Below are 115,343 nucleotides of genomic sequence, written 5' to 3'. Positions count from 1 at the left end.
AGAAGAACGTTTGGGGTGCCGGAGAACGAAGAGAAATCTATTCAGAAGTTGCTCAGCTTAGGTGTAGATGGTCTGATCATTTTTCCGGCTCAAGGCGAATTTTTTAATGCGGAGATTCTAAAATTGGTGATAGGGCGGTTCCCGCTAGTTTTGGTAGATCGCCATTTAAAAGGAGTGGCAGCAGCATCGATCAGTACTGATAATATGCAGGCTGCACTCAAAGGTACGGAGTATTTATTTGATCTCGGGCATACTCATATCTCCTTTCTCTCTCCACCTCCAGCGGATACCACAGCTCTTGAAGAGCGGGTAGAGGGATTTATTCAAGCGCATGCGGAACGGGGAATAGCTGTAGACAAGGGATTGTGGGTCAGCGATTTGACCTCAACACTACCGGATTCCTTCAACGATGAGAATATTGAACATGACATTTCGCGGCTAATTTCTCATTTGCAAAAGAATCCAACAATAACGGCGCTTTTTGCTGTGGAATATAATATTGCGCTGCTGGCTAGAACTGCGGTCCAACGACTTGGGCTACGAATTCCAGAAGATATTTCGATCATTTGCTTTGATAGTCCGCCAACTCCACTTGGTTCGGGTTATGCATTTACCCATTTACGGCAAAATGAAGAAGAGATGGGGCGGCTTGCAGTAGAAAATGTATTGCGAATTATGAACGGGCAGAGTGTGTCCAATAAGATAATGCTGGAAGCTCAGTTGATTTCTGGTGAATCCACAAGCTCCGCTAAACAATCTATCTCTAAATAGAATTTTGGCTTATTCTCCAAATTAAACATATATTAGTTGTTATAAAAACCTATCCTTTTGGATGGGTTTTTTTATTTGTTTTAGATATGTATTTATCATTATAGATGTATTGATATATTATTATAATAAAATAAACATATTGACATACTAATTACATGACAATATACTAATCAATGAAAGCGCTTCAAAGTTAAAAGGAAAAAGGGGGTATTATAACTGAAAGCAACTAGAGAAATACCCGAGTCGATGCATAAACTGGCATCTAGCGTAAAAGCACAGCTGAGTGATCGCCCGAAATTAGCCGAAATGTTCGAGAAATGTATGGCCAACACCTGGAACACAACCTTAAAACGAATGCCAAACGGAAGCACTTTTGTTATTACCGGAGATATTCCAGCGATGTGGCTACGGGATTCCGCCGCACAGGTCAGACCTTTCCTAATCCTTGCCTCCGAAGATGAAGAAATTGCAGACATGATTGAGGGACTTGTACGTAGACAATTTACTTACATCCAGCTTGATCCGTATGCTAACGCATTCAATGAAGAAGAAAGTGGGCATGGCCACCAAGAGGATCTGACGGAGATGAGCCCGGGAGTCTGGGAAAGAAAATATGAAATTGATTCGTTATGTTATCCAATCCAACTGAGTTATCTGCTCTGGAAGAATTCGGGCCGTACTAGTCAGTTTAATGAGTCGTTTGTAACAGGCGTAGAAAGAATCATAACATTATGGACTACCGAACAGAACCATGAGCGCGATTCAAAATATCTTTTTCAACGGATGAACTGTCCGCCCACGGATACGTTAGCTCGAGAAGGCAAAGGGACGTTGACGGCTTATACCGGAATGACTTGGTCTGGATTTCGTCCTAGTGATGATGCCTGTGAATATGGGTATTTGGTTCCGGCCAATATGTTCGCGGTGGTTGTTTTACGATATGTGTGTGAAATTGCCCGTGAGATTTTAGGTGATCAGGAGCTGGAAAAGAAAGCTAGAAAACTATCTGACCAGCTTAATAAGGGAATAAGTGAGTATGGAATTGTAGAACATCCAGAGTTTGGAGCGGTCTATGCCTATGAAGTAGATGGTCTGGGACAGGTGAATTTTATGGATGATGCAAATGTACCTAGTCTACTCTCTATCCCTTATTTGGGTTATGTGACTGCTGATGATCCTATTTATAAAAATACCCGTGAACTTATTTTAAGTAGCACTAATCCTTATTTTTTCGCAGGAAAAGCGGCTGCTGGCATTGGAAGTCCGCATACGCCAAATCGGTATATCTGGCCCATAGCTTTAGCGATGCAGGGAATGACATCTACCCGCTTTGAGGAACAGGAAGCCTTACTTCATCTGCTGGAGAAGACGGATGCAGGAACTGGATTTATGCATGAAGGGTTTCATGTGGATAATCCTGATGAATTTACACGTCCATGGTTCTCTTGGGCAAACATGATGTTCTGTGAGCTTGTACTCATGCGCTGTGGTAAGCAGATTAAGCGCGGTTGAGACCAACAAGGTTTGAATAATCGACTCTAAAGGGGATAGAGAACATGAAAAAATGGCTGGTTACCTCAATTGTTTTGGTAATGACTACTGCACTTGCTGCGGGCTGCGGTGGTAATAACGGATCTGCGGACAAAGAGACCGGAAACACAAGCAAAGCTGGGAGCAGCACCGGGAAAAAGACAGAGCTTACCTTCTGGGGAGATTGGGGCGGTGAGGGGCAGAAGCAATTCGAGACCATGGTGGATGCTTTTAATAAATCGCAGGATAAAATTCACGTAAAATATGTGCTGCAACAGGATATGATCACGAAATTCCTAACTTCTGCGACCAATGGCGGCACTCCTGATGTACTGTTTTGGGACCGTTGGAGAACTTCGCTATATGCCCCGAAAAATGTACTGCATCCGTTGGATGAATACTTAACGCGTGACGGTATTTCCGAAGATGATTTCTACAGTGAATCCCTACGGGAGCTTTCATACGATGACAAATTATATGGGCTGCCGCTTACAGTAGATGCCCGTGCTCTTTTCTATAATAAGAAGCTGCTCGCAGAGGCAGGACTTCAGCCTCCAACAACTTGGGATGAGCTAGAGGCAGCGGCTACGAAGCTAACGAAATGGAATGGCAATAAATTGGAGACTGCAGGTTTTTCTATGGGGGATTTGGGACTTTTTAATATGTATCTCCAACAGGCTGGCGGCACCATGCTTACAGAGGATGGAAAGACCAATTTTAATAATGAGCAGGGCAAGCAGGTGCTTGAGTTCTGGGATCGCCTAATGAACAAGGACAAAGTGTATAAAGTAGGGTTCGAACTTGGACTTGGTGAAGGGCAAGATGCTTTTGTCACAGGTAAAGTGGCTATGCTGTATTCCGGTCCGTGGATGCTCAGCACCTATAACAAATATGGTAAAGACCTGGATTATGGAATCGTTCCTCCTCCAGCCGGACCAAATGGTGATAAAGGTAGTGTCATGGGTGGATTTGGGCTAGTGATTCCAGAAGGCTCCAAACATAAGGAAGAAGCATGGGAGTTCATCAAATGGTGGACAGCGAACAAGGATAACGCGTTGCTCTGGGCAAAGACGAGTCTAAACCTGCCGGGTTATAAGCCATCGATGGAAGATCCATTTTTCAAGGATGATCCAAAGTAGCAGCCGTTTCTGGAAACGTTGGAGTTCGCCAAGGTTCGTCCGAACCATCCTGGATATTCCGTGATGGAGACTGATGCTTTGGCCCCTAATTTGCAGCTTAACCAGCAAAACAAGATGAGCATTGATGAGACCTTGAAGAAATCGCAAGAAGAGGGCGACAAAATGCTGAAGGATAATGAAGTAGTGAAATAATAAGTAAGACATTTGAAGTGAAGGGAGGTTTCGCCTCCCTTTTGCTTAGGAGGGGGTAGCTGAAATGGCTTCCATCAGAAAGCTAGAGAAACATCAGGCGCGGACGGCTTATCTGTTTATTACACCCACGGTATTGCTGTTTACAGTATTCACAGTCATCCCTGTGGTAATGGCGCTATATTTAAGCTTTACCAACTACGATGTACTTAGTAGAAACGATTGGATCGGTTTTGATAACTATCGCCGTTTGATAGAGGACAGTTTGTTATGGAAAACATTCCGAAATGTATTTCTGTATTCCATCATTTTCGTTCCATTTAATATTCTGATTTCGCTTCTCCTCGGGATTCTGCTTAGTCGATCCTGGCGTGGGGTAAAGTTGTTCCGCACATTGAATTATCTGCCTACCCTTACATCCGCCGTTGCTGCTGCTACCGTTTGGATCTGGCTTTTGCATCCTGAATTTGGTTTGGTTAACGGATTGTTGTCTTATGTTGGGATTACGGGTCCAGCTTGGTTATCCGAGACCCGAACGGCGATGTTATCCATTATTATGCTTACCCTCTGGCAATCGGTAGGTTCTAATATGATTATCTACTTGGCAGGTCTGCAGGGCGTGCCTGACTATTTGTATGAATCTGCACGGCTGGACGGTGCTAATAAGCTGGCTTGTTTCCGGTTTATTACTTGGCCGCAGCTGCGACCAACAACCTTTCTGGTCAGTACGATGTCCATCATTGGTGCGTTGCAGTTGTTCGACCAAGCTTTTGTGCTGACGCAGGGGGGTCCGGCGAATATGACAAAGACTCCAGTTTATCTGATCTATCAGCAGGGCTTTAATCAATTGCAAATGGGGTATGCGTCTGCACAAGCATTTGTGCTTGCTATGGCCATTCTTATTTTCTCACTTATAAACATGCGGATCACAAAGGCGGAGGAGTCTATTGTATAAGCCGGGCTTGCCATGCAGAAGGGGGATAGAGGTATGGATACTAGCGGAAGTTCGTTATTAAAAAGAAGCTTAAGCAAATCTATCTATTATATAGTGTGCATAGTTATTGCTATCGTAATGTTTCTACCTTTTTATTGGAGTGTTCTTACATCCTTGAAGCCTGACGAAGAGATCTTCGCCATGCCCATCCAGTGGTTTCCTTCACATTTGACCTTAGAACACTATCGTAAGGCATTTACTACGGTTCCGTTTGCGCTCTATTTCTGGAATTCGCTTGTACTTGCAGTAGCGGGTGTATTGGCGAATCTGTTCTTTGGTTCTATCAGTGGTTATGCGTTCGCAAAATTGAATTTTAAGCTCAATAAGCCGATATTCCGCGTGCTGCTTGCGGCGATGATGATACCAGGCATTGTGACGATGATCCCCACGGTTTATGTCATGCGCCATATTCCTCTTTTTGGAGGAAATGATATTTTTGGTAGCGGGGGTAACGGGCTGATGAACTCATTCTGGGGGATTATTCTTCCGGGCGCTTCTGGAACCTTTGCTGTGTTCTTCATGCGGCAATTCTTTCTTACCTTGCCTAGTGACATGATGGAAATGGCCCGGATCGAAGGCTGTGGAGAGTTTAAAATATTTTGGCGGATATATTTGCCGTTGACTAAACCAGCGCTGGCTACTTTAAGTATCTTTACCTTCCAAGCGGGCTGGAACAGTTTCTTATGGCCAATGATTGTGCTGAATGATCCCGACAAAGCAACGATTCAGATGGGACTTCAAGCTTTTTCTTATAATTTTCAAACAGACTACGGTCCAATGATGGCTGGAGCGCTAGTAGCAATCTTGCCGATATTGGTGTTGTTTTTAGCTCTTCAGCGTTATTTTGTACAGGGGATAGCCTTCAGTGGTATTAAGGGTTAATGCAATAAAAATCGAACCAGGGAGAGAGTCTATATGAATCAATTGGAGATAGGGATTTGGGAGGAACGGGCGAATCAAGCACAAGCTGCATTGGATTCATTCTTCTGGAATGAAGCGATCAAAATGTACAATATAGAAACACCTTGTCCAAATGGAGAATGCAACACGATTTTTCATTATTGGTGGATGGCCCATGCTGTGGATGTATTGGTAGATGGACTACAGCGGACTGGAGAGAACTGGTATGCCAAAAGGCTTTCCGCACTTCATGAAGGTCTGCTACAACGAAATGGTGGTATGTGGCCAAATGAGTTGTATGATGATATGGAATGGACAGCATTGGCGTTGCTGCGTGCTTATCGGGTAACAGGACATGAAGCCTATTTAAATGCTGTGCTTGATCTATGGGAGGATATTAAGACGGCTTGGAATGAACAGTTGGGTGGAGGTCTGGCGTGGAAGAAGGATCAGCTAGATTATAAAAACACACCTGCCAATGCACCTGCCGTCATTCTTGCAGCCCGGTTATATGAACTTTTTCATAAGCAAGAGGATCTGGAGTGGGCGCTCCGTATCTATGAATGGAACAAGATATATTTGATGGATTCTACGACTGGTTTTGTGTGGGATGGGATGAATAGACTCGGGGATGGCCAGATCGATTACGATTGGGAGTTTACTTACTGTCAGGGGGTGTTTCTAGGCGCTGGCCTAGAGCTTTACAAGAATACGGGTGATGTTCATTACTTAGAAGATGCGAATCGAACGGCTAATACATGTATTGATCGGTTATGCGATCCAATTAATCTGATGTTGCCTGATGAAGGCATTGATGATACTGGATTGTTCAAGGGCATTCTGATTCGTTATTTGGTTCAGCTCTGTAAAATATCTCCTGTAAATATCCGTATTCGCGAGGTTATATTGGCCAATGCAATGCAGTTGTGGGAAAAAGGTCTGGATAAACAACTGGGTCTGTGCAGTTCATCGTGGGAAGTGAAACCGGAGCTTCCGGTTCAGCTGAGTATTCAGCTCAGCGGCTTGATGCTTCTGGAGGGTGCTGCGGCACTGGTGGACGAATAGCCTGAAATATATAAAGACACCTCAAGAGAGGTGTCTTTTTGTTGTTTAAATTAACTATCTGCAATTAAAATATCCGATGTTTCCAGCCATTTAATTTAGCGATAGCTTCAATATAATAGTAGTCTCCATAGATCAGGGATACATCTATGAAGGAATCGCCACTGCCAGTTCCGTGCAATAAAATCGCTTCATGCTCTGGTTGCTCCCAGGTTGCGTAATTTTCGGTCAGTGAGCGCAGAATTCGCTCCGCTGCATTTGCATATAGACTTTTTTCGCCTAAGGGTACGATATCTGCAAGCTCTAATAATCCTGAAGCGGCTATAGAGGCTGCGGAGCTATCTCGGAACATCCGGGTATCATCCTCTAGGCGGAAATCCCAATAAGGGACTTGATCCTCAGGCAAAGCAGAGATGAAATAATGTGCGATCCGCTTAGCAGTGTTCAGGAAACGTTCATCACCAGTGTGGCGATAAGTATTGATAAAGCCGTACAATCCCCAAGCTGTTCCTCGGCTCCAAGAGGATTCAGCCGAGTAGCCTTGACCGCCAAAATTCTCAAGATAAGCACCTGTCTCTGCGTCAAAAGAAATAATATGTTTGGTGGATCCATCCTCACGTATGCCATATTGCATTGTCGTTTCGGCGTGGCTAATTGCAATATGCTTATAGCGGGGATCACCTGTCACTTTGCTGGCCCAAAACAGCAGGGAGATATTTAACATACAGTCGATAATTACCCAGCCGTATTTATCTTCATTCCATGCGCGGATGAATTTGCCTACAGGATTATAGCGGGCAGCGAGGAAATTCGCTGCTTCAATCCCTCTGCGCAGGGCATCTTCGTCACCTGTAATTGTATGTTTGATAACAGCGGTCGGAAGGAATTGGAATCCCACATCGTGATGCATCTCAACCGTTGGTTTAACAAACCATTCCTCCAAGGTACCGTCCCAATGCCAAGCAGCCTCCTTGTAAAGATCTTTTCCGGTCATATCATGCATGATCCACAGGAGTCCAGGCCAGAACCCAGTGGTCCACCAGTCTGAACCGATATCATCAAATTTGCCATCTTTTCCAGCGAAATGCGGGCACTTATCACCGATTTGCTCTACCATACGTTCCACTTTTGTATCAAGTCTACCCATGATTTCCTGCCAATAAGGGTTTGTCATTATTATTGCCTCCAGTGTAATTAGGATGTTATGAGTATAGCTTTCTAAAGCTCAGGAAAGTTGTGTTTTGATATAAGGAAATGTTTGATTATTGTCATGTTGAAGTTGGCTTATAATTTAAAACTGACAAAATACAAACATTTCTGCATAACACATTAAAACTTTATCGGTGTTGGAAGCGATACAATCGAAATGAACAGGAGGATGGTAAAGTGGATGATTTACAAGTATATAAAGCACCTAAAGATATCCCGGGACGTGAGGATTATAAGGTCAGAGTACGGCAGCCTGAAGGAGAATGGCATAGCTTGTTTATTTACGAGGTTAAGGTAGATATGCATGAGGTGCGTCCTGCATCCATGGCTTATTTTGATCTGGAAGGTACAGTAGAAGTTGAAGTCACCTGTCTTTATACGGAGATTGATTGTGTGAACATTGCTCCGGCTTCGCGAGGGATCTCTTACGAATATCATGGAAATACCATTTTGTTTAAGCTAACAGGTCCGCAAAAGTTATCGATTGAGATCAACGGTGATATTTTTCGAAATCTGCATTTATTTGCTAACCCTAAGGAGAAGGATGCCCCTCAACCAGAGGATGCTAATGTTCTAGTAGTCCAACCGGGTTTACACCGGAAACCTGATCTTTTACGGCTGCTGGATAATGCCGCTGCTGATCCTCGTGAAAAAAGGAAGGTGCTTTATTTCGCTCCAGGCACACATTATATAGAAGAAACAGTATTGCCGGTCCCTTCGGAAACCACGGTGTATCTTGCCGGAGGTTCAGTGCTTGTAGGTTCCTTGGTATGCGAGGGAGTTCATGATGTATCCATTCGTGGTCGCGGTATAATTTATCTTGCGGATTTTCATCGATTCTCGGCCTTTCGAGGGATACGAATTATTTTTTCGCGATCCATAAATGTGGAAGGTATTACCGTGATTGATCCGCCACATTACAGCATTTTCATCGGGCAGTCTGAGCAGATTGTGATTGATAATTTCAAATCGTTTAGCACTCGGGGGTGGTCTGATGGCATTGATATTATGTCTAGTTCCGAGGTTAGAATCCGGGATGTTTTTATGCGTAATTCGGATGATTGTATTGCTATTTACGGCTCGAGATGGGATTTTTATGGGGATACCCGCAATATTAGCGTTCGTGATTCCATTCTGTGGGCGGATGTCGCTCATCCATTAATGATTGGTACACATGGGGACCATGAACGGAACGGGGACACCGTTGAGTCTATTGTTTTTGCAAATATTGATATCTTGAATCATCACGAACCGCAAGAGAACTATTGGGGGGCACTGGCGATTAATGCCGGGGATCGAAATAGGGTATGTAATGTTCTATATGAAAATATACGTGTAGAGCGGATTGAGCGGGGGCAGCTAATTGATGTGCGGGTGGTCTATAACAAGGATTACAATCCAGAGCCGGGGACAAGCATCCGGGACATTACATTTCGCGACATCAGCTATAGCGGGACGGCCAACCCTTCACGAATTTATGGATATGACGAAGAGAGAGCTGTTGAAAATGTGACCTTTGTCAATTTAAGGATCAATGGTGAACTGGTGGACGCCCCCCGCCCAGAGCTGATAGATATTAATCATTTTGCTAAAAATATACTCTTCGTTACTGAAAAAAATACGGTTGTGTAGATTGGATCTAATTACTTTTTCTATATTTTAATGGCGTCGTCCCTAGGACTCTTTTGAACAGTTGATTGAAATATGAGGCATTTGGAAAACCAACAGTGATTCCGATTTGCTCCACAGGCAGGTCTGTCGTTCCTAACAAGCGGCAGGCCTGTTTGATCCGGCGGGCAGTCAGATAATCAACAAGCCTTCCTCCGGTTTCCTGATGAAAGATTCTGGAGATATAGGATTTGGACAAGTGAATCTCCTCAGCTAACTGATCCAGATTAACCTCCTCATGATAATGCTCTTCGATAAAACTCATGATTTTCTCAGAATAGCGCAAGGTTCGCCGTTCTCCTGATTGGAATACATGCTGATCTTCAGTTCCTATATTGCTCAATAATTGAAGAATTAACAGTGAAATGTCTTCGGTATCCTCAGTCAGACTGACTTTTTTATTGTGATTATATTGCTCCAGAATCCACTCCACAGACTCAACGTGATCCTTAAGATCAAAGGCACAATGTGTATTTTTCCCTTGCCAAAGCGCTGTGAATAAAGTCTTCCTTTTCGCAAAACCTTCCAGCAGGTGTTCAGCAACATGTGGATCAATGTAGAAGATGGTTCGTTCAAAAGGACACTCGGGAGAAACCTCAGAATAGATCCGGTGCAGCTGATAGGGCTGGAAAAAGAATAACATTCCCCTGCGGATATCGTACATCTGCTGATTCACAACAACGTTTCCCTGTCCGCCATACACGAACATGACTTCACAGCATTGATGCCAGTGATAATAACCTTTGTAATAGTCGTCGGTATATATTTTATAATCCCAAATCAAGGTCTTATGTTCTTCAAAAACAACAGGTTCGAACAGCTGCTTCATAGGCCCTCCAAGATGACAAAATACAAACATTTTCTTATATCTCATTATAACTTTAATCGTTATGAAAGCGATACAATAAATACGTTAAACTATGAAAAATCCGGTAGTGGAGGGTAACATTATGACGCAAAAAATTGTTAATCCGGTGTTGGCAGGTTTTCATCCAGATCCGTCTTTTATTAGAGTAGGGGATGATTATTATATCGCAACCTCTACTTTTGAATGGTTTCCCGGTGTAGAAATCCATCATTCCAAGGATCTGGTTCATTGGCATTCCATTTCACGTGTGCTGACAGAAGCCTCACAAGTAGATCTGCGTGGTAACGTAAGCTCTGGTTCCATTTGGGCGCCCGCGCTTTCTTATGATCAAGGCGTATTTTATCTGCTATTTACAGATGTGAAATCTCGCAAAAGTGTATATAAAGATCTGCATAATTATTTAATTACAGCGACGGATATCATGGGCCCGTGGAGTGAGCCGGTTAGACTTAATGGCAGCGGATTTGATCCATTTTTGTTCCATGATCTGGACGGAACCAAATGGCTGCTTAATATGCGTTGGGATTTCCGTAAAAATCACAATAACTTCTCTGGCATCGTTATGCAGCAATATGACCCGGAGACTGGCAAATTAACGGGACCTATCCATGAAATTTATAAAGGGACACCTATCGGTGTGACCGAAGGTCCGCAATTGTACCAGAAGGATGGGTACTATTACTTACTGACAGCTGAAGGAGGCACTGGCATCAACCATATGGTCACCTTAGCTAGAAGCAGAAGCCTCACAGGTCCTTATGAGACGGATCCGGATTTCCCGATTATGACCACGGCGCATGATCTGACCTACCCGTTTCAGCAAGCAGGGCACGGATCGCTCGTAGAGACTCAGAATGGGGACTGGTACATGGCGCATTTATGCACACGTCCGATTCCGGGAACGTCAACGATGAATCCGTTAGGCCGGGAAACTGCGATTCAACGCTGTGAATGGACAGAGGATGGCTGGTTGCGATTGGCCCACGGAGGGAAGCTGCCTGCATTGGAGACCGTGGCTCCTGAACTGCCGATATTCACTTTTGAGGAGCTGCCAAACAGAGATGAATTTGATGGAGAGGTTCTTGGATTTCCATACCAAAGCTTGCGTGTGCCCTTTGATGAATCTTGGGTTAGCTTGAAGGAACGTCCGGGTTTTCTTCGTCTGCGCGGCAGAGAGTCATTAGCTTCACTGCATGATCAGAGTTTAATTGCCCGGCCGATTCAACATTTTGAATGCTTAGCTACAACCTGTCTGGAATTCGAGCCGGATAGCTTCCTGCAAATGGCTGGGTTAGTCCTCTATTATGATGACAGTGATTACTATTATTTGCGTGTTACCGCAGATGAGATTCGTGGAACTAGTTTGGGCGTTGTGCTGTGTAGAGGTGGCAAATACGATGAGATTTCCTCTATGCAGCTATCTGTGAAAGATTGGGATCGTTATTATCTAAAGGCGGAAATTCATGGACGTGATCTGTTGTTTTATGCTTCATCAGACGGGGTGAATTGGACAGCTGTCTGTACTCCCTTAGATTTTGGTACGCTTTCGGATGAATATGGCGGCAAGCTTGGCTTTACCGGTTCCTATGTCGGGGTATGTGCTCAGGATTTGGATCAGCAAGCGAAGCCGGCTTATTTTGACTATTTTGAATATAAAGCTTTATAGGTGTTCGGAAAAACCATAACATTCTTCATAGTCTATTTTAGGATAAAATGTTAATTTTTACTTATCTTACATAGAAAGGGATGTTTATGATTTTGAAAAAGACTTATAAAGCCGCAATAACCTGCACGCTCTTACTGAATCTGGCCCTGTCCTCTGCTGCAATGGCTGCACCCATCGACGTCGACGTGAGTAATTTGAAAGAAGTCCAAACTTCTGGACCGGAAAAGGTTTGGGTTGGAGAATGGAAGGGCGACGATACGATTATTGTGGACACACAAGGAAATGTTACTACAGTTGGAGAACTCAAAGAGTCATCAAGCTTTGTACCCCCGGCAGATGACAATCTTATTAATAATGAATTGTTAGCACCGGAGCTAATAACACCTACTTTTGAACCTGATTCTCCGCAAGCAACTCTAGCTTCCGCTTATGGTCATGCGTGGCCGTATACAGCCGAGAATAGTTATGGAATTAACTGTTATGGTTATGCTTTAAGATTTCCTGGGGCAATCAACCCTGGTGATGGAGACGGGGTCTCAAATGTCAGAGATCCTGCCTATTTTACTAACGTGTATTATACTGCTGGTCTTGTGGTTCAAGATGGCAATACGAATCCTTTATACTATAAACCGGGTTGGCGGATACTTCCGGGCCGAACTGCAACGATTAATTCCGATGAACATCGAATTGCACTAAGAGTGGGATGGATCGACTCAAATGGTAATGGTAAAGTCGATATTCCTGAGGATAACGTTGATTACCACTTCATGCTTCAAAATAGCTCAGGTCTATGGTCAGAGAAACATGGACATCAAGCGTCTCAAAATACGGGAATTTCAGATCCTAGCAATTTCGTCTGGAGCAATGGTTCTCTTTATGGTTTTTACAATAGCGTAACCGTTTATATTGCTGCAAAAGTATTTTAGAATTTCATAAAACATTACGTATGGAATAGCGATAGTCTTTTTTTGAAGATTATGGCTATTCTTTTTTTAGTGTCGAATTGTTTATGGGATTTTGTATACACTTTTGAGTTTTAATGTGATACAATTAAATTGTACACAAATTAAAATAAGGTGGTTATTTTGATGGTATGGGTAGCTAATATTATGGTCGGTGTTGTTGCGTTAATACATATCTATATTGTTTATTTAGAAATGTTCGCTTGGTCAAAGCCAAAAGGGCTTCGAGTCTTTGGAATGACACAGGAAGTTGCGGATGCTTCTAAAACACTGGCAGCGAACCAAGGGTTATACAATGGATTTTTGGCGGCAGGTTTAATTTGGGGATTGGTTCATCCGAATGTAAATTTCGGCCATCAAATTGAAATCTTCTTCTTATCAACTGTTATAGTGGCAGCGTTATATGGCGGACTGACGGTGAAAAAGTCTATTTTATTTATGCAAGGACTGCCAGCTTTAATTGCATTAATCCTCGTGGTTTCGATTTAAGATAACATAGAAGTAATCGATTAGGTTTCTACCTCGCGTACTTGCGTGGTGGAAGCCTTTTTTGCGTAAGATCAAGAAATTATTGGGTAAGGAAATGCGCTGGATTAAAAACAGGAATTATGGATGGTGTACCAAGAAACAACAGAGAAGTGGTTGATTAATGTGTTTTAGCTACAGGTGTGGTCCTTAGATAAGATGTAAGGGACTTTAACAAACCCATTGCATGCTTGTGTGGGCTGAATGAGTAGACAGAATGGCGTTTAATATGAAAATTCTAGACTTTAAAAGTAAATTCTCATCATAAAAAAGAGCTGCTACCCAGCAGGGATCACCTGTCAGGGAAACAGCTCTTTTTATGTGCTGGTTTAAATGAGGATCTTATTTAATAGAGGCTGCATAAATCGCTTCTACAGATTTGGAGAGGAGCGCGTTAAACTCTTTTTCTGACTGCCCAGCACCTAGTCCCTGTGATAACGCACGTGAGAAGCTGGCGATCAGTCCTTGATTATGGGCGAGCTTATCGTTGGCCTCTGCTTGTGTGTAACCGCCGGACAAAGCGACAATTCGCAAAACATGAGGATTCTCCACTAATTCGCGGTAGAAATTATTCTCCGTTGGGATGGAGAGCTTAAGCATGACCTTCACGTCTTTGCCCAGCGTAGACAATTGGGCTGATAGTTCTTCTTTTAGCAGCTTCTCTGAAGCCGTTTTATCAGCACTGTGGATATCAACTTCCGGTTCTATAATAGGTACGAGTCCCGCTGCTAAAATCTGCTTGCCGATTTCAAACTGCTGTTCAACCACCTTTTTGATACCGGAAGGATTAGCCTCTTTAATCACCGAGCGCATTTTTGTACCGAAGATGTTACGTTCGTTGGCCCGCTTCAGAAGATCACTCAAGCCGGGAATAGGCTTCATTAGTTGTACTCCGTCTTCAGGGTCGGCAAGACCTTTATCGATTTTCAGGAAAGGCACAATCCCTTTTTTCTCCCATAGAAAATCGGCAGTATATTGCCCGTCTATGGAACGATCCATTGTGTTCTCAAATAAGATTGCACCCAGTATATGCTTTGAATCAAATGCAGGGCTCTTGATAATGCGCGTTCTCATCTCGTGAACCAACCCATACATTTGATCTTCATTAGAGTAACTGTCCTCTGCAACACCATATTGCAGCAGCGCTTTTGGTGTACTGCCACCACTTTGATCCAAGGCAGCTATAAATCCCTGTCCCGTCCGAATTCTTTCCCATTGCTCCATATTCATGAAAATTCTCCTTCCCTTCGTGAACTGAATGAAAATTTATATGTTCATTAACTATAACACTTAATGTACCGGCTCTAAACAAATGGTATTGTAAACTTGGCTGGTAACTAGTCTATTGTGAGGTGGTTTGAATCTGCGTTATAAGGACTTCCGGATCTAATTGATCCATGGGGATGACGAGGTATCTACGTGTAAGGTCTCCTGAGTCCGATCCCTAGATGGTGCAGACTTGCAATCTTAGCAAACGAGAACGAATCGACGTTTGAGGTCACCTGAGTCCGGACTAGCCAAGATTGATGATACTACAGCATCGTTCGGACTGTATTGCAGCTATTTAGATTTTTTGGAGCATTATTCAGAAGTATCGGACCGCATAGCTCTTATTACCAAGTATTTGCTCCAAAGAGGGGTGGATTTGGTTCAATAGCTGCATCTGAGTCCGATAGCATGGCGAAATGGGCTAAATCTGCGAAATAACGTCACCTGAGTCCAAACCCATAGTTAGTGAAAACATGTAGCCTCAACTGACGAGAACGAATTGACGTCTGAGGTCATCTGAGTCCGGACTAGCCAAGATTGGCGATACTACATCATCGTTCGGACTGTATCGCAGCTATTTAGTGTTTTTGGAGCATTATTCAGAAGTATCGGACCGCATAGCTCTTATTACCAAGTATTTGCTCCAAAGAGGAGTACATTGGGTCGAATAGTTGCATCTGAGTCCGATAGCATGGCGAAATGGGTTAAATCTGCGAAATAGCGTCACCTGAGTCCAAACCCATAGTTAGTGAAAACATGTAGCCTCAACTGACGAGAACGAATTGACGTCTGAGGTCATCTGAGTCCGGACTAGCCAAGATTGGCGATACTACATCATCGTTCGGACTGTATCGCAGCTATTTAGTGTTTTTGGAGCATTATTCAGAAGTATCGGACCGCATAGCTCTTATTACCAAGTATTTGCTCCAAAGAGGAGTACATTGGGTCGAATAGTTGCATCTGAGTCCGATAGCATGGCGAAATGGGCTAAATCTGCGAAATAACGTCTCCTGAGTCCGAACCCATAGTTAGTGTGGACATACAGCCTAGGTTGACGAGTAAGCATCGTCGTATAATGTCAGCTGAGTCCGGACTAGTCAAGATTGAAGATACTAGAGCATCGTTCGGACTGTATTGCAGCTATTTGGTGTTTTTGGAGCATTTTTCAGAAGTATCGGACCGCATAGCTCTTATTACCAAGTTTTTGCTCCAAAGAAGAGTGAATTTGGTGCAATAGCTGCATCTGAGTCCGATAGCATGGCGAAATGAGCTAAATCCGCGAAATAACGTCTCCTGAGTCCGGACCATCGATGGCAAGATCATGTAGCCTCCACAGACGAGTAAGTATCGACGTATAGCGTCACCTGAGTCCAAACCCATAGTTAGTGAAAACATGTAGCCTCAACTGACGAGAACGAATTGACGTCTGAGGTCATCTGAGTCCGGACTAGCAAGATTGAAGATACTACATTACCGTTCGGACTGTATTGCAGCTATTTAGTGTTTTTGAAGCATTTTTCAGAAGTATCGGACTGCATAGCTCTTATTACCAAGTATTTGCTCCAAAGAGGAGTACATTGGGTCGAATAGTTGCATCTGAGTCCGATAGCATGGCGAAATGACCAAAATCTGTGAAATAGCGTCTCCTGAGTCCGGACCATCGATGGCAAGAACATGTAGCCTCCGCAGACGAGTAAGTATCGACGTATAATGTCACCTGAGTCCGGACTAGCAAGATTGAAGATACTACATCATCGTTCGGACTGTATTGCAGCTATTTGGTGTTTTTGGAGCATTATTTAGAAGTATCGGACTGCATAGCTCTTATTACCAAGTATTTGCTCCAAAGAGGGGTGGATTTGGTTCAATAGTTGCATCTGAGTCCGATAGCATGGCGAAATGGGTTAAATCTGCGAAATAGCGTCACCTGAGTCCAAACCCATAGTTAGTGAAAACATGTAGCCTCAACTGACGAGAACGAATTGACGTCTGAGGTCATCTGAGTCCGGACTAGCCAAGATTGGCGATACTACATCATCGTTCGGACTGTATTGCAGCTATTTAGTGTTTTTGAAGCATTATTCAGAAGTATCGGACTGCATAGCTCTTATTACCAAGTATTTGCTCCAAAGAGGAGTACATTGGGTCGAATAGTTGCATCTGAGTCCGATAGCATGGCGAAATGGGCTAAATCTGCGAAATAACGTCTCCTGAGTCCGGACCGTCGATGGCGAGGACGTGTAGCCACCGCAGACGAGTAAGAATCGACGTTTGAGGCCACCTGAGTCCGATCCCCTCCATGGTCTGGACATGCAGCCACCGCAGACGAGTGAGAATCGACGAATAAGGTCTGTTAGGTCCGATCTCGCAGCAGTCGGAGATGCGGGTAAACATAAATGTTACTCCAAACTGAAACTAAAGACGCTCTATGCGAACTTTTAAGCGATCCCCCAAAGCGCACACTTAGCAAACTACACTCACAGGGTACTCTTAGCAAACTTCAAGACATTCACAGGGTACACCTAGCAAACTTCAGGACAATCCCAATGGTACACCTAGCAAACTCAAGACATTCACAGGGTACTCTTAGCAACCTTCAACCTATCCCCAATGGTACTCTTTGCAAACGTCATCTCATCCCCAATCGTTCTCTTCACAGACTCCAGTCACTCCAATGTGCTTAGCAAAAATTCCTTCGAGCATTCTCAAGTAATATTCCTCGAAGCAGTCACTTTTTATGCTTAATTCCCAAATTTGGGATCAAAACGCATAGTCTTCTTCGAGGCGTGCCAGACCAATCCAGTCAATTACTTAAAGTTAGTTTGAAACACAGTGGAAGGATGAGCTTATTTAAGCGACTGGGAATTTTGTTTATGTTGTAAACAGCTTTGGATGAAGAATTTTAAATCAGAGTGTGTAAATTCAGAACGCCAAAATCCATGCTGGGAGCGGGTTGTTATCTTATTTTCGGATTATTTCCTAGTAAATTAATACGAATAATCCAATAAGATAATTGGTGTGACATTAATCATAATTACCAATTCGAAGCTTTGTGAAAATAATAACTTTTCGTAAATGTCGAAATGAGGTTGACGAATAAAAATATCAGTCGTATGATTGATTCTACTGAGTATGCTAGTAATTAAAAGTAAGTTAATAAATAATATATAATAGCGGGAGGAATGAAAGTGGAATCATCAACATTTGTGCTTTTTGGCGCTACAGGAGATTTAGCAAAACGTAAAATCTATCCTGCACTATATAACCTCTTTTTAGATGGTCAAATTTCAGGTCCTCTCTCAGTGATTGGATTAGGAAGAAGAGAAGTTTCAACTGAAGCTTTCCGTAAGCAAGTCCTGCAATCTTTGCAGACATTTTCTAGACAGCCGGCAGTAGAATCTCCACAGTTGAAGGTTTTCTTGGAAGCTTTTGAATATAGCGTTCTAGATGTAGGTAATACAGAGGATTATTTGAAGCTCCTGGAGCATGTTAAACGTCGTGAGCAATTTTTTAACATTCCGGAGAATCGGATGTTCTATTTATCGGTGGGTCCTGAGTTTTTCAAGGAAATTGCCGCCAATATTCACTCCAGTGGTCTGGGATCTACGAAGGGCTGGAAGCGTCTGATTATTGAAAAGCCTTTTGGTACAGACTTGCAAACAGCAAGAGAGTTAAATGACAGCTTGAATGCCGTATTTACTGAAGAGGAGATTTTCCGAATTGACCACTTCTTGGGTAAACCGATGGTTCAGAATCTGGAAGTTCTAAAATATTCAAATCCTGTGCTTAGAGCACTGTGGAAAAATCGGTATATCGCAAATGTGCAAATTACGGCGAGTGAGATTGTTGGCGTTGAAGAACGGGCAGGCTATTATGATAAAGCTGGGGCACTTCGTGATATGTTCCAGAACCATATGCTGCAATTGCTCATGATGATGGCGATGCAGCTTCCAAAAGGCAGTACACCTGAAGAGATCCGTGGGAAGAAAAGATATGTCATGGAGCGCCTCATTCCGCTAAGTAAAGACGAAGTTAATCAATATGTTGTCCGCGGACAATATGCTGAAGGTGAAATTAAAGGTAAATCTGTTGCAGGCTACTTAGATGAACCCGGAATTAGCCAATCCTCACAAAATGAGACGTTTATTGCAGCGCGTTTGTTTATAGATGATCCATTGTGGAATGAAGTTCCGTTCTATATCCGTACTGGCAAGAGAATGAAAGAGAAATCAACAAGAATTGTTATAGAATTTAAAGAACCGTTTAATGATAACAATAACAAAAATAAAGGAAATGACGTTCCAAATCTACTCATCATCGAGATCGGTCCGAATGAAGCCATTACGCTTCAGTTGAATACGAAGGATCAGTTGCAAAAAGGGAAACTTGAACCTGTCCTCGCTACTTATGAAGCCGGAACTTCAGACGTACCAGAAGCTTACGAAAATCTGATCTTTGATGCACTTCGTGGTGACGCCACTTTCTTCGCTCATTGGAAAGAAGTCGAGCTGTCATGGCAATGGGTTACACCAATCCAGGAAGCTATGGAAGAGGGGCTAATGCCACTTCATACCTATGCTTCAGGTTCGTATGGTCCAGATGCGGCTATGGAGCTTTTGGGTGAAGACCGCTGGTGGTTTGATGATACAGATCAGGAGTCAGATCTTCTCGACGCTCAAGCAGAAGTTGTAGCAGCGCAGGAATCTATACGGCCAGGGGCTTAAGCCCCTGCCTGTTTTTTTTGCCAATTTAGCTAAAATACATCACAAGAATCTATAAATCGGAGGGAATTTACATGAAAGTAGGATTAGTTGGGTTAGGAAAAATGGGTTTTAATTTGGGTCAAAATTTGCTGGATCATGGACATGAGGTTGTTGCTTTTGATCTGAATGCACCTGCTGTAGAAGAAATGAAAGCTAAAGGCGCTAGTGGAGCAGTAACGCTTCCAGAATTGGTACAGCAATTGGAAACACCAAGAATCATTTGGATCATGGTTCCGCATCAGGTCGTTGATTCTGTAATCGCTGAACTTACTCCACAGTTGTCTAAAGGTGATATCGTTATTGAAGCAGGAAACTCGCATTATAAGGAATCGATTCGTCGGTATGAGGAATTGAAGGAGCACGGAATTCACTTTATGGATGCAGGTACCTCTGGCGGTATGGAAGGGGCGCGTAATGGCGCTTGTTACATGGTTGGCGGAGATCCCGAAGCTTGGGAAGTTGTGGAGCCTATTTTCCGTGATACAGCTGTAGAAAGCGGCTTTTTATATGCTGGTAAAGCAGGTAGCGGCCATTTTCTAAAAATGGTGCATAACGGTATCGAATACGGCATGATGGCTGCTATCGGTGAAGGTTTTGAGGTTCTGGAAAAGAGTGAATTTGACTACAACTTTGAGGAAGTAGCTCGGGTGTGGAATCACGGCTCTGTTATCCGTTCGTGGCTGATGGAACTTGTGGAACGCGCCTTCTCGAAGGATGCTAAACTAGATGAGATCAAGGGCATTATGCATTCGTCTGGTGAAGGCAGATGGACGCTTGAAACCGCCTTTGATTTACAAGCGGCGACTCCGGTTATCGCAATGGCGTTATTGATGCGTTACCGTTCCCTTGAGACCGACACATTCACTGGCAAAGTAGTTGCTGCACTGCGGAACGAATTCGGCGGACACGCTGTGGAAACTAAATAAGATTGGCCGACTCTGAATTGAGTGTTTACAAGCTCGAATTTCCCGCAATTTATGTTGCGGAGAAATTTGGGCTTTTTATTTTAAGGGGAATAGATAATGGGAAGTATAGTTGGAGTACGAATTTAATGCAGTTTACATATTTTAGGGGTAGAAGGGTAAGTTAGGAAGCAAGGGGGAGATTTCATGCAAAGTGGAATTCGTGAGCGACTTCATTTTCTAAAAAAATTTCTGCATGCGCCCCGACAATATGGTAGTGTGACTCCCAGTTCACATTGGCTGGCCCAGACGTTGCTTGATCCAGTGCCTTGGAACCAAGTGCATTCTATGGCTGAATTGGGTGCTGGGACTGGTGCAATCACAAGGTTTATTCCGCGTGGAGAAAAGACCGGTATGAATGTTCTTTTATTTGAAATAGATCCTGATTTTCGCAGTCAATTAAGAGAGGAGTTCCCCGGATGTTTCTGCAACAATGATTGTCTCCGGCTGCGTCTTGCGCTTCATAACAGCAGTCTGGAGAAGCTGGATTGTATCGTGAGTAGTTTGTCTTTGATGAATTTCTCGAAGCCAGACCGCACTAGGTTTATGGAACAGATCATTTCTTCTTTAAAAGAAGGAGGGTGGTTTATAACCTATGAATATTTTCCGCGGATGAAAACAGAGTTGAGCCAGCATTTTGAGATCCTACACACGAAGTGGGTGCTGCTGAATTTTCCACCAGCGCTTATATATATTTGCAGGAAAAAAACCACAACGCAAGTGCAACGCGAAAATCCCAAATCAACAGTCAACGTAGTCCCAATCTCTCAGGTTTATACAAAAAGATAATCATCTCCATACAACAAATGCCGTCACCCATTACTCATTGGGGAACGGCATTTTTAATTGGGCACCGAAGGCGTTTGAGTCCGATTAATAGAGAAGCTCAATATTCTCTTTGTTCAGGCGCTTCAACCAAACCTCAGAAGGCTGGCGGTCTGTGATCAAAAAGTCGATTTGGCCAAGCTCGATCAGCTTCGTAAAGGCGGTCTTATCGAATTTGGTGTGATCGGCCAGGAGTATGACCTTGTTAGCTTGACGTAGCATATATTTCTTGAGCTCACACTCCGGTTCATTAGAATCTGTGATGCCTCGCTCCATATCTATTCCTTTACAACTGATAACCGCAGTGTCCACATTGTATCTTTGAATGGTGTCATGTGCTACAGGACCCACGAGTGACATGGATCGGTAACGTAAAGAACCTCCGGTAGAGATGATATCCATCCCAGAATTCGAGAACTCATGCAAAATGTTAATCGAGTTCGTGATAATGGTCAGATTGTTTTTATTGCCAAGCAGTTTTAGAAACTCAAAGGCTGTGGAGCTAGGATCCACCATTAACGTATCTCCATCATTGATTAAATCTAGCGCCTTAAGGGCGATTCCCCGTTTGATATCTGTATTCAGCGCATTGCGTGTAACAAAAGGCAAATCCTCGTTCGTGTGACGATTCAGCATGGCCCCGCCATAGGTTCGGCTTAGAATGCCATCCTTCTCCAGCTTCTCCAAGTCTCTGCGTATCGTCTCTTCTGTAACTTCAAACATCCGGCTTAGATCAGAGACTAATACTCGTTTATCCTGATGAACAAGATCAATTATTTTTTTGCGTCTTTCAGCTGCAAGCATAGGGATCACCTTTCCGAAATCTTTATATTCCTTAATCATAGCTCCAAATATCTGTGTTTTGCAATAAAATCAACGTAAAATCATGTTTGTTTTCCAATAATATTCACAAAACGGATATAAAACAAATAAAAACAACATTAATAATATTTAAAATGTTGACAACAAAGATTTGGAGGCATACGATGAAGGAGAAAATAAGTCCTGTAGTGGTAATTAGATTTGAAAGATACCAGAGCCGGCCCAGTTGCGATTCAGAGGCCAGCCTGAGGCGCTGCAGCCGGAATACTACGCTCTAGCTTGCAGAGTTGTGTGTAAAACTTTGGTGTTGATAAATTAACTTTAGGAGGCTGGTCAAGCATGAGCACGCATGTGTATTATGTTCCATCGATCAATATTATGGGCAAGGGATGCTTGCAGGAGATTGGTCCATACATCCAAGAGCTTAAATTAAAAAAGGCGCTTGTTGTTACGGACAAATTCCTTATGAAAAGTGGCATTGCTGGTAAATTGCTGACGGTATTGGACGAAGCGGGGATTGAATATGCCATCTATGATGAAGTGAAACCCAATCCGACCTGTAAAAATGTCCACGATGGCGTTGATTATCTCAAAGCGCAGAATTGTGATTATCTGATTTCCATTGGCGGTGGATCACCACAGGATACTGCCAAAGCCATTGGTATCATTGCCACAAATGGCGGTCATATCAAAGAATATGAAGGTGTACACAAGTCTAAGCATAAATCACTGCCGATTGTCGCCGTGAATACCACTGCTGGTACTTCGGCTGAAGTGACCATTAACTATGTAATCACAGACGAAGAACGCAAAGTGAAGATGGTTATGGTAGATAAGAACAGCCTTGCGACGATTTCAGTCAACGATCCTGAGCTTATGGTTGATAAACCCGCTGCACTTACCGCGGCCACGGGTATGGATGCATTGACTCATGCGATTGAAGCGCTGGTGACGCCGGGAGCATATCCGGTAACCGATGCTACGGCACTAGCCGCAGTGGAGCTTATTTTTGCTAACCTGGCTCGTACTGTGAAGAATGGCCATGATATCGAAGCGCGTGAACAGATGGTATACGCGATATTCCTTGGCGGTTTGGCTTTCAATAATGCGGGGCTTGGTTATGTGCATGCGATGGCGCATCAGCTGGGCGGCGTATACGATCTGCCGCACGGCGTATGTAACGCGATGCTGCTGCCTTTTGTGGAAGAAGAAAATGCCAAATATGTGCCTGAGAAATTCAGATCCATTGCTAAAGCGATTGGACTTAATGTAGAGAACCAAACGGATAAACAATGCGCAGATTTCGTAATTGAGTCGATCAAGGCGTTGTCTAAAGAAGTAGGGATTCCAGCCAAATTATCCGAGCTTGGTGTAGAAGAAGTAGATCTTGATCTTCTGGCTGAAAATTCGATGAAGGATGCTTGTGCACCAGGGAACCCTTTTATTCCTACTAAAGAAGAAGTTATTACACTGTTCAAAAAAATATTATAAATCACCCCTTATCATAGGAGATTGTTTATGAATAATCACATCGCCGTTGACATCGGTGCCTCAAGTGGGCGGCTGGTGCGCGGAATATTGCAAGAAGGTATTCTTTCCTTAGAAGAGCTTCATCGCTTTAGCAATAGCTTTATGGAACAAGAGGGTTCCTGTTTCTGGGATATTGATTATTTAGTAGAGCAGATTATGATCGGGCTTCGGAAGGCTAAAACCGATGGAATTACTACCTGTACGCTCGGTATTGATACATGGGGTGTAGATTATGTGCTGGTGGATGCGGACGGGAATCGTGTTCAGGAAGTATACGCCTACCGGGACCGCAGAACGGATCTGGCTGTGGATCAGGTGGCACAGCAGCTTTCACCACAAACCGTCTATGAAAAGACAGGAATCCAGCAGTTATCCATCAATACCTTGAATCAGTTATATGTTCATAAAGAAGAAGAGCTAGCGCAAGCGGATCAGATTTTACTTGTACCAGATTATCTATATTACCGACTGACTGGCCGCAGAATCAACGAGATTACGATTGCATCTACAACACAGCTGTTGAATCTGGAAAGCCGGGATTTTGACGATGACCTATTAGAATTTTTGAATATCAGGAAAGATCAATTTGCAAAGTTAACTGAGCCTGGTGTAGTGGTTGGTCCTCTTGACGAAGCTTTAATCCAACAATATGACCTGCCTGAATGCCAGCTGATCTGTGTGGCATCCCATGATACGGCTTCTGCAGTGCTAGGTGCTCCACTTCAAGAAGGCTCAGCTTATATCAGCAGTGGAACTTGGTCTTTACTCGGTGTAGAAAGAACGGAGCCTCTAAATTCTCTAAAAGCCATGCAGGCTAACTACACCAATGAGTGGGGAGCCTACGGAACTTATAGATTCCTCAAAAATGTAATGGGCTTATGGCTTATTCAAGAGGTTCGCAGATTACTGAACAATTGCTATAGTTTTGCGGAACTTGCAGAGCTTGCACAGGGAGAAGAGGGGTTTCGCAGCCTGATCCCTTGTAATGCACCAAGGTTTCTTAATCCATCCAACATGATAGAAGAAATCCGCAGTGCCTGTATGGAGAGTGAGCAGCCCGTTCCGGAGACACCTGGACAGTTAGCACGTTGTGTTTTTGACAGCTTGGCGTTATCCTATCTAACTTATTTGGAAGAGTTGGAGGAGCTGACAGAACGTCGGATCGAGGGATTGCAAATTGTCGGCGGCGGGGCGAACAATCGGCTTTTATGCCAACTAACCGCTGACGTTATCGGCAGGGAAGTAAAGGCTGGACCAACGGAAGCGACTGCTCTAGGAAATATAGTAGTGCAGATGATTAGCACAGATTCCATTGCAGACATAACTGAGGCAAGAGCTATTATCGAACAATCTTTTGAAATAACATCATACATTCCGCAGCCGATCAAGCATTTTGATAACATTCTAAATCGCTGGAGAAGCCTTCATCTGTCCAAGGTGAATGAGCTTATCTAAGCGAAACAGACTTGCACTAATTTAGGAGGATAAACAGCATGGATCAGAGCATTATCACTAGTTATAACGAAGCCAAAAAACTATACGCAGCCCACGGTATTGATGTGGATAAAGTGCTGGAGCGACTCGCGCAAATTAAAATTTCCATACATTGCTGGCAGGGTGATGATGTAAAAGGTTTTCTTTTTAAGGAAAAAGAACTAAGCGGGGGCATTGCGGTAACGGGAAGTTATCCGGGCCGGGCGGGTACACCAGATGAACTACGTCAAGATTTAGAAAAGGCGTTATCTCTTATTCCTGGTAAACATAAGGTTAACCTGCATGCTATTTACGCAGATACAGATGAACCTGTAGATTTGGATGAACTAGAGCCACGACATTTTCAATCCTGGGTGGATTGGGCGAAGGAGCAGGGCTTAGGGCTTGATTTTAACCCTACTTGTTTCTCACATCCGAAAGCAGCCGATGGATTCACTCTCAGTCATTCGGACGCGGAGATTCGGAATTTCTGGATCAGACACTGTAAAGCTTCACGTACGATCGCTGAGCATTTTGGGCGGGAGCTGGGTCAGCCTTGTGTGACGAATTTTTGGATTCCAGACGGATATAAAGATACGCCAGTAGATCGGCTAGCTCCGAGAGTACGTTTAAAAGAGTCGCTGGATGAGATTTTTAGTCAGGAAATAGATCCGCTTTATAATATGGATGCCTTGGAAAGTAAACTGTTTGGAATTGGTTCTGAAAGCTATGTGGTTGGCTCTCATGAATTCTATATGGGTTATGGTTTAACAAATGGAAAAGCGATCTGTTTGGATGCGGGACATTTTCATCCTACAGAAGTGATTTCGAATAAATTATCTTCGATTCTGATGTTCAGTGAGCAGCTGCTGCTGCATGTCAGCAGACCTGTCCGCTGGGACAGTGACCATGTGGTAACAATGGATGATGAGCTGCTGGAAATCGCCCGTGAATTGGTTCGCGGGGATTTACTTCCTCGTACGAATATTGGATTGGATTTCTTTGATGGCAGTATCAATCATCTCGCGGCATGGGTCATTGGCACCCGCAACACTATTAAGGCGTTGCTGCGTGCGATGCTGGAACCAGTGGAAGAACTTAAGCAAATCGAGCGGTCCGGGGATTATACTTCACGTCTTGCTCTGGTAGAAGAGTTCAAATCGTATCCGTTTGGAGCGGTCTGGGATTACTACTGTGCATCACAAGGTACACCGGTGCGTGAGCAATGGCTTACTGAAGTGAAAAATTATGAACAAGACGTTTTGTCTTTAAGATAGAAGTGGATACGGAGAGCAGCAAATACAAAGGAGAGAATAGACTATGAGTACATCCTTGTTAGAATCAAAAGGTTATATTGCCAGCAGTGAAGCTCCATTTATTCAGGAAATGTCAGAGATCACCCGTCATATGTGGGAGCTTGGCTGGGATGAACTGAATGGTGGGAATGTCAGCTATTTGCTGGATGAGAACGAGGTGGCTAAGTATATTAATGTACTGGAGCCGTTGCGCACGATCAAACTCACCTTTCCGGTAAAAGAATTAGCAGGCAAGTATTTTATCGTAACAGGTTCAGGCAAATATTTCAGAAATGTGATTAAAGACCCTGAAGCGAATTTGGGAGTGTTAAGAGTTAGCGGCAATGGCGAAAGTGTGGAAGTATTGTGGGGATTGCGGAATGGTGCAGTTCCTACGAGTGAGCTCGCTTCGCATTTTATGAGTCATATTGAACGTCTGAAAGTAGATCCCACACACCGTATCGTGCTGCATACACATGCTACAAATGTTATCGCGATGACCTTCACGCATGATCTGGACGAACTGAAGTTTACCAAAACGTTATGGGAAATGTGCACAGAGTGCCTTGTTGTTTTCCCTGATGGCGTCAGTGTTATTCCGTGGATTGTTCCGGGCAGCAGTGAAATCGGCCGTGAGACTGCCAAAAAAATGAAGGATCACCGTTTAGTCATCTGGCCGCAGCATGGGATTTTTGGCACTGGCTCCACCATGGATGCTACCTTTGGTCTAGTAGAAACGGTTGAAAAGGCTGCGACGATCTACAACCTGATTGGCGGTAGAGAAATCAAACAAAAGATCACAGACCAACAGCTATGGGATTTAGCTAAAGCATTTGGAGTTACCCCTAAAGCGGGGATTCTTGAAGTCTAGAGAGTCATTATAATTTGGTGAAACCGGGCAATCGTAGATTCTGCGAGGTCCGGTTTTTGTTGTCTTTTTCTTAAAATTTGCATTTCCCATCTTTTGGGTAGATAATAAGCTTACTTAAAGTAATCAATTAATAAATTGGAGGTAACATATGAATACAGAGCAACTATTTTTACCTTTTCAAGTGGGGAATCTTTCGCTGTCGAACCGATTTGTAATGGCGCCGATGACACGCGCGCAGTCTCCGAAGGGTGTGCCGGGAAGCAATGTTGCCGCTTATTATCGTAGACGTGCGGAGGGTGGAGTGGGATTAATTGTTGCTGAGGGTACTGCGATAAATCATCCAGCGGCTGTCAGTCACCAAGATATTCCTAATATATATGAAGAAGCATCTTTAGAAGGCTGGAAGAAGGTTGTGGAAGAGGTTCACGCAGCTGGCGGCAAGATCATCCCGCAGCTTTGGCATGTGGGGATGGCGCGTACAATCGGCGAGTATCCTAACGTTGAAGCCCTTCCTGTAGGCCCTTCGGGTCTGAATTTAGCAGGTGAGCCGGTGACAGAGCCGCTGACCACAGAAGAGGTTGAAAGTTTAGTAACAGCCTTCGCTCAAGCGGCGGCAAATGCCAAAAGCGTTGGCTTTGATGGCATCGAGCTGCATGGCGCTCATGGGTATCTGATAGACCAGTTCTTCTGGGATAGAACGAATAAACGTACCGATCGTTACGGTGGCGATTGGGTAGGAAGAACAACATTCGCTGTCGAGATCATTAAAGCATGTCGTCAAGCGGTTGGACCAGACTTCCCAATCGTGCTGCGCTTTTCCCAGTGGAAGCTGGGGGCGTATGATGAGAAGATGGCGAAGACTCCAGAAGAACTTGCAAGTTTCCTGGCCCCGCTTAGCGAAGCGGGTGTAGATATCTTTCATTGCTCGACCCGACGCTTCAGTCAACCTGAATTTGCTGGTTCTGATCTTAATTTAGCTGGGTGGACTAAGAAGCTTACCGGGAAGCCGTGTATTACAGTAGGCTCTATTGGCCTGCAAAGCGATTTCTTCGAGGAAGATAAAGCTCAGAAGCCTGAGGATAATATTGATGAGTTAACTGAAAGGTTTGATCGGGAGGAGTTTGATTTGGTTGCAGTGGGCAGAGCGCTTATTAGCGATCCGGCTTGGCCTGCCAAAGTACAGAGTGGAGCGATAGACGAAATCATCCCATTTACTCCTGAAGCAACGAATACGCTTTACTAAAACTAGCAGAATATACAATGACTATTTTTTTAGGTAAGAGGTTGTGTAACTGTTTCAAGAGGAGTGTATCTGCTTATAATAGTAGCATACCCCCCTTAATATGATAGAACTTGACCCTGCCAAACGTTGGCGGGGTATTTTTTTGTCGATATGCAACGCTTCATTACATCATTAATAGACCGGGCACTTCTATGTTAGGCCAGCATTATGTTATAATTTTAAATTAGCAAAGTATAAAAATAATTGTTGAACAATAGAGGACGTGAAAACAGCATGACAAAGGGGAACCATAACTCACCGGACTTAAAATCCGGCAAGGGTTCTAAGGATTATTCGAAATATTTTGATTTTAGTGATGCAAAGGTAATTAGTGAAGAGGAAGGTAAGGTTACTTACCGGATTAAAGGAAGAAATGTGCAAATTAATAGCCAGCCTGACTATAAAGAAGGAAAACGGCGCGGCAAGGAAGAAATAGAAGTGCATTATGATTTCGAGATTCCTGAAGAGATGCAGAATTTCGGAGTGGGCAAATATTATCATATAACGACTTATGGCTGCCAAATGAATGAGCATGACACGGAAACGATGAAGGGCCTATTGGAACAGATGGGCTACCGCAGTGTCGCTGACCGGAATGACGCGGATCTCATTTTGCTGAATACTTGTGCGATTCGGGAGAACGCCGAGGATAAGGTATTTGGAGAGCTAGGACATCTTAAGAACCTGAAGATCGAGAAGCCGGGTCTGTTGTTAGGGGTATGCGGTTGCATGTCCCAAGAGGAAGGCGTAGTCAACCGGATTATGTCAAAGCATGGCTTCGTGGATATGATCTTCGGTACGCATAATATTCACAGGTTGCCACACCTCATTAAAGAAGCGGTATTTAGTAAAGAGCTTGTGGTTGAGGTATGGTCCAAAGAAGGCGACATTATTGAGAACTTGCCGAAGAAGCGGGAAGGCATGCGCGCTTGGGTGAACATTATGTATGGTTGTGATAAGTTCTGCACGTATTGCATCGTACCGTTTACACGCGGTAAAGAACGCAGTCGTCGTCCAGAGGACGTTATCGCTGAGGTGAGAGAGCTTGCGCGCCAAGGCTTCAAGGAAGTAACGCTATTGGGGCAGAACGTAAATGCTTACGGTAAAGATTTTACGGATATTGATTACACCTTCGGTAACCTGATGGATGATATGCGTCTGATTGATATTCCGCGCATTCGCTTCATGACATCGCATCCACGAGATTTTGACGATAAATTGATTGAGGTTTTAGGCAAAGGCGGCAACTTGGTGGAGCATATCCATCTGCCGGTTCAATCGGGAAGTACTGCTGTTCTTAAGAAAATGAGCCGTAAATATACCCGGGAAGCTTATCTGGAATTAGTACGCAAGATTAAGATAAGTGTGCCGAATGCTGTATTAAGTACCGATATTATCGTTGGTTTCCCTGGGGAGACTGATGAGCAATTTGAAGATACCCTATCGCTTGTGCGTGAGGTTGGGTATGATATGGCATATACGTTCATTTATTCTCCACGTGAGGGCACACCAGCAGCGGCGATGGAAGATAATGTACCGATGTCGGTGAAGAGTGAACGTCTGCAAAGATTAAATGATCTCATCAAAGAGAACAGCCGGATCATTAATGACCGGATGCTGGGTGAAGTTGTAGAGGTGCTGGTTGAAGGGGAGAGTAAGAATAACTCCGAAGTCCTTTCCGGCCGTTCCCGCGCTAACAAGCTGGTCCATTTTGAAGGTCCTAAGGAGCTTATCGGCACATTTGTAAACGTGAGAATTACAGATACCAAAACATGGTACATTAAAGGGGATATTGTGGTGGAGGCCGCAGCTGTTCATTAATCACATACGAATGGGGAGATGACTAATGAGTACAGAAGAACAACAGTTGAATAAATATGGAATGAAAACTTATAATACCCGTGATCTGATCGTTCGCGAGGATATTATGGGCAAAGCTAAAGAACTAGCATCATTAATCTCAACCAGTGAAGAGGTACGCCATTTTCAGCAGGCTGAGCAAAAAATTCTTAATCACGAGCGTGTGCAAGGACTGATTGCGACCATTAAGAAAAAACAAAAAGAAATCGTGGCCTTCGAAAGCTTCAATAATAAAGATATGGTCGCCAAAATTGAACGTGAAATTGAAGTGCTGCAAGATGAGATCGACGGTATTCCAGTCGTGAACGAATTTCAGCAAAGCCAGAGCGACATTAATTATTTGCTTCAGCTGGTAATTTCCGTGATTAGAGATACCGTTTCGGAAAAAATAAATGTGGAAGCCGGCACTGAAGCGCCTCCGACCACATGCGGATAACCCACACTCAGTTCAGGGGGCGGATGCAGATCCGTCCCTTTATTTCAATATAAGAGGTAGAAGTGAAGTACATGAACATACATAATCCTTATAATTCAACGACAACGTCGTTTCTCATATAGTCTTTTTTGTAGGATAATGTAAAATAATGGAATTCATCTGTTGATTTATGAAGAACATGTTTGGTACATTTAAAGATACGAATAAGTAAAACTACAGCTTCGGAAAAGGATGGGGCAATTATGAGCGACAATGGGGAATTAACCTATAACGCCAAAAAATATCGTACACCGGATGGTGTTCCGGCCGACATTGTAATGTTTACACTTACCAAACGCGAGCGGAAGACGGTCACCAAGACGCTGCCTTTACGTGAGTTGAAGGTAATGTTAATTAGAAGGAAAAAATGGCCATGTGCAGGCATGTGGGCTCTACCAGGTGGATTCTGTCAGGAAGATGAGTCTATATATGATGCTGCAACTCGTGAGCTGAAAGAAGAGACCGGTGTCGATGGAGGTCACTTAGAATATCTTGGGGTTTATAGTACACCTGGCCGCGACCCTCGGGGATGGATTATCAGCCATGCCTTTTTCGCCTTAGTAGAAGAGTGGATGCTGGAGCAAAGACAAGCTTCCGACGATGCGGGTGAAGTGGGTTTATTTACGTTACAGGAAGCGTTAGAAGAACTGGAGCTCGCTTTTGACCACCATGAAATCATCAAGGATGCATACGTACGTATCCAACAGCAAATGCTGCAGACAACGATAGCAAGACAGTTTTTGCCTAGGCATTTTACGCTAAGTGAGCTTTATCAGGTGATTCAGACAGTAGTGCCGGAATTTAAAGAGCCAAATTTTATTCGTAAAATCACGTCAACACGCAGCCGTCAGGGTATATTAAAAGAAGTGAGAGATGAAGAGGGCAATGCACTCAGCTCCAATCAATACTCACAACGCCCGGCTCAGCTGTATATGTTTACAGATCACGAGCCATTGTTGTCCATTTATACGTAGTGTCTTAAATCAGGGGAGGGACGATTCTCATGAGAGCACTAATAGTAATTGACTTTACCAATGATTTTGTCGATGGGAATTTACCGGTTGGGCAGCCTGCAATCGATATCGAGCCAAGAATCAGCCAATTAACGTCTGAGTTTGTCCAAAATGGCGATTATGTTGTAATGGCTGTGGATTTACATGAAGACAATGATCCTTATCATCCCGAGAGTAAACTGTTTCCACCTCACAATGTACGAGGGACTAGAGGGCGGGAGCTTTATGGAAGTTTGAAAACTGTTTATGAAGCTGACCAGGATTCCATCTATTGGATGGACAAAACTCGATATAGCGCTTTTAGTGGAACTGATCTGGAGATTAAGCTGCGGGAACGTGGCATTACTGACCTTCATTTGATTGGCGTATGTACAGATATATGTGTTTTGCACACTGCGGTGGATGCATATAACAAAGGTTTTACTATTACTGTGCACGAAGATGCGGTCGCCAGCTTCAACGCGGATGGACATAAATGGGCACTAAATCATTTCCGGGGAAGTTTAGGAGCAGACGTTGTTAAGGCATAATACTATAAAAAACATACACATACAGCAACGTGGATATTAGGAGATGAGGACTTGAAGAGAGAACTTGCGCTACATACAGATAAATATCAGATCAATATGATGTATGCTCACTGGGTGAATGGAAGCCATAAGCGAAAAGCTGTATTTGAAGCTTATTTCCGCAAATTGCCTTTCGGAAACGGCTATGCCGTGTTCGCAGGATTAGAGCGTATCGTGGGGTACATCGGCGGCTTGCGTTTCACCGAAGATGATATCCGTTACTTGTCGGAGCAAGAAGAAAATTACGCTCCTGCTTTTTTGGAAGAATTGCTGCAATTTCATTTTCAGGGCAACGTTTATTCGATGAAAGAAGGGGCGTTGATTTTCCCGGATGAACCACTAATCCGTGTGGAAGGGACGATCATGGAAGCGCAGCTGGTGGAGACCGCTATTCTGAACTTCATGAACTACCAGACGCTAATCGCTACGAAGGCTTCCCGCATCAAGCAGGTAGCTCCGAATGATATTCTGCTGGAGTTTGGTACCCGGCGGGCACAAGAAGCGGATGCGGCGGTCTGGGGCGCTAGAGCGGCCTATATCGGCGGCTTTGATGCAACCTCCAACATGCTGGCAGGTAAAATGTTTGGCATCCCTACCAAAGGTACACATGCTCATTCTTGGGTTCAGAGCTTCAGCAGCGAGCAGGAAGCTTTTGATGCTTATGCCAAGGTGATGCCGGATGAAGTTACACTATTAGTTGATACCTTCGATACGTTGCGCAGTGGTGTGCCGAATGCGATTAGAACCGCCAAAAAGCTTGAAGCGCAAGGTAAAAAGATGATCGGTATCCGTTTAGACAGCGGTGACTTGGCCTATCTATCCCGGCAGGCACGGAATATGCTGGATGAAGCGGGGCTCGATTATGTGAAGATTGTGGCGTCCAACGATCTGGATGAGAATACAATCATGGATCTGAAGCTGCAAGGTGCAGCCATCGACACATGGGGTGTAGGCACACAATTGATTACGGCTTCGGATCAACCCTCTTTGGGTGGGGTCTATAAGCTGGTAGAAATTGAGTCCGCAACTGGAGAAATGGTACCGACAATCAAGATTTCTTCTAACCCTGAAAAAGTATCCACACCAGGCAGCAAGGACGTATTCCGGATTATCGGGAAAAATGGCAAAGCGCTAGCAGATTATATCTGCTTCCCGGAAGAGGAATCTCCACGTAACGGCGGTCGGGTGAAGCTGTTTAATCCGCTGCATCCATACATGCACAAGTATGTGGAGCGTTATGAAGCGCTGCCTATGCTTGAGCCGATTTACGTGAACGGCTTCCAGGTCTATACTTTGCCGGATCTGAATGAAGTTCGCCGTTACCATCGGGAGCAGAAGGATCTGTTCTGGCCGGAATATCTGCGTAAGCTCAATCCAGAGGTATACCGGGTGAATCTGAGTGAGAAGGTCTGGACCAGCAAGCAACAATTGATCGCGGAGCATATTCAGCCGGAGATAGAGTAGGTTTTGTAGTTTCGATGGAAAGAAGCACGGGAAGATTAGATTCCCGTGCTTTTTTGCGTTTGGGTGAAGCCGACGTTTGGGTGAAGCCGATGTTTGGGTGAAGCCGACGTTTGGGTGAAGCCGATGTTTGGATGAAGCTGATGTTTGGATGAAGCTGATGTTTGGTGAAGCTTGCGTTTGTTAACTTTGATCGCCGCGAGTTTATTTTCTGAAAGTATATAAGAGAGCTTGTCTGCGTATATCTGTTTTGGCTTTTGTTGTATTTTTTGCAACAGAACACTACTTAAAGTACATCGAGAAATTACCATACCCCCAAAAGAATTAGTAAATCCCTTAAAATGGGGCGAATCCGGTGCGAGTAGGCAAATCAACGGTATAAATCCCGCAGAATGAGGCGCATCCGGTGCGAGGAGGCAAATCAACGGTATAAATCCCGCAGAATGAGGCGAATCCGGTGCGAGGAGGCAAATCAACGGTATAAATCCCGCAGAATAAGGCGCATCCGGTGCGAGTGGGCAAATCAACGGTATAAATCCCGCAGAATGAGGCGAATCCGGTGCGATTAGGTAAATCAACGGTATAAATCCCGCAGAATAAGGTGCATCCGGTGCGATTAGGTAAATCAACGGTATAAATCCCGTAGAATGAGGCGAATCCGGTGTGAGTGAGCAAATCAACGGTATTATTCCCGTAGAATGAGGCACATCCGGTGCGAGGAGGCAAATCAATGGTATAAATCCCATAGAATGAGGCGCATCCGGTGTGAGTGAGCAAATCAACGGTATATATCCCGCAGAATGAGGCGAATCCGGTGCGAGGAGGCAAATCAACGGTATAATTCCTGCAGAATGAGGCGAATCCGGTGCGAGTAGGTAAATCAACGGTATAAATCCCGTAGAATGAGGCGAATCCGGTGCGAGTGGGCAAATCAACGGTATAAATCCCGCAGAATGAGGCGAATCCGGTGTGAGTGGGCAAATCAACGGTCCCATAAGAAAAGGTGTATCCCCGTTCTACGCAATCGCGAAGAACAATGGATACACCTTTTTTCATGTTAGTGCGAGATATATAGTTTAGTTCTTCTTCCGGAATTTAGCGAATGACCAGATGGTAAGCATCAGCAGGAAGCCCAGACATGTGCCTATGCTGATCCGGTTCTGAGTGTCGAAAAGGAAGGAAATCGTGATAATCGACAAACAGATAAGCGTCAAAATCGTAATATAAGGGAACCCCCACACTTTAAAGCTTGGCTCTTTAGGATAGGTTTTCCGCAGCTTTAGCTGTGATAGACAGATGCTGATCCATACCAAGCTTACTACGAAGCCGGGAACAGCCATCAGCAGCCGGAAAAGTCCATCCTGTGCGAAGTACGCTAACATAGAACCAACAAAAAGAACTATAGCGCAAAGTTTAAGACTGTTGATCGGCACACCTTTTGCTGAGGTCTTTGCTAAGCTACGTGGAGCTTCACCCTGTGAAGCCAAAGAGTGCAACATCCGTGTGGCGCCGTAGATACCAGAGTTAGCAGCAGAGAGCACAGCCGTAATCAGTATGAAGTTCATAACATGGTCAGCACCCTTAAGTCCTGTAGCTGCTAATACCTGCACAAAGGGGCTGGTATGCTCGTTAAGCTGATTCCAAGGAATTAACCCACAGATGATCAGAATTGGAATGGTGTAGAACAGAATAACACGTAAAATGAAGCTTTTGACAACTCTAGGCAACACTTTTTCTGCATCTTGAGTTTCTGTTAAAGTTAGTCCAATCAGCTCAGATCCGCCGTAGGAGAACATGACGACCAGAAGGGCAGAGAAGATAGGTGTCCAGCCTTGTGGGAATAATCCGCCATAATCCGTAAAATTACTTAAATAGGGGGTCCCTTCAGACATAGGCAATAGCCCAAACAATAATGCAGCTCCCAGAATAATAAAGATGATAATCATAGCTATTTTGATTCCTGCTAACCAAAACTCCGTCTCTCCATAACCGCTTACACTCATCATATTGATGCCAATAATTAAAGCACCACTTGCTAGACTCAGTAGCCATAATGGAACATCCGGTAACCAGTACTGCAAGAAGCTTCCTGCCGCCAGCACTTCGATCACGCAGACAGTCAACCACATGAAGCAATATAGCCAACCCACGATAAAGGAGAGCCGTTCTCCAAAAGCCTCGCGGATGAATTCCTTCATATTTTTGTTCGGGTATACCGTGGCCATTTCGGAAATTGCACCCATAACGACTAGTAGCAGCAAGCCTGCCAATACATAGGAGAGAACAACCCCTGGTCCAGCAATGCTTATCGTCTCAGAGCTTCCTTTAAAAATCCCCGTACCGATTACGCCGCCCATCGCCATAAAGCTGATATGCCGTGGAAGCAATTTTTTCTGTAATGATGCTTCGTTTGACTTCACATTTAATGCCTCCTAAGTAGGTTCAAAAAATTACACCAAGAATCAGTTTATCCTGAAATGGACTAGTTGAAAAGTATAAATGATACACATTTGTAGAAATAGAGGTGATTTTTCATCGGTGTGTGATATTTATCATGAAGAATGTGATGAATTTAACATCTTAATTTTTAATTTTATTGCTAAATGAAAGTAGATAAATAAGCTTAGGCAACACTTGGAAAATGCAAGATTTGTCACTTCGCGTCTTGCAAAATCAAGTTACAATCGTTGAAAAAGTCAAAAGGATATTATACTAGATGACATTCTGAAAGGGGCTATGTCGGTGGTACAGTTACCAAAAGTGAACGAGCTCGGATTTTTTGAGATTCGTCTGGAGTCAATTGGAGGGTTGGGTGCGAACCTGGCTGGTAAAATGCTTGCAGAAGCAGGTGTTGTCGGTGCTGGAATGAATGGGGTCAGCTTTTCGTCATATGGTTCGGAGAAGAAGGGATCAGCGGTAAAAGCGCATATCCGGTTTTGTGATTTGAATACGCCTATTCGTGACACGTCTCCGGTTGAGCGTCCGCATGTTGTTGGGGTATTTCACGAAGCATTAGCAAAGACAGTTAACGTAATTAGCGGAATTTATGAACATAGCACAGTATTGGTGAACTCAGCAAAATCGCCGGAGGAATTGAAATCCTCCCTGAATATGATGGCAGGAACTATTGCAGTCGTTGATGCTACAACGATCGCCTTAGATGAGAAAAACCGCGTTAATATGGCGATGCTAGGCGCGTTGTTCCGGATGTGTGATTTCTTGGACCCTGAAATTATGAAAGGCGTTATAGAGAAATCACTAGGCAAAAAATATCCACAGGCAGTACAGTCAGCACTGACTACTTTCGACCGTGGATTTAATGAAGTTAAGTTTATGCATTTTCCACTGCCTGCGGGCGTGACAATGCCTGAGTTCGTGCGGTCTGATATTTCCGCATTGGGTTATGAAACACAGCCTATCGGCGGTACCATTACGAATCCTGGCAGCAGCTTTTTAAAGAACTTGAGCATTTCTCGCTCCGGTTTGCTGCCTCATTTTAAGCAGGAGGATTGTATTCATTGTGCGCAGTGCGATACGGTGTGTCCTGATCTGTGTTTTGTTTGGGATGAGCAGCCTGATAAGAAGGGACGTCCACAAATGTTCCTGCAAGGTATTGATTATCAATACTGCAAAGGCTGTTTAAAATGTGTAGAAGCTTGTCCTACAACTGCCTTGTCTGGCGAACGTGAGGAAGAAGGCTACGCAGAGAGTCATACGGTCCGGCATATTTTTGATCTCGTTACTGAGGCCTAATTAACGGAGGAAAGGTGGAATACACGTGGCTATAGATTATGAAAAAGAAGTAGGCTCTGCTAAAGTAGAGCAGAAATTCCTATATGAATCCGGCAATGAAATGGCGGCTTATGCTGCTCATCAGATTAATTATCATGTAATGGGGTATTTTCCGATTTCTCCATCGACAGAAGTAGCGCAATTTCTTGATACGATGAAAGCGAATGGCCAGCATGATATTATGCTGATTCCGTCAGATGGCGAGCATAGCTCTGCTGGAATCTGTTATGGCGCTTCAACGGCTGGCGGACGTGTTTTTAATGCTACCAGTGCCCAAGGTTATATGTTCATGCTTGAGCAATTACCTGTACAAGCTGGTACGCGTATGCCTATGGTTATGAATCTAATCTGCCGTTCGATCTCTGGACCGCTGAATATTCACGGGGACCATTCAGATTTGTATTTTGCTTTGAATACAGGTTGGCCTATTTTAATGTGCCGGGATCCACAATCTGTTTATGATATGAACCTAATGGCATTGAAGCTTGCGGAACATGCTAAAGTTCGTCTTCCGGTAATGGTGGCTTCAGATGGATATTTCACCTCCCACCAGAAACGCCGCGTTCAAGCTTTTACTCATCGGGAGGATGTTCATAAATTTGTTGGACCACAACCTCCAACAGGCTTTACCGATACTTTAGACCGCAATAATCCGGTAACGGTTGGTCCTTATATGAACGAACCTGACTATATTAACAATCGCTATCAGCAGTCCGTAGCTATGTACAATGCGGGTGAAGTTTTTGAAGAAATTGCGAAGGAATTTGCTGAGTTAACCGGACGTCATTATCCAATGATCGAGGAATATCGGATGGAAGATGCTGAAGTAGCCGTATTCTTGATGAATTCTGCCTCTGAGATTATTAAGGATGTTGTGGATCAGCTTCGGTTGCAAGGGATCAAAGCCGGTGCAATCTCGCCGAATATGATCCGTCCTTTCCCGCAGAAGCAAATTGCTGAAGCGCTGAAAAATGTTAAAGCAATCACCGTTGGTGACCGTGCAGATTCTGTTGGCGGACATGGTGGTAACATGGTCAATGAAATCAAGGCAGCCCTGTTCACATATGGCAACACTACGACTAAAGTAATTAGCCGTATCTACGGTTTGGGTGGTAAGGACTTCTACGCAGAAGATGGTCATGCCTTTTTCCAATTAGCAATAGATGCTGTTGCTGCAGATCGAGTAGACATACCATTTGATTATTATGGCCACAATCCGGGTACACCAGATAAAGCTCCGCAACGTCTTCTGAAGCCAATGGACTTTGACTCACTGAAGACAGGGTTAATCACTGTGAAACAGGATGAAGCAACAGGCAAATTAAGCGTACGGATTCCGCCACTGCGCAGCTTGACGAAGAAACCTAAACGGCTCTCCCCAGGGCATGGTGCGTGTCCAGGTTGCGGGATTTTCTCAGGACTGGAGACTTTCTTCAAAGGGATTGAAGGGGATATCGTCGCACTTTATCATACAGGCTGTGCCATGGTAACGACTACGGGGTATCCGTATTCCTCCCATAAATCAACGTTTATCCATAATCTTTTCCAAAATGGAGCGGCTACCTTGTCCGGTGTCGTAGAGATGTTCTGGGAACGCAAACGTCGCGGTGAGCTGGATGGACTAGGGCTTAAAGAGGACTTTACGTTTGTTATGGTAACCGGAGATGGCGGTATGGACATCGGGATGGGACCGGCAATTGGAGCTGCACTGCGTGGTCACAAAATGATTATTGTAGAGTACGATAACGAGGGTTACATGAATACTGGAGCACAGCAGTCCTATTCGACACCACTGGGTCACCGTACTTCAACCTCCAGTATCGGCAAGCAGCAGCAAGGTAAAGTTACTCAGCACAAAGATACAGCACAAATTATGGCGGCTACTAACATTCCTTATGTCTTCACGGGTTCGGAGGCTTATCCGCAGGATCTGGTGAAAAAAGCGGCAAAAGCACAGTGGTACGCACAAAACGAAGGTTTGGTGTATGGTAAAATCCTGATCGCATGTCCGCTAAACTGGATGTCTGATGATAAGGAAGGCACGAACATCGTATCATTAGCTGTTGAGTCTTGCTTCTTCCCGTTATATGAAGTAGAGCATGGTTCTACGAATATCACATATAATCCTGAAGATAAGGGCAAACGTGTTGAGCTCTCAGCATGGCTGAAGACAATGGGTAAAACTCGTCATTTGTTGAAACCTGAGAATGAGCCAGCTTTACACAGCTTCGAAGAAGAAGTTGAGCGCCGTTGGAATCGTCTCAAGGCAAAACATGAACATCCTGACTTATAAGCTGTGTCTATCTCCAGTATATAAAATATGAAATAACCCGGCAGATTTGTCTGCCGGGTTTTTTTGTGATTAGGGAGCATTTGCGCGTAAGAAGCAGTTTTCGGACACCACTGACCTTAAACACAGCTTTCTTTCCCATTTGGAATTCTAACGGACTCCATAGCAGTTATCGGCCCTAAAACTCCCAAAATGAACCCTTTTTGAAGGAATAGTGTCACTGGAGTCCGCGAAACTTTTGAAAAAGCTAAAAAACCAGCAAATAACGTCTCTTAGGTCCTATGTGTTAAAGACTTGGTCATTTACAGTTAGAATAAAGTCCAGTTTCCTTTTACTCTTGCATGTTGCTCTGCTCTAACCAGAAGATAGCGGGTACAAATGACAAGACAAGCACTACCTACGATTAAAGCGCCGAGAGCCCACCACCAGCTAGTACCGATATTATCGTATAACGCCCCGCGCACAAGAACCAGACTATATGTGAGTGGAAACAGAAGGGATAAACCCGTTGCCCATGCTGGGAATACTGCTGGTGGAATACGAACCCCGCCAAACAGCTCCATTGGTGCTTGAAAGATGTAATAGAGTAGCCCTGAATCCCTTGAGAAGAGAGATATCGCACACAGCAAAGCTCCCCATATAACCGCTGATATCATGATAAGTATTAATACAGGTATTAAGGCGCCCCAGTTAACAGTCGTTACGTCCGCAAGAAAAATGAAAGTCAGAATGGAGAAGCAAGCGAACATCCATATTCCGTGAAATAGTGAATATACGGAACGTCCATAAAGGAAGGCCATTTTTGACGCTGGCGTTAGGAACACTACCTCAAGTGTACCCCCTTTGCGTTCTTGTTCGAATAACCATGCGGCTTGCACAACCGTCCAGTATAACTGAAAGACGAGATATCCGCTCAGCAGAAAAAGGGGAATCCGTCCATCTGGTATTACTTTTGAAAGTGCTGATCCTGCTCCGGTTCTAAAGGGCTGCATAGTAAAGTAGGTGGTTAAAAAGGTGAGCGCCGGCCAGAGTAGAAGTGAAAAAAACACTGCGCGTCCCTTAACTCTATTTCGATGCTGCTTAGTGATCTCCGCGCTAAGGGTAAACCATAAGCTATGTAAGTTCATGATACCCTTCCTTCCGAAAGGAGGATAATCGCATCCTCCAAAGTAGGTTTTTCGGATGCGAAGCTTTTAATGCTAAGCCCCTGCTCAGTAGTCCATGGCAGCAGCTCTGTAATGATTCTATCAGCCGAAGGTGTCTTTACAGAAATGCGCTGCAGTCCATCATTTTGAAGTTCTAGTTTTTCTGTTGCGCAGACACCCATTAATTCCGCAGGCTGAGTAAATGTTCGTAGATGCTCTAGTAGCTTGGGACGAAGTGATTCATGCCAGCCTGTAACCTCTAAATGAGCAGTTTGCGAGCCTGCAACCTGATGGACAATCCGCTCAGGTTTGTCACAGAGCAGAAGCTCGCCTCGATTCAGTACATAAACTCGGTCACATAGTTCTTCGACCTCCTGTAAATAATGGCTGGTCAGAAGGATACCCTTTCCACTGTCCAGTGCAAGCTTTCTTATCGTACTGCGAAGCTGCCTGGCAATAGGGGCATCAAGGCCAAGTGTGGGCTCATCTAGAAATAAGTATTGTGGGTCGTTGATAAGTCCGCGGGCGATTTGCAGCCGTTGCTTCATCCCTTTAGAATATTGTTCAACGGGTTGGTCAGCAGCTTGGGTCAAACCTACTTCCTCCAGAAGACGTCCTGCTTCTCTAGCGATGTGAGGGCTGTTCATTCCATAGAGTTTACCGAAGTATTCAAGATTCTCTCTCCCAGTGAGCCGCCAGTACAACATTCGTTCTCCTCCGGCGATCATATTTACTTTTTGCTGAATGGCCTGTCGATTCTTGTGTAGTGACATTCCATCGACTTCAATACTGCCGGAGGTTGGCTCTAGGAGAGTAGAAAGCATACGTATTGTAGTGGTTTTTCCAGCGCCATTTAGACCGAGAAGACCTACGATTTCCCCCGCAGCGATATCTAAAGATAGTGATTTCACTGCTGTCACTGATCTTTTTTCCGAACGGAACCAGCTCAGTTTATGTTTGCTCTCGTAAATCTTAGTAACTTCATGCATATTAATCAATGGTTTTCACCCCTCCAAGGTTTTAGAATCGTTCGAACAACCCGCGCTCTATGCGCCGGTTTGTCCATTGACCAACCGTTATGTATACAACACTAAGCAGTATGATTGGCCATATGTCAGGTAATCGTATTGCTTCTCCAGTTAGCAGCGAGCCTCGAAGGAGTTGTAGCGCATAGGTCAATGGGAAAATCTCACCTATAGCCTGCAAGTAGTCAGGCAAGTATTGCCTTGGAAACTGAAATCCACACAGTAGAGCAGTTAGCGTAAATAGAGTATTTTGCACAATGAAGGTGTCCCTTGTATATAGCATAATGCTTCCTAGCACCAGCGCCATCGCATAACACGATAGTAAAAATAGCAAAATTCCCACGAGGACAGATATGAAGTGAGCAGAGGGGAGTCGAAGTCCTGCCAAAAGGCCAAAGAAGAGAACCACCAGCAATTCCGCCCCACTTCGATACAACTGCTGGACAGCGTTTCCTAGAAAATAACCGCTCCGGCTTGAAGGGGAGAGCAACAGTGCCTCAAGTGTACCTTCCCTCCATTCGGTAATAAGTGCCCTGGATACATTCATCATCATACTGACGGAAAATATACTGAGCATACCTCCAATAATTACATAGGTCAGATAGTCCTCACTGCCACTATAGATAGCAAATTTTGAATCTATATCCCCTTTGATTAGATACACATAAGAAAAATAAGAGATGATGACTAGATAAACTCCATCAATAATGTGCCCGAATGTAAAGGTCCAGGGAAAGGCTCTAAGATTAGATTTTTGGTTTCTTTTTAGGGTTGCGATAGCGATATGCCACATATGTACTCACACCTTTCATTAACCTCATTGTTCAAGGTACTGCCTTTGCAGGATGAGCAGATTATCAAAGACTTCTTTGTTCACTGAATAAAATAAATAATTCCCTTTTCGCTGTGATTGGGTAAATCCTGCTTCACTTAGTTGTTTTAGCTGTTTAGAGACCGCAGCTTCAGAAATACCCAATATTGGCGCAAGCTGCTTGGTACAATGCGGCCCTTTCCACAGCAGTTTCAGAATTCGCATCCGCGTATCATCACTTAAAGCTTTGAGTTGGCGCAACAGGTCACTCGGCGGTCCCTCACTAAAGGCAAGACCGGGAACATCCACCGTGAGAGGCAAAAATAAAGTGTCTTCGAACCAGCCAACAAGCAGATGCGGAAATATGAATGTAGAAGGAAAAACGTACACTTGTCCAAGCTGGTCATAAGGAAAGTAATACGTTACAGCCTTTTGTACTGTCAGAGTCCCGTTCTCTGAGAGGAGGCGTGGGTGGAGCGTATTTAGTGCCTTTTCCGGGGAACGACTGGCTAAGTCTTGAAACTGAGCGGCTGAGATGTTCATAAATGGTTCAATATAGTCCCATTCCTGCCCGAAATAATCATGTTCGTATGTAATTAATGTTGAGATTAACAGCTTGCGAACACTAGCCAGATTGTTTATCAGGTACTTCACGTTTCCACTCAACTTCATCAGCGAACGTTTGCTTTCCGATTCATTCAGCCATTCGACTATGGTACTTAGTGCAATTTCTTGATTCATAAATAGATACACTAGCTCTGCATCCGGAAGTTTTTTGAGTAGGGTGATTCCTTGATTGCAAGAAATAGGGACACCCATACGGTCCGGTAAATCTAGCAGAGCGATCCAACGTTCTGACAACTGCCCAAGTGTGTGGATGTTCTCCTGTAGAGCAAGAGGCATTCTTTTCTTGAGCTCCAAAGCCCATTGTAATCTTGTTGGATGGTGTTCTGGTTGATGGAAGACATGCAGACTGCATAATAACTCATGAAAAGGACTGACGACCGTTTTGATCTTTCGATTTAAAGTTTGGAGTGAGCTCATCTCTTTCCTTTCCGATTAACTGTTTGGTTAATCAAAAACCACTTTCGCGTAAAGTGTTCAAAATTATAGGGGGAATGGTCAGGATTGTCAAATCTTTTATGCAGAAAAAAGCGAGAGCACATCTCCATGTGTTGGACATGGATGTTTCTCTCACTTATAGGATTCTTTTAATAGAGTTATGAAGTAGAGTTTTATCTTCTGCCTCTAGGCATCATGGAGTTATCGCACATGATATCTTTAACAGAATAGGTGTAGCAATGGCGAGGAACTGGGACACAGTGATGGCGTCTAACGATTTCTACCGGGTGAATAACATTCACAACTTGAGGGTGGTAATAATCTTGATAAACCACCTTAGGTGGGTCAGTGACAGTTTGGGCCGGACATTTTGGACATTCTTCTGACATTTCCTTCAGCTCCTTTGTGTGTGAACTTACCGTATTATACGCACAGAACAAAGGTATGCTTGGTTATTTGTCTAGTTTATAAAAAAATGGGTGGAATTATTGTTTGTATATCTCTCGCATTACATGACGAAGCTCCGGAATAATTAGCCGTTCCATAGCCAATTTAACGGCTCCAGTGGAGCCGGGCATAGAAAAAATAGCTGTGTTGCCAATCGTACCTGCAATTGCTCGACTAAGGATTGCCGCCGAACCTATATCTTCTGTGTAGCTTAACATTCGAAAAATCTCACCGAAGCCCGGCAGCGTTTTATCCAGCAAGGATGAAACTGCTTCGTAGGTGGTATCACGGGGAGAAATTCCTGTTCCACCCGTGAGCAGTACGGCTTCAACTCCAGTGTGATCAGCGTTTTTATAGAGTAGTTCACGAATGTCTTGATAGTTGTCTTTGATAATGGTACGGCCTATAACTTCATAACCGGCAGCCTCAAGCATGGATTGGATTAAAGCTCCACCGGTATCTGTTTCAGTAGTTCTGGTGTCTGAGACGGTAATGATATAGCAGGACACGGACTGTGGTGCTTCCTTCCGATGTTCTTCAACGGATGACAATGAGATCAGCTCCTAAATTAGAGATGTTCTCATGATAGGGTATGGGGGAAGCAAAGACAAGTTTCGTTATCCAGCGCTAATCTTTTGAGGATATAGGGGTGCCGCTTGCGTGCTTTGGCATCATGTAGTAAACTCGCTACCATACCCGTAATTTGCAAGGAGCGATGAATCATGGAACAGGTTGTACCTGTGTATATATTGTCAGGATTTCTGGGAAGCGGCAAAACTACCCTGCTGCAGCGCCTGCTGGAACATTGGAAAGATCAGGGCTTACGCCCGGCAGTAGTGATGAATGAGCTGGGTGAAGTGAATCTGGATGGGCTGCTGGTTGAGCAAACCGTTCCTATGGCAGAGCTGCTCGGCGGCTGTATCTGCTGTTCTATTCGAGGGGATCTCAGCACAGAGCTAACAACTCTTATCAAGAAGGAATCACCTGATGTTGTTGTTATTGAGGCCACAGGTGCGGCGAACCCGCTGGAAATTGTAGATGGCGTAACCGAAACTTCACTGTATCAAAAAGTAGAGCTGAAAAGCTTGATCACCGTCGTTGACGCCGCGCATCTGCTCGAATTGTACCGTGCGCAGCAGGGCGCAACCTATCGACTGATGCAGGAGCAAATTCGCTGCGCCTCTGTTTTGATTCTGAATAAAACTGACCGTGTCTCAGCAGATGAAGCGGAAGAGATCACAACCGTTCTGCGAAAATGGAATTCTTATGCACCGATTATGCCAGCGGAGCGTTGTGAGATCGACACAGAGGAGCTCCTGCGTAGCGCAGGTGGAGTTCTTACGGATACACAGCTTGAAGAGAGCGACAGCGAAAGCCATGTGCATGAGGAAGCTCTGCAATCTTCAGGAGCCACCCACGCTTCCCACGATCACGTGATGGCATACACACATTACTTCAAACGACCTGTCAACAGCGAAACCTTTGAACAGTTCGTCAAGGAGCTTCCGCGTGATGTTTATAGGGCTAAAGGCATTGTGACCTTTAATGACACCTCCAGTCGTTTTCTTTTTCAATATGCTTACCGTGAAGCTGATTTTATGAAAATCACACCTCAAGGCAAAGTGCCAGACGTAGCTGTATTTATCGGGGAACATTTCTCATCCAGTGAGTTACGCACGAAGCTGCTGGAGATGGAAGGACGTATTTTAGTTCGGCCTGGAACGATCAAAAGAAGCCTGTAATCCGTTCTGCTTCAGAAGAAGCTGTGGTTCATTCCTAATCTTGTAGGTTAATAGTAAGGCATACCATTAAAAATGCAGGAGGTTGAAGGCTATGACCCGAATTCAATATCAGGAGTGCATTGACGCTTGTCTCGAAAGTATGAATGCCTGTAACTACAGCTATGTCTCAAGCCTAAAAGAATATGATCTTGCATCTCTTCGTGAGAGCATGCGGCTCGATCGTGAATGTGCGGATATTTGTTCTTATGCCATTCAAGCAATGACCCGTCAAAGTCCGTTTGTATCTGGAATTTTAAAACTATGTGCAGAAATATGTGAAGCATGCGCGGATGAGAGCAGCAAGCATATACATAATCACTGCCAAGAATGTATTAATGCCTGCCGTAAAGCTGCAGAGGCATGCCGTTTGATTAGCGATGCTGTTGAGGTATACGCGTAAGATCGTATAACTTAACTCTCATATATGAACTGATAGCCAGATTGTTGCTGTAGAAATATAGCAATAGTCTGGTTTTTTATATCCAGATCTGTTTGATTCATGCTATTGGTAGAAAAAAAGGAAACAAGCATGTAGAATGCTAAATACATACAGATTTAACCTTTTACATATTATTGTTAGCGCTTACAAAAAAGATTGGAGGAGCAGTATCATGCAAAAGGTCCTTTTAGTTGATGATGAATTTATTATCCTGGATGGCATCTCATCGGTAATGAACTGGGAAGCATTGGGCACAGAACTTATTGGAACCGCGCAAAATGGCTTGGAGGCATTAGAATTAATCAAGCAAGCTATACCTGATATTATTATTACCGATATTCGTATGCCGGGAATGGACGGGCTGGAGCTGGTGGCGACGGTTACAGCGCTTCATCCTGAGACCTCTTTTATTATGCTGACAGGCTTCTCAGAATTCGATTATGCTAAGATGGCGATGCAGTATGGGGTTAAACATTATTTACTGAAGCCGTGCAGCGAAGAGAGACTGAATGAAGCGCTAAGCGAGGTAGTTCAGAAGCGAGAGGAACGGCAGTACGAGGAGAACTTTATCCTATCGATAAAATATGGACTGGAACGTGTACTTCCACATGCCAAAGAACAATTCCTGAAGGAGCTTGTGACGAACAAGACCTATGGTGTGGAGGAATGGAAATATTTTGGTGAGCTGTTTGGACTGAATTTTCAGAGTCAACGTGTTAGGCTACTGCTGGTAGAGATTGAAGGAGAACATGAATATGAGCATTTGTTCGCGGTCAGTAATATTGCGGGAGATATTTTTCAACATCATATTTTAAGCTCCACCGTAGGGCGGCGTGTTCTGTTATTAATGGAAGATGACCTGTCTGAAGCTGCTTTATTTGAGAAAATAGACAGCATCCGCGCTACCTTTATGAAATATTATCATATTGATCTGACGGCCGCATTAAGTGAACCTGGAGAGTTGACGCAAGTAAGGCGTTTATTCACGCAGACGATTGAATGTCTTAGCCATAGATTTTATCTGGGGGAAGGGAGCTTAATTACAGAAAAAGATATCAGCATTCCAGAGGATGAGGAAGGTCTAGAGCTGCAACTGGATCTCGAACACCTCGTTATGCTCATTAAAGCGGGGCACTGGGCAGATGCTGAATGCGAGCTGCTGTCACTTTTGCATCAACTTCTGAATCTTAGATATGACATTGCCAAGACCAAATCCTATCTGATCCAGATCTTCATGGAGATTATACGTTTGAGTGATCAAAACAAGATGCAGACGTATATTGATAAGCTGCCCCGAATGATGGAGACTAGCACGCTCCAGTCTTTTCAGCAGTTTGTAATGAGTATTGCAGAAGAGATTACCCTTGATCGTTATAGCCGCAATCGCAGTAAGCAATCGCAAATGGTGGCAGAGGTACAGCGTATCGTGGATAGGCGTTATTGTGAAGAGACATTAACTTTGCAGACTGTTGCACAGGAGATTTATATGAATCCTGATTATGTTAGTAAGATGTTCAAGAAAGAAACGGGGGAAAAGTTTACGAATTATGTTATGAAATACCGGATGCAAAAAGCGCTCGAAATCATCGAAGGATGTGCACATTTTACGATTGGACCTCTAGCTGAAGAAGTCGGTTTTGGAGATAATGTATCCTACTTTAGCAAAGCCTTCAAGAAATTCACGGGTTTTTCTCCTTCCGAATATAAAAAAACGGCTCCATAATTTTTTTATTTAAAGATAGCCCATACACCCTACGTACTTGATCGATAAGTACTGTGGGGTATTTTTGTGTGCGAGGAAAAAGAGGGTTCCACGGTTTTGAACAAATAATTACCGGATATGAACATGGGGAAAGGAGAGCTTTACCTGTAAAGTTATGTGCATAAGGAAGCTAGTCATATTACATACGGGGAGGCCAACCAATGGAGCTTAAGCATCAGCTGCTGACCAAGAAGTCCGGTATGAAACCCGGCAAATGGTCTTTTGTGAAAAACGAACTGCAGCGGAATAAATACGTGTATATCATGTTAATTCCCGTGGTGCTCTTTTATCTGATTTTCAGCTATGGGCCGATGTACGGTCTGCTAATGGCTTTTCAGAAATCCTATAGTCCTATAAAAGGGATTATGGCGGGGCAGTGGATCGGGTTTGATAATTTTAAAATGTTTTTTGAAAGCTACTACTTTTGGCGGATTATTAAGAACACACTGATTCTTAGCTTTTACAGTATTATTTTCGGATTTCCGGCACCCATAATATTGGCTTTGCTGTTAAATGAGGTCCGGAATAAGTGGTTCAAAAGCACGATTCAAACCGTTAGCTATATGCCGCATTTCATTTCAGTCGTGGTTGTTGTCGGCATGTTAAAAACATTCTCAGCACTTGATGGCGGGTTGTTTAACGTAGTTCGTAGCTTTTTTGATCTACAGCCTGTGATGTTTCTGGCAGAGAAGGATATGTTCCGGCCACTTTATATTCTCTCCAACATCTGGCAAGGTGCGGGCTGGGCTTCCATCATCTTTTTGGCGGCGCTTAGCGGAATTGATCCCCAATTATATGAGGCTGCCAAAATAGATGGCGCAGGTCGCTGGAAACAGCTTCTGAACATTACCCTGCCGGGAATTATGCCTACTGTCGTCGTTATGCTGATTCTGCGTCTGGGCGCGGTTATGAATTCCGATTTTCAAAAAATATTACTGATGCAGACCGCTCCAACCTATGAAACCTCGGATGTTATCTCAACCTTTGTATACCGTTCTGGGGTGCTGGAAGGCAATTATACGTATTCCACAGCCATTGGATTAATTAACGGGGTTATAAATTTCTCACTGCTTTTGCTTGCCAACTCTATTAGTAAAAAAGTGAACTCCACCAGTCTTTGGTGAGGAACAGGAGGTGAACCTATGCGACGTTCGGCAGGTGAACGTATCTTTGACTGTATTAATGTGTTGCTGTTGTTAGGCATCATGGCTGTATCGATTTATCCGCTCCTGTATGTGCTGAATTCCTCTGTGAGTGATCCGAACGAACTGCTGCGTTCCAGGTCATTAATGCTGCTGCCTGAAGGCTTTCAGCTCGAAGCTTACAAAGCGGTATTTCATAATTCGAAAATCTATAGTGGATATTTAAATACACTTTTTTATGTAACTGTTGGGACAATCGTTAATTTATTGATGACATCAATCGCAGCGTATTCCTTGTCCAGATCAGATCTTTTCGGTAGAAAAACACTGATGAAGTTAATCACCTTCACGATGTTTTTTGGCGGAGGGATGATCCCGACTTTTCTGCTCATTCAGAACCTCGGGATGGTCGATACCCGCTGGGCGATGATTATACCTGGAGCGATTAGTACTTTTTATTTCTTGATAATGAAAACTAGCTTTGAGGGAATACCGATCAGCTTAATCGAGTCGGCGAAGCTTGACGGAGCTAATGATATCTTGATTTTATTCCGAATTGTACTGCCACTGTCCAAATCTATTCTCGCGGTTATGACTCTTTATTATGCGGTTGACCATTGGAATGATTATGTAGCCCCGATGCTGTATTTGCGCAGTCAGGATCTCTATCCGATTCAAATTGTAATGCGGGATATTCTGATTAGCAGCAGTACAGAGTCAATGGGAGCTGGGGTAGATACAGGCTTCGCTATCGGTGAGAACATCAAATACGCCACTATCATAATCTCAACGTTACCAATCATGCTGGTGTATCCGTTTATCCAGAAATATTTTGTTCAAGGCGCTTTAATCGGTGCCGTGAAACAATAAATAACATTTATTTATGGAGGCGATTTTGGGTGAAAAGAAAAATAGGGGCCATGATGTTAAGTTCCGTCCTTCTTTCTACAATGCTGGCTGGCTGTTCAGGCAATAATGATGGAACTAGTGCGGGTAATAAGGCGGGAGATCATAAGGGAAATACTACCGCAACTAATACGCCGGTGGAGAAGCTGACAGAAATTCCACTGCCAATTACAAAAGACGGAATGACGATTAATTACTGGCGTGCCAATGACGGTAAGCTTACCGCTTCTTTGGAGAGTTTTGGTGATATGGCCAGCTATAAAAAGAAAGAAGAGTTGACTGGCATCAAAGTGAAGTTTACGCACCCACCACTTGGACAGCAGAAGGATCAGTTCAACCTGTTGATTTCTACGAAAGAGCTTCCAGATATCATTTATTATAATTGGGCGGATGCGGTTGGTGGGCCGGAGAAATTAATTGAGGATGGCCGAATTATCCGTTTAAATGAGCTGATAGAACAATATGCACCGAATCTTCGCAAAATCATTGAATCCGACCCGGATGTAAAAAAACAAATCACACTGGATGATGGAACGATCTATATGTTCCCTCTTTTGAAGCTGGATGCGCTGAAGCTGAATGCCACTTCAGGGTTGATAATGCGCAAGGATTGGCTCGATAAGCTGGGACTGAAGCCGCCGACCACCATTGAGGAATGGCATACTGTGTTGAAAGCGTTTAAAGAAAAAGATCCTAATGGCAACGGGAAGGCCGATGAGCTGGCGTTCACTGGAAACTGGGGTCCTGGTGACCTGACGAAGCTGCACGATTTCTCACCAGGGTTTGGGGTAATCGGCGGTTTTCAGATGAATGGGGATAAGGTCGAATACGGGCCGATTCAGCCAGGTTATTCAAGCTTCTTGGAAACGATGGCCACATGGTATAAGGAAGGGCTTATTGATCCGGAAATTATGACCAATGATGGCAAAGCCTTTGATTATAAAGTGACGAATAATTTAGCCGGTTCTTATGGCGGTGGTGTCTTTAGCGGCATGGGCAAATTCTTCAACCTGATGCGCGATACCGATCCGAACTTTAATCTTACAGGTGTACCTTGGCCGGTTTCTCCTAACGGAACAGCTTATGCTACTTTTAATATGAACAATAAAGTATTGACGTATGGTGAAGCAATCACTACCGGAGCGGATAAGGAGAAACTGAAGGATATTGTCCAATGGATGGATTTCAATTACAGCCCGCAAGGACATGAATTGTTCAACTTCGGAATTGAAGGTGAGAGCTATGTGAAGGAAGGAGAAGGAATAAAATTCACAGATGTCATTACCAACAATCCTAAAGGTTTGACTTACGATCAGGCGTTAGCCTCATATGCGCTTTCGATTATGGATGGACCCATCAATCAGGATAGCCGTTATTTGGATGCTTTATTGTTCGATGAGGGGCAACGAGAGGCTAATGCTTCTTGGATGAAGGCTAGCTCTGATTTGACGCTTCCTCCGTTTCGTTTGAGCGTTGACGAAGCCAGCAAAAGCACTTCCATTATGAGTCAGGTCAACACGTATCTGAATGAAACGATGACAGCAATCATTAATGGCCAGAAACCAATCTCAGAATTTGAAAAAATGGTGGATACGATCAAAGGAATGGGCATTGAAGAAGCTATAAAAATCCATCAGGCTGCATATGACCGTTACATGGCTAAATAAGCGGATTAAGAAGACTATCCGGGTTATCCATAATGTGGTATACAAGTTATATTACAGTGACAAAGGAGAGCCCGGATGAAAGTTTATCGGAATTTGAGTATTAAAATGAAGGTGTTCCTGATGATTGTTCTGATACTGATTCTGATTATATCCATGGCGTTCGGTTCTTTATATTATGCCTACTCTATTTATGACAAGCAGCTTTATGACAAGTCGTATCGGCTGCTTAATTTGTCTTCGACTACGATTGATATGGAGCTTAAAAAGCTGGAATCCATGACTTTGACGATGATTGCTGATCGGCAAATTCAAGAAGGCCTTAAGGAATTGCGCAAAGATGATTCCGATTTTACTGGATATGTTACACGGCAGATGATTGCTGATCGGTTATGGACGCATATCAGTATGGACGAACGTTACATTCAGTCTGTACATTTGATCGATTCCCAAGGGAAGGTCAGCAGATACGGAGAGACGATTCTGTTCACAGAGGAGAAATCGGCACGAATGACCCGAGAGGCAGAAGCGGGGAATGGTGTTGTACGTTGGTTGTATCCTGACGATTCAGATCCGATGCTGGTCATGGTCCGAGAAGTGAGAGCTTATGATCCAATGACGCTAGATAAGCTGGGCACGCTCTATTTACGCATTAATATAGGGAGGTTAGCCCAAGATTACGCTGGTGTGGCCGCAGAAGACAGCGATATTATTTTGAAAGCAGGTCAGGAACTGGTTTATCCTTATCGGAAAGTAGCGGACGGTGTAACAGCGGTTTTACAGCCTTTAAAATCAGGGGCTGGATACGAAATCAAAGAGATGAATGGAGAAGTTGCCTTTGTATCACAGAAGCAATCTTCCTACTCTGGATGGACTTACTACAACTATGTTTCTTATAATGATATTTTTGAAAAAACCATTTGGCTGAAGAATACAATGATCATTATATTTGGAATTGCGATTGTGATTATAATTGCGCTAGGGATGAGCTTTGCCCGTAATCTGACACAACCGATTCGCTCGCTGATCAGTCAAATGAAAGAGGTTCAATATGGAGATCTGGACAGTATGGATACTAAGCTGATGGCTCCTCCACTTCAGCAAATGGATGAGGTGGGGTTATTACAACGGACATTTCGTCAGATGATAACACAGATTAACACATTGATCAAAGAGAACTATGCCAACCAGCTGATTATAAAAGAGACAGAATTTAAGGCTTTGCAAGCGCAGATTAATCCTCATTTCCTCTATAACTCACTGGATTCTATCCACTGGTTAGCTAAAAAAAGTGAACATGCACAGATTTCGAGCATGGTTGTCTCGCTTGCTTTTCTTCTTCGGTCATCGATCAGCTTGAAACAAAATGTAATCACAGTCGCGCAAGAGCTAGAAATCGTGAAGCATTATATCACTATTCAGAATTATCGGTTTCAGAAACGTTTGGATTTTCATATGGAGATTCCAGAGGTCTTCAATACTGTCTCTATTCCAAAGCTAACCCTGCAACCGCTGTTGGAGAATGCTATTCAATATGGTGTTGAGACGATGATTGAACCTTGTCAAATTCTATTATATGCTGAACCATTTGATGGCAAGCTAGCGATTGTAGTTGAGGATCGTGGCCCCGGAATGGAAGCGGATTTCCTCAAACGATTACTAAATGGGGAAGTAGAGACTAGAGGCACAGGTATTGGCTTGCTTAACATCCGTGACCGGGTCAGACTTGCCTTCGGTGAGGAATATGGCATTTATGTTGAGAGTACGGTTGGGTTTGGAACAAAAGTCAGTGTTCTTTTGCCGTTCCCGCAGGAGGTGTAGGTGATGCGCAGATTCATACTTAGCTTGGCACTGCTATGCATGATTACAACTCTCGGTAGCTGCGGGCAACAAACGGACCTTCCACCAGAGAATGCAGTAGAAAAAATTAACCTCCGGATTGCCTGGTGGGGAAGTGACTTCCGGAATAACGCTACAATTCAGGTTATCCAAATGTATGAACAACAGAATCCTCTGGTGAAAATTGAATATGATTACAGCGCCTTTAATGAGTATTGGAAAAAGCTTGCACCTAGTGCAGCAGGCAATGTTCTTCCAGACATTATCCAAATGGATATCTCTTACCTTTCGCAATATGGAACTTTGAATTTATTGCAAGACTTGTCACCTTATATTAAGAGCGGACTTATAGATACGAGCAGCATCAGCGACAACAATCTTGCCGGAGGTAAACTAGGCGAGCAGCTATATGGTTTTAATCTAGGGATTAATGCTTTGTACAGTGTGTATGATCCAGAAGTTTTTAAGGAGCAGGGAATTGAGCCTCCAGGGACGGATTGGAGCTGGGAGGATTTTGAGCAGATCGGCGTTACTTTAAAGGAACAGGGGAAAGGAATTTATCTGGGAACTTATCTGACGCCAGAACAGTTTTTTGCTTATTATTTACGGCAGAATGGAGCGTCATTGTTCTCGGAAGATGGAATAACCCTTGGCTATAGCGATGATCGCTTGTTTGTAGAGTATTTCGGACGTATGCAGCGTCTGATGCAGGAAAAACTGATTTTCGAACCTGATATCTGGACGTTAGATGTTAACAAACCGGATCAAGATCCTTTTTACAAAGGGGAAGCATTGCTGGGTTGGGGATATTCTAATCAGTTTATTAGCACTGTTCAGCGTTACGGAAAACCGCTGGCTTTAGCCACCATGCCAGGCCCGCACAATGATCGCGGCTTATTCTTGAAACCAGGGATGTTTTTTTCGATTTCAAAAAGCTCTAAGCAAAAGGAGGAAGCAGCAAAATTCATTAATTTCTTTGTCAATAATCTGGAAGCTAATAAAGTGCTTAAGGGAGAACGTGGCGTCCCGGTGTCCTCAGCTATTAAAGAGCAGATGAAGCCATTTCTAGAGCCAGAGCTTGCACAGGTTTTTGAATATATTGACTGGGTGGAGCAGAATAGCAGTCCGATGGATCCACCGGATCCGGTGGGTGCTTCAGAAGTAACTAGCGTATTACGTCAATTATATGATCTGCTTATGTTCAGCAAAATCACTCCTGAAAAAGCTGCCGAACAGTTCCGCCTTCAAGCCGATGAGATTTTATTTCAGAATATAAAATAAACAAAAAAAGAGGAGAAATACTGGATTGAAAGTAAATTTTAGAAAGGGCTGCTATGGCAGTTCTTTCTTTTTTTTGATTCCTAGAAGAGGAAATTCGTAGGGAACCGGAGAATTAACAGTAGATATGAAGGGAGAATGTTAAGTGGCGAACTTAGTAGATCGTAACTTTGCCGGCGGTAGTATAGGTGTTGCTACTTCCCTAATTGAATTAGAGCAGATCAGTAAACAGTATGGACGCCGACCCGTATTGGAGGATGTATCGTTCACTATTGAAAAGGGAACTGTAACAGCTCTGATCGGACGAAACGGATCCGGCAAAAGTACCCTGTTGTCAATCTTAGCTGGACTTGTCCACATTTCCTCAGGAAAGCTGAGTTGTAAGGATCCAAATCTGAGAATTGGTTATGCACCTGAGATGTTTCCAGGGTTGAAGCTGACCCCAGAACAGTACTTGCGAAGTATGGGTCAGATTAGCGGCCTTGCGCCAGTCCGGATCGAACAGGAGCTAACAACGTTATTTCAACTTTTTAAACTGGAGCACTTTCGCAAGCAGTCGATGCTAAATTTCTCCAAAGGAATGCTGCAAAAAATTAATTTGATTCAAAGCTTGTTGGGAAGTCCCTCGTTGCTGCTTCTTGATGAACCTATGTCGGGCCTTGATCTCCCCTCAATGAATAAGTTAGCTGATCTTCTCATCGTTTTGAGAAATAAGGGGACTGCTATAGTCTTCTCTGTACATGAACCCCAATGGATTGAATTGCTTGCGGATCAGGTTCATGTGATACATGAAGGGAAAATTGTAAAGTCAATTCAGGGGTCAGAGAAGCTAAACATAAAACCCTCTACATACATACTATTGTCTAATCTGTCGATTCAGAAACTGCAGCAATTGAAGGAAATGGCAGGTTTCATTTCAATAAATACTTTTAAGGATAGTTGTAACATAGAACGTACGGCGTTGACAGTAACAAGTTCAGAATCAGATACTTTTTTGCGGGTTATCTTGGAGTCGGGTGGTTCAATACAATCGGTAGAACCTCGCGGAGGATCGCATGACTTAGAAAAATGGATGAATCCTAGGAGTTGAACAGGGGGTCTTACGTGTATCCGTTTATCGTTTACATGCTGCGAAGTTATACTCGATCTCAGCGTTATTTCGGCCCGTTAGCAGGGATTGTGATTGCAGTCTTGATATTGTATTCTTATAAGCCCAATCCAGTTATGAATAGCTATGCCGCTACAGCAGTAATGCTCTTTATAAGCTGCGCTTGGATGAGTCTTAGTTTTTTGAATCATGAGCACGCTGTTCATCGGCAGATTGCAGTTGTTCACATGCGAAGTGCGGCTAAACATAGTGCAGGTGGTATCTTAACGCTTGCATTTCTAACGCTGCTGCTAGATCTATTGATTGTCCTTTATCCTTGGGTAACGGGTCATTTTGCAGAATCACCCGGGGGATATCGGTTAATTCTCGCGCTCATAGGACATGGATTATTGGGTATGCTTGGTGTGGCTATTGCCCTATTCTTTCAATCTTCTTGGGTTCAAAAAGGCAGTCATGCGACAGGTATGTTGTTAGCTATCGTTATACTATCACTGGGCGGAGCACAAATCAGCGAAAGTTTGCCTGGTATATTTCATTTTTTGATCTGGTTGTTGCCGCCAGTAACTCCTGTAATGGAGGCCATGATGAAAGCTGATACATTGTCATTAGCGGAGTTGTTAGGTTCCTTTGCACAAGCATTAGTATATATAACACTGCTTATCGGTTTTTATTTGTACAGATCAAGACAGAGGGATTACAACAAAACATAACTTGTATAGATAAAAGGAACAAGGATACAGAAGTGGGGGAAAAGATGAAGGATACATATGTACCTGAGAGTGAACAATCAAAAGAGTTATTCGCCTATTTTGGACTGGCAGTTTATTATGGACAGGCCCTCGAGCAGCAGCTTACCAACTTGCTATTGCTTACTAAGCTATCACAAGGAAAAACGCCAACAGAAGCAGATCTGACAGACCTTTATCAGCGAAAACTCAGCAATTCACTCGGCCAACTCATCAAAGAAATCCAACATCATTTTCCTTTCTCGGAGCAAGAAACCGCTCAGTTGGAGGAAGTGTGGAAACAACGTAATTACATCGTTCATGATTACTTTAAAGAGCGTATACAGGAAACCTTTACGCCTGCCGGAAGGGCTAAAATGATTCGGGAGCTGAAACGTTTTAAAAATAAAGCAAGTAGACTTGAAGTTAAACTGCAAGGCTACTGCACAGAAATGTTCACGAAACTTGGATTAGAGGAGGAAAACTTATTGTAATAATCCTTCTAATCCGCAAGCTGTTACAACCTCTGGTCTAAAATGAACCGAAGAAGCTCTAACACAGCGAGAGAGTGCAGTTAAAGCTTCGCCTAATGCCGGAATCATCTCCGGTGTTAGGCTTTCTCCAGGTTCCCACCACCAATTGTTAATATTCAATGTTTGACTCTTCTTATCCATCACCGGTTCAAATCTGCCAACAAAACGATCATTATATAATATAGGCAGTACATAGTAACCATATTCTCGTTCTATTGCCGGCTTATAGACCTCCCAGCGGTAATGAAATCCGAATAATTGCCGAACCAGCTCACGTTCCCACAACAAATTATCCAGCGGAGCCAAAACAGCCGCAAATGAATCACGTGGTTGAAGCCCAGTCTCTTCGGATTCTTGCAGCATCACAGACTCCAAGGTTGGAGCATCTATACTGCGGATATAAAGCGGAACCTTAATCCCCTCGACCCAAACTTTTCTGAGACTATCCTTCTCTAGCAATCTCTGAATCGCCGCCGCACGCTCTTTGCTCTTCAGTCCGGATATGCCCAGCCATCCGTCTCCAGATTTATTCCATAACAAGCCGATACTTCCTATTCTACGTAACACATACCAATCATGAAATTGTTCTTCCGTGACATTTGGATCGGCTGAACTCAGCAGCTCTGAGGGTAACAAACGTTCAGCGAAATCATAATATCGCCGGGTATGTACACGATGGTGGACAACAATCTCTCCCCAAAAGTACATGCTTTCCATTGCAGCTCGTGATAATCTTGTCGGAGCCCAAGCCCAATCTACTTTTTCCTTTCCGTCTAAATCCAGAGAGGAGAGAGGACCACGCTTCTGAAGCTCTTCACGAACCTGTGCTACAGCGACCATTACAGGTTCATTAGCCTGATGGTGGGAGGCAGCAGCTGTTCTTCTCCGCTTAAAATAAGGCCAATCCTCTGTACAATAAATTGACATGTTCTTGTCCCAGCCATCAACGAGCAACCTGTCTTTATACAGAAGCTCTTGGACCAGTTCTGGCGTAAATCCCGGAATCCGTGCCTGGAGGACCAGCTCATGATTATGGCCAGCGATATTAAGGGGGTCATATTGGATGCAGCCTACGTGACGAACATAGTCATAAATACTAAGTTTTCCAGAAGGGATAGCTCCAGCAGTTAACTTTTGATGAGATAGCAGAAAAAGCCTGGCTTGTTTCTTAGTCAAATTATAAGTAAGCATCGTTTGCTCCTCCAAGGTTATGTATTAATTTCCATAATACAGAACATCTGTTCTAAGATCAAGCAGGAAAAAACCCTGAATCACAATGAAGTGACTCAGGGTTGTAAATTACATTTTCTCAAGAGAGGGTTGCAAGTTTCCGAGTGCTGGACGGTTGCTTGCGCCAGCGTTATCGCCAGAGCTGTTAGCAGCAGCACCTACTTGCAGCTGGTACATACGGAAGTATCTTCCGCCAAGCGCCATCAGTTCATCGTGGCTGCCGCGTTCTACGATCTCTCCGTGATGCAGGACTAGAATCTGATCTGCACTGCGAATCGTGGATAAGCGGTGAGCGATGATGAAAGTGGTGCGTCCTTTTTTGAGAACTTCCAGCGCATCCTGAATGACGCTTTCCGTTTCTGTATCGATGTTGGAGGTAGCTTCATCTAGAATGAGAATAGCTGGGTCAAAGGAGAGAGCTCTCGCAAAAGAAATCAATTGCCGCTGACCCGCAGATAAAGTACTTCCTTTTTCGATGACAGGTTCATCAAATCCTTGTGGAAGATGAGCGAGTAACTTATCCGCACCAACCTCACGCAAAGCACGTTCTACCCGTTCACGGGAAATTCGTTCATCCCCTAGGCTGACGTTCGAAGCAATGGTGCCCGTGAAGAGGTACGGGTCCTGCAGCACGATGCCCATGTGATTCCGCAGCCACTGCTTCGGAATATCCGTAACCTTTTGACCGTCAATCGTAATATCGCCTTTTTGTGGATCATAGAACCGGAACAGCAGATTGATGATTGAGCTTTTGCCGGAACCCGTATGACCTACAAGAGCGACAGTTTCACCCGGGCGTGCTTCAAAGGAGATATCGCGCAGGACGTAGTCTTTTTTATAAGCAAAAGATACATTCTTAAATTCCACTTTCCCTTTGTAGCGTGGCATGGAGCCGTCCGTAACATTCTCTCCAGGTTCATCCATAAGCGTAAACACACGTCCCGCAGATACCATAGAAGTATCCAGGTTCGCCAACTGGTTCACCATACCTGTGATAGGCTGGAACAAACGTCCGAGCACATCGACAAAGGCATACAGAACGCCTAAGGATACAAAGGTTGAACCAGTAATACTGCCATGTCCGAAATACCAAAGCACCATCACAAAAGAGAGACTGCGTAGTGAGTTCACCAGATTGTGGGACGTGAAAGCATTCAGATTTAACATTTTATTCTGATATTTCAAGTAATCATCGTTCAGGTTCTCAAATTCTGCACTAAGCTGCTTCTGACGGCGGAATATCCGGACGATTGACATCCCCTGAATCGATTCATTAATAATGGCGTTAATTTCACTTAGACGTGAGCGAATGATCGTATTGTATTTGGTCGCAATTTTGCGATAGAGCACGATCCACAGCACAAGAATAGGTACAATGAACAAGCTGATCAGACCCAGACGGACATCAAGTAAGAACAGAGCGATATACACGCCAGTTATATTGATAATACCGGTGCTGAAATTGGAGAGGACCGCAATGAATAGATCCTTAATCGCCTCGGTATCATTTGTAACCCGCGACACTACCTTACCAGCAGGCAAATTGTCAAAAAAATGAACGGGTAGTCGCTGGATATGCGCGTATACATCTGTCCGCAGCTTCCGGATTACCTGATTCGCCGAAGATTGCAGCCAGTAGGTTTTTCCGAATTCAGCAAAGATGGAGATTACAAGAAAAATAGCATACATTCCGACCAACTGATAGATCCCAGGAAGCTCGGGTTTGTAAAAAGCGAACAGCTCATCTGCCGAGAGCTTAACCGCGGGATAGATAACTTCGTTATCACCACGGGTGATATGCATCTCTCCATCGATGAACTTTCGTTCACCGTCAGGCTGTGTTACAGCTTCGTTAATAAAATAGAAACTTCTCCCTGCTTGAAGAACACGAATTTCTTGGCCTTTAGTTTCACCGGGCTCAAAGCGATCGCCGCGTTTGTATAAACTATTGTTATATTCAGCCGCCTTATCGGGAGACGTGGTGCTGAAATAGGGCTTCTCGATGGCCAGCATGTGATTGTCGATCATGCTTTTGGCTATAAATGGACCTGCCAGCTCTGCCGCTACCCCGATTGAAAGCAGCAGAAGGGCTGCGATAAAGGTTTTCTTTGCGGTCAATGCATATTCCAGCAGGCGTTTGCCTGTACTTTGTGTCAACCGTGACACCTCCTAAAATGTTTTGCGTAGTCGTAGCTCGTTTATTTATGGTTGTAGTTTAATCATTTGACAAGTTATTTTCGACTTGCTGCCGATCATATTGCTCACGGTACCAGCCATTCAAATCCAATAGTTCCTGATGTGTACCTCGCTCAACAATTTGTCCGTTATCCAGTACAACAATCATGTCGGCATGTTGGACGGCAGAGAGACGGTGAGTAGAGATTAATGTGGTTTTTCCGGCACGTTCATTCCGGATATTGTCGATAATCTGAGCTTCAGTACGAGCGTCAACGGCTGATAAGGCATCGTCCAGAATAAGGATATCTGGATTAGCGATAAAAGCTCTGGACAGAGAGACACGTTGCTTTTGTCCACCGGAGAGGGAAACACCACGTTCACCCACCAGAGTATCCAGACCATCGGACAATGTGCCCAGGTCGTTCTGGAAAGCGGCAGCTGTAATGGCTTGCATAATCGTATCGTCATCGGCGTTGTCTAGACCAAACTGAATGTTTTGCCGAACGGATTTGGAGAAAAGGATTTGCTCTTGTGGAACATAACCCATCCAGCTATGCAGCTGATCCAGGGAAATCTGTTGAATAGGCACACCAGAGATAAGGATTTCTCCATTACCTGTCGGATATTCGCGGAGCAATTGTTTGAGCAGTGTTGATTTCCCGCTTCCTGTACGCCCGACTACACCTAATGTCTGCCCTTGGTTCAGGGTTAAGTTTACATGGGTTAGATTGTCTATCGTCGAAGAAGGATAACGGAAAGTCACATCGTTAAGCTCGATTCGAGTAGGGTGGGGAACTTGTACGGGATGGGCAGCATTTTGAACATCGGGTTTGGAGTTTAACGTCTCGTCGATACGTTCGAGGGAAGCTCCACCACGCTGCATAATGTTGATCAATTCTCCAATAGCGAACATCGGCCATACAATCATACCGAGGTACATATTAAAGGAGACTAGATCACCCAGTGTGATCTGATTGCGGAATACAAGGTAAATCCCATAAGTAAGACCAATAATGTAGCTGAGTCCGACACAGAAGCGGATGGTTGGTTCGAAGAAAGCATCGACACGAGCTACGGCCATATTTTTGTTGTAAACATCTTCAGTAATATCCGAGAAACGTTTTTCATCAAGACGCTCTTGGACATAAGCACGGATTACGCGCACACCAGAGACAGATTCGAGCACTTGGTCATTCATATCTCCGAACGCATCCTGCGCTAAGCTGTACCGATCATGAATAGCTTTACCATAAAAAATCATAGCTATTGCAATTAGGGGTAATGGTAATACTGCTGCAAGGGTCAGCTTCCAACTTACGAGAAAGCCCATCGCAAACAGCACAACCGTAAGGTAGATTGTAGAATCCACCAGTGTAAGCATCCCGAATCCTACGGTAGCTGAGACGGCTCTGATATCATTGGTTGCCCGGGCCATGAGGTCACCAGTTCTATTTTTTTCGAAGAACGAAGGTGTCATAGTCATAAGATGATTCATAAATCGGGAGCGCAGCAGGCGCTCAACAAGGTTGGAACCTCCGAAAAGTTTGTGCATCCATATGTAGGTAATCCAATAAATAACTAGCAGCAAAATGAAGATCATGCCGATATATTTGGCAAGCGAAGCTGTAGTAATCGAACCGCGTACTATGTCGTCAATGGCATTGCCTAGCAGACGTGGAGGGAGTAATTCAAGAACGCCCACACCTATGAGTAATATGAGTCCAATCAGGTAACGCCTTTTTTCTCGGCGAAAAAACCAGCCGAGATCGCGAAGAACAGAGAACAAGTAAATCCCTTCCTTTCAGGTTGTAATGATTGCTTGTGATGCTGATAAAAGCGCAAGTGATTATCTCTTCAGCAAACAAAAAAGGCATATCATCCGAAAACGGACGATATGCCTGTAATTTACAGCTATCATGCGCACGGTGCGTTACAGCACCAAGCATGTGAGAGACCTTCAAGAACTAAAGTTATACGGTCCATAAGACTCGCAAAAACTTCAGGATGGCTTAATCACTTGGGCTGCTTCGGTATTCGGTTGAGTAAAAATTCCAACAATAGTAAAATAATATGGCTGTAACTTCGTAAACACCGCGCTCACCCCTTTCATTAATTTGGTAATAACTAGAAGACGTTTAGTTATGTTCAGAGTTTATCATCCGGTTCGCGAATTTGTCAAACTTAATTTTAAATGGAATGGGAAATCATTAATTGCATAAAGTTGTTTGAATATCGACTTATTTTCGTTATGATTAGAATATACAAAGGAGCTGAGAGAAATGAACATGGAAATTAGTCAAGCAGCGGCAGCTTGGTTTAAGAGAGAATTGGACCTTAAGAATGGAGACTATATTCGTTTATTTCCCCGTTATAGCTCGGGAGGTGGACTTCACCCCGGTTTTTCGCTGGGCATTGCTACAGAAGCACCTGGGCGTCCAGCTATTCAGGTCAAACAGGATGATATTGTGTTCTACATGGAGGAGCAGGACTTGTGGTATATGGAAGGTTATGACCTATCTATCGTATACTCTGAGTCAGAGGATGACATTGAATATAAGTACGAACCAAAGCCGGTATCCGGCGAAGTGCAGGTATAGTTGTCTTAATGATTGTTTATTTTAATCAGGAAAAGCCCTTGCCAAAAGGCAGGGGCTTTTCAAATGGTGTCTTTAAAATGAGGGTATTCCAGTTGGAGATACATAGGTGTTATCAGTGCAAATTGCGAGAGGTTTCTTCCTCCAGAGCGAAGTCGAAGTCGTCAATATCGTACACCTGAACTGGAACTCCACCCTCGATGATCCGTTGAATCAATTCAAATTGATCCGTTAGGATAGGTACTTTCTCACGTTGTGAGGACAGCAGAAGCTCTGTTTCGATGGGATCGAAGATCTCACCGTAGGCAGCGGTATCCATACTGTTAATGATGGTGATTTTGGATTGCCCGCCAAGGAGAATACCTGAGCTTTTCGCCCAAGGCACAGCTAAACAGCGGTTGATCTTCTTCGCGTTGAGCGGTTCTTCAAAATAAGCAATGAGCTCACTTATCTTCAACTTAACATGCTTGTCGTCGTCCGGACGGTTCATCAACGGATCATCGCTGTCGCGCAGTTCGTATAGTTCCATCACGGTAGTATAAGGCACTATATATTCTACAGGGCTGCTCGATACGAGAAGCTGGCCGTAAATCGCCATCATGACGGCTTCCGTCACAAATTGTCTAGACATCGTTATCCTCCTGAAGTTCGGTACTGCAATTGTACTTATGATCTAAAATTATAAAAACACTGTAGAGAGCAAAAGTCAACTGTACTTAGCAACTCACTAAAGAGAAGGGACAGAATATTCCTGTGAAGCAATGGAAATCATATTTTACTTTTGTACGACCTTATATGAAATTGATTGTGTTTACGCTGTTTATCGGCATGATCAAATTCAGTATTCCGCTAACACTGCCAATGATTCTGAAATACGTGGTCGATGACCTCCTAATGAACCCGAGCATGGGGATTGAGGAACGGGTATCACATTTGATGCTTATTTTGGGTGGTGCCTTAATTTTATTTGTTATCGTAAGAGGGCCCGTAGAGTATTATCGCCAATACTTTGCTCAGCTTATCACAAGTAAAGTGTTGTTCGATATGCGAAATAAGCTTTACAGTCATTTACAGCGGCTGTCACTGCGGTATTATCAGAATACCAAGGTGGGAGAAGCCATCTCCAGATTTATTAACGATGTTGAGCAGACCAAAAATTTGGTCGAAGTCGGCATGATGAATGTATGGCTCGACACGTTTACACTAGTTTTTGCTTTGGGATTTATGTTTTATTTAAATCCGGTGCTGGCGCTCGTGTCTATCTCGGTATTACCTTTTTACGCAATAGCAGTTAACAAATTGTATAAGCGGCTTAAGCTGTTAACGAAAGATCGTTCCCAAGCTCTGGCTGGCATTCAAGGTTATCTCCATGAACGGATTCAAGGGATATCAATCATCCGCAGCTTTACGATGGAAAAAGTGGATCAGAAGCAGTTTGAGGACATCAACGGTAACTTTCTTAAAAAAGCGATGGCGCAAACCCGCTGGAATGCTATGACCTTCGCAATTATTAATACATTAACGGATATAGCACCTCTTTTGGTCATCGGATATGGTGGTTATCAGGTCATTCATGGCAATTTGACAGTAGGTACCTTTGTAGCTTTCTTTGGCTATCTGGACCGGATGTATTCCCCGCTGCGGAGATTGATTAATTCCTCGACGGTGCTTACGCAAGCCTCTGCTTCTCTTGAACGGGTGCTTGAGCTGCTGAATGAGCCTTATGATATTGTAGACAAGCCGGGAGCAAAAGTGCTAAAGGATGCACGTGGTGAGATTGCTTTTCAGAATGTATGGTTTAAATATAACGAAGAGAATGATTGGGTCTTAAAAGATATTAATCTGAGTATTCAGCCCGGACAGACCATTGCGTTCGTAGGAATGAGCGGTGGAGGAAAGTCCTCCCTTATAAGCTTGATCCCGAGATTCTATGACATCAGTAAAGGCAGCCTCCAAATGGATGGTTATGATATACAGGAATTAACACAGGAAAGCTTGCGAAGGTCTGTCGGCATGGTCTTGCAAGATAATTTCTTATTCAGCGGATCTGTGCGTGAGAATATTTTGTTCGGTAATCCTAATGCCACGGAAGAAGAGGTCATTTCAGCAGCAAAAGCTGCCAATGCGCATGATTTTATTGAGCAGCTGCCACTGGGTTATGAGACAGAAGTGGGAGAACGTGGTGTTAAGCTATCCGGAGGACAGAAGCAGCGGGTTGCTATCGCAAGGGTATTTCTCAAGGATCCGAAGGTTCTTATATTAGACGAAGCTACTTCGGCGCTGGATCTGGAATCGGAGCATTTAATTCAACAAGCGCTGCAGTCTCTTTCTTCGGAACGTACTACACTAATTGTAGCGCATAGACTGTCAACGATTACACATGCGGATCAGATTGTCGTACTTGAGAATGGTGAAATTACTGAACGGGGTACGCATGAACAGCTGATGGCGATAGAGGGTAGTTATGCGCGATTATTTAACGTACAGCATTTAGACGCTTAATATTTTTTTGGAAAAATACTTGAACACCTTAGTGGTCCTCTCGAAAGAGAAGGCCACTTTTTTTGAATTCCAATCAGGGTGGCGGCACACAGTAACTTATACTATGGCAAAAATTCTAAACGGAATCTGAGTCTTTTCGGAGATCATGTGCGTCTAAAGCTTATAAACATCATGAAAGGAAGTGAGGAACGTGAATAAAACCACGCTTGAGGAAAAGGCGATAGCAGGTGATGAAGACAGCTTTACTGCGCTTATTGACGGCATGCAGGAGCGTTTATACCGAATGGCCTACTCCTATGTGCGGAATCAAGAGGATGCGCTGGAGATTGTGCAGGAGACCGTCTTCAAAGCCTATATCTCCATTCATAAATTGAAGCAACCGCAATATTTTAAAACTTGGCTCACCAAGATCGCTGTCAACTGTGCGCTGGACTTTATCCGTAAATCTAAAAAAATCGTGTATATAGATCAAGAGCTGGGAGGCAGCTATGCTCCGAAATCTAGGGAAGAAGTTATGGACTTGCATGAAGCGCTCAGCGGCCTTGATGAAAAATCAAGAATGGTGATTGTGATGAGATATTTGGAGGACTTGCCCATAAAGGAAATTGCAGAGGTTCTCGATATGCCCCTGAGCAGTGTCAAAACCGTTATTTATAGAGGTTTGGAAAAATTAAAAATAAGTATGGAGGAGAGTGAGTACTTTGGATAAGCAACTAGAACGTCTACAGCAAGCCTATAATGAGATTGAAATTCCTAAAGAACTATCATTCGCTTCTCGTAAAGGAATTGAAAGAGGAAAAATCTATAAACAGAAAAATAGTTCTTCAAAACGGGCCTTGAAATGGACAGGATCAGTAGCTGCTGCTGTATTGATTTCTTTTACGGTGGGTGTAAATACGGTTCCTGCTTTTGCGAGTAGTATGGATCAAATACCGGTTCTAGGTAAGCTGGTCAGTGTTCTGCAATTTACGGAAGGAAGTGCAGGCGGTGGAACCATTCAGGATGGAGTAGATGTGAATTTTATTTCGGTCAAACAACTGAAGAATAGTGATCAATTGATTTTGAATTTTGCAAATCCAGATGAAACACAACAGTTAGCAAGCTCATATAACGTAAAGTTTACGGAAAATCCGGCAACAATGACGATTACAGTAAGTGGGGCCAGAAAATTCTCAGCAGTCAAAGATCTGGAGACATTAAAGCAAAGCCGATATGTTCAGGATGCTTATCCACTAATTACACTAGATGATTCGGCTATTCGGTTCAATGTCACGCTTACGGACTCGGTTGCTTATGAGGTAAAGGAATATAAAGAGCCAGCACAGGTAGTGATTACGTTAAAAGAGAAAGGAGACGAAGCAACAGAGGGCTCTGTATATTCGTTAAGAACGGTCTCACAGCCTTCTGGTGAGGCGCTGGGTATGGCTGAAGAAATGTTATATGGGTTAGAGGATGTGCGGATGTTAAAGGATGAGAAAGGCTTATATCTCGTGGAAGCAGGATATTTTAATACAGAAGAAGAGGCTTTGAAGCAGTTGCAGAAAATTAAGACAGAGTATGGCGTTGAAGATTTATTAGTCGTTGAAAAAAGAGCGGTGCAGCAAATTCCGCAGTCCATTTCTCAGGTGGAGGAATAGTGATGTAGTGGCTTCTATAAAAGGCACAATCAAAAAGACCGCCAAAAGCGGTCTTTTTTGTGCTGTTCTATTACATTTTGCCGATCATAAGTGATAAAATGCCGGCTGCGATCAGCGGTCCGACCGGAACGCCTTTAAATAACGCAACCCCAATCACCGTGCCAATCAGCAGACCTGCAACAACTGTGGGTTGGTTGGTCATGAGCGTAGCACCGCGGCCTCCAAGAAAAGCGACGAGAATGCCAATAGCGATAGCAAGCAAGGACTTCCAGTGCAAGAAGGATTGACCGACTGTCTGCAGCGATATTTTGCCGCTGGCTAATGGGGTCATGACCCCGATGGTCAGGATGATAATCCCGATGGTTAAACCGTATTTTTCTAGCCAAGGAAAAGTTTGCTGTAAGCCAAGTACTCTTAGCAGTAATAGGACGACCATTGCTATTGTTACAGGGGAATTGCTGCTGATAACTCCGAGCGCTGCAAGTCCAAGCAAAAGCAAAGAGGTCATGTCCATCTTAATGTTTCAACTCCTTAGGATTAGAACTTTCTTTTGACACAATGTGATCTGCAATAAGCTTACCATGCCCTCTTCCGGTCTCAATAAACACTTCGTTAGCATTGCGGCCGGAGGCGATTACTCCAGCAACATACAACCCTGGAACATTACTTTCCATGGTAGAGGTGTTAAAAGCAGGCTTATCCATGTCGTCATCCATGATCACACCCGCTGAAGTGAGGAGGGTACGGCTCGGACGGAAGCCAGTCAAGGCAAGAACGAAATCATTATCCAATGCTTTCTTGTCCCCCTTATGATCCGTAACAATTACTGAGCTTGCAGTAATTTCAGTGACACGCGAGCCTAAGTGCAGAGTGATTTTCCCTTTTTGCACCATGCCTTCAAAGATTGGCCGAACCCAAGGTTTAATATTCTCTGAGATGCTTTCACCACGATATACCATATCTACCGTAGCTCCTACACGCATAAGCTCCAGTGCTGCATCTACTGCGGAATTACTGCCGCCAATTACAGTTACCTTCATTCCCGTGTAAGGATGGGCTTCACCGAAATAATGAGTAACTTTAGGTAGTTCTTCACCTGGAATGCCAATCATATTCGGCTGATCAAAATAACCTGTTGCTATAACTACATTTGCAGTGATACGTTTCTGATGCTCACCACGCATATTTGACGTATGTACGGCAAAGGTTCCATCTTCAAGCGGTTCAATGGATAATGCTTCTTCATAAGCGGCGATCTCTAGACCATATTGCTCGGCGGCTCGGCGATAATAGACAAGCGCTTCATGACGGTAAGGCTTGTCGTTGGTCGAAGTGAAAGGAACATCCCCGATTTCTAATAACTGAGCCGTACTGAAAAATTGCATATTTGTTGGATACAAATAAATGGAGTGCACAATAAAGCTTTTTTCAATGATAAGGCTGGACAGACCTTGGCGTTGGCATTCAATAGCTGCCGAGAGGCCGCAAGGACCTGCACCGATAATAATGACATCTTTCATAAAGCGGGTTACCTCCTGATTGTTACTATCTTTTCTTTAAATCCTACCCTAAATTCATGAATTTTTCCATAAGAGCAGATTGAGTATAATAACCATTGCAAGAACAACGTTGATTATTATATAATTAGATATATATCTAATGTATCAATGTATTGTGAAATTCTAGGAGCGTGAACCCAGTGCAGTTGGAGAAAATCGTGAGTTATCATAAAGCTTTAGCTGATCCAACGCGTCTTCGCTTATTGTTGCTTTTGTCCCAAGGAGAAATGCACGGGCAAGCGCTGGCTGAGAAGTTGAATTTATCGCAGCCTACAGTCACTCATCATGCGGCTAAATTACGTGAAGCGGCTCTAATAAAGGAAAGACGCGACAAAAATACAGTTTACTTTAAGTTGAATCCGGAGTTTATCAATAATGGGGCTGAAGCTTCACTGCAATTTATTTTTTCGAAAGGAGCTGAGGATATGGAAGAGCAATTGCCTGAGAATAGTCTTCAGGATACTGTAATTCGTAATTTTTTCTCTAAAGATGGCCGGCTGCGGCAAATTCCCGCACAATACAAGAAGAAATTGATAGCGCTTCAATACATGGTTGAGAAGCTGGAGCCAGGTGTAATTTATACGGAAAAGGAAATCAATGAGTTTATTAAGCAGTTTCATGAAGATTTTGCTACTATTCGTCGTGAATTCATCATGCATCAGTTTATGTATCGTGAGAAGGACAAGTATGAACTAAATCCTCGAGAAGTATGGACTCGGTGGGAATATGTCAAATAATGATCTTTTAAATATTAACATTCTGTGTCGATTTGAAATGTACTGATTAATTATTCGAATTTCGAATAAAATGGAATTGTAAGCGTTATCTGAGACATATTTAGAAAGGAGACTTTCGTTATGTTATTTAAACGCACAAAAAAGCAACCCAAATCAGATCATGTAACCGTCACATTACCTCAAGTGAAACAGGCGATTCGAAAGTTCGAAGAAGATATGCCTGGACCTATTAATAGAACAGCATTAATCTTAGAGGACAAAAGAATCGATATGAGTCGTCTGAAACGTTATTTGGGTGGAATACCCGAACGGAATTTCTATATGTCTCGAGAGACCTATGAAATTTTCGAGGAAGAAGACAAGTTAGTACCGTATTATCTTGATTTAGTTCAGGCTGCTGTAGACAGTTATATTAGTGATACAGGCAAGCTACCACTGCTTGAAGACACCTGGTTGCCAGAGGTTCATTATCGGTTGTTATCTACAGAAAGTTATCTAAAAGAAACACCTCCTTTTCCGCTGTATATTACGGATGAAGAAATGATGCTGACCCATCGGGCAGAGCATTTCGAGTAAAGGAATGACGCAGATATGAATCTTCACAAAGACTGTTCAGTAAAAGGGAAGCCACAAATCCTTTTTGTTGAATAGTCTTTTCTTTGTCTCTAAAGGCATAGTACAATTACATTCTGTAGGTTAGGTTTGAAAATTAACAGCATGTAAGGGGAATTGCTTGATGAAGGAAGTACAAGCTATTTTATTTGATCTGGACAATACTTTAATGGATCGCGACTATACATTTCGCAGCTTTAGCACTCAGTTCGTGCAGGCTTTTCTTGGGCATCTTGAACCTGCGGAAGCGCAGGCCGTGATCGAGGATATGATCCACAGAGACGCTGATGGCTACCGTGATAAAGACGGATTTTTCTTAGAACTTAGTGAGATCCTGCCTTGGGAAAAGCCTGTGACGGCTGAACATATCCGAGCGTATTATGATGCGAGCTACATCAATCATGGTGCAGCCATGGAGCATGCTTTGGAGATTCTGGAGTATTGCGTGGAGCGTGGATATACTTTGGGGCTGGTCACCAACGGTAAAAAAGAAATCCAGAACACCAAAATTGATATTCTCGGCCTGCGAGAGTACTTCAAGGCTATTGTTATATCTGGAGAAGTTGGCATTGCGAAGCCTGATCCTGCGATTTATCAATTAGCTTTAGACAGGTTGGGTGCCTCTGCGGATCAAACCTTGTTTATAGGGGATCATCCGGTAAATGATATCTGGGGTGCAGGTAAGGCTGGCCTTGAAGGGATATGGCTGCAAAGGAAACATCCTTGGGATGATCAGCTGGACATCCAACCTTGGAAAATGATCCGTGAGCTGAAAGAATTAAAGGCTATTTTGTAATCTGGAAAATTTGGGGTTGACATTTTACTGCTGCACCAATTATGATAACAGCATCTTGAATTTCGGAAGGAGACGATGTTTTATGACAGTTTTAAATGTAATGAACTCAACTGTTGTGGATACGTGTCTTCCGGGAACAGCTGCTGACGAATAATTGATTCGTGCAGTTTAGCAGGTAAGCTCAATTACGCTTATTAGAGCCACCGGGAACCGTATAGGGTCCGGTGGCTTTTTTGCGTGTGTAGAAAGATTGGATTTGGTGTAATAAATCCACATGTCTATATACCGCCGCCGGAGTCTTTATTTCCGGCGGCTTTTTGTGTTCTCGGAAAACGCCAAGGGGCAAGAAAAAACATAAACATATCTTTTAGGAGGAAATGAATGAATAGCATAAAGCAATATGGTTGGAATGAAAACTGGAGTACAAAATGGAATGAAAAGTGGAGTCATGCAGAGGATAAACAATTTATTCCCGGGAGAATCGTTGGTGACTTTGGCAGTAAGTACAAGGTGTTAACTGATGTAGGAGAGACGTGGGGAGAGCTTGCCGGGAAGCTGAGACACACATTTGTAGCCTCGGGTGATTTTCCTGCCATTGGAGACTGGGTAGCATTGGCGATGCAAGATGGCGGCGAGCATGGAATCATACATGGCGTATTGCCTCGGCAGAGTGTGATCTCACGCAAAGTCGCAGGAAATACACAAGATGAGCAAATTGTTGCCTCCAATGTAGACACATTATTTCTGGTCAGCGCGTTGAATGATGACTTTAATGTTCGCCGGATGGAGAGATATCTGATCATGGCTTGGAATAGTGGGGCAAATCCAGTTATTCTACTCACTAAAGCGGATCTTTGTCCTGATGCAGACAGTAAAATCGCTGAAATGGAGAGCGCGGCTCCCGGAGTATCAGTACATGCTGTTAGTGCAATACAAGATGAAGGACGCGAGAAGCTGCTGCCTTACATTGGTGAGGGTCATACAGTAGCTCTTACGGGCTCTTCCGGTTGTGGGAAGTCGACAATGGTCAACTGGCTATGCGGGAAGAACCTTCAGATTACGCAGGATGTTAGAGAAGGGGATAGCCGCGGACGTCATACTACTACCCACCGTGAACTGTTTGTTTTGCCGGATGGGGGGATTATCGTAGATACACCGGGGATGCGGGAGCTGCAGCTCTGGGAAGATGAAGGTGGTCTTGATCTAGCGTTTAGTGATATCAGCGGTCTAGCTTCTAAGTGCCGGTTTAGTAACTGTAGACATGAACGCGAAGAGGGCTGTGCTGTACTGGAAGCAGTCCAAACAGGTGAACTGGAAGAGAAGAGACTATTCAACTACCGAAAAACACAACGAGAAGTATTGTACCAAAATAATAAAGAAGCCAAGCTTAAGAGAAAAAGCACAGCTTCCACTAAAGTGAGTTCATCCAGAACCAGAGGATACGGATGGCGTAAAGAGCTGGATGAATATTAAAAAGAATTGATATAACGGCATAGACATTGAAAAAGGGCGCCCCTTAGCTTTTGACAGCTAAGGGGCGCCCTTCATTATTGAATTGAATCTAAACGGTTATGGTTTAGAAGGATGCAGCAGTTTCCTTAGCCAGTTGCAATCCGTTTTCAATGATTTCAGCGGATTGTGCTGGAAGTTGGTTGTGGCCTTCGATGATTACTTGTGTAATATCTTTAATTCCCCACAGGTTAAGGTTACCAACGATGAAGTTTACTGCCATTTCAGCACTTGCAGCAGGACCTTCAGAGTAGATACCGCCTCTTGCATTCAGAACGATTGCTTTTTTACCTGTCAAAAGACCAACTGGACCTTCAGCAGTGTAAGAGAATGTTTTACCAGCTTGGCAAAGGTAATCTACATAAGTGTGCAATACAGCAGGTACAGTCATGTTCCACAGTGGGAAACCGAATACTACCTTATCTGCAGCGATGAACTGATTAAGATATTTATTAACGATAGCGGCACCAGCTGCTTCCTCAGGTGTTGCTTCGTATCCTTGAGCGGCTTTATACATACCAGTGATCAGGGTATTGTCGTAGTATGGAAGTTGCTCTGCGAACAGATCAAGCTCAGTGATTTCATCTTCTGGGTGGTTGAGTTTGTAGCTCTCCAAGAATTCATTGTACAGCTTAACACTTACGGATTGTTCTGCTGGACGGTTGTTTGCTTTAATAAATAGAACTTTAGACATTATGATTTCTCCCTTGCATGTGTGTATTTAATATTAACTATATTTAATATAGCATGTAATCTTTTGTTTGTAAATTATTTTTTTGTTCTTGAAATTTGTTTGCGGTTAAGGAGTTTGAAAAAATGAAAACAAGGTTAATAGGTGATACAAGAGAACAGGAAATAATTTCCTGTCTCTATAAGTTCCAGAATGATCTAAAAGGAGCGATTGACATGTCCATCGATCGGTTTATCATTAAAAAATTGGACAGCTGTCACGAAGAGCATACGCGTCAGAATTTAGTGAAGCTATTTAGACTTCGAATCCAGAAAGCTGAAAAAGCAGAGCAGAAGAATTACAAGATCAGCTGATAATTGCTTAGCTCTTCCTAATAGTAGATTTTTCGCTGAATGAGACAGAGTCCTTGGGTTAAAAAAGTCCGTAAATATAGCAGAGCAGTGATCCTCCCGTTAAGGGGGGATCACTGCTCTGCGTTTTTTAGTCCTGGCAGATTGCTTCAGCATAAAGGGGCAGCAAATGAAAGCCAACCTACGACAAACGTCGCTTTTGGCAGGTGACATAGTAGGGTCAGGCCACCCGCTACATCTAATCTGATGACCCATGCAAAGTCATTTGTTGAGTAACATACCAAGTCAACTGCTAAGTTACACACTGAGTCACATAACTAGTAACGTGTAGGTCACTAACTGAGTCACACATTAAGTCAACCGCTAAACGACTTACTAAGTCACACAACAAATCTCCCGCTGAGTTACCCACTGAGTCACACACCAAGTTAACGGCTAAGTCACCTCACTGACTAACACAACTAATCACCCGTTGATTAACTCACTGAGCTACACACCAAGTAACACCAAGTCACCCGCCGAGTAACTCACTGAGCTACACACCAAGTAACACCAAGTCACCCGCCGAGTAACTCACTGAGCTACACACCAAGTTAACGGCTAAGTCAGACAACAAATCACTCGCTAAGTGACCTTCCAAGTATCCTCAGCGGCCAACGGACTCAGATGACGCTATATGCGAATTTTCAGTCATTAGAGCAGAGTTTCGGAACCCAGCGCAGCTATTCAGCTTTTTGAGGTCGATAATTAGTGCTTTTCGCGCCAATAGCGCCCCTGGGGTCCGATAGGATTCCAAATGAGCCCAAAATTTACGATTAAGGTCATCTGAGTCCGAAAGCATCCAACTATGAGTCCAAAAGCAGTGGCTATGAGTTCAAAAGCAGCGACTAAAGCTAAAACAGTAGCAACTATGTACACGACAGTAGCAACTATGTGCACGATAGTAACAACTATGCACGCGACAGTAGCAACTATGTACGCGACAGTACCAACTATGTACACGACAATAGCAACTAAAGCAAACTGAGTTTCGAATTTAGATTACCGCGGACTCAGATGACGCTATGTGCGAATTTATGAGCATTAGAGCAGAGTTTCGGACTCCAGCGCAGCTATTCAGCTTTTTGAGGTAGATAATTAGTGTTTTTCGAGCCAATAGTGACCCTGGGGTCCGTTAGAATTCCAAATGAGCCCAAAAGTTACGATTAAGGTCATCTGAGTCCGATAGCAGCCGGCTATGGGGATGGCCGGCAAGCAGCAATCCAAACGTGCCATGAAATAGCACAAAATCAGTACAAAGTAGCACCAAGCAGAACCAGCGAACCAAGGTCCCTGACTTTGAGAGTTGAAGCTATGTTTGCCTATGTATGCGCAAATAGTATCTAAATCAAACGGAGTGTCATTTTTGATCAAGTTAGCATCAAAAAGACAACGGGTCCAAGCAGCACCTCTTGGCTACTTAGGACGTTCCTTATTAGAAAGCTGAGGACAGCAATGTTGTGACAAAAAAACTACCCCTCCATTAATAGAGGGATAGCGCCAATGAATCATTTTCACTGTAACTGTGCAATATAGCTTCAGAGCCTTTAATTTCGATACTAATCAGAGAATTGAGGCATTTCTGGAGGGCACTTTTGCCCTTTTGAATTTTGAGCTCCAGCGTACTGTTAAGTAATCTAAGTACTTTTTGAGTGGGCTGCTTATTTTCTGTTGTGAAATACACAGGTACAAGTTTGTTCTGAAATGTGATGAGCATTCTCATTTTGAAATCACCTCGCTACAAGTATTTCATGTTAATGATCATACCCCTTGTTTCTTAATTTTACCTTAAAATTAGCTTATGATAACATAAAGATTGCTAGTTTAATATACATTTATATGTAATACAGGAAGGATACAATAATGTGAATGAGAAAGAACGAACGGATTTAACGGATTTAACGGAATTTTTATTTCCAGATCGGGTAACCGACCAAGTAGTTTTAAATGAATTGTTAAATACTGCGTCTACAGCAGAAAGGATAGGTAGATTCAAATATAGAGAGAAGGAGAAAACTAAAGATCTGTGTTTACAAATACATAAGGATAAAATACTAGCCTACTGCAATAATACACCGGACTCTCCTCCGTGTGTGCTGAAGAACAGAGAGGAAACAGAGAGCTTTTGTCTCGAGTTGTTCGAATGTGAGAGAGCGATGGAGCCCTTTGCTCACGGGATTCCGGCGTTACTAATGTCAAAAAAAAGGTTCAAGGAGCTGAAAAAAGGCTCTGATTCCTCTACGGTTCACAGACTCTCAGAGTGTTTAGCTGCAGAGACAGGAGATGATGTCCATTCCAACCATCTTGCACAAGTGATGAAATGCTTCGACGCAGAGGGAGAATTGCGACTCTGTATTTCTAGTGAAAATGGCTGGAAGTTTCAGTATGCTAGCTTCATAAGCGATCATTCAAGTGGCTGGTTGCTGCGCATGAGCAGCGATCCTTCCCAAGACTGGATTGTAGCTCTTCCTATATCGAAAGCACAATTATGTGGTTCTGTGGCAGAGTGGGTTTTTCATTCCTCCTCTTTTCCTAGTCCACAATAACCGTTGAATAGGGAGGAAGAGTAAGCTGATCTGAATTTAAGGTCACTTTGTCAGCAGTTGTCTTTTGGATCTTGGTGTAAGAGATACCCTCGGCATTTGGATGAAGCGTAATGATTTGTTCATCTCCAGTTAGGTTATGAACAACGAGGACTTGATCCTCTGTTGTTATACGTTCGTAGGCCATTACCCCTGCATTGCCAGAAGTGTAGTCTCGAATTCCGCCATCACGGAGCGCAGGGACTTCGTTTCTTAACGCAATGAGTTCGCGGTATCTTTTAAGCAGTGAGCTGCTGTCGTTAGTCTGGCTTTCGACATTAATGCTAACATCATCAGCGTTATTGCTGCCGACCTCCCAAGTAGTCTGCCCCTCAACCTGATCCGCTGTCATCCATCTCATGGGCTCACGAATTCCTTCATCTGGTTTTACACCAAGCATTCCTATTTCTTCACCATAATAAATAAAAGGATTTCCAGGCAAGGTTAACAGCAGGGCTGCTGCCATTTTTGCATGATCCAGATTGCTGTCTAATTGACTCATGACTCTGTTTTGATCATGATTTGTCAAAAAAATTGCATCGGTAAAATGGCTATCAGATATTTTGGAGTACAAATTATACGTACGTTCCAGCGTAAAGGCAGTCCCGCTGTCTTTTTCAGTTTTCACGGAATTAATAAGGGTCTCAGCTAACCCGAAGTTAAAACTAGAGTCGAAGGCTTGATCCAAATAAGCCCCTACGGTGACTGCAGAATTCTCCCATACTTCGCCGACAATATAAGCTTGAGGATTCACTTCATTCATCGCTTTGCGGAAATCCTGCCACCAAGATACATTTTTATTAGTTGTGGCTTGGCTTTTGTCGCTTAGAAGGTCTTCGTAAATATGTTTAGCAGCGTCTAAACGAAATCCATCAACCCCTTGTTCCAGCCAAAACTTACCGATATCCTTCATTTCATTACGAACTTCCGTATGATCAAAATTTAGATCAGGCATGCCTTCCCAAAAGCCACCTAGATAATGACTACCCAGTAAAGAGTGCCATGCACTGCCACTACCAGCGGCACTAGCTCCATTGGCAGGGCGTCCTTGATCTTCAGCCCATATGTACCAGTCGCGATATTTGCTGTCTTTATTTTTAGCGGAATCTACGAACCAAGGATGTTCTTTGGAGGTATGATTCACGACCAAATCCATAATTACTTTAATCCCACGTTTATGCGCCTCCGTAACGAGCTCTTGTAAATCCTCAATCGTCCCATAATCTGGATTGATTGCACGATAATCTGTCACATCGTAACCATGATAGCTTGGTGAAGGGTTAATAGGCATAAGCCAAATCCCACCGATCCCCAGATCGTCTGTGGTGTCAGGATTTCCGTCATTTAAGTAATCTAATTTCTTGGTAATCCCTTTGAGGTCACCGATGCCATCCCCGTCAGAGTCATAGAATGAACGAACAAAAATCTCATAATAAACCGTTGAGGGCTGTTCGTCAGTGGTAATCGTTTTTGCAGCGGGAGGTGTTGTAGTATTCTGAGCTGTATTTGCTTTTGGCGATGGAGAAGGGGAGGCAGAGGAAGGAATATTGTTATTATTTCCTGAACAACCGGATAGCAGAACGGCAGTTAAGCTAAGAGTCAAAAGTCCGTTTATAGTGTGTTTTTTGGCGATAGATGTTGCTCGTTTATCCATATAAAATAACCCCTTCTGCTGCAATTTTCCTATAAAGGAAATGGTAAGCGCTTTAATTCTTATAGTACTGTAATCAAATCCTCAGGTAAAACGTTTGCACAGATATAAAAACAGCAAATTCAGTGATATTTATCCATAAAATCATTAAAAACCGCTGATATCATGGATATTCTTTTAATTCCCCACGATATTCGGGATTTTAACCTTTCAGTAGGCATGTGCATATGCTTTAAGCAAGGGCGAAGGACCCGGTAAGAAAGGAGAATGAAGAATGAAGATTCGGAAAAAGCTGTCATTGTCGCTCATGATCATTACTTTATGCTTTTCAGTACTTGCCGGTTGCGGCGGAAAGTCAGAGACGGTAAAGGTGAAGATTGGGGAGGTTACCCGCTCTGTCTTTTATGCACCCGAGTATGTTGCCTTGACTCAAGGTTTCTTCAAAGATGAAGGGCTGGATGTAGAACTGCAGACGATTCCCGGTGGCGATAAAACGATGACTGCATTGCTCTCAGGAGCTATTGATGTAGCGTTGGTTGGTTCAGAAACCTCCATTTACGTGTATCAGCAGGGCTCGGATGATCCGGTCATTAATTTTGCACAGCTGACTCAAAGGGATGGAACATTCCTGTTCGCCCGGAAGGCTGATGGAGATTTTAATTGGGATAAAGTGAAGGGCTCTACCTTCCTTGGTCAAAGAAAAGGCGGAATGCCACAAATGGCAGGCGCGTTTACTTTATCTAAAAAGGGAATTGATCCTGCGAAGGATATTACCTTGATCCAAAATATCGATTTTGCTAATATTGCCGGTGCATTTGCTTCAGGTACTGGGGATTATGTGCAGCTGTTTGAGCCGCAGGCCTCTATCTTCGAACGAGAAGACCGGGGAGCTGTAGTGGCATCGTTTGGGGTGGAGAGCGGTTATTTACCTTATACGGTATTCATGTCAAAAAACAGCTACATTAGCAAAAATGGAGACACCGTGCAAAAGTTCACTAATGCCATCCAGCGTGCTCAGCTTTGGGTGAAGGAACATAGTCCTGAAGAAATTACGGATGCCATAATAACTTATTTTGATAAAACGGATCGTGACATTGTGATTTCTGCTGTAAAACGCTACAAGGAACAGGACACCTACGCCATTAATCCGGTTGTTGATAATGAAGAATGGAATAATCTGCTAGATGTTATGGACAACGCAGGTGAACTTAAAGAACGTGTTCCAGCAGAAAAGATCGTGAATAATACTTTTGCTGAAAAAGCTGAAAAGACTATAAAGAGCAGTAGCTCTAAATAAGAGAGATAAGATCCTAAATGGATTTTGTTAACTATAAGGAGGGGATGACCTTGCTTCCAGTAGTGCAATTAAAGGGAGTAACGCATGCCTATCTCGGCGATCGGGAAGCTTCACTGGCCGTTGAGGATCTAAATCTTAATGTCGAGCAAGGAGAATTCGTCAGCTTAGTAGGCCCAAGTGGCTGTGGTAAGACGACTCTCCTATCGATTATTGCCGGACTGCTGCAGCCCTCTGAGGGTGAAGTATTCGTAAATGGCCAACCCATTCTAGGCCCTTCACCTGAGGTTGGATATATGCTGCAGCAGGATTATCTTTTTCCTTGGCGGAGTATTCTTGACAATGCCGTGCTTGGACTGGAGCTGACCGGAAGCTTAAACGAGGAGAGCCATAAACGGACTTTGGAGCTGCTGCGCGAGATGGGACTAGAAGGGAAAGAACAGGCCTATCCTTCTCAGTTATCCGGAGGGATGCGGCAACGGGTGGCTCTTGTACGAACATTAGCTACCAATCCAGGACTGCTGCTGTTAGACGAGCCGTTCTCGGCACTTGATTATCAGATCAAACTTCAGCTGGAAGATTTAGTCTCAGAGACCTTACGCAGCCGGGGAACCACGGCTATTTTGGTCACGCATGATCTGTCAGAAGCGATTGCGGTCAGCAGTAGGGTTATTTTATTGCAGCGAAATCCAGGGAAGATTCGTAAAGTTTTTCCTGTTCCGGAGCTAATCCGCTCAGCCCCACCGCTGTATGCGCGTGATCAGCCAGGGTTTGCGGAGCTTTTTCATGAAGTATGGACAGAGATGGAGATCGCAGGGAGGGAAAGCTAATGAAACGAACAGAGCAAGCGGGTGTCTTAGCTTCCCGTGAACTGTGGCTGCAGCAAATGCATGTGGATTTCAAAAAAACTAAACAGCGCCGGCGTAATCAGGTTATTGCTGTAAGAAGCAGTCTGTTGCTGCTGTTCTTTGTGTTGTGGGAAGCGGGAGCAAGAATGGGCTGGATTGATGAGTTATTGTTCAGCTACCCGACAAAAATCTTCAAACAGATTTGGCAGGATATGATCAGTGGAAGCTTGTGGCCTCATTTGGGGATGACGGTAGGAGAGACTGCGGTAGGCTTTGTTCTGGGAACCTTGTTAGGAACGCTGCTGGCAGTGATTATTTGGTGGTCTCCGTTTTTATCAGCGGTGCTTGATCCGTTTATGGTTGTCTTTAACAGTATGCCGAAGGTGGCCTTGGGGCCGATTTTTATCGTAATGTTCGGGGCGGGTTTCACCGCTATCGTTGTGACAACCTTATCGATTACGGTGATTATTACTACACTTGTTGTTTACAATAGCTTTTGCAGTGTGGATCCTAATCTGGTGAAGGTGGTCCGCTCTTTTGGAGCTTCTAAAGTTCAGGTGTTTTTTAAAGTGATTCTTCCGGCATCTTTTCCAACGGTGGTCTCTACCCTAAAGGTGAATGTGGGAATGTCATGGGTCGGGGTTATCGTAGGAGAGTTTCTAGTAGCAAAATCCGGTCTTGGGTACCTGATCATATATGGATTCCAGGTGTTTAATTTCACGCTTGTGATGTCCAGTCTGCTGATTATTGCAGCCGTAGCAACGGCAATGTATCAACTGGTAGTGTATCTGGAGAAGCGCTTGTTATACCGGCGGTAAGTCTAATGTAACGTTGTGTCCGTTCACAAAATCTTGTAACATGTCTATATCTTTACCTATTAACGGTTAGTGCTTTTAAGGAGAGATAGGGTTATGGGATTTCGTGTGATTAAAACAGCTGCTGCGACGTTAATGTCCGTTCTTCTCGCGTCTGCAGTAGGCATACCCAATGCACAAAGTGCAGGGCTTTTAGCCATTCTGGGTGTGGAGGTTACCTTGAAAAGGAGTTTCCGGACGATAACGGCGCGTTTTTTGGCCTCGCTCGTGGGACTCTTTTTTGGGTGTATTTTATTTTGGATATTAGGGTTTCATTACTGGGTACTTGGACTGTACGTTCTTGTTGGCTTTCCAATGATTGTGAAGTCCGGCTACAAGGAAGGGATTGTCACTAGCTCTGTTATTGTGTTTCGTGTGTTTGGACAAGCTGAGTTATCGCTACATGTGTTGTTGCAGCAAGTAGAGCTACTGGCCATAGGTCTCGGTTCAGCGGGGGTGGTCAACTTAATTTACATGCCACAGACTGGGGGAGTTATTTATGGAATCCGCAAGGAAGTGGATCGATACTTTTCAGTTATTTTTACTCAAATGGCCCGTACTTTGCGTGAGCCTGCGTATATGTGGGATGGCAAAGAATTAATTGATGCGGATAATGCAGTGCAGCGGGGACTGACAGCAGCTACTCGCGAGATGGAGAATCATGTAATTCATCCTGATGAAGCTTGGAATGTCTATTTCTATATGCGTAAGGAGCAGCTGGAATCGATACAAAGTATGATGCAGCTGATTTCTCAAGTATATCGCCATTTACCGCATGGAGAGATGGTAGCTGAATTGTTCGACCAGCTTAGCGGAGATGTTTTGGCTGAAGAATATACAGGCCGCACGGAACATTTGCTGGAAGAGCTTGAACATGAGTTTGAAAGCATGGATTTGCCAGAGACACGTGAGGAATTTGAAGTGCGATCAGCGATTCTGCAGCTTTGCAGAGAATTGGCACTGTATTTAAAAATTGCGAAACGCCATAAAATACCGGTCAGCTATAAGCCTGAGAAACGTTTACTCACCCGGAAAAAAGCTTAAAATTAGGCTTTAATAAAGTGAAGTATTAACATTCGCCCCTGAAATCACGATAAAATATGTATGAACTAAAAGTTGATCTTCGAAAGAGATTAACAATTATAGGGTGAGTTCAAATTCAAGCAGGAAATTCATATACGAATTTTCCGCATTGGCAGGTGAGGCGTATGGACAAAGATATGAAATCATTTATCGGAAAACAACTTGTAGCTAACCTCTTTAATGACAAAGGAGTATTTGTTTTACCCGCATTGACTTTATTGAGTGCTGAACATATTAGATTAATTCGTCAACATAAGATCACTCTGGAATCTCATGACGTCGTCCAGCTGGATAGCGCGGAATTTTTCCAGCTTGCAATTGATGATTGTACAGCTGCGATTGAGAATATTTTTGAACAGATTCGTCATAACAAAAATAAAAGAATTCCTATGCTGGAAGTTAGAAATGAAGTGATTCCGTTTATCCAGCAGGTAAGCGAAAAGAATGACTTCTACGGAGTATTGGCTGCTTTGCAGACCAAAGATGATTATACATACAGACATAATGTAGCTGTGGGCATAATATCTACCCTGCTAGGCAAATGGCTGAAGCTAAAGTCTGAGGATTTGAGCATGTTGACCATTGCAGCAACTCTTCATGATATCGGTAAAATGAGAATCCCGGATGACATATTAACCAAGCCCGGTCCATTATCCGACGAAGAGTTTCAGCTGATGAAAAAGCATACGACCTTTGGGTATGAGATGATCAGGGATACGGTAGGCACAAACCATACTCAAGCGCTAGTAGCCTTACAGCATCATGAAAGAATGGACGGCAGTGGTTATCCATTTGGTGTGCTTGGGAACCGGATTACTGATTTCAGTAAAATCGTTGCTGTGGCTGATGTGTTTCACGCGATGACTTCCGACCGATTTTATCGTAAAGCGGCTCCTTTATACGAAGTATTACTGCAAATGGAGGAGAGCGTGTTCGGTAAGCTCGACCCTTATATTTGCAGAGTGTTTATTAATAAGTTAATGCAGTCAATGCTAGGGAACGAAGTGGAATTGACAGATGGGCGAAAAGGAAAAATTGTTATGATTCTTGCTACAGACCCTTTGCGGCCACTGGTGAATATTGATGAGGATTTTATTGACTTAAGCAAACATAGATCACTTGGAATTGTGCGGGTAATCCCGCAATAGCTGGTGTTTTAAGGTTTTTTGAGGGGTTAGGAATGGCTCCGGAACAGGTTGGACCATTTTTGGAATCTACTCATATATGTACAAATTTTGAAATAAAATGAACTATGAGTCTCCTGAAAAAGCCTTCTTGAGGGCTTACTCAAATTTATTTATAGTCTAACAATCAACAAATGCCTAGAACCTGCATACACTTGATAGTGAATGATTGTATGGAGGAGGTTCAAAGATGTCATTAAGCCATAAACGTCAAACAAGGGAGATCATTACGAAGGCAATTTGCGGCAAAGGTCGTAAGTTCTCTACAGCAACCCATACCGTGACTCCGCCACATCATCCGACTAGTATTTTGGGGGCTTGGATTATCAACCACCAATACGAAGCGGTTGCCGCCGGGAACGGAATCGAAGTAATTGGTACTTATGATGTAAACATCTGGTACTCGTACGACAAGAACAAGCAGACCGAGGTAGCAAAGGAAACAGTCTCTTATGTGGAGCTCATTCCGCTTTCCTACCTGGACACGAGACACCGCACTTCAACAGTTGAGGTCTCTGCGGAGGCAACGCAGGAACCCAATTGTGTAGAAGCGGGCGTATCGCCAGGCGGAGGCAGTGTGACACTTCGCGTAGAGCGCGAATTCGAAGTGGAGTTGGTGGCTGAGACCAAAGTCCGTGTGTATGTCACTGAGCAAAGTGATGATCCAGAAGACAAGGATTATGATTTTGAAGGTGATAGCTTCGATTACGATGATCTGGACCCTGACAATCTGGATGATGAGCTGTAAGGAAGGATACGCCGCCGTTAACTGAGTATCAATGGGTTATGGTCCATTATATGTAGGGAGTGCGGCGGCGTAGAGGGCGAATGCCCTCCTTTTTTTTATTTATTTTTAGGATGAAAAAAGGTTCACGCTCGGATGGAGGCGCTAAAGAGTATGAATGAAGGTCTTAAGGTGTATTCAGAATTGTCTGTGGCAGAGAGAGAGTCCAGATTGCTTAGAAGCGGGGTTGAAGCAACGCTGACGCCCTCTGGAAAACGGTTTGTCGATACATATGCTTCAGATGCTACTGAGAAGGGCCACAGGCAGTGTTATAAGATATTGGTTTATCATTTGACTGTCCTCCACATCTCTTTGCTTGGTGCAGGTCTTGGAATGCGTGCGGCCGCCGATAATTACAGCGAAGCTGTGAGGATTGCTAATGCCGAGAGCAATACCACGGGAGGCCGAGTGCGGGGAGAGCTTCGCGGGGTGATGAAATTGCTCCAGCGGATTGCTGTCCGCACGCTGTACAGCTTGGGGCTGGATAGCGGTGAGGTCCTGCTGAGGGCAATGGGGAACCGGAGGTATGTGGTGGAGGGAGTCACTCCACTAGTAAAGACCTCCGGGCAACGATTGCCCGAGCCTTATCGGTCCGCAGCGCTAGCGCTGGAACGAAAGCTGGCTCTGGAGCAGCCGGACCGCAGCGGCCTGCTGATGGGCATGGACCCGGAGTTTATCATCCTCCGGGAATCCACCGGCCGCGTCGTGCCTGCGTCGCGGTACCTGCCCACGGACGGCGTCGCTGGCTGCGACGCCGGACCTCCGGGAACGCGCGGCGCGTTCCCGGTCGCCGAGCTGCGCCCTCAGCCGCGCGGGGAACCGCGCGCACTGCTGGCGCAGCTGATGTCCGCCGCGGCGCTGGCGGACCGGCTCATCGCCGACCGCTCGCTGCGCTGGCGGGCGGGAGGCATGCCGCTGACGGGCTGGGCCCTCGGCGGCCATCTGCACTTCAGCGGCGTGACGCTGACGGCGCCGCTGCTGCGCGCGCTCGATAACTATCTCGCGCTGCCCATGCTTCTGCTCGAAGACGTCCGCGCAGGGGCGCGTCGTCCCCGATACGGCGTGCTCGGCGATTTCCGGACTCAGCCGCATGGCGGCTTCGAGTACCGGACCTTGCCGAGCTTCCTGGTATCTCCGGTCATCGCTAAAGGCGCGGTCTATCTGGCTCACCTAATCGTGAGCCATTATGAGGACCTGACGCAACGCCCGCTCGACCGGGAAGACCTGCATATCGCCTACTACAGCGGCGATAAATCTCCGCTGCGCGCCGCAATCCCCCCATTGCTGGCGCGGCTGCGTTCCCTAGGCGGCTACGAGATTGCCGCCCCCTATATCGAGCCTTTATTCGACTATATTGCCGCTGAACGGACGTGGGATGAATCACGGGATATACGTGAGTTATGGTGCAGCAAAGTAAAAGTGTGATTTTACTATTTGGTCTACATGTTAACAATGGTCCATGAACCGATATCTTGAAAACCAAGTCGTTTATAAATAACTCCGGCATGTGGGTTGTCATAAAAGAGGCACAATGACTTTCCTTCATGGAGCAGGTCTGCACATAGCTGTGCCATTACGCGCGAAGCAAGGCTTTGCTCTCTGAATGCTTGATGTGTGGCAACCCCTACAATCATCGCTGACATGGAATTTTCCGCTGAAGTTGAAGCGGTGACAATGACCTTATCTTCCCGTTCTATATAATAGGTGCGGCCGGTGTTGCTTTCCAGCGTTTTACGCAGGCTGGTTCTTGAACCATTGCGGCTGCTTTCAAATTCTTCAATGGTATCCGTGAGTGCGCAAATCGCTTCTACATCCTGAACCGTAGCTTTTTTAATAGGCTCAGCTGAAGAGAAGGACTCACTTATTTTATTGTTCATTTCTTTTAATTCAGCAAAAAACAGCTGTTTTACTTGTTTGAAATTAATTTCCCCGTCAAAAGCCTTCACCACCTCTGAGGCTCCGGAGATCATATGTATGTCATTATCCTTTCGGATAATCTCAGCGAACCCCTCGACATCAAAAGGGCCATCTGCATAAGGAAGGTAACTTCTATAGAAGCGCAGCAGAACGGCTTTTATCCGCCCGTCGGCTGGATCAATCTCTCCCCATAAATCCATGAAATCCTGCTCAAACCCAAAATTCTCCACATCGCCAATGATAAATAAATTAAGCGCCGGCTCTTTCCGCAGCAATGCCATCAGCAGCTCTTGATCATCCTTCGTTAGCTTTCGTATCATATTGTATTCTCCTTTGATTTTTATATGGGCTGACGCTCTGTGTTAAGATTTTACAATATTTAAAAGCAGAAGAATATACCTCATGTAAGTGTTTGTCTGTTAAGTATTCTAGTCTTTCGTTGTACTAATGTGAGGTTTCAGGGTAACTTTGTCCATCAATTTTCTGTTATAATGGGGGACAGCATTAAATAGGCATGGAGGTTGACCATGGCACAATATACGCCGATGATAGAGCAATATTTAAAGGTAAAGGAAGGGGCTAAGGATGCCTTCCTATTTTTTAGACTGGGCGATTTCTATGAAATGTTCTTTGAAGATGCCATTTTGGCTTCCAAGGAGCTTGAGATTACGTTGACAGGCCGCGAAGGCGGGGGCGAGGAGAAAATCCCTATGTGTGGAGTGCCTTACCACGCCGCCGAGGGATATATTCAACGCCTGATAGAAAAAGGATATAAAGTCGCCATTTGTGAGCAGTTAGAGGATGCTTCAGTCACTAAAGGCATGGTGAAGCGGGATATTGTACGCGTCGTGACACCAGGAACCGTGATGGATGGAAAAATCATTGCTGACAAGAGCAATAACTACCTCGTTTGCGTCACCGAAAGTGACGGAATGATGGCATTAGCTGCCTGCGATTTAACAACTGGTGAGCTGTATGTTACTTCGGTATTATCTGGAGCCGAATGGCTGCGTGATGAGATTGGCATTTATGAACCGGCTGAGATCATCGGAGACGCTGCACTTTTGGAGATCCTGCGAAGCGAAACGCCGCTGTTAGCCAAACCTGTAGTTTACACCCCTTGGGAGAAACGCGAGGAGGAGCTGGCACGTCGTCAGTTCGGTGAAGCGGCATGGGTACGTCTAGAGAAGGAACGTGGACAATGTCTGGCGCTTCTGATCTCTTATCTGAATGAGACCCAGCGGCGTTCGTTAGGGCAGCTTAGTCAGATTTCTCCTTATGAACCAGGCAATTATATGATTCTAGATCCATTTACACGCCGGAATCTTGAACTAACCGAGACGGTTCGCGAACGCTCCAAAAAAGGATCCCTGCTCTGGCTGCTGGATCGAACGGAAACGTCGATGGGCGCCCGTCTGTTGCGTCGCAGAATTGATAAGCCGCTATTGCAGCGAGCTCCGATCGAACGGCGCCTAGAGGCTGTCGATTATTTGTACAATCAGTTTATCGTTCGCGAGGACCTGCGTTTAGCGCTTAAAGAAATTTATGATTTGGAGCGTTTGGTGGGTCGTATTGCTTTTGGCAGTGCCAATGGCCGTGATATGAATGCTCTGAAATTATCGCTGGCACAAATTCCTGCATTGAAGGATTTATGTATGACCTCCGGTTCAGCTACTTTACGAGAGATCGGTGCAAGTATGGATGAATGCGCTGAGCTGCGAGAGGATATTGATCGCGCAATCGTCGAGGATGCCCCGGTGTCAGTGCGCGACGGTGGCATTATCCGTTCCGGTTATCATGAACGTTTGGACGAGCTTAGGGAAGCTAGCAGTAACGGTAAACGTTGGATCGCTGAACTGGAAGCTAAGGAAAGACAGGCCACTGGCATTAAGTCACTGAAGATCGGCTATAACAAAATCTTCGGTTATTTCATAGAGATCACCAAATCCAATCTGGCTGCACTGCCGGAAGGAAGATATGAACGTAAGCAGACGCTTGCCAACGCAGAGCGTTTTGTCACACCTGAGCTTAAAGAGAAGGAAGCACTCATTCTTGAAGCTCAGGATAAAATGACGGATTTGGAATACAGCCTGTTTACCGAGCTGCGTGATCGCATCAGCGGGCAAATTCCCCGCCTGCAAAATCTTGCGGAAAAGGTTGCCGAAATTGATGTATATCAATGCTTGGCGGCAGTTAGTGCCGAACATCGTTTTGTGAAGCCAGTCCTTTCGGATGGTTATGATCTTCGGCTTGAAGGGGGCCGTCATCCCGTTGTGGAGGCGGTGCTTAAAGATTCTGCTTTTATTGCAAATGGAAGCACGCTGAGTAAGGAAGAAGGTAATATTCTTCTAATTACAGGTCCTAATATGGCGGGAAAAAGTACTTACATGCGTCAGGTGGCGCTGATCTGCATCATGGCTCAGATTGGATGTTTTGTACCAGCAAACAGTGCTGAAGTTCCGCTTATAGACCGGATCTTTACTCGTATTGGAGCAGCTGATGATTTGATCGGTGGACAAAGTACATTTATGGTGGAAATGGCTGATATCCAGGTTATGACAGAGAAAGCAACAGCTCGTAGCTTGATTATTATTGATGAGCTGGGAAGAGGTACCTCGACCAGTGAAGGTATGGCCATCGCTCAGGCGGTTATTGAATATGTACATGATGTTATTTCTTGCAAAGCTCTAGTTTCGACGCATTTTCATGAATTGGCTCATTTGGAAGGAAGTCTTAAAGGACTTCGGAATTACTCTATGGCTGTTCAAGAGAGCGGTGATAAAGTTAACTTCCTGCGCAAGCTAGTTCCTGGAGCGGCTGACAGCAGCTATGGCATCTATTGTGCACGTCTTGCGGGTCTTCCTGAAGGGATTATTGACCGAGCTTATGGTCTCTTGCAGAGCATTGAGCAGGCAGCCCATCCTGGTGGTTCTGAACTTCATTACGGGGGAAGCCTCGAAAGACAGGCGGCTGTAAGAGAAGTTGCTAGCGCATCCTCGATAGCGCAAGCCGTAAGTGTCATCACTGAGGCACCTGTAGAAAATGAGGTTGTTCAGTTGTCTATCTTTGGTGAGGAAGAACCACGCAAGAATCGCAAAGGTAGTGCACATCAAGTTGCGGTAACCGAAATCCAAGAGAATCCTGCGCTAAAAGAGTTCATTTCTTCTGTGCGTGACGCTGATCTTATGAATATGACGCCGCTGCAGGCGATGAGTCTGTTGAACGAGCTGAAGATGAAGGTTAAGGATCTGCAATAAAGATTTAATAATAATTGATTGCCTAAATAAGAGGTGAATGAAATGGCCAAAATTCATATATTGGACGAGCATATTGCCAACCAGATAGCTGCGGGTGAAGTAGTAGAGCGGCCAGCTTCTGTTGTAAAGGAGCTTGTCGAGAATGCAATTGACGCTGGCAGTACAAGAATTGAGGTATCGGTAGAAGAGGGGGGCTTGCAGAGCATCCGCGTTAAAGATAATGGCTCCGGGATTGATCCTGAAGATTGCGAGACCGCCTTTTACCGGCATGCTACAAGTAAAATTCTGAATGGCCGCGATCTATTTCAAATCACAAGCTTAGGCTTCCGCGGAGAGGCACTTCCCAGTATTGCCGCGGTCTCCAAGGTATCGCTTCTAACTGCAACTGCCGATGACGGCAAAGGGCGCCTAGTAGACATTGAGGGTGGCAATCTCATACGAAATGAGGACGCTCCTTCCGGCCGGGGAAGTGATCTTGCCGTTCGTGAATTGTTTTTTAATACGCCGGCAAGGCTGAAATATATGAAGAGTATTCAGACGGAGCTGGGCCATATCTCAGATGCCATGTACCGCATGGCGCTGGCTCATCCGGCGATCTCTTTTACCTTGCATCATAATGGCAATCAGCTGCTGCATACGCTCGGAAATGGTGATCTGCTGCAGGTCATCGCAGCTGTTTACGGAACCAATGCCGCCAAAGCAATGCTGCCGATTACGGCAGAAGACTTGGATTACCGGATTTCCGGATATATTAGTCGTCCAGAATGGACACGTTCCAATCGAAATGCAATCACTACTATTGTCGGTGGACGTTATATTCGCAGTAATGGTCTGAACGCAGCAATCATGCGTGCTTATCATACCTTGCTTCCGATTAACCGTTATCCGCTATTAGTTATTGAACTGGATATGCACCCCTCTTTGGTAGATGTCAATGTACATCCAGCAAAACTCGAGGTTAGATTCAGTAAAGAGAATGAGCTTTACACCTTTGTTGAGCAGGAGATCCGCAAAATACTGCTGGGGCAAAGTCTGATTCCACGTCCAAGCAAGGAAACAATCGGACCCAAAGGCAGCAGCTCCTTTATCCAGGAGCAATTTTCTTTTTCCAAAGGAGCTGTTCCGCCGTCATCTTCGAATGGTGATGAGAAGGATACAGCCCCCACGGGATCTGCCAGCTTCTTAAGTGGACTACAGTCATCGAACCTTGACCGTAATTCCCGTGATTTTAGCAAGCAAGGTCAGGCGGATCATCAGGTGACTCGCGAGGTAGCTCCAGCTTACGGGTCAGGCTATCCGTCTTCATCTTCGCAGGGGCGCCAAACTAATGCGAATACTAGTTATTCCAATAGCTATCGCCCGCAAGAAACGTCAATGGCGCAGAAGCAGCTCCCTTCGGTTGAGAAGCTATGGGCTCCACCACAACAAGAAGAGCCTGGACTTCCAGCCTTTCCTGAGCTTAATTATATAGGCCAGCATCATGGGACCTATATTATTGCCCAGAATGATGGAGGACTCTATTTAATCGATCAGCATGCGGCACATGAACGTATTAATTACGAATACTTCTATGAGAAATTTGGTCGGCCGGAGGATGCCTCACAGGAGCTGCTACTGCCGATTACACTGGAGTTCACGCCTTCTGAAAGTCGTCAGCTTAGTGAACGTCTACATTGGTTTCAGCAGGCCGGGGTATACCTTGAGCACTTTGGCGGACAGACCTTTCTTGTTCGTTCTTTGCCCTATTGGTTTCCTGAAGGGGATGAGAAGGCGGTCGTTGAAGAAATGGCGGAGTGGGTCTTAAGCGAGCGTATGATTGATCTTGCGAAGCTACGAGAAAAGTCATCGATTCTGTGTTCATGTAAAGCCTCGATTAAGGCCAACCATAAACTAACAGAACAGGAAGTGGAGGCTCTGTTGTCCCGACTGGCAGGGTGCAAACAACCGTATACTTGCCCACATGGACGGCCGATTGTGATCTCTTTTTCATCCTATGATTTAGAGAAATTGTTCAAGCGGGTTATGTAATTATACATTTTTTGAAATTTGTTAAGAGCAAGACTGGAGGCACCATGATTATAACTACGGGGTATAGCCCGATAATGGAAATAGTAGAACGCGCGCAAAGCCTTGCGGAGAGAACGGGTTGTAGTTATGCTCCACGTGAGAAGCTCTCCATTACAAGGATGGTTGAACATTACGGAGATGAGGATATTCTGATTCTATCTCAGGACGCTGTTCGACTACACCGCTTAGGAATGGAGCCTATGGAGTTTCATCCGAGCATGGGCTTCGTTCGCGCTAAACGAATTCTAAAGGGTGAGATCGAGCCGATGCTTGTTGCGGCTCGAATGCTTCCCGGAGATAGCGTATTGGATTGTACAGCTGGATTAGGAGCTGACTCCTTACTGTTTGCTGTACATGGTGGTGAGTCCTCAGAGGTAACCGCTTTGGAGAGCTCATTACCGCTGTACGCACTGCTCAGTGAAGGGATGTCTCATTACACCTCTGGGCAAGTAAAGGTCAATGAGGCTTTACGCAGAGTTAATGTCGTGCATAGTGAACATTTGGATTATTTACGGTCTCAACCAGATCGAAGTGTGGATATTGTTTATTTTGATCCTATGTTTCGCGTGCCACTGACGGGTTCTGCCTCGATTTCCCCGCTGCGGCAATTCGCTAACCGTGCAGCCTTATCGACAGAGAGTGTAGCCGAAGCGGTTAGGGTCGCCCGTAAGACTGTTCTTTTAAAAGAAAAGGCTTTGAGTGGCGAATTTGAACGCCTTGGGTTTACTGAGCTGCTCAGAAGCAACTCCAAAACATCGTACGGGGTGATACACATTGACAACTAAAGAAAGGCATAAGGTTCTAGTGCTGTTAGGACCAACTGCCGTAGGCAAAACCCGGTTAAGTCTGGAGCTGGCAGCGGCTTATAACGCTGAGATTATTTCCGGCGATTCGATGCAGGTTTATCGTGGTATGGATATTGGTACAGCTAAGATTACACCCGCCGAAATGAACGGCATTCCCCATCACCTGATCGATATTCATGATCCGCAGGATGCGTATTCTGCCGCTGAATTTCAAGAGCAGGGCACTAGACTCATCGAGGAGATAAGCGCTAGAGGGAAGCTTCCCTTTATCGTAGGGGGGACTGGACTGTATATTGAGTCTTTATGTTACGGCTTTCAGTTCTCGGAAGCAGTGGCTGATGAAGCTTTCCGTAAAGAGCAGGATCAATTTGCGGAAGAACATGGAGCGCTTGCACTGCATGCCAGACTCGAGGCGGTTGATCCAGTCAGCGCAGCCAAACTTCATCCTAACGACCGTCGCAGAATTATCCGTGCACTGGAAATTCAACACCAGACAAACACTACACTTTCCGCTTCTCATGCTGCTCAAAAGAAGGAATCTCCCTATGACTTATGTCTCATAGGTTTGACAATGGACCGGAAAATACTATATAAACGTATTGAGGACCGAATTGATAGCATGCTGGCGGATGGTCTCGTTGCTGAGGTGAAGGGACTGCTGGATAACGGTTACAGCAGAAGCCTTGTGTCCATGCAGGGATTGGGTTACAAGGAAATTGCCGCTTACCTGGCGGGAGAGCTGACGCTGGAAGAAGCTGTGATACTGCTTAAACGCGATACTCGCCGATTCGCCAAAAGACAGTTGTCATGGTTTCGCCACATGAAGGAAATCGAGTGGATCGATGTCGAAGGTGAACAAAACTTTTCTGAGAATTTCTCAAAAATACGTGGTATAATAGCAGGAAAGTTTCTCTCAGGTCTTGAATATACTTCTGAACAATCTAATTGAACCATTGGGGGTACGTCATATGAACAAGTCCATTAACATCCAAGATACATTCTTGAACCAACTACGCAAAGAAAATATCCCTGCTACGGTATATCTGACCAACGGTTTTCAAATCCGGGGAATAATTAAAGCATTCGACAATTTTACAATCGTCATTGACAGTGATGGACGCCAGCAAATGGTGTATAAACACGCAATTTCCACGTTCACACCACAGCGTAGTGTATCACTGATGCAAGACAGCAGTAGTGAAGAATAACATTTATCAAAAATGAATTGAAACCTTTCTTGTTTATAAATCGTTTGAATAGAGTGTGAGAGAGCAACCTGTGAAGGTTGTTCTTTTCATTCATGGCAGACCATTTATGTTTATTTCCGAAAGGGAGTCAGGAGGCATTATGTCTAGAGACGATACATCCAGGACGAATCACAATAGAGATAGAGGATCGTCCAGTTCCAAATCAAAACCAAAATCAAAACCAAAAAAGAAAAAGAAATTTTTGACGAAGAAGCGTGTGCTGTGGAGCTTGTTCTTCGCTACGGCATTGGCCATTTTCTGTGCATTAGGTGGATATCTGTTCATTATGCTAAATGGTCAAAAGCTTCTGCTTGAGAACCAGGATAAGCTAACAGTGAATGAAACGACTAAGGTATATGACCGCAATGCTAATTTAATCGGCGAATTATCACTGGAGAAAAGTGATCCAGTAGAGTATGAAGAAATTCCACCGTTATTGGTTAACGCTTTTGTAGCCACAGAGGATAAACGTTTCTTCGAACATTCTGGTGTGGATTTATGGTCGATTGGCCGGGCAGCAGTAAAGGATATAGCCGCACGAAGTATGGTAGAGGGCGGTAGTACCATTACTCAACAGCTCGCCAAAAACATCTTCCTGACACGGGACAAGACGTTTTTCCGTAAAGCAACTGAGGTGTCGATTGCCGTAGCCCTGGAGAATCAGAAATCTAAAGAAGAGATTATTACCATGTATCTGAACCGGATTAACTTCGGGGGTACAATTTACGGAATTAAAGCAGCATCAGTAAGATATTTTGGTAAAAGTGATTTGAGTCAGCTTAAGGTTTGGGAAATCGCGACATTGGCGGCTATGCCAAAAGGCCCGTCTCGTTACAACCCGCTGCGTAACCCTGATCTTTCGAAGGAACGCCGGGCAGTAGTGCTTCAGCTTATGTATGAGCAAGGGTACATTACGGAGCAGGAAAGAGACGAAGCAAAAGCCGTAGATTATAACTATAAGCCGCCAGAAAAGAAACAGCGTTATCAAGCATTTATTGATTTTGCAGTAGATGAGGCGGAAGAAAAATTTGGATTGTCAGAAGATGATCTGAATATCGGCGGATACAAAATTTACACAACCATGGATAAGCATGCTCAAGAAACGGTTGAAGATGCTTTTGCAGATAGTGATAATTTTGAAAAGAGTGTAGATGAAGAGCTGGTACAAGGCTCAATGACGATTGTGAATCAGGAGAATGGCAGCATTGTCGCACTCCTTGGCGGACGGAATTATGAGAAAAAAGGCTACAGTCGTGTAACTGGCAGCCGTCGTTCTCCAGGTTCTGCTTTCAAACCAATTGTCTCTTATGCTCCAGCGCTGGAAACTGGGAAATTCACCATGAATTCAACGCTAAGCAACGAGAAGCAATGTTTCGCGAACTATTGTCCAACCAACCTGCACGGATATTCTAAGAGCATCAACATGAGTGATGCCATTCAGAAATCAGAGAATATTCCGGCTGTTTGGCTGCTCAATGAAATTGGTGTGAATACCGGATTTAAATTTGCCAAGAAACTAGGCATTGGATTGGAAGATGAGGATAAGAACCTCTCGCTGGCTCTTGGAGGCATGAGCAAAGGGACCAATACGCTGGAAATGGCGCAAGCCTACAGCGCTTTTGCAAATGGCGGCGAACTAAGAGAGGCTTATTCCATTAAATCCATCTCTGACAGCAGTGGTGAGACGGTCTACAAAGCGAATACAACGCCTGAGCGAGTGATGAGTAAGGAAACAGCTTATCAAATGACTGAGATGATGCAGAAGGTCGTGGAGAGCGGTACGGGTAGAAAAGCTAGGATTGACCGTCCTGTTGCCGGTAAGACCGGTACGACGCAAAGTGGATATTCTGGAATCAGCTCGAACCGTGATGTATGGTTTGTAGGCTATACGCCAGAATGGACTGCAGCAGTCTGGATGGGTTACGACAAGCCAAGTAAAAAGCATCTGCTTAAGAACAGCAGTCCGCTTGCCGCTGCTTTCTGGGGTAAGGTCATGGAGGAAGCGCTGAAGGATGTTCCTAAGAAATCCTTCCCGCAGCTCGATAACGAGATTGCTCCTGAGCCTACTGAAACACCAGAAACAGCTCAGACCGTTACTGGACTATCAGCAGCATATGATCCTTCTACGATGACTGTAAATCTCAATTGGGAGGCAGTTCCTGTTGCCGGCGTTGAGTATCGTATTTATCGTAGAGAGACATCGGAAGCTGAATTTGGCTCACTGTTAAATACAGTGACTACCAGCGCAGGCGATTTTAGTGCACTGCCTGGTTTGGTTTACGAGTATTATGTAACTTCTTATGACCCTGCGCTAAAAGTGGAGAGCGAACCCTCCAATGTGGTTAGTGTATCCGTGCAGGATGAAATGCCGACCCCTGAACCCACCATAGATCCTAATCTTCCGACCCCGACCCCAGAGGACGGTGGCAACAACGGAGAGAATGGAAATGGTGGCAATAACGGAGGCGGCAATGAGGGAGGCGGAAATGACGGTGGTACTACAATCCCTGAAATCACCCCGCCACCGCCAACACCAATGCCGATCCCAACTCCAGAACCCACTATCGGTGGAGAGGGTTCCGGCGGTGAGAGTGGGAATGTATCCACAAACCCTGATCCAGAGACAGGTTTTGTGAACGGGGATTCTTCCACTCAATAAAACGAATTTGAATTTCGAACAATAGCTTTATCCATGGCAGTCCAGCTTTGCTTTATTTATAGAGCGAAGCTGGACTGCCGTTTTTATTAGGTTTAGAAGAAAAATTTCTTGTATTTTGCGGGATATTTTGAGTGTATCCTCTAAATGTGTTAAGCTGAATAGACCATACTGGAGAGGGTAATTTCTATGAAACGTAAATTCGGAGACCGGGCCAACTGGCGCCGGATTACGCGTCGCCATTTTGCCTGCCGCTATGTGGAGAGCCGGGAATTCAGCGGATATATTACGCTTTATACCATCTACGGGCTGAAAGAACCACTGTGGAAGAGCTATGGACGACATACATATCGTATTGCAGATAAAGGTTATTCCTGGCTGCAATATTTTCCGAAAGATAGTCACTATATTGTGACGGCTATGTTCGACGAAAAACAAAATATTGTTCAATGGTACATAGACACCTGTAAAGTGCAAGGCGTTACTGACCAAGGTGTGCCTTGGTTTGACGATTTGTATCTGGACGTGGTAGTACTTTGGAACGGCGAGGTGTTTTTGCTCGATGAGGATGAACTGGAGGAAGCACTGGAGAGGCAAGACATCTCAGAAAACGATTATAAGCTAGCCTGGGAGACTGCCCATACTATTTTACGTGGCATCGATGCTCATGCTTTCCCTTATTTCTCACTCTCTTTGAAACATCGTGCCGAATTATTTCATCATGGAGAATTCAGGAGGAAATAAAGATGGAATGGTACGTTTATGGAAGAGACTCTTCCCCGATTCGGATTGTTCGCAAAAAACGCCGAATTTGGTCTAAACGAACGTTGCTTATTGCTTTAATGGTTATTGTTGTAGTTGGTTTGTTGTGGTGTGCGTACGCATTGAGGAATATCAATAAAGCCGCAACGACAGATCCTATGCTCAAAGCCGATACAGGGATCATTCTTGGCATGTCGATGTGGGGAGATGAACCTAGCCCGGGATTGAAGGAACGATTGGATTACGGGCTTAAGCTTTATCAAGAGGGGATGTTCCCGCATATCATAGTTTCTGGAGGTTTGGATAAACCTGATCTGAAATATACCGAAGGTCAAGGCATGCGCAATTATTTAGTAGCTCATGGAGTTCCGGATAGCGCCATTTCTGTTGAAAATAAAGCTACCAGCACTTACGAGAATCTTCTGTATAGCAAAGCAATTATGACAAGTGAGGGATTGTCCTCAGCAATTATTATTACGCATACATATCATGGATGGCGTTCACACGAAATCGCGGACGAGCTCGGTTATGTGAATCCTGAACTGGGGCTTACAGAATCCACTGTTCTGTCGATGACAAGGCATAAGTCGCGTGAAATTCTAGCCTATACGAAATGGAAAATCCAGCAGTTGTTCCTGTAATTGTTCCCAAATATCAGAATCTTCTAATAATGCTTCCTATTCCGGAAGAGACTTGATTAGAAAAGCCAGCCCCCAAATGGACTAAACTCTAAATGGGGGCTATTTGTTATTTGTATATCAAAAATAATGGGGTTGTGAAATGATAAAAAAATAAATGTCTGCTTATGGCTTTTATGCATTTCGGTCATTCTATCCTCGTGTACCATCGTAGAAGATGCGAGAGATAGCAGGGAATCCAATGTCGAAACCCCATTCTTTAAAACAAGTGCATGATGTCATTCAGTTATTGCATATAATGCTCTAACGAGGTGATTACAATGGGTGAAGAAAATTTAAGAAAGATAACCATTAATGATTCCAGAATGAATATAACTTTCAAAAATCAAGACCCAACAAATATTACGAATGAAACATTGGAGAGCGCGCTGGCTCAAAATAATCATTTAGAATCTACAAAAGAAATCCTGCAAGAGCTTCATGAGCTTATCGGTCTTGAAAAGGTGAAGGATCTCATATATGAAATTCATGCGCTTATCCAAGTGGAAAAAATGAGACAAGAACTGGGGTTAAATGTAGTTAATCAGGTTTATCATATGTTGTTTAAAGGCAACCCCGGGACTGGAAAGACAACTGTAGCAAGAATCGTTGCCAAGCTGTTAAAGAATATGGGCATATTAAGTAAAGGTCAATTAATCGAAGTAGAGAGAGCGGATTTAGTGGGGGAATACATAGGGCATACAGCTCAAAAGACCAGAGACCTTGTTAAGAAGGCTATGGGTGGCGTATTATTCATTGATGAGGCTTATAGCTTGGCTAGAGGCGGAGATAAGGATTTTGGAAAAGAGGCAATCGACTGTCTTGTAAAGGTTATGGAGGACAGGAATGATGATCTCATTATTATCTTAGCGGGTTATCCAAATGAAATGGAGATGTTCATGGAGGCTAATACCGGGCTTCCCTCACGATTTCCAATTCAACTCGATTTTCAGGACTACACAACAGATGAACTGATATTGATTGCACATAAAATGGCTGCTGAAAGAGACTATATAATTACTCCAGAAACAAACGGGAAACTAAAAGAGTTAATCCTTAATGAGAAAATTATTGAAGAAAACTTTAGTAATGCCCGTTATGTACGCAATATCCTCGAACAGGCAATCCGCCATCAAGCGGTTAGATTAATAAGCAGGCATGTCAAAATATCTAAACAATCTTTGATGGAGATCTTACCGAGAGACCTTGTTCTTCCGGTCGATGATTATTCAAAAGGGGAGAGTATAATCTCTTAAATAAATTGACACCGGCTAAGTTTATACATGCTTAGTCGGTTTATCTTTTATAAAAGATTGAAGATTATCATAAAGAAAATGCTGACAGAATGGTGAGCCGTTCCATTATCAGCCTATATTACCAATGAAACTTATGATAAAATGTTTTGAAGCGCTGTGAATGAACAGGTTCATCTGTATAACATCAGCAAGAAGTGAAAAACTGATTAAATGGTACACAAAGATTCTATTACCGTCATAAGGAGCATGAATAAATGGCAATAACTACGCATGATACAGAAACGGATATTCAAGATCGGGCGATATTGGTCACTCTCGTCACAGATAAAATTAAACGTACCGGTATTGACCCAGAGCTTTCTCTGCAGGAATTAGTACAATTAGCAGAAACAGCAGGTGTTGAAGTCCTGGATGTGTTGCGTCAGAATAAGGAAACACCGGATTCAAAATGGTTTATCGGGAAAGGTAAGGTAGAAGAGCTCCGCATGGCCGCTGATGGTCTTGGAGCTAATACGGCTATTTTTGATCAGGAATTATCTGGAGCGCAGGTACGGAACCTTGAAGAGTCTCTGGATCTGAAGATTATTGATCGGACGCAGCTCATTTTGGATATTTTTGCTGGGCGGGCCAAAACGCGAGAGGGTATTATTCAAGTAGAGCTGGCACAGCTGTCCTATCTTTTGCCACGGTTATCCGGTCAAGGCAAAAACTTATCCAGATTAGGCGGGGGGATAGGAACCAGAGGACCAGGTGAAAGTAAGCTTGAGACCGATCGCCGTCATATTCGCGGTCGGATTACGGAGTTGAAACGCCAGTTGGATGAGGTAGTTAAAACCCGTGAATTGCACCGTGAACGCCGCCGTAAGGCAGGGGCAGTGCAGGTTGCTCTAGTCGGCTACACGAATGCTGGTAAATCGACGCTGCTTAAGCAGCTTACGGATGCGGATGTTTATATTGAGAATCAATTGTTTGCTACGCTTGACCCTACTTCACGTGTGCTTCAACTAACGGGTGGCAAAGAGGTAGTGCTTACGGATACTGTAGGTTTCATTCAGAATCTTCCTCATGATCTTGTAGCATCTTTCCGCGCAACGCTGGAGGAAGTCAATGAGGCCAATCTGGTGTTGCATGTAGTGGATGCCTCATCTCCAATGCGTGAGGAGCAGATGGAGATTGTACAAACTATTTTGCAGGACTTAGGGGCAGCTAGCAAACCGCAAATAGTACTTTTTAATAAAATCGATCTATGTGAGCCTGAGCAACTGGAAATGCTGCCAACAGGCACAGGGTTTTTGAAGATCAGTGCGTTTAACCCGGAGGATTTAACCCGGATTATTGAAATTATCTCTGATGAGTTGGCTGGAGATACGCTGAATTTTCGCATTCCTGGAGACCGAGGCGATATTTCTTCCCTGCTTTACAGAGTAGGTGAGGTTCTGGAAACCACCTATGATGAGAACGATGTTATCTATAACGTCCGTCTTAATAAAGAGGATTATGATAAATGGGGTTACATGCTTGCTGATTTTGTGGACCAGCCGTAATCTTCTTTGTTCCCCTAAAGTGGAAATGCTTGTTGTATAGGTATAAAATAATAGCTAATGACAAAAAGCGTCAGGCAACTGTCGCTTTCTGTCATTATGATGGCAAGTAAATGTAAGGAGCGAATAAGAACTAATGGCAGTTTTTGCAGAAGATATTTTAGGAGCGGCAGAGTCCGCAGAAGTTGAAATCGAAGGTGCAGTCAAAGCTCTTGATCGAATTGTCGATAAGAATCAATGGAAGGTTATTGAAGCGTTTCAACGTCATCAGGTCAGTGATTATCATTTTGCGGGTTCAACGGGGTATGCTTACAACGACCGTGGACGCGAAGTGCTGGATCTTGTCTATGCTGACGTTTTTGGTGCGGAATCAGCCTTGGTGCGCCCGCATTTTGCTTCAGGAACACATACCATTTCAACAGCCCTCTTTGGTGTGCTGCGACCAGGAGACGAGCTTTTATACATCACAGGTCGTCCGTACGATACCTTACACAAGGTGATTGGCCAAGCAGGAGATGGGACAGGCTCACTCGCAGACTTCGGAATTACATATCGGGAAGTTGCCCTTACATCAGAGGGTAAGATTGATTGGGAAGAGGTAACTCTCTCTATCAATGAGAAAACTAAAGTAATTGGAATCCAAAGATCGCGTGGTTATGATTGGCGTGCTTCCTTCACAGTAGCCGAAATAGGTGACATGACAGCGAGAGTGAAGTCATTGAAACCGGATGTTATTGTGTTCGTTGATAATTGCTATGGTGAGTTTACTGAAGAGCTTGAGCCTCCACAGGTTGGAGTGGATCTAGTAGCGGGTTCATTAATTAAAAATCCTGGTGGTGGAATTGCTGAGACGGGTGGATACATCTGTGGGCGCAGAGATCTAGTAGAGCTTACAGCGTACCGTCTTACAGCTCCTGGTATCGGCGGCGAGGTAGGCGCAATGTTAGGAACTACCCGCGGGTTATACCAAGGTCTGTTCATGGCTCCGCATACAGTTGGACAAGCCCTTAAAGGCAGTATTTTTGCGGCAGCTGTATTTCAGCGCTGCGGGTTTGAGACGAAACCAGCGTGGAATGAACCTCGTACAGATTTGATTCAGGCGGTTTCCTTTGATGGACCGGATCACTTGATTGCCTTCGTGCAGGGAATTCAACGTGCTGCGGCGGTAGACAGCCATGTAGTTCCAGAACCATGGGATATGCCGGGATATGAACATCCTGTCATCATGGCGGCAGGTACGTTTATACAAGGTGGTAGCTTAGAGTTATCGGCAGATGCGCCTATCCGTGCGCCTTATATTGGCTATATGCAAGGGGGATTAACCTACTCCCATGTCAAATATGGCGTTTTGATGGCACTCCAAAGTATGCGTGATCGAAAATTACTGTCAGAAAATCTTACACACCATTGACACGCTGTATTAGGAAATGTACAATGAGATCAGAAAAAGATCATTGGAAGGTTGGATGAGTCATGGGTGATGAAATCCGCAGAAATATGGCATTATTTCCTATTGGAATTGTAATGAAGTTAACTGATTTATCTGCAAGACAAATTCGTTATTATGAACAGCACAGTTTAATCGTACCTGCACGTACCTCTGGGAATCAACGTTTGTTCTCTTTTAATGATGTTGAGCGCCTATTAGAAATTAAGGCCTTGATTGAAAAGGGTGTTAACATTGCTGGCATCAAGCAAGTAATGAACCCAGTCTCGAAGGAATCCGAAGAAGCTACTGTGATTACCCCTGACACAGAGGTTAGACGTAGAGAGCTATCAGATTCGCAGCTTCACCGTTTGCTGAAGCAAGAACTAGTTTCCGGTAAAAGACCGGGACAGGTATCGCTTATTCAAGGTGAGTTATCCCGGTTTTTTAATAAATAATAATATACAGAGTTTTGAAAGGGAGAGGATCACGTGAGCTTTTCTAAAGAGGATATTTTACGCATTGCCAAGGAAGAGAATGTTCGTTTCATTCGTCTGCAATTTACAGATCTGTTAGGTACTATCAAGAATGTAGAGATTCCGGTTAGCCAATTGGAAAAAGCACTCGACAACAAAATGATGTTTGATGGTTCCTCCATCGAAGGTTATGTTCGGATTGAAGAATCCGATATGTATCTCTTCCCAGACCTTGATACTTGGGTAATCTTCCCTTGGGTGACTGATAGCCGTGTTGCACGTCTGATTTGTGACGTGTATATGCCGGATGGTACTCCATTTGCTGGAGACCCACGTGGTATCCTGAAGCGTTGTCTGAAGGAAGCCGAAGAAATGGGCTTTACAGCGATGAATGTTGGACCTGAACCTGAATTCTTCTTGTTCAAAACAGACGAAAGAGGTAACCCAACTACAGAATTGAATGACCAAGGTGGTTATTTCGACTTAGCTCCTACAGACTTAGGGGAAAACTGCCGTCGTGAAATCGTATTGACCCTTGAAGAAATGGGCTTTGAAATCGAAGCCTCCCACCATGAAGTGGCTTCCGGCCAGCATGAAATTGATTTCAAATATGCTGACGCGATCACTTCTGCTGACCAAATTCAAACCTTTAAGCTCGTCGTGAAGACGGTTGCCCGTCAACATGGCTTGCATGCAACTTTTATGCCTAAACCATTGTTTGGTATTAACGGATCTGGTATGCACGCTCACCAATCCTTGTTTAATGGCAAAGAAAACATGTTCTACGATGAAAGTGACAAGCTAGGTCTGAGCAAAACTGCACGTTATTATATGGCTGGTATTTTGAAGCACGCTCGTGCTTTTGCAGCGATTACTAACCCAACAGTGAACTCTTACAAACGCCTTGTTCCTGGTTATGAAGCACCTTGTTACGTAGCTTGGTCTGCAAGTAACCGTAGCCCGATGATTCGTATCCCGGCTTCGAGAGGGCTTAGCACACGTGTTGAAGTTCGTAACCCGGACCCGGCAGCTAACCCATACCTCGCACTTGCTGTTATGTTGAAAGCAGGGCTAGACGGAATTAAGCGTAAGCTTGATCTTCCAGCTCCAATTGACCGTAACATCTATGTGATGTCTGAGGAAGAGCGTATTGAAGAAGGCATCCCAAGCTTGCCATCCGATTTGAAAGAAGCGCTAAGCGAAATGATCCGCAGCCATGTAATTACCGAAGCTCTCGGCGAACATGCGCTGGCTCACTTCTACGAGCTGAAAGAAATCGAATGGGATATCTATCGTACACAAGTTCATGAGTGGGAAAGAAACCAATACATGACGCTTTACTAGAACCTTTAAACCCTTAACGCCTTAGGCGTTGAGGGTTTTTTTAGTGTGTGGGCGTGGGAGTAGTAAGGGACCTCTGTAATGCCGGTGCCCACAAAATAGTGGGTGCTATTCGAGGATAGATCTCATGTGGGCTTCGTACTTTTCCATACTACTTTCTTCGATTTTCTTGGAAATGTGAGAATAGACATCAGATGTAATTGTAATACTGCCGTGTCCGAGTCGCTCCTGAACATACTTCATATCATTGCCTGCTTCTAGCAGTAACACTGCATGAGTGTGTCTTAGTGAGTGAATCGGCATAGGTGGATGACCGATCCGTTTCAAAATTCTCGAAAAGGAATTGAATAAAGAACACTTTGGCATGAAGTTTCCATCATCTCTACAAAAAAACTAAATTATTGTATAAACTCATTTTATGAGTTAATATCTATTTATGGATTAAATGCGACAAAAAACCTCAATTATCCTTTTATTTTCGTGAATTATTTATAGCAATTAAATATTATATTATTAATACAAATAATGGTTTAATACCATTAAAATCCAAACTATTCATAATATTGGGAGGTAGTTAGTTTGATCAAATTTTTAGGACTAGGTTTGGCCGCATCATTACTTTTTACTCCTATAACAAGCTTAGTAGATTCACCAACGGTTCAAAAACCTTCAGTATCTGAGGTTTCTTCTGTAGAAAGTTTTACTTTTAATAATAATATTTACGAAGGACCAGGAACGAAGATTTTGGTGGGAGACGGAATTGAAGTACCAGAAATTTCACTTTTTTCAGAGGCATATAAGATAATCCCTGTGAACCATACTGGTGGAGCTTTTAATGATGAATTCACTAGTACACCTTCAGATGGGGTTAACTTAAACATCTGGATGCGAAATAACAGTGGTCATTCGGTTCAATTTCAAGTAAAACGAAATGGGTTACTATTCACTGATCAAGAAATTGCTGCTGGCGCACAGAAAACAGTTTCTTTTAAAGATTTGTTAGGTAATGGTCTGGATGGAACTTATAAAGTGTATATATATAGTACATCTGGATATTCGCTTGATGTTGATGTAAGTGCTAGACAATTCTAAAAAAAAGCGCTTTAGAACACATCATCTACCCTCATGGTAGATGATGTTTTTTTATATGGCGCTTTGTTGATAGCGGATTCCGTAGCAAGCTTTATTTGTTTTGGTTTTCGCAGTAGGTCATCTTATGGATTATGGAGGAATTGTAGAAGGGTATACACCAGACTCTATTAAGCTCGCTGGAGCTCATTTTGTTCGAGGGCGATTTGAATTCAGAGCATACATAAAGTAGCCCGCTAACCTTACACAGGTTGGCGGGCTTTTTTTTCATAATATTTTTATTTATCTCTATCTACTAGAATTGTAAATGACTTTATGTTTCCTAATGCATCATAGGCAAATATATTTGCAGCTCCATATTGAACGGCACTAACCCATCCATTTTCATGCAATATAATGGCTCCATCATTATAAATTAGTTCACGGAGAACGCCAGGGATGCATCTCTGTTCTCCTGAATCCATGTAAATAGTAATTTGTTCAAAAGTAGGTCCACTTGCTACACTAGAAACTGGTATTGGGTCAGGAGCTGTAGTGGGAGCAGTTGCTGCAAATGAGGTAGACCCTAAAGCGAAACATGCAGATACAGTTAATAGGCCAGCTAAGATTTTCTTTTTCATAATTCAACCTTCCTTCCTATATTTGGGATACACACCAATTATGATACATATATATCCAAATAGATTATTTATAATATATTTGGGATATTAAATATTAATTTAATTCTAATTCGAGTGATACTCTTATCGTATGACATAGTAATGTATACATAATGTTCCAATTCTAGTATTCTATATGCAGGCGGGGTGTTGTGGATAACCTGAATGTAAATGATGTGAAATACATATGAGTTCTAAAACTTATCTTTATCAAACTTAATTAATACAAATGGAGTGATCGTATTGAGTAATGTATACAAAGTCTTGAAGACGGATGTAGAATTTCTAACAGCTAATTACAGGTAGATATACTTGAACGCCGTGGTGATCTAGCTGGCTGCATAATTGATTGTGGAGGTCCAGTCCAGAAATGGAGCCCAGTTAGCGTTAAGGTTGCTGATGCTTATTACATGAGAAGTGAATTTGAATTTAGAATGGTTTTGGCATAAGCATGTATAACAAATACCCCGTCAACCTTAAGTGGTTGGTGGGGTATTTAGAGTTCAGGAAAATTTTCCTTACAAGTGAATAGTTAAACTAGTTTTTAAAAGTTTACAAACTTATTTTTTTAAAAAATTTGCAATTTCACCCATCTTATAATAAAATAAATATTTTAATATAAGTAATAAAATTCCAATTTAAGAATAAATCTTATTTATTAAAGAAATTTACCGAAAAAGGAGTGCATTATGATTAAATCGCTTTTTTTAGCCATTTGTGTGTCTATTCTTTTAGTAGGTTGTTCTATTCAGAAAATATCTGGTCCGATGGAGAAAGATCTAGAGGGACCCAATATTGCCTTGAAGATAGCTGTAGTAGGTGCAAATGATTTGGTAAAAGTGGAAAACGTAGATTATGTTAAAAAAGACCTAAAAGAGCTAATAAGTCACTCAGAAGAGATATTCGATGGTTTAATCATTTCTCAAGATAGTATTGAAGAAGCTTCGAAAAAAGAGTATAGAGATTATTTTAAATATATTAAATATCCAGTTTTCTTTATTGGAACAGAAAACATACTTGTTGCAATGTTTCGCGCAGATAATGTGACACTAGAAGATGTTCAAATTGATGGCTGGGGTCCCCATGTTTCGGGGTTTGTTAATTCAAAAGAGGGATATAGGACTTGGGAGTTTCATTTACCAGATAATCCTACGAGGTTTGATGAAAAAGATCTAGCTAATAGAATCGCTAAAATAATGGAAGAAAATAAAATTTATAGTAGAAAATAATAAAAAATGCTATAAAATTTCTTATTATGTGCGTTATAGTATAAATATTCCAAAAAAGGAGGATTTATATTATGAAGAAGCGTTTATCTATTCTATTATCTAGTGCATTAACTCTCGGTATGCTATTGTCCGTACCACTTCCGACCTTTGCCCAAAGTACTTCGAGTGAAGTTCAATCAGTTCCAAGTCTAGAAGGAGTAATCGATCTCAACAACATTGACGATCTTGGCGATGAAGTGAAAGTCAGAGATATTAGTTATGAAGAAGCTGTTACTGAGGTTGCAAGAATGAGAGGTGTTTCAAAATCGGAAATTGAAAGGACTCATCCGGACAAATCAGCTCAAAATTCAGCGAAAAATGCTTCTACATATGCTGACACATGGATTAAAGAAATTAAACTTCCACAAAGCGTAGGTACTTTGTATAAGCCAGAATTAGTAATATTGGTTTGGTATTATAACTCAGGTTCCTTTAGTCAATTTAATGAGTTGTTTGATGTACAATTCGATCTCGGTTCGCATAAAGCTTTAGGACCTGATAAGTCGTTCATAGGGACTGCTAGTGCAAAAATAGCTACTGCCCAAAGTATATACTGGGTAATCAATGGACATTTCTATGATTTAGGAACGACTATTGTGTCAGGCGGAGTAGAAGTTGGGGGCAAATTATGGACCGGAGTATTCACTATGTCGTATTCCACAAATCATTTTAAGTATTGGTATGAAAAAGACTTTTACAATATTCAATAATCTTAATCTGGTCAAGTCCTATTAAACAATGAGTAGTTTTCGAATTCAGTTCGCGATGAATTGATACTTCCGATTGGTTAGGATCAATAAAAGAATAGTATTGAACTAACAGTTCGGTCGAACTGATCTGTGAAGTCTGAAAGCTAAACACCCCACTGACCTTAATTGGTCGGTGGGGTGTTTTGTCTATACTATAAACTTCGTAAACACTGGACTTCTAAGCATACCTGACTTGGTCCAGTTCCTCATTCTTACCTTCGCTCTTAAGCGCGCCTCCAGATGTACAAACTCCTTATCCTCGCCTTTTACAAGCTGTTGGGCAACGCCTCTGAATACTTGCTTATGGATCGGTGACGCGCCGAGCTCTATAATCCCAGCTGGACGTAATTTACCAGATGAACCGAACGGTACAGCAGCTAGCCAACCAAATTCCTGTTTGCGATATCCGGTTATAAAAACATCTGCATAGGTCCAGTTGATAACCTTTTGCCACACGTGAGAGCGGCGACCAGTCTCGTATACGCTGTTTTTACGCTTACCTACTATGCCTTCCATACCCCGAGTTTCGATCTGCTCAAACAATGCCTCTCCAGCACCTTCCACGTGCGGCACTACTCCAAAGCTATTAGATGGTAGAGTTAATCCCGCTAGTATTTCCTAACGGCTCATCAAGGGCAACCCGAGCAGATCCTTGCCTTTGTACATCAAGATGTCGAAGATTGCATAATATGCTGGGAGCGTCCCAGTGAGTTGTAATATCTTATCTGCTCGCCTCGTCTGAAATCGGCTCATAACAGATTCGAAATCTGATACACCAGTCTCTGGATCAACGCAGGCGACCTCGCCGTCCAAAATAACATCGTCCATAAAGAGTAGGTGTAATTCAGGATACTGCCGAGTGCAATCATTATCATGCCGTGTATATAACCGGATCTTCCCGGACTCTTGAGAATAAATAAGTCGATGGCCATCTATCTTCGGTTCAAATATACAATCGCTGTGACTAAATGGTCCAGCAGCAGTTTGTAACAACATAGGCGATATAAACATATAAAACCTCCTTCATGCAATTATAGCTCGTGACTACAAAGGATAAAGGAGGTAAGTGATGGGAAAAGCTATTTTGTTAAGGTATATTCACTGACTTCAAACGATAGGATCTTGTCATGCACAACGTATTCGGTTCGTTTAGTGAACGGGCCTTTGTTGTTACCATGCTTATCAATTCCGTAACGAGCTGATCCGGAAGCTGAGTCATACCAGTTTAAAAATGCTTGAACCTCTGACATTGACAAGTCGTATTCTTTCTCAAGGTCGGTATTCATTATTATTGTCAGAATTGCACGATCGCCTGACTGCTGCCCTGGAGTTGGTGAAGGTGTAACTGTTGGGGGTGGCTCCGATGTCGCCGTTGGCGTTGAAGTCGGTTCGGGTACAATCGAAAGCTTCTCCACTGTTTTTGTACTACCTCCAAAAACATATATAGAGTCGTTTAATACTACACTTCCAAATCCCCAACGTCCCGTATTAAGACTTGCACTTGTTTCCCATGTATCATTTGTTGGATTATATATTTCAACTGTATCGAGTGCAGGGTTTGAATATCCACCAATTACATTTATTTTATCCTGATAATTTATGGCTGAAACAGTATCTCTACTGGTTGGGGCGCTGCGTTTACTTGACCATGTGTCAGTCGCTGGATCGTACACTTGCACTTTATTATATGTATTGCTTGAGTAGCCTCCATCAAATAAATATATTTTCCCATTGTTCGTAACCGCCCCTGCTGCATGCACTGGTGTAGGAATGCCGGTTTTAGTTGACCACGTATTCGTTATAGTATTATACTCTTCAACTGTTCCTAAACCTTCAGATGTTTTATTTAATCCCCCAAAATAATAAATCTTACCATTTAGATTAGCTGAAGCTCCGACTCCTCTTTGAATAGAAGCATTACTTCCGACAGTCCAGGAGTCAGAAGCAGGATCATAAATTTCAACTTTATTTGAGTAATCAGAATCCAAATTCACAGGATTTCCAAGCGTCCCACCAATTACATATATCTTACCATTTACAACTTCTATAGCAAAGAAAGATGCGGTGGGCATGCTTTTTTTGTTATACCAGGTTTTGGAGAATTTCGATATGCATCGAAAACATTTTTTCAAAGGGGCACTATATGCTTTCTACGCTTTGGGGGAGCAAAGATTAGGATTTACCTTCGAGCAGATTGCAGAAGCCTATACAGCCAAGAACAAAGTAAACCATGATCGTCAATCCAATGGATATTAGGAATGAGATCGGCTGAAGAAACACTTGAACTGCTCCTGCAAGGTATGGATAAGCGGCGGCAGTATCTACGTCGGAAGCTCCGTAGGATTGACAAGCATGGTACTAAGCCGCGGCGCGGTGGAGGAAACGAACTAATAGGCTCAAATACTCCGGGCGCGCCGGCATGCTATCCGAGCACGCGACAATCCTTTGTATGCTTGAGGACATACGCCACAGCCGCCAACACCCCGACAATCTATATAACGAGGAGGATGACACGGACGATGACTAAGCCTATGATACCAGAACGGATAGAAGAGAAGAAACAAATAGCAGTGACAGTATCACGGATGCCGGAGGAGAAAATTAACGATTTATACGACAAAATATGCGAACTAGCGCATGCAGAAGACGGAGAACAGCTTGAAGATATTCTGAGTGAATTCAATCTTATGAATGTCGGATACGATGCTGCATGGGATGAGGTAGAGCGGCTGCTGGCTGCTCTAGAAGAGTCACAACAAAGCGCAAAAAATTGGGAAGAAAGCTATCTATCACTCCACGAAAAATTCAGGGAGAAGCGCACAGAGCTTGCAGAGGCACAGCAGACCATAGCCCGGCAACAAGAGGCAATGGATAGAGCGTCTGACATGATGAATCATAAGCACCCAGCTTACAGATTGTTACAAGACGCACTGCTACCAGCAGAGGAAGGGAGCGACAAGGCATGAGTAACATGGGATTTGGAATATGGTGCGAATGTGATACTCGATCCTGCTATGTAGCACCAAAATTAAGATATACCAAAGAAGAGTTTGAGAAAGAAATCGCGATTGAGGTTGACGGATGTTACGAACTGGGAGAAACAAAGGAGCTATACGCAAGATGGTATCCAGTAGCACCTGAAGGGATTGATAGAGAAGGTGGTACTTATGCTTTCTGTGAGCCAAATAGAGGATCGTTTCCAGTGTGGGTTGCTGACGTTAAGCCACTTAGGGAGGGTAAGTCATGACACAAGTAAAGGATAAGACAGTAATTGAATTTGACGGAAACGCATATATACGCGAAGAATTTTCAGAAGGGTCAGCAAGGTGTTTTCTTATTACTGACTATTGCACCGACCCTGCTGCCAGCTTAGAGGTACAGACAAAGGCTATAGAGGTAGATGCACAAGGATATCTGTACAACTTAGCGACCGTTGTTAACGGGTACGAGGCGGCAGATATATGGGAAGATGATGAAATCATATCTATGTTAAAAGCCGCTCCCCGAGAGAGGGTAGAAGCGGCATATATCACGCTAAGTAGTTTGAAATAGACGCATACTGCGTAACAAGAAGTGGACTCATAAAAAGACGGCGCATTATTTACGCCGCTTACGTTTATGTGAAAATACTAGTGATAGTATTACAAAATATAGCTATCAATAATCTTACTCATTTGTAATTAATTCGACATTGATTAGACTCTCAAATGTAGTATATGTTGAGGACCTTTTGGACCTTCATAAAATTCGTTTTCGTCAATAAAACCAGATTTTAAGTAAAGGTTCAAAGCAGGCTTGTTTCTCTTATTTACACCTAAGACAATTTCGTCAGTTTGAGGAATATTATTTTTTACAAAGTCAGGTAATAGTTTAAGAGCGATCTTTGCTAATCCCTTTCCTTGATTACCTGAATCAATAGAGAAGGATGTAAGCAAACGAGCATTAGAATTATTACTATATTTTAAAAGCTTATCGCCATCTTCTAAAGCAAAATAACCCACGGGAACACTATTTTCAAGAATCAAGACATGTTTTGTTCTATTGTAAATATTAGGATTGTTAATTTTGTCCAAAGGCATACTGGTAAATTGGAGTTGCTCTTTAGGTAAGTGGAAGTTGGATAATTGTTCATCATAAGTATTAGTGTACATTTCTAATACAACTAACGATTTTAAGGTGTCAGACAGCATTATATTATACCCCCGGAATATTTAATGATTTAAGTATAGTTTATTAAACCATTATAAGAAACATAGAACATATATTAGTTTTATTGAAGAGAAATAGTGATGCACAGTACGAAGATACAGGGACAGAGAGGGTTAATAGCCCTCCTCTCCCAAAGGAGGTTATAAACGTGAACTCCATATCAGATTTACTCGGAAAAACAGTAGTTGATATAACACAGGTTCTGAATGACGAACTGATCTTCAAGACTAACTGTGGCAGAGCATACAAAATGTATCACTACCAGGATTGTTGTGAATGCGTTGAGATTGAAGAGACTTGATTAATTCGCCAATCCTTATGGCAGAGGAAGTATCGCAAGACGACGATAATGCCAGCGAAAGTGGAACGTGGACGTTCTACAAACTTGCCACACTTCAGGGATATGTGACGATTAGATGGTACGGACAATCCAACGGATACTATTCGGAAAGCGTTGATCTCAAAGAAATGGCATTGCGGGAGGAAGCCTAATGACACAAAGGGACTGGCAAAAGGATATGGAGAGAATCAAGATTTTCGAACATGCAAAAACACTGTGTAACAACCCGTTTCCACCATCATTGAATATGAACTAACAGAGGTAGCTTTAGGGTACTGGCTCCAAGAAGCCAAAGAGCGCGGAGAACGGGAAAAAGAGATTAAACGGGCAATCGGTAGATGTTTGGTGGCAGGTAATTCACTTGGCAGCATTATCATGAATTACAATTTGCCAGAAGGTCATGAAGAATGGTCATTCCAAGAAGCAAACTCATATTTCTTCAGTAAATTCTACAATGATCGTCCATCTGCTTACGAGAGTTACGAAACGTGGCTTGCTTGGAAGGCGATCATGGGTGTATCAGAAATTATGTCCACCCTTTACCCAGATACCCCAGCACCCAAGGAGGGAATAGATTGGCTTAATGAAGAGTCTTGTGCCCGCTGTGGAAGAAATAAGCCCGTTGAAGGATATGAATGGTGTTCAGAGTGCAGACCGGATTTGGAAGCCAAGGAGGGCGAATAGATCATGAACGCATATTTCACAAATCAACTATTGGATGAACTTAGTAAGGAATACCGCACAATGTCCAGAGATGGCGAAGGTAACAGCATTGAACAAGAGTACAACAGCACGGCAGTACGGGGAGACATTACAAAGCTTGTGTCTGACGTGAAACTGGCACGTAAACAGTTAGATGACTCTGAAATTATCCTTGCTACCATTGTCAATAATTATCACCATGTGCTACCGTATGACCTTACTCAGGCTGCGTTGAAGATTGCTAGGGGGCATGTTGAGGAAGGAGATAACCAATGACTACAGTAAAGATCATTTTCCACACTCCACCTGCACCGATTATTCCATGGTGGTACCACGAACATATTGGTGAAACCTTTGAAGTCGATGAAGATATCAAACATCCCAGTCTATTCCTAATACCGAAAAATGATTACTATCCATACGGACGGCACATACAGAAAGATGATTGCCAAGTAATTAAGGAAGTTGGTGCCCAATGACACTCACAAGGGAAGAGATACTGGCGAAGGAGCCGGGAGAAGAATTGGATGCTCTTATTGCTGAACATATCTTCGGTTGGCGAAGCATAAAAGGGCCGAAATTCGATTATGACGGCCCTTGCGAGTCGAATGATGTAATTGTTCCGCCAACCATCACCAGCGCAGAAGAGGCATTCAGGTACATGCAACCAAAGGGAGAAATACCGTTCGCCTACTTTGTAAATCGGGGTTGGTCTACGGACATATCCTCAGCATGGGAAGTAGTAGAGAATATCATTAGCAGAAATATGGATGTGAAGATCTACTGCGAGTCAATGAAAATGAATAAGCTGTTCGACTGTGTGATACATGAGGGTGATGTTGATAAGGTGGTCGTTTCGATGCAATCAACAGCACCAGAAGCCATTTGTAAAGCAGCCCTCTTGGCTGTACTGAACTTATAAGGGGGCTGAGACACATGAAACAAAAAGTGAAGAAGTGCCGAAAGTGCAAGACTGAGATGAAATACCAATGGTCTGATGGAGACGATTGCGGCGGTGTTGAGGAATGGATGGAATGTCCGGAGTGTGGATCTACAGCAAAAGTTCCGAAAAAGTGACATTTAGGGGGCTGAGACCCCAATCAAAGGAGACGATACACGATGGGCAGAGAGATTAAGTTCCGGGCGTGGGACGGTTTGACATTCTATTCACCATGGTTAGACGCGAAAGGTAACGTTTACCGTTCAAAAACTGATTTGATTGATGAAGACAACGCGCTTAATGATACGGTACAGCAATTCACCGGAGTGAAAGATAAGAACGATAAGGAGATTTATGAAGGAGACATTTTCGTTGATACAGCTGAGAACATTCACCTTGTCACTTTTGACGAACATTCTTTTTACTTTTAAAAGGTTTACGATAGCTGGTTAAAACGAAATGTCCTTGAAAGAAAAGAACGAACTTGGCTCAGTAAAACATTTACAAAAGGGTTTGAGTTGATCGGCAACATCTACGAGAATCCAGAACTAATAGAGGTATAAGGGGGAGAAGAGGATATGAGCACTGATATTGAATTCTTGAAGGAACTGCAGGCTGAACTGAATAACCAAGCTAACGACTGCCAAGCAGCCCCAGGCTTCTGGACAGTAGGCGATTACAGATGGGTGGAATGCTCATCCGATAATGCAGAACGATTTTCTGTGTATCTACCAAATGACGGCGAATCACATGAAATCAATTATTTTCTGGTTGAAGTCGTGGATAAATAAGAACTATCTGAGGAGGCGCTGGAAGCGTTTGAGGAAATCAGTTGTGAGGATAGTGCATTTGAATGGATACAGGATCATTATGACGAAGGAGCAAGCCTTCATTCGGAAAAGAAAGAACATTTCGTCCGAGAAAACACCATGTTCCTGACCAAAGCAGAAGCCAAGTAGCATATTGAAGCGAATCATTACCATTACACTAAAGAAGCTCATACATGGGCAATGACAGCATGGAGAGCAACAAAGGTAGAACGTCTTCTTAAAGTGCTGAGTGAATTTGATTTTGGGAGTTTGCGCGCAGCGCCATCGAGTCAGACTGAATAATCCCAGTGAAACGAGGGCCGGATAATGGTTTATGGCTTATCTGCACCCCATAAAGAGAGGAACAAGATACTCTAAAAGTGAGGTAAGTAGAATGAGATACAAGGACACTCAAAAAGCATTAGCAGAAGGTCAAAGACAGTTCATCTTTACTGCAAGCCCTGGAGAGCCTGTTAATTTACTGGCGTGGGGTCCGAGCTGGGTTAGATTCAAAGATCCGTATAACACATATCCTATCAGTACGAATATGAAGATGTTCTCAATGTTGGTGGAAGGTATTTATACAGAAAAAAGCCCTGAAGCATCAGGGCAATAGCAGCTTTATCCTCACCATATTATAGCATAAAGGGGAGGGGCATTAATTGTGGATGAGATGTTAATTAGTTATCGGAAAACTAGGACGATTCTAAGAAATTGCAAAGCCCCAATAGTT

The 115,343-nt window shown here is 43.7% G+C and carries 106 protein-coding genes and 4 pseudogenes (2 of these 110 cut by a window edge); 84 read left to right on the top strand and 26 right to left on the bottom strand.

Annotation, left to right across the window (positions count from 1 at the left end; genetic code table 11):
- The 6 genes and pseudogenes from MHI51_RS17985 to MHI51_RS17960 form a co-directional block, all read left to right on the top strand.
- Positions 1-771 carry the 3' portion of a substrate-binding domain-containing protein gene (locus MHI51_RS17985; RefSeq protein WP_076278187.1) on the top strand. The gene continues 414 nt to the left of window position 1, outside the view, so the window shows 771 of its 1,185 coding nt (coding positions 415-1,185); its start codon lies beyond the left edge, outside the window; the stop codon is at positions 769-771.
- Positions 772-1,017: 246 nt separating this feature from the next.
- Positions 1,018-2,283 carry a glycoside hydrolase family 125 protein gene (locus MHI51_RS17980; RefSeq protein ID WP_076128250.1) on the top strand — a complete coding sequence of 422 codons (1,266 nt, stop codon included), beginning with the start codon at positions 1,018-1,020 and terminating at the stop codon, positions 2,281-2,283.
- Positions 2,284-2,327: 44 nt separating this feature from the next.
- Positions 2,328-3,632 (top strand): annotated as a pseudogene (locus tag MHI51_RS17975) (ABC transporter substrate-binding protein).
- 64 nt (positions 3,633-3,696) lie between these two features.
- Complete coding sequence (locus tag MHI51_RS17970; RefSeq protein ID WP_342409869.1) at positions 3,697-4,584, top strand: sugar ABC transporter permease; 888 nt, start codon at positions 3,697-3,699, stop codon at positions 4,582-4,584.
- A gap of 33 nt (positions 4,585-4,617) precedes the next feature.
- Positions 4,618-5,505: a carbohydrate ABC transporter permease gene (locus MHI51_RS17965; RefSeq protein WP_405173143.1), complete on the top strand. Its 888-nt coding sequence runs from the start codon at positions 4,618-4,620 to the stop codon at positions 5,503-5,505.
- Between the two features lie 33 nt (positions 5,506-5,538).
- Positions 5,539-6,588, top strand: coding sequence for a glycoside hydrolase family 76 protein (locus MHI51_RS17960; protein ID WP_405173142.1), 1,050 nt, complete (start codon positions 5,539-5,541; stop codon positions 6,586-6,588).
- A gap of 64 nt (positions 6,589-6,652) precedes the next feature.
- Here MHI51_RS17960 and MHI51_RS17955 read toward each other — a convergent pair whose 3' ends face one another.
- Positions 6,653-7,759: a glycoside hydrolase family 88 protein gene (locus MHI51_RS17955; protein WP_405173141.1), complete on the bottom strand. Its 1,107-nt coding sequence runs from the start codon at positions 7,757-7,759 to the stop codon at positions 6,653-6,655.
- 212 nt (positions 7,760-7,971) lie between these two features.
- Here MHI51_RS17955 and MHI51_RS17950 point away from each other — a divergent pair, with 212 nt between their 5' ends.
- Positions 7,972-9,426, top strand: coding sequence for a glycosyl hydrolase family 28 protein (locus MHI51_RS17950; protein WP_405173140.1), 1,455 nt, complete (start codon positions 7,972-7,974; stop codon positions 9,424-9,426).
- 7 nt (positions 9,427-9,433) lie between these two features.
- Here the strand turns inward: MHI51_RS17950 and MHI51_RS17945 are convergent, their stop codons facing one another.
- A complete protein-coding gene (locus MHI51_RS17945) occupies positions 9,434-10,291 on the bottom strand; it encodes an AraC family transcriptional regulator (protein WP_342409864.1) in 858 nt (285 codons plus the stop codon).
- Positions 10,292-10,412: 121 nt separating this feature from the next.
- Between MHI51_RS17945 and MHI51_RS17940 the strand changes: the two genes are divergently transcribed.
- From MHI51_RS17940 to MHI51_RS17930, 3 genes are all read left to right on the top strand, one after another.
- Positions 10,413-11,996, top strand: coding sequence for a glycoside hydrolase family 43 protein (locus MHI51_RS17940; RefSeq protein ID WP_342409863.1), 1,584 nt, complete (start codon positions 10,413-10,415; stop codon positions 11,994-11,996).
- A 92-nt stretch (positions 11,997-12,088) separates the two neighbouring features.
- Positions 12,089-12,922 (top strand): hypothetical protein, encoded by an 834-nt coding sequence (locus MHI51_RS17935; protein WP_405173139.1) that lies wholly within the window; start codon positions 12,089-12,091, stop codon positions 12,920-12,922.
- A 162-nt stretch (positions 12,923-13,084) separates the two neighbouring features.
- Positions 13,085-13,447, top strand: coding sequence for a DUF1304 domain-containing protein (locus MHI51_RS17930; RefSeq protein ID WP_076128270.1), 363 nt, complete (start codon positions 13,085-13,087; stop codon positions 13,445-13,447).
- Between the two features lie 378 nt (positions 13,448-13,825).
- Here MHI51_RS17930 and MHI51_RS17925 read toward each other — a convergent pair whose 3' ends face one another.
- Positions 13,826-14,713, bottom strand: coding sequence for a fructose bisphosphate aldolase (locus MHI51_RS17925; RefSeq protein WP_405173138.1), 888 nt, complete (start codon positions 14,711-14,713; stop codon positions 13,826-13,828).
- A 3,227-nt stretch (positions 14,714-17,940) separates the two neighbouring features.
- Here MHI51_RS17925 and zwf point away from each other — a divergent pair.
- The 3 genes from zwf to MHI51_RS17910 all read left to right on the top strand — a co-directional run bounded on the left by zwf (position 17,941) and on the right by MHI51_RS17910 (position 21,266).
- Positions 17,941-19,476, top strand: coding sequence for a glucose-6-phosphate dehydrogenase (zwf, locus tag MHI51_RS17920; protein WP_405173137.1), 1,536 nt, complete (start codon positions 17,941-17,943; stop codon positions 19,474-19,476).
- 71 nt (positions 19,477-19,547) lie between these two features.
- The gene (gene gnd, locus MHI51_RS17915) at positions 19,548-20,441 is read left to right on the top strand and encodes a phosphogluconate dehydrogenase (NAD(+)-dependent, decarboxylating) (protein WP_036688068.1); all 894 of its coding nucleotides are present in this window, start codon (positions 19,548-19,550) and stop codon (positions 20,439-20,441) included.
- A 183-nt stretch (positions 20,442-20,624) separates the two neighbouring features.
- Positions 20,625-21,266 carry a methyltransferase gene (locus MHI51_RS17910; RefSeq protein WP_342409861.1) on the top strand — a complete coding sequence of 214 codons (642 nt, stop codon included), beginning with the start codon at positions 20,625-20,627 and terminating at the stop codon, positions 21,264-21,266.
- 84 nt (positions 21,267-21,350) lie between these two features.
- Here the strand turns inward: MHI51_RS17910 and MHI51_RS17905 are convergent, their stop codons facing one another.
- A complete protein-coding gene (locus MHI51_RS17905) occupies positions 21,351-22,106 on the bottom strand; it encodes a DeoR/GlpR family DNA-binding transcription regulator (RefSeq protein WP_076100077.1) in 756 nt (251 codons plus the stop codon).
- 357 nt (positions 22,107-22,463) lie between these two features.
- Between MHI51_RS17905 and MHI51_RS17900 the strand changes: the two genes are divergently transcribed.
- The 10 genes from MHI51_RS17900 to MHI51_RS17855 all read left to right on the top strand — a co-directional run bounded on the left by MHI51_RS17900 (position 22,464) and on the right by MHI51_RS17855 (position 33,956).
- Entirely contained in the window at positions 22,464-23,615 is a 1,152-nt protein-coding gene (locus MHI51_RS17900) for an iron-containing alcohol dehydrogenase (RefSeq protein ID WP_076219347.1), read from the top strand.
- A gap of 27 nt (positions 23,616-23,642) precedes the next feature.
- A complete protein-coding gene (gene rhaB / locus MHI51_RS17895; protein WP_405173136.1) occupies positions 23,643-25,109 on the top strand; it encodes a rhamnulokinase in 1,467 nt (488 codons plus the stop codon).
- Positions 25,110-25,147: 38 nt separating this feature from the next.
- Entirely contained in the window at positions 25,148-26,404 is a 1,257-nt protein-coding gene (rhaA, locus tag MHI51_RS17890; protein ID WP_076128282.1) for an L-rhamnose isomerase, read from the top strand.
- A gap of 43 nt (positions 26,405-26,447) precedes the next feature.
- The gene (gene rhaD, locus MHI51_RS17885) at positions 26,448-27,293 is read left to right on the top strand and encodes a rhamnulose-1-phosphate aldolase (RefSeq protein ID WP_036688060.1); all 846 of its coding nucleotides are present in this window, start codon (positions 26,448-26,450) and stop codon (positions 27,291-27,293) included.
- A 148-nt stretch (positions 27,294-27,441) separates the two neighbouring features.
- The gene (locus MHI51_RS17880) at positions 27,442-28,536 is read left to right on the top strand and encodes an NADH:flavin oxidoreductase (protein WP_076278117.1); all 1,095 of its coding nucleotides are present in this window, start codon (positions 27,442-27,444) and stop codon (positions 28,534-28,536) included.
- Between the two features lie 273 nt (positions 28,537-28,809).
- Positions 28,810-30,396 carry a tRNA (N6-isopentenyl adenosine(37)-C2)-methylthiotransferase MiaB gene (miaB, locus tag MHI51_RS17875; protein ID WP_038571650.1) on the top strand — a complete coding sequence of 529 codons (1,587 nt, stop codon included), beginning with the start codon at positions 28,810-28,812 and terminating at the stop codon, positions 30,394-30,396.
- A gap of 25 nt (positions 30,397-30,421) precedes the next feature.
- Positions 30,422-30,871, top strand: a complete 450-nt coding sequence (locus MHI51_RS17870; RefSeq protein WP_076128288.1) for a RicAFT regulatory complex protein RicA family protein — start codon at positions 30,422-30,424, stop codon at positions 30,869-30,871.
- 242 nt (positions 30,872-31,113) lie between these two features.
- Positions 31,114-31,884, top strand: coding sequence for an NUDIX domain-containing protein (locus MHI51_RS17865; RefSeq protein WP_036688055.1), 771 nt, complete (start codon positions 31,114-31,116; stop codon positions 31,882-31,884).
- A 29-nt stretch (positions 31,885-31,913) separates the two neighbouring features.
- On the top strand, positions 31,914-32,453 hold the full coding sequence (locus MHI51_RS17860) for a cysteine hydrolase family protein (protein ID WP_076194688.1): 540 nt from the start codon (positions 31,914-31,916) through the stop codon (positions 32,451-32,453).
- Positions 32,454-32,504: 51 nt separating this feature from the next.
- The gene (locus MHI51_RS17855; RefSeq protein WP_076194691.1) at positions 32,505-33,956 is read left to right on the top strand and encodes a nicotinate phosphoribosyltransferase; all 1,452 of its coding nucleotides are present in this window, start codon (positions 32,505-32,507) and stop codon (positions 33,954-33,956) included.
- Between the two features lie 333 nt (positions 33,957-34,289).
- On the opposite strand, the gene MHI51_RS17850 is transcribed toward MHI51_RS17855, so the two are convergent.
- Entirely contained in the window at positions 34,290-34,934 is a 645-nt protein-coding gene (locus tag MHI51_RS17850; protein ID WP_405173135.1) for a hypothetical protein, read from the bottom strand.
- Between the two features lie 95 nt (positions 34,935-35,029).
- Entirely contained in the window at positions 35,030-36,373 is a 1,344-nt protein-coding gene (locus MHI51_RS17845; RefSeq protein ID WP_405173134.1) for an amino acid permease, read from the bottom strand.
- A gap of 322 nt (positions 36,374-36,695) precedes the next feature.
- On the opposite strand from MHI51_RS17845, the gene MHI51_RS17840 reads away from it, so the two are divergent.
- Positions 36,696-37,706, top strand: a complete 1,011-nt coding sequence (locus MHI51_RS17840) for a 2-oxoacid:acceptor oxidoreductase family protein (protein ID WP_038571642.1) — start codon at positions 36,696-36,698, stop codon at positions 37,704-37,706.
- 25 nt (positions 37,707-37,731) lie between these two features.
- Positions 37,732-40,038 (top strand): thiamine pyrophosphate-dependent enzyme, encoded by a 2,307-nt coding sequence (locus MHI51_RS17835; RefSeq protein ID WP_076128294.1) that lies wholly within the window; start codon positions 37,732-37,734, stop codon positions 40,036-40,038.
- Between the two features lie 305 nt (positions 40,039-40,343).
- Here the strand turns inward: MHI51_RS17835 and MHI51_RS17830 are convergent, their stop codons facing one another.
- From MHI51_RS17830 to MHI51_RS17810, 5 genes are all read right to left on the bottom strand, one after another.
- Entirely contained in the window at positions 40,344-41,162 is an 819-nt protein-coding gene (locus MHI51_RS17830) for an ABC transporter permease (protein WP_076219894.1), read from the bottom strand.
- Positions 41,159-42,169 carry an ABC transporter ATP-binding protein gene (locus MHI51_RS17825; protein ID WP_076219896.1) on the bottom strand — a complete coding sequence of 337 codons (1,011 nt, stop codon included), beginning with the start codon at positions 42,167-42,169 and terminating at the stop codon, positions 41,159-41,161. The genes MHI51_RS17830 and MHI51_RS17825 overlap by 4 nt, the downstream gene beginning before the upstream one ends.
- Positions 42,170-42,200: 31 nt before the next feature.
- The gene (locus MHI51_RS17820) at positions 42,201-42,998 is read right to left on the bottom strand and encodes an ABC transporter permease (RefSeq protein ID WP_076277244.1); all 798 of its coding nucleotides are present in this window, start codon (positions 42,996-42,998) and stop codon (positions 42,201-42,203) included.
- A gap of 24 nt (positions 42,999-43,022) precedes the next feature.
- Positions 43,023-44,060, bottom strand: coding sequence for a metalloregulator ArsR/SmtB family transcription factor (locus MHI51_RS17815; RefSeq protein ID WP_081390503.1), 1,038 nt, complete (start codon positions 44,058-44,060; stop codon positions 43,023-43,025).
- 503 nt (positions 44,061-44,563) lie between these two features.
- Positions 44,564-45,082, bottom strand: coding sequence for a molybdenum cofactor biosynthesis protein B (locus MHI51_RS17810; protein WP_076128304.1), 519 nt, complete (start codon positions 45,080-45,082; stop codon positions 44,564-44,566).
- A 165-nt stretch (positions 45,083-45,247) separates the two neighbouring features.
- Between MHI51_RS17810 and MHI51_RS17805 the strand changes: the two genes are divergently transcribed.
- The 11 genes from MHI51_RS17805 to MHI51_RS17755 all read left to right on the top strand — a co-directional run bounded on the left by MHI51_RS17805 (position 45,248) and on the right by MHI51_RS17755 (position 57,663).
- Positions 45,248-46,267 (top strand): CobW family GTP-binding protein, encoded by a 1,020-nt coding sequence (locus MHI51_RS17805; RefSeq protein WP_405173133.1) that lies wholly within the window; start codon positions 45,248-45,250, stop codon positions 46,265-46,267.
- 91 nt (positions 46,268-46,358) lie between these two features.
- The gene (locus MHI51_RS17800) at positions 46,359-46,706 is read left to right on the top strand and encodes a four-helix bundle copper-binding protein (protein WP_036688030.1); all 348 of its coding nucleotides are present in this window, start codon (positions 46,359-46,361) and stop codon (positions 46,704-46,706) included.
- Between the two features lie 211 nt (positions 46,707-46,917).
- Positions 46,918-48,468, top strand: coding sequence for a response regulator (locus MHI51_RS17795; RefSeq protein ID WP_405173132.1), 1,551 nt, complete (start codon positions 46,918-46,920; stop codon positions 48,466-48,468).
- 200 nt (positions 48,469-48,668) lie between these two features.
- Entirely contained in the window at positions 48,669-49,631 is a 963-nt protein-coding gene (locus MHI51_RS17790) for an ABC transporter permease subunit (RefSeq protein WP_341086849.1), read from the top strand.
- 18 nt (positions 49,632-49,649) lie between these two features.
- On the top strand, positions 49,650-50,519 hold the full coding sequence (locus MHI51_RS17785) for a carbohydrate ABC transporter permease (RefSeq protein ID WP_076184462.1): 870 nt from the start codon (positions 49,650-49,652) through the stop codon (positions 50,517-50,519).
- Positions 50,520-50,548: 29 nt separating this feature from the next.
- Entirely contained in the window at positions 50,549-52,222 is a 1,674-nt protein-coding gene (locus MHI51_RS17780) for an extracellular solute-binding protein (RefSeq protein ID WP_076280035.1), read from the top strand.
- A gap of 75 nt (positions 52,223-52,297) precedes the next feature.
- The gene (locus tag MHI51_RS17775; protein WP_405173131.1) at positions 52,298-54,040 is read left to right on the top strand and encodes a sensor histidine kinase; all 1,743 of its coding nucleotides are present in this window, start codon (positions 52,298-52,300) and stop codon (positions 54,038-54,040) included.
- A 3-nt stretch (positions 54,041-54,043) separates the two neighbouring features.
- The gene (locus MHI51_RS17770) at positions 54,044-55,339 is read left to right on the top strand and encodes an ABC transporter substrate-binding protein (protein WP_405173130.1); all 1,296 of its coding nucleotides are present in this window, start codon (positions 54,044-54,046) and stop codon (positions 55,337-55,339) included.
- Positions 55,340-55,481: 142 nt separating this feature from the next.
- Positions 55,482-56,426 carry an ABC transporter ATP-binding protein gene (locus MHI51_RS17765; RefSeq protein WP_342409804.1) on the top strand — a complete coding sequence of 315 codons (945 nt, stop codon included), beginning with the start codon at positions 55,482-55,484 and terminating at the stop codon, positions 56,424-56,426.
- A gap of 14 nt (positions 56,427-56,440) precedes the next feature.
- On the top strand, positions 56,441-57,154 hold the full coding sequence (locus MHI51_RS17760) for a hypothetical protein (RefSeq protein ID WP_076128327.1): 714 nt from the start codon (positions 56,441-56,443) through the stop codon (positions 57,152-57,154).
- A gap of 44 nt (positions 57,155-57,198) precedes the next feature.
- Positions 57,199-57,663, top strand: coding sequence for a hypothetical protein (locus MHI51_RS17755; protein ID WP_038571625.1), 465 nt, complete (start codon positions 57,199-57,201; stop codon positions 57,661-57,663).
- Here the strand turns inward: MHI51_RS17755 and MHI51_RS17750 are convergent.
- From MHI51_RS17750 to MHI51_RS17740, 3 genes are all read right to left on the bottom strand, one after another.
- Complete coding sequence (locus tag MHI51_RS17750) at positions 57,655-58,893, bottom strand: winged helix-turn-helix domain-containing protein (RefSeq protein WP_076219222.1); 1,239 nt, start codon at positions 58,891-58,893, stop codon at positions 57,655-57,657. The genes MHI51_RS17755 and MHI51_RS17750 overlap by 9 nt on opposite strands.
- Positions 58,894-59,001: 108 nt before the next feature.
- On the bottom strand, positions 59,002-61,089 hold the full coding sequence (locus MHI51_RS17745; protein ID WP_076219221.1) for an ABC transporter ATP-binding protein: 2,088 nt from the start codon (positions 61,087-61,089) through the stop codon (positions 59,002-59,004).
- Between the two features lie 58 nt (positions 61,090-61,147).
- The gene (locus tag MHI51_RS17740; RefSeq protein ID WP_076184456.1) at positions 61,148-62,896 is read right to left on the bottom strand and encodes an ABC transporter ATP-binding protein; all 1,749 of its coding nucleotides are present in this window, start codon (positions 62,894-62,896) and stop codon (positions 61,148-61,150) included.
- 493 nt (positions 62,897-63,389) lie between these two features.
- Between MHI51_RS17740 and MHI51_RS17735 the strand changes: the two genes are divergently transcribed.
- Entirely contained in the window at positions 63,390-63,707 is a 318-nt protein-coding gene (locus MHI51_RS17735; protein ID WP_036688019.1) for a HesB/YadR/YfhF family protein, read from the top strand.
- 112 nt (positions 63,708-63,819) lie between these two features.
- On the opposite strand, the gene MHI51_RS17730 is transcribed toward MHI51_RS17735, so the two are convergent.
- Complete coding sequence (locus MHI51_RS17730; RefSeq protein ID WP_076194718.1) at positions 63,820-64,335, bottom strand: ADP-heptose synthase; 516 nt, start codon at positions 64,333-64,335, stop codon at positions 63,820-63,822.
- A 122-nt stretch (positions 64,336-64,457) separates the two neighbouring features.
- Here MHI51_RS17730 and MHI51_RS17725 point away from each other — a divergent pair, with 122 nt between their 5' ends.
- The 3 genes from MHI51_RS17725 (at position 64,458) to MHI51_RS17715 (ending at position 67,843) form a co-directional block, all read left to right on the top strand.
- A complete protein-coding gene (locus tag MHI51_RS17725; protein WP_076213460.1) occupies positions 64,458-66,206 on the top strand; it encodes an ABC transporter ATP-binding protein in 1,749 nt (582 codons plus the stop codon).
- A gap of 190 nt (positions 66,207-66,396) precedes the next feature.
- Positions 66,397-66,915 carry a sigma-70 family RNA polymerase sigma factor gene (locus tag MHI51_RS17720; protein WP_076128340.1) on the top strand — a complete coding sequence of 173 codons (519 nt, stop codon included), beginning with the start codon at positions 66,397-66,399 and terminating at the stop codon, positions 66,913-66,915.
- Complete coding sequence (locus MHI51_RS17715; protein WP_076277250.1) at positions 66,908-67,843, top strand: DUF4179 domain-containing protein; 936 nt, start codon at positions 66,908-66,910, stop codon at positions 67,841-67,843. The genes MHI51_RS17720 and MHI51_RS17715 overlap by 8 nt, the downstream gene beginning before the upstream one ends.
- Positions 67,844-67,913: 70 nt before the next feature.
- On the opposite strand, the gene MHI51_RS17710 is transcribed toward MHI51_RS17715, so the two are convergent.
- Positions 67,914-68,357 (bottom strand): DUF441 domain-containing protein, encoded by a 444-nt coding sequence (locus MHI51_RS17710; protein WP_076219219.1) that lies wholly within the window; start codon positions 68,355-68,357, stop codon positions 67,914-67,916.
- 1 nt (position 68,358) lies between these two features.
- Positions 68,359-69,363, bottom strand: coding sequence for a YpdA family putative bacillithiol disulfide reductase (locus MHI51_RS17705; RefSeq protein WP_036688007.1), 1,005 nt, complete (start codon positions 69,361-69,363; stop codon positions 68,359-68,361).
- 179 nt (positions 69,364-69,542) lie between these two features.
- On the opposite strand from MHI51_RS17705, the gene MHI51_RS17700 reads away from it, so the two are divergent.
- The 4 genes from MHI51_RS17700 (at position 69,543) to rsgA (ending at position 73,020) form a co-directional block, all read left to right on the top strand.
- A complete protein-coding gene (locus MHI51_RS17700) occupies positions 69,543-70,139 on the top strand; it encodes a metalloregulator ArsR/SmtB family transcription factor (RefSeq protein WP_076277252.1) in 597 nt (198 codons plus the stop codon).
- A 120-nt stretch (positions 70,140-70,259) separates the two neighbouring features.
- Complete coding sequence (locus tag MHI51_RS17695; protein WP_036688004.1) at positions 70,260-70,715, top strand: DUF3939 domain-containing protein; 456 nt, start codon at positions 70,260-70,262, stop codon at positions 70,713-70,715.
- Between the two features lie 160 nt (positions 70,716-70,875).
- Positions 70,876-71,547, top strand: coding sequence for an HAD family hydrolase (locus MHI51_RS17690; RefSeq protein WP_405173129.1), 672 nt, complete (start codon positions 70,876-70,878; stop codon positions 71,545-71,547).
- Positions 71,548-71,928: 381 nt separating this feature from the next.
- Positions 71,929-73,020, top strand: a complete 1,092-nt coding sequence (gene rsgA, locus MHI51_RS17685) for a ribosome small subunit-dependent GTPase A (protein ID WP_405173128.1) — start codon at positions 71,929-71,931, stop codon at positions 73,018-73,020.
- A 103-nt stretch (positions 73,021-73,123) separates the two neighbouring features.
- Here rsgA and MHI51_RS17680 read toward each other — a convergent pair whose 3' ends face one another.
- Entirely contained in the window at positions 73,124-73,750 is a 627-nt protein-coding gene (locus MHI51_RS17680; RefSeq protein WP_076128352.1) for an FMN-dependent NADH-azoreductase, read from the bottom strand.
- Positions 73,751-73,872: 122 nt separating this feature from the next.
- Here MHI51_RS17680 and MHI51_RS17675 point away from each other — a divergent pair, with 122 nt between their 5' ends.
- Positions 73,873-74,100: a hypothetical protein gene (locus MHI51_RS17675; protein ID WP_038571602.1), complete on the top strand. Its 228-nt coding sequence runs from the start codon at positions 73,873-73,875 to the stop codon at positions 74,098-74,100.
- Between the two features lie 1,519 nt (positions 74,101-75,619).
- Here the strand turns inward: MHI51_RS17675 and MHI51_RS17670 are convergent.
- Positions 75,620-75,859, bottom strand: coding sequence for a hypothetical protein (locus MHI51_RS17670; protein WP_036687997.1), 240 nt, complete (start codon positions 75,857-75,859; stop codon positions 75,620-75,622).
- A gap of 142 nt (positions 75,860-76,001) precedes the next feature.
- Between MHI51_RS17670 and MHI51_RS17665 the strand changes: the two genes are divergently transcribed.
- Positions 76,002-76,682 (top strand): hypothetical protein, encoded by a 681-nt coding sequence (locus tag MHI51_RS17665; protein WP_076277255.1) that lies wholly within the window; start codon positions 76,002-76,004, stop codon positions 76,680-76,682.
- Here the strand turns inward: MHI51_RS17665 and MHI51_RS17660 are convergent.
- On the bottom strand, positions 76,669-78,372 hold the full coding sequence (locus MHI51_RS17660) for an alpha-amylase family glycosyl hydrolase (RefSeq protein WP_341002996.1): 1,704 nt from the start codon (positions 78,370-78,372) through the stop codon (positions 76,669-76,671). The two genes, MHI51_RS17665 and MHI51_RS17660, sit on opposite strands and share 14 nt — an antisense overlap.
- A gap of 271 nt (positions 78,373-78,643) precedes the next feature.
- Between MHI51_RS17660 and MHI51_RS17655 the strand changes: the two genes are divergently transcribed.
- The 7 genes from MHI51_RS17655 to MHI51_RS17625 all read left to right on the top strand — a co-directional run bounded on the left by MHI51_RS17655 (position 78,644) and on the right by MHI51_RS17625 (position 85,841).
- Positions 78,644-79,666, top strand: coding sequence for an ABC transporter substrate-binding protein (locus MHI51_RS17655; RefSeq protein ID WP_076128360.1), 1,023 nt, complete (start codon positions 78,644-78,646; stop codon positions 79,664-79,666).
- A gap of 50 nt (positions 79,667-79,716) precedes the next feature.
- The gene (locus MHI51_RS17650; RefSeq protein ID WP_076142119.1) at positions 79,717-80,493 is read left to right on the top strand and encodes an ABC transporter ATP-binding protein; all 777 of its coding nucleotides are present in this window, start codon (positions 79,717-79,719) and stop codon (positions 80,491-80,493) included.
- Positions 80,493-81,329, top strand: a complete 837-nt coding sequence (locus MHI51_RS17645; RefSeq protein WP_076128364.1) for an ABC transporter permease — start codon at positions 80,493-80,495, stop codon at positions 81,327-81,329. Before MHI51_RS17650 ends, MHI51_RS17645 begins: the two co-directional genes overlap by 1 nt.
- A gap of 93 nt (positions 81,330-81,422) precedes the next feature.
- Positions 81,423-82,409 (top strand): aromatic acid exporter family protein, encoded by a 987-nt coding sequence (locus tag MHI51_RS17640; protein ID WP_076128366.1) that lies wholly within the window; start codon positions 81,423-81,425, stop codon positions 82,407-82,409.
- A 164-nt stretch (positions 82,410-82,573) separates the two neighbouring features.
- On the top strand, positions 82,574-83,596 hold the full coding sequence (locus MHI51_RS17635; protein ID WP_405173127.1) for an HD-GYP domain-containing protein: 1,023 nt from the start codon (positions 82,574-82,576) through the stop codon (positions 83,594-83,596).
- A gap of 226 nt (positions 83,597-83,822) precedes the next feature.
- The gene (locus MHI51_RS17630) at positions 83,823-84,380 is read left to right on the top strand and encodes an outer spore coat protein CotE (protein ID WP_036687755.1); all 558 of its coding nucleotides are present in this window, start codon (positions 83,823-83,825) and stop codon (positions 84,378-84,380) included.
- A 150-nt stretch (positions 84,381-84,530) separates the two neighbouring features.
- A complete protein-coding gene (locus tag MHI51_RS17625; protein WP_342409760.1) occupies positions 84,531-85,841 on the top strand; it encodes a putative amidoligase domain-containing protein in 1,311 nt (436 codons plus the stop codon).
- Between the two features lie 14 nt (positions 85,842-85,855).
- Here the strand turns inward: MHI51_RS17625 and MHI51_RS17620 are convergent, their stop codons facing one another.
- On the bottom strand, positions 85,856-86,653 hold the full coding sequence (locus MHI51_RS17620) for a GNAT family N-acetyltransferase (RefSeq protein ID WP_076218627.1): 798 nt from the start codon (positions 86,651-86,653) through the stop codon (positions 85,856-85,858).
- 207 nt (positions 86,654-86,860) lie between these two features.
- Between MHI51_RS17620 and mutS the strand changes: the two genes are divergently transcribed.
- The 13 genes from mutS to glnA all read left to right on the top strand — a co-directional run bounded on the left by mutS (position 86,861) and on the right by glnA (position 103,848).
- On the top strand, positions 86,861-89,590 hold the full coding sequence (gene mutS, locus MHI51_RS17615; protein ID WP_076184448.1) for a DNA mismatch repair protein MutS: 2,730 nt from the start codon (positions 86,861-86,863) through the stop codon (positions 89,588-89,590).
- 42 nt (positions 89,591-89,632) lie between these two features.
- Positions 89,633-91,618 carry a DNA mismatch repair endonuclease MutL gene (mutL, locus tag MHI51_RS17610; protein ID WP_076218628.1) on the top strand — a complete coding sequence of 662 codons (1,986 nt, stop codon included), beginning with the start codon at positions 89,633-89,635 and terminating at the stop codon, positions 91,616-91,618.
- Between the two features lie 44 nt (positions 91,619-91,662).
- Positions 91,663-92,442: a class I SAM-dependent methyltransferase gene (locus MHI51_RS17605; protein WP_076184446.1), complete on the top strand. Its 780-nt coding sequence runs from the start codon at positions 91,663-91,665 to the stop codon at positions 92,440-92,442.
- Positions 92,432-93,412: a tRNA (adenosine(37)-N6)-dimethylallyltransferase MiaA gene (gene miaA, locus MHI51_RS17600; protein WP_175619957.1), complete on the top strand. Its 981-nt coding sequence runs from the start codon at positions 92,432-92,434 to the stop codon at positions 93,410-93,412. Before MHI51_RS17605 ends, miaA begins: the two co-directional genes overlap by 11 nt.
- A 19-nt stretch (positions 93,413-93,431) precedes the next feature.
- Positions 93,432-93,671, top strand: coding sequence for an RNA chaperone Hfq (hfq, locus tag MHI51_RS17595; protein ID WP_036687741.1), 240 nt, complete (start codon positions 93,432-93,434; stop codon positions 93,669-93,671).
- 139 nt (positions 93,672-93,810) lie between these two features.
- On the top strand, positions 93,811-96,369 hold the full coding sequence (locus tag MHI51_RS17590) for a transglycosylase domain-containing protein (protein ID WP_076218629.1): 2,559 nt from the start codon (positions 93,811-93,813) through the stop codon (positions 96,367-96,369).
- 186 nt (positions 96,370-96,555) lie between these two features.
- Positions 96,556-97,110, top strand: a complete 555-nt coding sequence (locus tag MHI51_RS17585; protein ID WP_076190185.1) for a DUF402 domain-containing protein — start codon at positions 96,556-96,558, stop codon at positions 97,108-97,110.
- A 2-nt stretch (positions 97,111-97,112) separates the two neighbouring features.
- Complete coding sequence (locus tag MHI51_RS17580) at positions 97,113-97,769, top strand: YdcF family protein (protein ID WP_076277324.1); 657 nt, start codon at positions 97,113-97,115, stop codon at positions 97,767-97,769.
- Between the two features lie 317 nt (positions 97,770-98,086).
- Complete coding sequence (locus tag MHI51_RS17575; RefSeq protein WP_076098759.1) at positions 98,087-99,061, top strand: AAA family ATPase; 975 nt, start codon at positions 98,087-98,089, stop codon at positions 99,059-99,061.
- 254 nt (positions 99,062-99,315) lie between these two features.
- On the top strand, positions 99,316-100,605 hold the full coding sequence (gene hflX / locus MHI51_RS17570) for a GTPase HflX (RefSeq protein WP_076128387.1): 1,290 nt from the start codon (positions 99,316-99,318) through the stop codon (positions 100,603-100,605).
- Positions 100,606-100,738: 133 nt separating this feature from the next.
- Positions 100,739-102,013: a methionine gamma-lyase family protein gene (locus tag MHI51_RS17565; RefSeq protein WP_076184443.1), complete on the top strand. Its 1,275-nt coding sequence runs from the start codon at positions 100,739-100,741 to the stop codon at positions 102,011-102,013.
- A gap of 62 nt (positions 102,014-102,075) precedes the next feature.
- Positions 102,076-102,486 carry a MerR family transcriptional regulator gene (locus MHI51_RS17560; protein ID WP_019910684.1) on the top strand — a complete coding sequence of 137 codons (411 nt, stop codon included), beginning with the start codon at positions 102,076-102,078 and terminating at the stop codon, positions 102,484-102,486.
- A gap of 33 nt (positions 102,487-102,519) precedes the next feature.
- Entirely contained in the window at positions 102,520-103,848 is a 1,329-nt protein-coding gene (gene glnA, locus MHI51_RS17555; RefSeq protein ID WP_036687730.1) for a type I glutamate--ammonia ligase, read from the top strand.
- A gap of 105 nt (positions 103,849-103,953) precedes the next feature.
- Here the strand turns inward: glnA and MHI51_RS17550 are convergent.
- A pseudogene (locus tag MHI51_RS17550) lies at positions 103,954-104,235 on the bottom strand (tyrosine-type recombinase/integrase); the annotation flags it as partial.
- Positions 104,236-104,424: 189 nt separating this feature from the next.
- On the opposite strand from MHI51_RS17550, the gene MHI51_RS17545 reads away from it, so the two are divergent.
- On the top strand, positions 104,425-104,937 hold the full coding sequence (locus tag MHI51_RS17545) for a hypothetical protein (RefSeq protein ID WP_076220983.1): 513 nt from the start codon (positions 104,425-104,427) through the stop codon (positions 104,935-104,937).
- A gap of 275 nt (positions 104,938-105,212) precedes the next feature.
- Here the strand turns inward: MHI51_RS17545 and MHI51_RS17540 are convergent, their stop codons facing one another.
- Positions 105,213-105,554 carry a hypothetical protein gene (locus tag MHI51_RS17540; protein WP_076220981.1) on the bottom strand — a complete coding sequence of 114 codons (342 nt, stop codon included), beginning with the start codon at positions 105,552-105,554 and terminating at the stop codon, positions 105,213-105,215.
- A 728-nt stretch (positions 105,555-106,282) separates the two neighbouring features.
- On the opposite strand from MHI51_RS17540, the gene MHI51_RS17535 reads away from it, so the two are divergent.
- Together MHI51_RS17535 and MHI51_RS17530 are read left to right on the top strand one after the other, a co-directional pair.
- Complete coding sequence (locus MHI51_RS17535) at positions 106,283-106,822, top strand: hypothetical protein (RefSeq protein WP_341002960.1); 540 nt, start codon at positions 106,283-106,285, stop codon at positions 106,820-106,822.
- Positions 106,823-106,893: 71 nt separating this feature from the next.
- Positions 106,894-107,571, top strand: a complete 678-nt coding sequence (locus MHI51_RS17530) for a hypothetical protein (RefSeq protein WP_076220385.1) — start codon at positions 106,894-106,896, stop codon at positions 107,569-107,571.
- 186 nt (positions 107,572-107,757) lie between these two features.
- Here the strand turns inward: MHI51_RS17530 and MHI51_RS17525 are convergent.
- Both MHI51_RS17525 and MHI51_RS17520 read right to left on the bottom strand, forming a co-directional pair.
- Positions 107,758-108,621, bottom strand: a pseudogene (locus tag MHI51_RS17525) (ATP-dependent DNA ligase).
- Between the two features lie 68 nt (positions 108,622-108,689).
- The gene (locus tag MHI51_RS17520; protein ID WP_076220384.1) at positions 108,690-109,682 is read right to left on the bottom strand and encodes a kelch repeat-containing protein; all 993 of its coding nucleotides are present in this window, start codon (positions 109,680-109,682) and stop codon (positions 108,690-108,692) included.
- Between MHI51_RS17520 and MHI51_RS17515 the strand changes: the two genes are divergently transcribed.
- From MHI51_RS17515 to MHI51_RS17500, 4 genes are all read left to right on the top strand, one after another.
- Positions 109,681-109,866, top strand: coding sequence for a dUTP diphosphatase (locus MHI51_RS17515; protein WP_076220383.1), 186 nt, complete (start codon positions 109,681-109,683; stop codon positions 109,864-109,866). The two genes, MHI51_RS17520 and MHI51_RS17515, sit on opposite strands and share 2 nt — an antisense overlap.
- A 263-nt stretch (positions 109,867-110,129) precedes the next feature.
- The gene (locus MHI51_RS17510) at positions 110,130-110,576 is read left to right on the top strand and encodes a hypothetical protein (protein ID WP_076220382.1); all 447 of its coding nucleotides are present in this window, start codon (positions 110,130-110,132) and stop codon (positions 110,574-110,576) included.
- Positions 110,573-110,857, top strand: coding sequence for a hypothetical protein (locus MHI51_RS17505; protein WP_076220381.1), 285 nt, complete (start codon positions 110,573-110,575; stop codon positions 110,855-110,857). Before MHI51_RS17510 ends, MHI51_RS17505 begins: the two co-directional genes overlap by 4 nt.
- Positions 110,854-111,162, top strand: a complete 309-nt coding sequence (locus MHI51_RS17500; protein WP_076220380.1) for a hypothetical protein — start codon at positions 110,854-110,856, stop codon at positions 111,160-111,162. Before MHI51_RS17505 ends, MHI51_RS17500 begins: the two co-directional genes overlap by 4 nt.
- A gap of 143 nt (positions 111,163-111,305) precedes the next feature.
- On the opposite strand, the gene MHI51_RS17495 is transcribed toward MHI51_RS17500, so the two are convergent.
- The gene (locus MHI51_RS17495; protein WP_405173126.1) at positions 111,306-111,800 is read right to left on the bottom strand and encodes a GNAT family N-acetyltransferase; all 495 of its coding nucleotides are present in this window, start codon (positions 111,798-111,800) and stop codon (positions 111,306-111,308) included.
- A gap of 167 nt (positions 111,801-111,967) precedes the next feature.
- On the opposite strand from MHI51_RS17495, the gene MHI51_RS17490 reads away from it, so the two are divergent.
- The 11 genes and pseudogenes from MHI51_RS17490 to MHI51_RS17440 form a co-directional block, all read left to right on the top strand.
- The gene (locus MHI51_RS17490; RefSeq protein ID WP_256719021.1) at positions 111,968-112,120 is read left to right on the top strand and encodes a hypothetical protein; all 153 of its coding nucleotides are present in this window, start codon (positions 111,968-111,970) and stop codon (positions 112,118-112,120) included.
- Positions 112,117-112,311, top strand: a complete 195-nt coding sequence (locus MHI51_RS17485) for a hypothetical protein (protein ID WP_256719020.1) — start codon at positions 112,117-112,119, stop codon at positions 112,309-112,311. Before MHI51_RS17490 ends, MHI51_RS17485 begins: the two co-directional genes overlap by 4 nt.
- A gap of 193 nt (positions 112,312-112,504) precedes the next feature.
- On the top strand, positions 112,505-112,843 hold the full coding sequence (locus MHI51_RS17480) for a hypothetical protein (protein ID WP_339243733.1): 339 nt from the start codon (positions 112,505-112,507) through the stop codon (positions 112,841-112,843).
- A gap of 3 nt (positions 112,844-112,846) precedes the next feature.
- Positions 112,847-113,137 (top strand): hypothetical protein, encoded by a 291-nt coding sequence (locus tag MHI51_RS17475; protein WP_076218006.1) that lies wholly within the window; start codon positions 112,847-112,849, stop codon positions 113,135-113,137.
- Entirely contained in the window at positions 113,134-113,340 is a 207-nt protein-coding gene (locus MHI51_RS17470) for a hypothetical protein (protein ID WP_076218005.1), read from the top strand. Before MHI51_RS17475 ends, MHI51_RS17470 begins: the two co-directional genes overlap by 4 nt.
- Positions 113,337-113,783 (top strand): BC1872 family protein, encoded by a 447-nt coding sequence (locus MHI51_RS17465; protein WP_076218004.1) that lies wholly within the window; start codon positions 113,337-113,339, stop codon positions 113,781-113,783. The genes MHI51_RS17470 and MHI51_RS17465 overlap by 4 nt, the downstream gene beginning before the upstream one ends.
- 14 nt (positions 113,784-113,797) lie before the next feature.
- Positions 113,798-113,938 (top strand): hypothetical protein, encoded by a 141-nt coding sequence (locus MHI51_RS17460; protein ID WP_179087019.1) that lies wholly within the window; start codon positions 113,798-113,800, stop codon positions 113,936-113,938.
- Between the two features lie 42 nt (positions 113,939-113,980).
- Positions 113,981-114,364 (top strand): annotated as a pseudogene (locus MHI51_RS17455) (YopX family protein).
- A 15-nt stretch (positions 114,365-114,379) separates the two neighbouring features.
- Entirely contained in the window at positions 114,380-114,592 is a 213-nt protein-coding gene (locus MHI51_RS17450) for a hypothetical protein (protein ID WP_081398147.1), read from the top strand.
- 412 nt (positions 114,593-115,004) lie between these two features.
- Positions 115,005-115,226, top strand: a complete 222-nt coding sequence (locus tag MHI51_RS17445) for a hypothetical protein (protein ID WP_076218003.1) — start codon at positions 115,005-115,007, stop codon at positions 115,224-115,226.
- A gap of 57 nt (positions 115,227-115,283) precedes the next feature.
- Positions 115,284-115,343, top strand: partial view of a sigma factor-like helix-turn-helix DNA-binding protein gene (locus MHI51_RS17440; protein ID WP_256719023.1) — the 5' portion only. 501 nt of this gene lie beyond the right edge of the window; 60 of the gene's 561 nt are visible here — the first part of the coding sequence; its start codon is at positions 115,284-115,286; its stop codon lies off the right edge, out of view.

This window comes from Paenibacillus sp. FSL H8-0260, from assembly GCF_045040625.1.
In the GTDB taxonomy this organism is placed as follows: Bacteria; Bacillota; Bacilli; order Paenibacillales; family Paenibacillaceae; genus Paenibacillus_AQ; species Paenibacillus_AQ odorifer.
The sequence above is the reverse complement of the archived record's forward strand: the minus strand, read 5'-3'. Positions and strand labels throughout refer to the sequence as shown.

Coding starts and splice junctions, on each gene's coding strand:
- miaB (WP_038571650.1), top strand. CDS start 28,810: ATGACAAAGGGGAACCATAACTCACCGGACTTAAAATCCGGCAAGGGT.
- MHI51_RS17790 (WP_341086849.1), top strand. CDS start 48,669: ATGGAGCTTAAGCATCAGCTGCTGACCAAGAAGTCCGGTATGAAACCC.
- MHI51_RS17880 (WP_076278117.1), top strand. CDS start 27,442: ATGAATACAGAGCAACTATTTTTACCTTTTCAAGTGGGGAATCTTTCG.
- MHI51_RS17465 (WP_076218004.1), top strand. CDS start 113,337: ATGACACTCACAAGGGAAGAGATACTGGCGAAGGAGCCGGGAGAAGAA.
- MHI51_RS17460 (WP_179087019.1), top strand. CDS start 113,798: ATGAAACAAAAAGTGAAGAAGTGCCGAAAGTGCAAGACTGAGATGAAA.
- rhaA (WP_076128282.1), top strand. CDS start 25,148: ATGGATCAGAGCATTATCACTAGTTATAACGAAGCCAAAAAACTATAC.
- MHI51_RS17580 (WP_076277324.1), top strand. CDS start 97,113: ATGGAATGGTACGTTTATGGAAGAGACTCTTCCCCGATTCGGATTGTT.
- MHI51_RS17965 (WP_405173143.1), top strand. CDS start 4,618: ATGGATACTAGCGGAAGTTCGTTATTAAAAAGAAGCTTAAGCAAATCT.
- MHI51_RS17735 (WP_036688019.1), top strand. CDS start 63,390: ATGAACATGGAAATTAGTCAAGCAGCGGCAGCTTGGTTTAAGAGAGAA.
- MHI51_RS17960 (WP_405173142.1), top strand. CDS start 5,539: ATGAATCAATTGGAGATAGGGATTTGGGAGGAACGGGCGAATCAAGCA.
- rsgA (WP_405173128.1), top strand. CDS start 71,929: ATGAATAGCATAAAGCAATATGGTTGGAATGAAAACTGGAGTACAAAA.
- MHI51_RS17905 (WP_076100077.1), bottom strand. CDS start 22,106: ATGCTTGCAGCTGAAAGACGCAAAAAAATAATTGATCTTGTTCATCAG.
- MHI51_RS17510 (WP_076220382.1), top strand. CDS start 110,130: ATGACTAAGCCTATGATACCAGAACGGATAGAAGAGAAGAAACAAATA.
- MHI51_RS17945 (WP_342409864.1), bottom strand. CDS start 10,291: ATGAAGCAGCTGTTCGAACCTGTTGTTTTTGAAGAACATAAGACCTTG.
- MHI51_RS17575 (WP_076098759.1), top strand. CDS start 98,087: ATGGGTGAAGAAAATTTAAGAAAGATAACCATTAATGATTCCAGAATG.
- MHI51_RS17770 (WP_405173130.1), top strand. CDS start 54,044: ATGCGCAGATTCATACTTAGCTTGGCACTGCTATGCATGATTACAACT.
- MHI51_RS17530 (WP_076220385.1), top strand. CDS start 106,894: ATGAAGAAGCGTTTATCTATTCTATTATCTAGTGCATTAACTCTCGGT.
- MHI51_RS17970 (WP_342409869.1), top strand. CDS start 3,697: ATGGCTTCCATCAGAAAGCTAGAGAAACATCAGGCGCGGACGGCTTAT.
- rhaD (WP_036688060.1), top strand. CDS start 26,448: ATGAGTACATCCTTGTTAGAATCAAAAGGTTATATTGCCAGCAGTGAA.
- MHI51_RS17495 (WP_405173126.1), bottom strand. CDS start 111,800: ATGCTGTCTGACACCTTAAAATCGTTAGTTGTATTAGAAATGTACACT.
- mutL (WP_076218628.1), top strand. CDS start 89,633: ATGGCCAAAATTCATATATTGGACGAGCATATTGCCAACCAGATAGCT.
- rhaB (WP_405173136.1), top strand. CDS start 23,643: ATGAATAATCACATCGCCGTTGACATCGGTGCCTCAAGTGGGCGGCTG.
- MHI51_RS17590 (WP_076218629.1), top strand. CDS start 93,811: ATGTCTAGAGACGATACATCCAGGACGAATCACAATAGAGATAGAGGA.
- MHI51_RS17775 (WP_405173131.1), top strand. CDS start 52,298: ATGAAAGTTTATCGGAATTTGAGTATTAAAATGAAGGTGTTCCTGATG.
- MHI51_RS17730 (WP_076194718.1), bottom strand. CDS start 64,335: ATGTCTAGACAATTTGTGACGGAAGCCGTCATGATGGCGATTTACGGC.
- MHI51_RS17940 (WP_342409863.1), top strand. CDS start 10,413: ATGACGCAAAAAATTGTTAATCCGGTGTTGGCAGGTTTTCATCCAGAT.
- MHI51_RS17635 (WP_405173127.1), top strand. CDS start 82,574: ATGGACAAAGATATGAAATCATTTATCGGAAAACAACTTGTAGCTAAC.
- MHI51_RS17520 (WP_076220384.1), bottom strand. CDS start 109,682: ATGCCCACCGCATCTTTCTTTGCTATAGAAGTTGTAAATGGTAAGATA.
- MHI51_RS17450 (WP_081398147.1), top strand. CDS start 114,380: ATGAGCACTGATATTGAATTCTTGAAGGAACTGCAGGCTGAACTGAAT.
- mutS (WP_076184448.1), top strand. CDS start 86,861: ATGGCACAATATACGCCGATGATAGAGCAATATTTAAAGGTAAAGGAA.
- MHI51_RS17620 (WP_076218627.1), bottom strand. CDS start 86,653: ATGATACGAAAGCTAACGAAGGATGATCAAGAGCTGCTGATGGCATTG.
- MHI51_RS17910 (WP_342409861.1), top strand. CDS start 20,625: ATGCAAAGTGGAATTCGTGAGCGACTTCATTTTCTAAAAAAATTTCTG.
- MHI51_RS17930 (WP_076128270.1), top strand. CDS start 13,085: ATGGTATGGGTAGCTAATATTATGGTCGGTGTTGTTGCGTTAATACAT.
- MHI51_RS17980 (WP_076128250.1), top strand. CDS start 1,018: ATGCATAAACTGGCATCTAGCGTAAAAGCACAGCTGAGTGATCGCCCG.
- MHI51_RS17625 (WP_342409760.1), top strand. CDS start 84,531: ATGAATGAAGGTCTTAAGGTGTATTCAGAATTGTCTGTGGCAGAGAGA.
- MHI51_RS17900 (WP_076219347.1), top strand. CDS start 22,464: ATGAGCACGCATGTGTATTATGTTCCATCGATCAATATTATGGGCAAG.
- MHI51_RS17710 (WP_076219219.1), bottom strand. CDS start 68,357: ATGGACATGACCTCTTTGCTTTTGCTTGGACTTGCAGCGCTCGGAGTT.
- MHI51_RS17695 (WP_036688004.1), top strand. CDS start 70,260: ATGTTATTTAAACGCACAAAAAAGCAACCCAAATCAGATCATGTAACC.
- MHI51_RS17585 (WP_076190185.1), top strand. CDS start 96,556: ATGAAACGTAAATTCGGAGACCGGGCCAACTGGCGCCGGATTACGCGT.
- MHI51_RS17655 (WP_076128360.1), top strand. CDS start 78,644: ATGAAGATTCGGAAAAAGCTGTCATTGTCGCTCATGATCATTACTTTA.
- MHI51_RS17505 (WP_076220381.1), top strand. CDS start 110,573: ATGAGTAACATGGGATTTGGAATATGGTGCGAATGTGATACTCGATCC.
- hflX (WP_076128387.1), top strand. CDS start 99,316: ATGGCAATAACTACGCATGATACAGAAACGGATATTCAAGATCGGGCG.
- MHI51_RS17535 (WP_341002960.1), top strand. CDS start 106,283: ATGATTAAATCGCTTTTTTTAGCCATTTGTGTGTCTATTCTTTTAGTA.
- MHI51_RS17800 (WP_036688030.1), top strand. CDS start 46,359: ATGACCCGAATTCAATATCAGGAGTGCATTGACGCTTGTCTCGAAAGT.
- MHI51_RS17630 (WP_036687755.1), top strand. CDS start 83,823: ATGTCATTAAGCCATAAACGTCAAACAAGGGAGATCATTACGAAGGCA.
- MHI51_RS17705 (WP_036688007.1), bottom strand. CDS start 69,363: ATGAAAGATGTCATTATTATCGGTGCAGGTCCTTGCGGCCTCTCGGCA.
- MHI51_RS17830 (WP_076219894.1), bottom strand. CDS start 41,162: ATGAACTTACATAGCTTATGGTTTACCCTTAGCGCGGAGATCACTAAG.
- MHI51_RS17500 (WP_076220380.1), top strand. CDS start 110,854: ATGACACAAGTAAAGGATAAGACAGTAATTGAATTTGACGGAAACGCA.
- MHI51_RS17680 (WP_076128352.1), bottom strand. CDS start 73,750: ATGTCTAAAGTTCTATTTATTAAAGCAAACAACCGTCCAGCAGAACAA.
- MHI51_RS17605 (WP_076184446.1), top strand. CDS start 91,663: ATGATTATAACTACGGGGTATAGCCCGATAATGGAAATAGTAGAACGC.
- MHI51_RS17785 (WP_076184462.1), top strand. CDS start 49,650: ATGCGACGTTCGGCAGGTGAACGTATCTTTGACTGTATTAATGTGTTG.
- MHI51_RS17560 (WP_019910684.1), top strand. CDS start 102,076: ATGGGTGATGAAATCCGCAGAAATATGGCATTATTTCCTATTGGAATT.
- hfq (WP_036687741.1), top strand. CDS start 93,432: ATGAACAAGTCCATTAACATCCAAGATACATTCTTGAACCAACTACGC.
- MHI51_RS17515 (WP_076220383.1), top strand. CDS start 109,681: ATGCTTTTTTTGTTATACCAGGTTTTGGAGAATTTCGATATGCATCGA.
- MHI51_RS17865 (WP_036688055.1), top strand. CDS start 31,114: ATGAGCGACAATGGGGAATTAACCTATAACGCCAAAAAATATCGTACA.
- MHI51_RS17805 (WP_405173133.1), top strand. CDS start 45,248: ATGGAACAGGTTGTACCTGTGTATATATTGTCAGGATTTCTGGGAAGC.
- MHI51_RS17670 (WP_036687997.1), bottom strand. CDS start 75,859: ATGAGAATGCTCATCACATTTCAGAACAAACTTGTACCTGTGTATTTC.
- MHI51_RS17795 (WP_405173132.1), top strand. CDS start 46,918: ATGCAAAAGGTCCTTTTAGTTGATGATGAATTTATTATCCTGGATGGC.
- MHI51_RS17540 (WP_076220981.1), bottom strand. CDS start 105,554: ATGAAAAAGAAAATCTTAGCTGGCCTATTAACTGTATCTGCATGTTTC.
- MHI51_RS17820 (WP_076277244.1), bottom strand. CDS start 42,998: ATGTGGCATATCGCTATCGCAACCCTAAAAAGAAACCAAAAATCTAAT.
- MHI51_RS17640 (WP_076128366.1), top strand. CDS start 81,423: ATGGGATTTCGTGTGATTAAAACAGCTGCTGCGACGTTAATGTCCGTT.
- MHI51_RS17955 (WP_405173141.1), bottom strand. CDS start 7,759: ATGACAAACCCTTATTGGCAGGAAATCATGGGTAGACTTGATACAAAA.
- gnd (WP_036688068.1), top strand. CDS start 19,548: ATGAAAGTAGGATTAGTTGGGTTAGGAAAAATGGGTTTTAATTTGGGT.
- MHI51_RS17660 (WP_341002996.1), bottom strand. CDS start 78,372: ATGGATAAACGAGCAACATCTATCGCCAAAAAACACACTATAAACGGA.
- MHI51_RS17445 (WP_076218003.1), top strand. CDS start 115,005: ATGAGATACAAGGACACTCAAAAAGCATTAGCAGAAGGTCAAAGACAG.
- MHI51_RS17815 (WP_081390503.1), bottom strand. CDS start 44,060: ATGAGCTCACTCCAAACTTTAAATCGAAAGATCAAAACGGTCGTCAGT.
- MHI51_RS17645 (WP_076128364.1), top strand. CDS start 80,493: ATGAAACGAACAGAGCAAGCGGGTGTCTTAGCTTCCCGTGAACTGTGG.
- MHI51_RS17470 (WP_076218005.1), top strand. CDS start 113,134: ATGACTACAGTAAAGATCATTTTCCACACTCCACCTGCACCGATTATT.
- MHI51_RS17870 (WP_076128288.1), top strand. CDS start 30,422: ATGAGTACAGAAGAACAACAGTTGAATAAATATGGAATGAAAACTTAT.
- MHI51_RS17750 (WP_076219222.1), bottom strand. CDS start 58,893: ATGCTTACTTATAATTTGACTAAGAAACAAGCCAGGCTTTTTCTGCTA.
- MHI51_RS17475 (WP_076218006.1), top strand. CDS start 112,847: ATGAACGCATATTTCACAAATCAACTATTGGATGAACTTAGTAAGGAA.
- MHI51_RS17860 (WP_076194688.1), top strand. CDS start 31,914: ATGAGAGCACTAATAGTAATTGACTTTACCAATGATTTTGTCGATGGG.
- MHI51_RS17565 (WP_076184443.1), top strand. CDS start 100,739: ATGGCAGTTTTTGCAGAAGATATTTTAGGAGCGGCAGAGTCCGCAGAA.
- MHI51_RS17690 (WP_405173129.1), top strand. CDS start 70,876: ATGAAGGAAGTACAAGCTATTTTATTTGATCTGGACAATACTTTAATG.
- MHI51_RS17675 (WP_038571602.1), top strand. CDS start 73,873: ATGAAAACAAGGTTAATAGGTGATACAAGAGAACAGGAAATAATTTCC.
- MHI51_RS17825 (WP_076219896.1), bottom strand. CDS start 42,169: ATGCATGAAGTTACTAAGATTTACGAGAGCAAACATAAACTGAGCTGG.
- MHI51_RS17925 (WP_405173138.1), bottom strand. CDS start 14,713: ATGAATATGGAGCAATGGGAAAGAATTCGGACGGGACAGGGATTTATA.
- MHI51_RS17755 (WP_038571625.1), top strand. CDS start 57,199: ATGAAGGATACATATGTACCTGAGAGTGAACAATCAAAAGAGTTATTC.